Annotated in this window: 64 protein-coding genes, 1 tRNA gene and 3 pseudogenes; 35 read left to right on the top strand and 33 right to left on the bottom strand. The window is 71.2% G+C overall.

Annotated elements, in window-relative coordinates:
- Positions 1–25 precede the first annotated feature (25 nt).
- The 4 genes from GRC12_RS01755 (at position 26) to GRC12_RS01740 (ending at position 7,403) form a co-directional block, all read left to right on the top strand.
- Positions 26–2,932 (top strand): glycoside hydrolase family 2 TIM barrel-domain containing protein, encoded by a 2,907-nt coding sequence (locus GRC12_RS01755; RefSeq protein WP_208776822.1) that lies wholly within the window; start codon positions 26–28, stop codon positions 2,930–2,932.
- A gap of 63 nt (positions 2,933–2,995) precedes the next feature.
- Entirely contained in the window at positions 2,996–4,834 is a 1,839-nt protein-coding gene (locus GRC12_RS01750; RefSeq protein ID WP_208776812.1) for a LamG-like jellyroll fold domain-containing protein, read from the top strand.
- Positions 4,835–4,863: 29 nt separating this feature from the next.
- On the top strand, positions 4,864–6,534 hold the full coding sequence (locus tag GRC12_RS01745) for a histidinol-phosphatase (RefSeq protein ID WP_208776811.1): 1,671 nt from the start codon (positions 4,864–4,866) through the stop codon (positions 6,532–6,534).
- A 35-nt stretch (positions 6,535–6,569) separates the two neighbouring features.
- Positions 6,570–7,403: a PaaX family transcriptional regulator gene (locus GRC12_RS01740; protein WP_208776810.1), complete on the top strand. Its 834-nt coding sequence runs from the start codon at positions 6,570–6,572 to the stop codon at positions 7,401–7,403.
- On the opposite strand, the gene GRC12_RS01735 is transcribed toward GRC12_RS01740, so the two are convergent.
- Genes GRC12_RS01735 through GRC12_RS01720 form a run of 4 tightly spaced genes read right to left on the bottom strand, consistent with a single transcriptional unit; the run spans position 7,394 to position 11,175 of the window.
- Positions 7,394–7,849 carry a MaoC family dehydratase gene (locus GRC12_RS01735; protein WP_133041982.1) on the bottom strand — a complete coding sequence of 152 codons (456 nt, stop codon included), beginning with the start codon at positions 7,847–7,849 and terminating at the stop codon, positions 7,394–7,396. The two genes, GRC12_RS01740 and GRC12_RS01735, sit on opposite strands and share 10 nt — an antisense overlap.
- Positions 7,850–7,857: 8 nt before the next feature.
- Positions 7,858–9,360, bottom strand: coding sequence for an acyl-CoA synthetase (locus GRC12_RS01730; RefSeq protein WP_208776809.1), 1,503 nt, complete (start codon positions 9,358–9,360; stop codon positions 7,858–7,860).
- A gap of 10 nt (positions 9,361–9,370) precedes the next feature.
- The gene (locus GRC12_RS01725) at positions 9,371–10,246 is read right to left on the bottom strand and encodes an amidohydrolase family protein (RefSeq protein ID WP_208776821.1); all 876 of its coding nucleotides are present in this window, start codon (positions 10,244–10,246) and stop codon (positions 9,371–9,373) included.
- Positions 10,247–10,257: 11 nt separating this feature from the next.
- On the bottom strand, positions 10,258–11,175 hold the full coding sequence (locus tag GRC12_RS01720; protein WP_308286446.1) for an SDR family NAD(P)-dependent oxidoreductase: 918 nt from the start codon (positions 11,173–11,175) through the stop codon (positions 10,258–10,260).
- A gap of 208 nt (positions 11,176–11,383) precedes the next feature.
- Between GRC12_RS01720 and GRC12_RS01715 the strand changes: the two genes are divergently transcribed.
- The 5 genes from GRC12_RS01715 to GRC12_RS01695 all read left to right on the top strand — a co-directional run bounded on the left by GRC12_RS01715 (position 11,384) and on the right by GRC12_RS01695 (position 16,032).
- Positions 11,384–11,809: a MarR family winged helix-turn-helix transcriptional regulator gene (locus GRC12_RS01715; protein WP_208776808.1), complete on the top strand. Its 426-nt coding sequence runs from the start codon at positions 11,384–11,386 to the stop codon at positions 11,807–11,809.
- Between the two features lie 114 nt (positions 11,810–11,923).
- Entirely contained in the window at positions 11,924–13,294 is a 1,371-nt protein-coding gene (locus GRC12_RS01710; RefSeq protein ID WP_208776807.1) for an alpha/beta fold hydrolase, read from the top strand.
- Positions 13,291–14,046: an IclR family transcriptional regulator gene (locus GRC12_RS01705; RefSeq protein ID WP_208776806.1), complete on the top strand. Its 756-nt coding sequence runs from the start codon at positions 13,291–13,293 to the stop codon at positions 14,044–14,046. Before GRC12_RS01710 ends, GRC12_RS01705 begins: the two co-directional genes overlap by 4 nt.
- 136 nt (positions 14,047–14,182) lie before the next feature.
- A complete protein-coding gene (locus tag GRC12_RS01700) occupies positions 14,183–15,367 on the top strand; it encodes a sensor histidine kinase (RefSeq protein WP_208776805.1) in 1,185 nt (394 codons plus the stop codon).
- Positions 15,364–16,032: a response regulator gene (locus GRC12_RS01695; RefSeq protein WP_208776804.1), complete on the top strand. Its 669-nt coding sequence runs from the start codon at positions 15,364–15,366 to the stop codon at positions 16,030–16,032. Before GRC12_RS01700 ends, GRC12_RS01695 begins: the two co-directional genes overlap by 4 nt.
- On the opposite strand, the gene GRC12_RS01690 is transcribed toward GRC12_RS01695, so the two are convergent.
- A complete protein-coding gene (locus GRC12_RS01690; protein WP_208776803.1) occupies positions 16,029–16,430 on the bottom strand; it encodes a VOC family protein in 402 nt (133 codons plus the stop codon). The two genes, GRC12_RS01695 and GRC12_RS01690, sit on opposite strands and share 4 nt — an antisense overlap.
- 205 nt (positions 16,431–16,635) lie before the next feature.
- Here GRC12_RS01690 and GRC12_RS01685 point away from each other — a divergent pair, with 205 nt between their 5' ends.
- The 3 genes from GRC12_RS01685 to GRC12_RS01675 all read left to right on the top strand — a co-directional run bounded on the left by GRC12_RS01685 (position 16,636) and on the right by GRC12_RS01675 (position 21,698).
- On the top strand, positions 16,636–18,735 hold the full coding sequence (locus tag GRC12_RS01685; RefSeq protein WP_208776819.1) for an MMPL family transporter: 2,100 nt from the start codon (positions 16,636–16,638) through the stop codon (positions 18,733–18,735).
- Positions 18,736–18,895: 160 nt separating this feature from the next.
- On the top strand, positions 18,896–20,134 hold the full coding sequence (locus GRC12_RS01680; RefSeq protein WP_208776802.1) for a L,D-transpeptidase: 1,239 nt from the start codon (positions 18,896–18,898) through the stop codon (positions 20,132–20,134).
- Positions 20,135–20,312: 178 nt separating this feature from the next.
- Positions 20,313–21,698, top strand: a complete 1,386-nt coding sequence (locus GRC12_RS01675; RefSeq protein ID WP_208776801.1) for a glycoside hydrolase family 16 protein — start codon at positions 20,313–20,315, stop codon at positions 21,696–21,698.
- Between the two features lie 52 nt (positions 21,699–21,750).
- On the opposite strand, the gene GRC12_RS01670 is transcribed toward GRC12_RS01675, so the two are convergent.
- Positions 21,751–22,656, bottom strand: coding sequence for a helix-turn-helix transcriptional regulator (locus tag GRC12_RS01670; protein ID WP_208776800.1), 906 nt, complete (start codon positions 22,654–22,656; stop codon positions 21,751–21,753).
- 146 nt (positions 22,657–22,802) lie between these two features.
- On the opposite strand from GRC12_RS01670, the gene tkt reads away from it, so the two are divergent.
- From tkt to GRC12_RS01630, 8 genes are all read left to right on the top strand, one after another.
- The gene (gene tkt / locus GRC12_RS01665; RefSeq protein WP_208776799.1) at positions 22,803–24,896 is read left to right on the top strand and encodes a transketolase; all 2,094 of its coding nucleotides are present in this window, start codon (positions 22,803–22,805) and stop codon (positions 24,894–24,896) included.
- Positions 24,897–24,918: 22 nt separating this feature from the next.
- Positions 24,919–26,103 (top strand): transaldolase, encoded by a 1,185-nt coding sequence (gene tal / locus GRC12_RS01660; RefSeq protein ID WP_208776818.1) that lies wholly within the window; start codon positions 24,919–24,921, stop codon positions 26,101–26,103.
- On the top strand, positions 26,100–27,644 hold the full coding sequence (gene zwf, locus GRC12_RS01655; RefSeq protein ID WP_208776798.1) for a glucose-6-phosphate dehydrogenase: 1,545 nt from the start codon (positions 26,100–26,102) through the stop codon (positions 27,642–27,644). Before tal ends, zwf begins: the two co-directional genes overlap by 4 nt.
- Positions 27,641–28,567, top strand: a complete 927-nt coding sequence (gene opcA, locus GRC12_RS01650; RefSeq protein WP_208776797.1) for a glucose-6-phosphate dehydrogenase assembly protein OpcA — start codon at positions 27,641–27,643, stop codon at positions 28,565–28,567. The genes zwf and opcA overlap by 4 nt, the downstream gene beginning before the upstream one ends.
- Before the next feature lies 1 nt (position 28,568).
- Positions 28,569–30,221 carry a glucose-6-phosphate isomerase gene (gene pgi, locus GRC12_RS01645; protein ID WP_208776796.1) on the top strand — a complete coding sequence of 551 codons (1,653 nt, stop codon included), beginning with the start codon at positions 28,569–28,571 and terminating at the stop codon, positions 30,219–30,221.
- 1 nt (position 30,222) lies between these two features.
- The gene (gene gnd, locus GRC12_RS01640; protein ID WP_208776795.1) at positions 30,223–31,101 is read left to right on the top strand and encodes a phosphogluconate dehydrogenase (NAD(+)-dependent, decarboxylating); all 879 of its coding nucleotides are present in this window, start codon (positions 30,223–30,225) and stop codon (positions 31,099–31,101) included.
- A 7-nt stretch (positions 31,102–31,108) separates the two neighbouring features.
- On the top strand, positions 31,109–31,702 hold the full coding sequence (locus tag GRC12_RS01635) for a histidine phosphatase family protein (RefSeq protein ID WP_208776794.1): 594 nt from the start codon (positions 31,109–31,111) through the stop codon (positions 31,700–31,702).
- A gap of 114 nt (positions 31,703–31,816) precedes the next feature.
- Positions 31,817–33,280, top strand: coding sequence for a membrane-associated oxidoreductase (locus tag GRC12_RS01630; protein ID WP_208776793.1), 1,464 nt, complete (start codon positions 31,817–31,819; stop codon positions 33,278–33,280).
- Here GRC12_RS01630 and GRC12_RS01625 read toward each other — a convergent pair.
- The 3 genes and pseudogenes from GRC12_RS01625 to GRC12_RS01615 all read right to left on the bottom strand — a co-directional run.
- Positions 33,267–33,683 (bottom strand): annotated as a pseudogene (locus tag GRC12_RS01625) (sugar phosphate isomerase/epimerase and 4-hydroxyphenylpyruvate domain-containing protein); the annotation flags it as partial. The gene GRC12_RS01630 and the pseudogene GRC12_RS01625 overlap by 14 nt on opposite strands.
- A gap of 4 nt (positions 33,684–33,687) precedes the next feature.
- Positions 33,688–34,098, bottom strand: a complete 411-nt coding sequence (locus GRC12_RS01620) for a VOC family protein (RefSeq protein ID WP_208776817.1) — start codon at positions 34,096–34,098, stop codon at positions 33,688–33,690.
- A 152-nt stretch (positions 34,099–34,250) separates the two neighbouring features.
- On the bottom strand, positions 34,251–34,688 hold the full coding sequence (locus GRC12_RS01615; RefSeq protein WP_208776792.1) for a PPOX class F420-dependent oxidoreductase: 438 nt from the start codon (positions 34,686–34,688) through the stop codon (positions 34,251–34,253).
- A 171-nt stretch (positions 34,689–34,859) separates the two neighbouring features.
- On the opposite strand from GRC12_RS01615, the gene GRC12_RS01610 reads away from it, so the two are divergent.
- Positions 34,860–36,089 carry a serine hydrolase domain-containing protein gene (locus GRC12_RS01610; RefSeq protein WP_208776791.1) on the top strand — a complete coding sequence of 410 codons (1,230 nt, stop codon included), beginning with the start codon at positions 34,860–34,862 and terminating at the stop codon, positions 36,087–36,089.
- Between the two features lie 6 nt (positions 36,090–36,095).
- Here GRC12_RS01610 and GRC12_RS01605 read toward each other — a convergent pair whose 3' ends face one another.
- From GRC12_RS01605 to ribA, 4 genes are read right to left on the bottom strand one after another with little or no spacing between them, the layout of a single operon-like run.
- A complete protein-coding gene (locus GRC12_RS01605; protein WP_208776790.1) occupies positions 36,096–37,250 on the bottom strand; it encodes a saccharopine dehydrogenase family protein in 1,155 nt (384 codons plus the stop codon).
- A 4-nt stretch (positions 37,251–37,254) separates the two neighbouring features.
- The gene (locus tag GRC12_RS01600; RefSeq protein ID WP_208776789.1) at positions 37,255–38,301 is read right to left on the bottom strand and encodes a saccharopine dehydrogenase; all 1,047 of its coding nucleotides are present in this window, start codon (positions 38,299–38,301) and stop codon (positions 37,255–37,257) included.
- Entirely contained in the window at positions 38,298–39,437 is a 1,140-nt protein-coding gene (locus tag GRC12_RS01595; protein ID WP_208776816.1) for an NAD(P)/FAD-dependent oxidoreductase, read from the bottom strand. Before GRC12_RS01595 ends, GRC12_RS01600 begins: the two co-directional genes overlap by 4 nt.
- 11 nt (positions 39,438–39,448) lie before the next feature.
- Positions 39,449–40,108, bottom strand: a complete 660-nt coding sequence (gene ribA / locus GRC12_RS01590) for a GTP cyclohydrolase II (RefSeq protein WP_208776788.1) — start codon at positions 40,106–40,108, stop codon at positions 39,449–39,451.
- A gap of 38 nt (positions 40,109–40,146) precedes the next feature.
- On the opposite strand from ribA, the gene GRC12_RS01585 reads away from it, so the two are divergent.
- Positions 40,147–40,911 carry a creatininase family protein gene (locus tag GRC12_RS01585; protein WP_208776787.1) on the top strand — a complete coding sequence of 255 codons (765 nt, stop codon included), beginning with the start codon at positions 40,147–40,149 and terminating at the stop codon, positions 40,909–40,911.
- 122 nt (positions 40,912–41,033) lie between these two features.
- Here GRC12_RS01585 and GRC12_RS45255 read toward each other — a convergent pair.
- From GRC12_RS45255 to GRC12_RS01565, 5 genes and pseudogenes are all read right to left on the bottom strand, one after another.
- A pseudogene (locus GRC12_RS45255) lies at positions 41,034–42,164 on the bottom strand (lysylphosphatidylglycerol synthase transmembrane domain-containing protein); the annotation flags it as partial.
- A complete protein-coding gene (locus GRC12_RS01580) occupies positions 42,161–43,267 on the bottom strand; it encodes a class I SAM-dependent methyltransferase (RefSeq protein WP_244371883.1) in 1,107 nt (368 codons plus the stop codon). The pseudogene GRC12_RS45255 and the gene GRC12_RS01580, both read right to left, overlap by 4 nt.
- Positions 43,264–44,454, bottom strand: a complete 1,191-nt coding sequence (locus GRC12_RS01575) for a glycosyltransferase family 4 protein (protein WP_208776786.1) — start codon at positions 44,452–44,454, stop codon at positions 43,264–43,266. The genes GRC12_RS01580 and GRC12_RS01575 overlap by 4 nt, the downstream gene beginning before the upstream one ends.
- The gene (locus GRC12_RS01570) at positions 44,451–44,849 is read right to left on the bottom strand and encodes a 6-pyruvoyl trahydropterin synthase family protein (RefSeq protein WP_208776785.1); all 399 of its coding nucleotides are present in this window, start codon (positions 44,847–44,849) and stop codon (positions 44,451–44,453) included. Before GRC12_RS01570 ends, GRC12_RS01575 begins: the two co-directional genes overlap by 4 nt.
- Positions 44,850–45,013: 164 nt before the next feature.
- Positions 45,014–45,997 (bottom strand): zinc-dependent alcohol dehydrogenase, encoded by a 984-nt coding sequence (locus tag GRC12_RS01565; protein ID WP_208776784.1) that lies wholly within the window; start codon positions 45,995–45,997, stop codon positions 45,014–45,016.
- A 108-nt stretch (positions 45,998–46,105) separates the two neighbouring features.
- Between GRC12_RS01565 and GRC12_RS01560 the strand changes: the two genes are divergently transcribed.
- Complete coding sequence (locus GRC12_RS01560) at positions 46,106–46,885, top strand: CDP-alcohol phosphatidyltransferase family protein (RefSeq protein WP_208776783.1); 780 nt, start codon at positions 46,106–46,108, stop codon at positions 46,883–46,885.
- Positions 46,886–47,556: 671 nt separating this feature from the next.
- Here GRC12_RS01560 and GRC12_RS01555 read toward each other — a convergent pair.
- The 4 genes from GRC12_RS01555 to GRC12_RS01540 all read right to left on the bottom strand — a co-directional run bounded on the left by GRC12_RS01555 (position 47,557) and on the right by GRC12_RS01540 (position 51,563).
- Positions 47,557–47,706, bottom strand: coding sequence for a hypothetical protein (locus GRC12_RS01555; RefSeq protein ID WP_244371882.1), 150 nt, complete (start codon positions 47,704–47,706; stop codon positions 47,557–47,559).
- Between the two features lie 63 nt (positions 47,707–47,769).
- The gene (locus GRC12_RS01550) at positions 47,770–49,527 is read right to left on the bottom strand and encodes an ABC transporter permease subunit (protein WP_208776782.1); all 1,758 of its coding nucleotides are present in this window, start codon (positions 49,525–49,527) and stop codon (positions 47,770–47,772) included.
- 3 nt (positions 49,528–49,530) lie between these two features.
- Positions 49,531–51,012, bottom strand: coding sequence for an ABC transporter substrate-binding protein (locus tag GRC12_RS01545; RefSeq protein ID WP_208776781.1), 1,482 nt, complete (start codon positions 51,010–51,012; stop codon positions 49,531–49,533).
- Positions 51,013–51,026: 14 nt separating this feature from the next.
- Positions 51,027–51,563, bottom strand: a complete 537-nt coding sequence (locus GRC12_RS01540) for a GNAT family N-acetyltransferase (protein ID WP_208776780.1) — start codon at positions 51,561–51,563, stop codon at positions 51,027–51,029.
- A gap of 115 nt (positions 51,564–51,678) precedes the next feature.
- Here GRC12_RS01540 and GRC12_RS01535 point away from each other — a divergent pair, with 115 nt between their 5' ends.
- Positions 51,679–52,632: a nucleotide-binding protein gene (locus tag GRC12_RS01535; protein WP_208776779.1), complete on the top strand. Its 954-nt coding sequence runs from the start codon at positions 51,679–51,681 to the stop codon at positions 52,630–52,632.
- A 55-nt stretch (positions 52,633–52,687) separates the two neighbouring features.
- Positions 52,688–53,080, top strand: a complete 393-nt coding sequence (locus GRC12_RS01530) for an SCO5389 family protein (RefSeq protein WP_208776778.1) — start codon at positions 52,688–52,690, stop codon at positions 53,078–53,080.
- Positions 53,081–53,264: 184 nt separating this feature from the next.
- Here the strand turns inward: GRC12_RS01530 and GRC12_RS01525 are convergent, their stop codons facing one another.
- From GRC12_RS01525 to GRC12_RS01510, 4 genes and pseudogenes are all read right to left on the bottom strand, one after another.
- Positions 53,265–54,629 carry a GH1 family beta-glucosidase gene (locus GRC12_RS01525; protein WP_208776777.1) on the bottom strand — a complete coding sequence of 455 codons (1,365 nt, stop codon included), beginning with the start codon at positions 54,627–54,629 and terminating at the stop codon, positions 53,265–53,267.
- 29 nt (positions 54,630–54,658) lie between these two features.
- Positions 54,659–55,498, bottom strand: a complete 840-nt coding sequence (locus GRC12_RS01520; protein ID WP_208776814.1) for a carbohydrate ABC transporter permease — start codon at positions 55,496–55,498, stop codon at positions 54,659–54,661.
- A 7-nt stretch (positions 55,499–55,505) separates the two neighbouring features.
- Positions 55,506–56,417 (bottom strand): annotated as a pseudogene (locus GRC12_RS01515) (carbohydrate ABC transporter permease); the annotation flags it as partial.
- A 37-nt stretch (positions 56,418–56,454) separates the two neighbouring features.
- Positions 56,455–57,771 carry an ABC transporter substrate-binding protein gene (locus GRC12_RS01510; protein WP_208776776.1) on the bottom strand — a complete coding sequence of 439 codons (1,317 nt, stop codon included), beginning with the start codon at positions 57,769–57,771 and terminating at the stop codon, positions 56,455–56,457.
- Between the two features lie 211 nt (positions 57,772–57,982).
- Here GRC12_RS01510 and GRC12_RS01505 point away from each other — a divergent pair, with 211 nt between their 5' ends.
- On the top strand, positions 57,983–59,752 hold the full coding sequence (locus GRC12_RS01505; protein WP_208776775.1) for a coagulation factor 5/8 type domain-containing protein: 1,770 nt from the start codon (positions 57,983–57,985) through the stop codon (positions 59,750–59,752).
- A 45-nt stretch (positions 59,753–59,797) separates the two neighbouring features.
- Here the strand turns inward: GRC12_RS01505 and fusA are convergent, their stop codons facing one another.
- Positions 59,798–61,840 (bottom strand): elongation factor G, encoded by a 2,043-nt coding sequence (fusA, locus tag GRC12_RS01500; protein WP_208776774.1) that lies wholly within the window; start codon positions 61,838–61,840, stop codon positions 59,798–59,800.
- Between the two features lie 393 nt (positions 61,841–62,233).
- Here fusA and GRC12_RS01495 point away from each other — a divergent pair, with 393 nt between their 5' ends.
- From GRC12_RS01495 to GRC12_RS01480, 4 genes are all read left to right on the top strand, one after another.
- Complete coding sequence (locus GRC12_RS01495) at positions 62,234–63,283, top strand: sporulation protein (RefSeq protein WP_208776773.1); 1,050 nt, start codon at positions 62,234–62,236, stop codon at positions 63,281–63,283.
- Between the two features lie 135 nt (positions 63,284–63,418).
- Positions 63,419–63,874: a tellurite resistance TerB family protein gene (locus GRC12_RS01490; protein WP_133041939.1), complete on the top strand. Its 456-nt coding sequence runs from the start codon at positions 63,419–63,421 to the stop codon at positions 63,872–63,874.
- A 278-nt stretch (positions 63,875–64,152) separates the two neighbouring features.
- On the top strand, positions 64,153–65,598 hold the full coding sequence (locus GRC12_RS01485) for a hemolysin family protein (protein ID WP_208776772.1): 1,446 nt from the start codon (positions 64,153–64,155) through the stop codon (positions 65,596–65,598).
- On the top strand, positions 65,595–66,644 hold the full coding sequence (locus tag GRC12_RS01480; RefSeq protein WP_208776771.1) for a hemolysin family protein: 1,050 nt from the start codon (positions 65,595–65,597) through the stop codon (positions 66,642–66,644). The genes GRC12_RS01485 and GRC12_RS01480 overlap by 4 nt, the downstream gene beginning before the upstream one ends.
- A 69-nt stretch (positions 66,645–66,713) precedes the next feature.
- Here GRC12_RS01480 and GRC12_RS01475 read toward each other — a convergent pair.
- The 4 genes from GRC12_RS01475 to sucC form a co-directional block, all read right to left on the bottom strand.
- Positions 66,714–66,798 (bottom strand) — tRNA-Leu (locus GRC12_RS01475).
- A 138-nt stretch (positions 66,799–66,936) separates the two neighbouring features.
- Positions 66,937–68,478 (bottom strand): aldehyde dehydrogenase family protein, encoded by a 1,542-nt coding sequence (locus GRC12_RS01470; RefSeq protein WP_208776770.1) that lies wholly within the window; start codon positions 68,476–68,478, stop codon positions 66,937–66,939.
- Between the two features lie 52 nt (positions 68,479–68,530).
- On the bottom strand, positions 68,531–69,430 hold the full coding sequence (sucD, locus tag GRC12_RS01465) for a succinate--CoA ligase subunit alpha (RefSeq protein WP_208776769.1): 900 nt from the start codon (positions 69,428–69,430) through the stop codon (positions 68,531–68,533).
- An 11-nt stretch (positions 69,431–69,441) separates the two neighbouring features.
- Positions 69,442–70,572 (bottom strand): ADP-forming succinate--CoA ligase subunit beta, encoded by a 1,131-nt coding sequence (gene sucC, locus GRC12_RS01460; RefSeq protein ID WP_208776768.1) that lies wholly within the window; start codon positions 70,570–70,572, stop codon positions 69,442–69,444.
- A 144-nt stretch (positions 70,573–70,716) separates the two neighbouring features.
- Here sucC and GRC12_RS01455 point away from each other — a divergent pair, with 144 nt between their 5' ends.
- The 5 genes from GRC12_RS01455 to GRC12_RS01435 all read left to right on the top strand — a co-directional run bounded on the left by GRC12_RS01455 (position 70,717) and on the right by GRC12_RS01435 (position 78,696).
- Entirely contained in the window at positions 70,717–72,399 is a 1,683-nt protein-coding gene (locus GRC12_RS01455) for a thiamine pyrophosphate-binding protein (protein ID WP_208776767.1), read from the top strand.
- 11 nt (positions 72,400–72,410) lie between these two features.
- Positions 72,411–73,643 (top strand): formyl-CoA transferase, encoded by a 1,233-nt coding sequence (frc, locus tag GRC12_RS01450; RefSeq protein ID WP_208776766.1) that lies wholly within the window; start codon positions 72,411–72,413, stop codon positions 73,641–73,643.
- A 4-nt stretch (positions 73,644–73,647) separates the two neighbouring features.
- Positions 73,648–75,792, top strand: coding sequence for an acetate--CoA ligase family protein (locus tag GRC12_RS01445; RefSeq protein WP_208776813.1), 2,145 nt, complete (start codon positions 73,648–73,650; stop codon positions 75,790–75,792).
- 121 nt (positions 75,793–75,913) lie between these two features.
- Positions 75,914–77,302 carry an OFA family MFS transporter gene (locus GRC12_RS01440; RefSeq protein ID WP_208776765.1) on the top strand — a complete coding sequence of 463 codons (1,389 nt, stop codon included), beginning with the start codon at positions 75,914–75,916 and terminating at the stop codon, positions 77,300–77,302.
- Positions 77,303–77,304: 2 nt separating this feature from the next.
- A complete protein-coding gene (locus tag GRC12_RS01435; protein WP_208776764.1) occupies positions 77,305–78,696 on the top strand; it encodes an OFA family MFS transporter in 1,392 nt (463 codons plus the stop codon).
- A 64-nt stretch (positions 78,697–78,760) separates the two neighbouring features.
- Here GRC12_RS01435 and GRC12_RS01430 read toward each other — a convergent pair whose 3' ends face one another.
- Complete coding sequence (locus GRC12_RS01430; RefSeq protein ID WP_208776763.1) at positions 78,761–79,789, bottom strand: sugar phosphate isomerase/epimerase family protein; 1,029 nt, start codon at positions 79,787–79,789, stop codon at positions 78,761–78,763.
- A gap of 46 nt (positions 79,790–79,835) precedes the next feature.
- Positions 79,836–81,275: a nucleotide pyrophosphatase/phosphodiesterase family protein gene (locus tag GRC12_RS01425; protein ID WP_208776762.1), complete on the bottom strand. Its 1,440-nt coding sequence runs from the start codon at positions 81,273–81,275 to the stop codon at positions 79,836–79,838.
- Between the last annotated feature and the right edge of the window lie 104 nt (positions 81,276–81,379).

The following is an 81,379-nucleotide window of genomic DNA, read 5'->3' as shown; positions in this document are numbered from 1 at the left end:
CCGCGGACCCCGCCCCGTCGACCCCATCATCGCCCTGCGCCCCTGGGAGGCTCCCGAACTGACCTCCTGGGGGCGTCTGCCGATGAACGCCGTCGACCGGCGCTCCGGAGCCCTCTCCCTGGACGGCGACTGGCGTTTCCAGCTGCTGCCCGCTCCGGACGCGCCGGTCGGCGGTCCCTGGTCCACGGCCCAGGTTCCCGGCGCCTGGACCCTGCAGGGCACGGACGACCTGCCGCAGTACACCAACGTCCGCATGCCGTTCCCCGACTTCCCGCCCGGCTCGCCCCACGCCAACCCGACGGGCGTGTACGAGCGTGAGGTGGACGTGCCGGGCGAGTGGGCCGGACACCGGATCGTGCTCCAGGTCGGGGCCGCCGAGAGCGTGCTGCTGGTGCACGTGGACGGGCGGCCCGTCGGTGTCTCCAAGGACTCCCACCTGGCCGCCGAGTTCGACCTGAGCGAGGTCGTGCGTCCCGGTGAGCGGTCCGTGCTGCGGCTCACCGTGGTCAAGTGGTCGGACGCCTCGCACATCGAGGACCAGGACCAGTGGTGGCACGGCGGCGTGACCCGGTCGGTGCTGCTGTACGCCACCGACCCGCTGCATCTCGCCGACGTGACCGTGCGCGCCGCCCACGACGGTGAGCTGCGCGTCGACTGCCGGGTGCGCGACGCGCGCGGCGCGCTGCCCGACGGCTGGTATGTCAGCGGTGAGCTGGAGGGCCGGGTGCTCACCCAGGACAGCGAGTTCGACCGCGTCAACACCGAGGACGACCGCGTCTCCGACTTCCTGGGCGAGGCCCGCATCCACACGGTCGTCCCGGACGTGCGCACCTGGAACGCCGAGACGCCCGAGCTGTACGACCTCACCGTCCGGCTGCACCGCCAGGACGGCACGGTCGCCGACAGCTCCCACCACCGCGTCGGCTTCCGCGACGTCGAGATCGCCGGCCGGGACCTGCTCGTCAACGGCGAGCGCGTCTTCATCCGGGGCGTCAACCGGCACGACTTCCACCCGCTGACCGGTAGGACGGTCACGCGGGAGGACATGCGCGCGGACCTCGTCCTGCTCAAACGCTTCGGCTTCAACGCCATCCGCACCTCCCACTACCCGAACGACCCCACGCTCTACGACCTCGCCGACGAGCTCGGCTTCTACGTCGTCGACGAGGCGGACATCGAGTCCCACGACCACGCCCACGAGATCGCCGACGACCCCCGCTATCTGAACGCCTTCGTGGACCGGGTCTCGCGCATGGTCCTGCGCGACAAGAACCATCCGTCGATCATCATCTGGTCGCTGGGCAACGAGTCCGACTACGGCGCCAACCACGACGCGGCGGCCGGCTGGCTGCGCCGCCACGACCCGACCCGGCCGGTCCAGTACGAGGGCGCGGCGAAGCTGGACTGGGCGGCGACCGACGACGCCTCCGACATCGCCTGCCCCATGTACGCCCCGCTGGAGGACTGTGTCGCCCACGCCCTGTCCGGCCGGCAGACCAGGCCCCTCATCCAGTGCGAGTACTCCCACGCGATGGGCAACAGCAACGGCACGCTGGCGGACCATTGGGCGGCCATCGAGTCCACCCCGGGGCTTCAGGGCGGGTTCATCTGGGAGTTCTGGGACCACGGAATCCTGCAACGCGTGAACGACGGCCAACCCGCCGGGCGCGCGGGCGCCGGGCTGTACGACAACGGTGTCACCGCGCCCGGCCACCGCTGGGCGTACGGCGGCGACTTCGGCGAGACCATCCACGACGGCGCGTTCATCGCCGACGGCGTGGTCTTCCCCGACCGCACCCCGAAGCCCTCCCTGTACGAGCACCGGGAGATCGCCGCGCCGGTGCGCATCGAGTGCTACAAGCACGAGGGCATCGTCCTCGGCAACCACCAGCACTTCCGCGCCCTTGACTGGCTGACCGGCACCTGGGAGCTGTCCCTGGCGGACGGCCGGACCCTGACCGCGCCGGCCGAACTGCCCGCGCTGCGGCCCGGCGAGACGGCGGCCGTGCCGCTGCCCTTCGAGGTGCCGCGGGACGGCGGCGAGGCCTGGCTGACGCTGCGGGTCACCGTGGCCGAGGACCAGCCGTGGGCGCCGGCCGGCACCGAGCTGTGCGTGCCGCAGGTCCGGCTGCGCGGGCCCGAGGCGCGTCAGGACACCGTCGTGGACCGGCCCGTCGAGGTCGACGACGAGGGCCTGCTGGTCCACCCCCTGCTGGCCTGTGCCCCCGCGCTGTCGCTGTGGCGGGCGCCCACCGACAACGACGAGCTGGGCGGCATGGCGCTGCGCTGGCGGACCTGGGGACTGGACTCGCTGGTCCGCAAGGTCGTGTCGGTACGGCGGGACGGCGGCCGGGTGAGCGTGGACGCCGAGTACGCCGGCACCGTCGGGGTGGTGCGGCACCGGCAGGTGTTCACGCCGGTCGAGGGCGGTGTCCGCGTCGACGAGGAGGCCGAACTGCCCGCGGAGTTCGACGACGTCGCCCGGGTCGGGTCGGTGTTCGAGACCGCGCCGGGCCTGGATCTGCTGGACTGGTTCGGACAGGGCCCCTGGGAGTCGTACCCCGACCGGACCTCCGGTGCGCCGGTCGGCCACCACTCCGCCCCCGTCGACGAGTTGTTCACCCCTTATCTGCGTCCCCAGGAGAGCGGCGGCCGGCACGGCGTACGGCACTTCACGCTGTCGGCACCGGACGCGACCGGTCTGGCGGTGGTACTGGACGAGCCGCGGCAGGTCTCCGTCACCCGGTATCGCGCCCAGGACCTGACGGCCGTCACCCACCACGACGAACTGGTGCCGCGCTCCGGCTGCGTGGTGCACATCGACGCGGCGCACCGGGGGCTGGGCACGGCCTCGTGCGGCCCCGACACCTTCCCCGAGTACCGCATCCCCGCGGGCGTCCACCGCTGGAGCTGGACCCTGCGCGTTCTGTAGAACCCCCCTTTCTTCGCCACCTTCACTTCGCCAGCTTCTCTTCGCCACCTTTACGGAGCACACGTGTGTACTTCGCATGACCACAACCAGGGCGAGGCCGCGCAGGCCGGTGCCGGAAGACGCAGCTTCCTGCGGGCCACGGCGCTGCTCGGCGCCGCCGCCACGGCCGCCGCCACGACCGGGGTCGCGCTGCCGGCCGTGGCCGAGGCCGCCGAGAAGGGCGGCCGGCGGCCGGACACGGACAGCCGCCGCTTCACGCTCGCGGTGATGCCCGACACCCAGTACCTCTTCGACGGCCCCAGCATCAACCCGGCGCCCATCGAGGCCTCCCTGCGCTATCTGCTGGAGCACGCCGAGGACGACAACATCGTCTTCCTGTCCCACCTCGGCGACCTCACCCAGAACGGCGCGGAGGCCGAGTTCGCCGCGATCAGCCAGGCGTTCGGGATCCTCGACCGGCGGGGCGTCGGCTACAGCGTGCTGGCCGGCAACCACGACATACGGTCCTCCACGGACGACCAGCGCGGTGCGAGCCCGTATCTGAACGCGTTCGGGCCGCAGCGTTTCAAGAGCAAGCCGACGTTCGGCGGCGCCTCCTCGGACGGCTACAACAGCTGTCACCTGTTCCGTGCGGCCGGTCGGGAGTGGCTGGTGCTCGCGCTGGACTGGCGGCTGTCGGCGAAGGGGTACGCCTGGGCGAAGGACGTCCTGGCCAAGCACCCGAAGACGCCGGTCATCCTGACCACGCACGAACTCGTCGTCGAGGACGACCAGTTGTCGGACTACGGCCAGCAGCTGTGGGACCAGTTGATCGCCGACCACGACCAGATCTTCCTCACCCTCAACGGCCACTACTGGCCCGCGGGTCGCGCCACGCGCAAGAACGCGGCCGGCAACGAGGTGCATCTGCACCTGACGAACTACCAGAACCGCTACTTCGGCGGCGCGGCGATGATCCGCCTCTACCACTTCGACCTGGACCGCGACGTCATCGACGTGGAGACGGTCTCGCCGTGGATCCTCGGCCGGGCGGGCAAGGGCCTGAACGAGCTGGAGCGGCAGGAGATCGAGCTCAGCGGCGACGCCGACCGCTTCTCGGTCGACATCGACTTCGCGGACCGCTTCTCCGGCTTCGACCCGGTACCCGCCCGTCCGGAGCGGCCCGCGTCGAGGATGCTGATCCCGGGGACGGTCGCCTACTGGCGGTTCGACGGGCCGGTCTCCGGGACCGTCCGTGACCTGTCCGGACGCGGCAACGACCTGGGCCTCGTCACGGTGGGCGGCGGCTCGCTCGGCTGGTCCGCCGACCACCACCCCGACCAGCCCGGCCACGGCAGCCTGGAGTTCCAGGGCTACAAGTCGCCGCTGAAGGGCGCGTACCTGAAGACGGTCGACGGTGCCCCGCTCAACTCGGCCACGTTCAAGGACGGTTACACCATCGAGGCGTTCTACCGCCTCCCCGCCGACTGGGACCCGGACCACAACGCCTGGTCCGGAATCGTCAGCCGCACCGGCACCGGAGGCGCCGCCGGCAAGACCGGCGACGACCCCGACGAACCGCTCGCCACCCTCTCCCTCTCCAACGACCGCGAGCCCCAGTGGGCCATGCGGCCGCTCAACCAGGAGGGCATCGCCACCAACTGGGGCCAGGAGACACCGCTGGAGACCTGGTGGCACCTCGCGGTCGTCAACGACGGCCGGCACACCACCCTCTACGTCGAGGGCTGCCCGGTCGTCCGCAACCCCAAGGCGGCCGCGATCGGCATCACCTCCGTCGGACTGCCCTGGCTGCTCGGCGGCTACGAGTACGCCGGCAAGATCGACCAGATCCTGCACGGCCGCCTCGGCGACGTGCGGATCGTCGCGCGGGCGCTGCCCGTCACCTCCTTCATGACCCACTGACGCCCTCGACGAGGACCTTCGAAAAGATCATGACCGAGCAGCAGCTGCCCTCCTGGGCCGATCCCTCCGTCTCCCCCGCCCACCTCGACGCCCAGGGCGTCTCCAGGCGTCAACTCCTGCGCCGTGCGGGCCTGTTCGGCGCCGCCTTCGCCCTCGGCCCGGCGGCCACCCCCGCGTTCGCCGCCCCGCGGCCCGGCTTCGGCGGCGAGGACCCGCGTCTGGCGTACCTCGTCGGGGACCACCATGTGCACTCCGTCTACAGCCACGACGCCAAGTACACGTTCTCCCAGCAGGCGCGGGCCGCCGCCAGGTACGGCCTGGACTGGATGGTGTTCAACGAGCACTCCAACTTCGGGCACGCCTACTACGGCGCGAAGATGGAGCACGCCGAGATCCTCAAGGCCCGCTCCGAGAACCCGCGCCAGCTGATCTTCCAGGGCCTGGAGTGGTACATCCCGGCCGCCGAGCACTGCACGGTCTTCGCGGCGCCCGGCCCCCACGAGACCGACCTGCTCACCCAGTTCGAGCTCGCCTACGACGGCAAGCTGCTCGGCTACACCGACGGCTCCGCCACGGGCACGGACACCGCCCGCAACGAGGCACACGCCGTCGCGGCCATCAAGTGGCTGGCGGAGCAGCGCCGTTCGGGATACGTCGACGACGTCCTTGTCCTCGCCAACCACCCGCTGCGGCTGGGCATCGACTCCCCGCACGAGATGCGCAACTGGCGGGACGCGGCCCCCGAGATCATGATCGGCATGGAGGGCGCGCCCGGCGCCCAGGGCGCCGCCATCCCGTCCCTGCGCGGCGCCACCTCCATCCGCGGCGAGTACGAGAACAAGCCGTCCGCGCAGTCCTGGGCGGGCTACCCGGCGGACGCCTATCTCACGTACGGCGGCTTCGACTGGGCCACCGCGACGGTCGGCGGCCTGTGGGACGCGATGCTCTCCGAGGGCCGCCTCTTCACGATCACCACCAACTCCGACAACCACCGCACGGTCTTCGACACCTGGAAGAACGGCGACTGGCCGGCCGGGCAGAACTTCGACAACACCGGCAAGCTGCCCGACCCGGTGAACACCGACACCCCGCAGCCGGGCAGCGACTTCTGGCCGGGCGAGTTCAGCCGCACCCACGTCGGCGTGACCCGCTACGGCTACCGCGCCGTGATGGCGGGCCTGCGCGCGGGCCGGGTCTGGCTGGACCACGGGCATCTGCTCGACGGGCTGGACGTCCGGGTGAAGCGGGACTGCGACGCCGGCCGGGGCGTGACGCTGGGCGGCCGGCTGCGCGTCCGCAGGGGCGAGCGGATCACCCTGTACGTCACCGTCACGACCGCCTCCCGGGCCAACCCGCAGGGCATCCTGCCGCAGTTGGCGCACGTGGACGTGATCCGGGGCGCGGTGCGCGGACCGGTGACCGACCGGGACACCTGGAAGGCCCCGGACACCAGGGTCGTCCAGAGCAGGGACGTCTCGGGCCGCAAGGGGACGTACACGCTGCGCGTCCCCATCACCGCCGGGGACGAGTCCTTCTACGTCCGGCTGCGCGGCAGCGACGGCAACCGGCACGGCGCGGGCTACCTGGGCGCGTCCGTGGACCCGCACGGGCCGGTCCCGCACGAGCCCGGAAACGGTGACCCGTGGGCGGACACCTGGTTCTACTCGAACCCGGTCTTCGTCGACGTGGCGGGCGGCTGAGCCGCACTGATCGATGACGTCGTACCGTGGGCCGCATGAACGGTGAGGAATCGTCCTTGCGGCCCCAGTCCCTGCTGCTCACCTTCCTGGGCGACCAGGTACTGGGACGGGACGTCTGTGTGTACTCGGGCAGCGTGATCGACGTGTTCGAGCGGGCGGGCGTGGGCGAGCAGGCGACGCGGTCGACGCTGACCCGGATGGTCAAGCGGGACCTGCTGCGGCGCCAGCGCGAGGGCCGCCGTATGTACTTCGGGCTCACCGAGCACTCCACGGCGGTCCTGCGCGACGGCGAGCGGCGCATCTGGCAGACGGGTGCCGTCAACCGGGACTGGGACGGCACCTGGACCCTGCTCGGTTTCTCGCTGCCGGAGTCCTGGCAGCGTCAGCGTCACGACCTGCGCTCCAAGCTCACCTGGAGCGGTTTCGGCCCGCTGTTCAGCGGCCTGTGGCTGGCGCCGGGCGAGGTCGACGTCTCGGAGCTGGTCTCCGAGCTGGGACTGTCGGCCCATGTGAAGGTCTTCCGCGCGCACGCCGACGCCGGCACGGACATCGGCGCGATGATCGAGGAGACCTGGGACCTGTCCGAACTCGCCGCCGGTTACCAGGAGTTCGTGCGGCGCTGGCAGCCCTGGGAGACCGCGACGGCGGCCCCCGAGGACGCCCTGGCCCGGCGGCTCGTCCTCCAGGCGGAGTGGCTGCGGATCATCCGCCGCGACCCCCGTCTGCCGGTGAAGCACCTGCCCGACGACTGGCCGGCGGAGCAGGCGGAGAAGACGTTCCGGGCGGTGTACGACCAGCTCACACCGCCCGCCCGGGACGCCGCGACGCGTCTTCTCGACCTGGTGCCGGTCCGCCCCGATCAGGCGTAGAAGCGGGACAGGCTCTGCAGGACGGCGGCGGGCTTGGTGCCGCCCTCGATCTCGATGGTGCCGTCGACGGTGATCTGCACCCCGCCCGGCACCTCCTCGACCTCCGCCAGCTTGCCGACCAGGCGGATGCGCGAGCCGACCTTCACCGGCGAGGGGAAACGGACCTTGTTCAGGCCGTAGTTGACCTTCGTGGTGACGCCCTGGACGTCCAGCAGCTCGGTGAACAGGGGGATGAAGAGGGAGAGGGTGAGGTAGCCGTGGGCGATCGGGGCGCCGAAGGGGCCCTCGGCGGCCTTCTCGGGGTCCACGTGGATCCACTGGTGGTCGCCGGTGGCGTCGGCGAAGGTGTTGATCCGCTCCTGGGTGACCTCGATCCACTCACTGGTGCCGAGGTCGCTGCCCGCGAGCTTCTTCAGTTCGTCGATGCCGTTGACGGTGATGCTCATGGAGTTCCTTAACTGTTGCCGTACCGGTTGCGGACACGGGACTTGAGGAGTTTCCCGGAGGCGGTGCGCGGCAGTTCGTCCGCCAGCACCACCGACTTGGGGATCTTGTACTTGGCGAGGCGTCCGGCCAGCGAGGCCAGCACCTCGTCGGGGTCGACCGTCACGCCCTCGCGGGGGACGACGACCGCCCGCGGCACCTCGCCCCACTTCTCGTCGGGCACGCCGATGACCGCGCACTCGACGATGCCGGGGTGGGCCAGGAGCAGGTCCTCTATCTCGGCGGGGTAGATGTTCTCGCCCCCGGAGATGATCATGTCCTTGATGCGGTCGACGATGTGGACGTACCCGTCCTCGTCGACCCGGGCCGCGTCCCCGCTGCGGAACCAGCCGTCCGCGAAGGAGGCGGCCGTCTCCTCGGGCAGGCCCCAGTAGCCGGGCATGACGTGCGGTCCGCGGACCACGACCTCGCCGGTCTCGCCGACGTCGACCGGTGTGAGGTCCGGCCTGACGACCCGCACGTCGCTGAAGAAGTGCGGCACGCCCGCCGAGCCCGCCTTGCTGACGGCGTGCTCCGCGTCCAGGAACAGCGTTCCGGGGGACGCCTCCGTCATGCCGTACCCCTGCAGGAAGGTCAGCCCCCGCTCCTGGTACGCGGCGATCAGCGGTGTCGAGACCGGGGAGCCGCCGCAGGTCAGGATGCGCAGGGAGGACAGGTCCGCGTCGGGCCAGCGCGGGTGCCGGGCCACCTGCTCGAACATGGTCGGCACGCCGAACATGAAGGTGATCCGGTGCTCCTCGATCAGGTCGAAGGTCGTGTTCGGGTCGAAGGCCTCGACCAGGACGCAGGTGCCGCCCTTCAGCAGCACCGGCAGCGTCAGCATGTTCAGGCCGGCCGTGTGGAACAACGGTGCGGAGACCAGGGCGCGTTCGTCGGCGATCAGGTCGTGGTCGATGAGGACGTTGACCGCGTTCCAGGTGAGGTTGGCGTGGGTGAGCATGGCGCCCTTGGGGCGGCCGGTCGTCCCCGAGGTGTACATGATGATGCAGGTGTCGTCGGGGGCGACGGGCCCGTCGACCGGTTCGGCCGGGGCGCCGGCCAGCGCCTCCTCGTACTCCGCGCCCACCTCGACGTACGCCCGTACGTCGGTGTCGCCCGGCAGCCCGGCGACCAGCCCCGCGTGCGAGGGGCCGTAGACGAGCGCCTTCGCGCCGGAGTCGGCGAGCTGGAAGGCGATCTCCGGGCCCGCGAGGCGGGTGTTGAGCGGCACGAACACCGCGCCCAGCGTGCCCGCCGCGAACAGGGTCTCCAGGTAGGAGGGGTGGTTCGGGCCGAGGTAGGCGATGCGGTCGCCGCGCCGGATGCCGCGCGAGCGCAGGGCATGGGCGAGGCGGGTGGTGCGGTCGTACAGCTGCGCGTACGTCAGCGAGGTGCCGCCGTGGATCAGGGCGGTGCGGTGCGGGGTCTTGCGGGCCCGGCGTGCGGGCCACGACCCCAGTCCCTCGTTGCGCATCTAGGGCCCCTTACGGCTTGGTCAGCCCGAGCAGGCGGGCGGCGTTCTCCTTGAGGATCCTCGGCTTGACCTCGTCCTTGACCGGCAGCTTCTCGAAGTCGGCGAGCCAGCGGTCGGGGGTCAGGACGGGGAAGTCGGAGCCGAAGAGGACCTTGTCCTTCAGCAGCGTGTTCGCGTACTGCACGAGCTGCGGCGGGAAGTACTTCGGCGACCAGCCGGACAGGTCGATGTGCACGCCCGGCTTGTGCGTGGCGACAGCGAGGGCCTCGTCCTGCCAGGGGAAGGACGGGTGCGCCAGGATGATCCTCAGATGCGGGAAGTCGGCGGCCACGTCGTCCACGTGGAGGGGGTTGGAGTACTTGAGCCTGATGCCGCCCCCGCCGGGGACTCCGGCGCCGATGCCCGTCTGACCGGTGTGGAAGAGGGCGATGGTGCCCGTCTCCTCGATCACCTCGTACAGGTCGTACGCCACCGAGCGGTCGTTGGGGAAGAAGCCCTGGATGCTCGGGTGGAACTTGAAGCCCTTGACCCCGTACTCCTCGACCAGCCGCCGGGCCTGCTTCACGCCCGCCTTGCCGCGGAAGGGGTCGATGGAGGCGAAGGGGATGAGGACGTCCGCGTTGGCGGCGGCGGCCTCGGCGACCTCCTCGTTCGGGACGGGCGCGGTGCCGGTCGCGGACTCGGCGTCCACCGTGAAGATCACGGCGGCCATCCTCCGCTCCCGGTAGTAGGCGGCCGTCTCCTCGAGGGTCGGCTTCCGCTTGCCCTCGACCTTGAAGTACGCGGAGGAGGCGTCGTGCAGGTCGTCGTCCAGGGAGGAGTGGCCCTTGGAGGAGACCTCCGCGTGGGTGTGGACGTCGATCGCGACCAGGTCGTCGACGTTCATCGAGGGGGACATCACGCCTCCGGGAACTTGGGCGCCGGGATGCCGACGCTCTGCGGCTCCGCGCCGAGGGAGGTGGCCCAGACGTCGGCCAGGCCCTGCGGGGTCCAGCCGCCGTCGGCGTACGCCGCCCTGATCTCCTGCGGATGCGACCAGAGTGCCACCTTGTCGCCGCCGATGCCGATGGCCTGGCCGGTGATCTGGCGAGCGGCCTCGGAGGCGAGGAAGGGCACGAGGGCCGCGCAGTCCTCGGGGGTGCCGAAGCCCTCGCCCTTGCGCAGGAAGTCCGGGAAGGGCTCGCCGTTCCTCAGGGCCTCGATGTACGGGGCGAAGGCGGGGATGGTCTCGGTCATCGCGGTGGCGGCCACCGGCACGATCGCGTTGACGGTGATGTTCGCCCGGCCCAGCTCCATCGACCAGGTGCGGGCCATGGCGGCGATGCCGGCCTTGGCGGCGGCGTAGTTCGTCTGCCCGAAGTTGCCGCGCTGGCCGGCCGGGGAGCCGACCAGGATCAGGGTGCCGCCCTCGCCCTGCTCGCGCATGCGCACGGCGGCGGCGCGGGCGCAGGTGAAGGTGCCCTTGAGGTGGGTGGTGATCACCGCGTCGAAGTCGTCGTCGGTCATCTTCCACAGCACCTTGTCGCGCAGGATGCCGGCGTTGGTGACCAGGACGTCCAGCCGCCCGAACTCCTCGACGGCCCGGTTCACCAGGCGGTCCGCGGCCTCGGAGGTGCCGACCGGGACGACCTCGGCGACGGCCCTGCCGCCCGCCTCGGTGATGGACTTCACGGCCGCCTCGGCCACGGCCTCGTCCACGTCGTTGACGACGACGGACGCGCCGTGGGCGGCCAGGGCGTGCGCGTAGGCCAGGCCGAGGCCCCGGCCGCTGCCGGTGACGACGGCGACCTTGCCGGTGAGATCGATGCTGGGCACGGGTTGAGTCCCTTCAACATGGGCTGCGGCTTCGAGATCGAAGCTAAGAGCAATAATTGTTGCCGTCAATAGTTGTTGGCGACCTCAGGGTGCGACATGCTGGAATCTGCACCGAGAGGCGCCCCGCCGCGGGGCCGAGACCAGGGAGCCCGCCATCAGCCGACAGCACGCCAAGAACGCAGCCTCGATCGACGCCGACGAGCCCTGGATGCGCGGCCTGCACGCGGACACGGGCTATCTGCTCTACCGGCTCGGTCTGCGCTCGGGGCAGTTGTTCAACACGTTCCTGCAGGAGTCGGGGCTGCGCCTGCGGCACTACGCCGTACTCCGCTTCCTCGCCGGCTCCGAGGGGGCCCTGCAGCGCGAGCTGAGCGCCCGGCTCGGGTACGACCCGAGCGCGATCGTCGGCCTGGTCGACGACCTGGAGAAGCTGGGCTTCGCCGAGCGCCGCCCCTCCCCCGACGACCGCCGCAGCCGCATCGTGGTCCTGACCGGGGACGGCCGCGCCTTCCTGCGCGACACGGACGAGGCGGGCCTGCGCGTGACCAACGACCTGCTGGGCCCCCTCGGTCCGGCCGAGCGGGAGACGCTGCACACACTGCTGCTGCGGATCGCCGAGGACGGACTGGGCTGATGTCGTGCGCGCACTCCGCCGAGGTTAATGTTGTGCAAGTTATTGACTGCCGAATCGTGAGTGCCTAACTTCACCGGGGTTTCGTCCCGCACGCCCCACCGGAAGGGACCTCATGTGAAGACCCGCATCCGCCTCGCCGCGCTGACCCTCACCCTCGGCGCGGCCGCCGCCGTACCCGCCCAGGCGGCCACGGACGCCCATGTCGAAGGCCGGCTCCCCTCGGGTGCCACGTACTCGATGGACGTGCCCGCCCACTGGAACGGCACCGTGCTGCTCTACAGCCACGGCTACCGCCCCGCCGGTGTGCCCAACCCGGCGCAGGACTCACCCGACGCGACCACCGCCGGCAAGCTGCTCGCCGAGGGCTACGCGCTCATCGGCTCCTCGTACGCCACGACCGGCTGGGCGGTGACCCAGGCGGTACCGGACCAGCTCGCCACCCTCGATGTGTTCACCACGGAGTTCGGCACCGCCCGGCGGACGATCGCCTGGGGCACCTCGTACGGCGGACTGGTCACCACGACCCTCGCCGAGCGGCACCCGGACCGCTTCGACGGCTCGCTGTCGATGTGCGGGCTGGTCCAGGGCGGGGTCGCCAACTGGAACAGCACCCTCGACCCCGTCTTCGCCCTGCGGACCCTGCTCGCGCCCGGCGAGAACATCCCGCTCACCGGCTTCGCCGACCAGGCGGCGGCCGTGAGCGCGGCCCAAGCCCTCACCTCGAAGGTCTCCGAGGCCCAGCAGAGCGCCGCCGGCCGCGCCCGCATCGCGCTCGCCGCCGCTCTGCACAACATCCCCGGCTACAACGACCCCTCGCAGACCCGGCCGGGCCCGACGGACTGGGACGGCCAGGAGCGCAACCAGTACACGGCCGTCTCCGGTCTGCTGCAGTTTCCCGCCTTCAGCTGGCGTCAGGAGGCGGAGAGCCGGGCCGGGGGCACCATGTCCTGGAACACCGGCGTCGACTACACCGCGATGCTGGGCCGGTCCCCGCTGTACAAAGAGGTGACGGAGCTCTACAAGGAGGCGGGACTGTCCTTGCGCACCGACCTCGCGGCCCTGAACCGCGCCCCCCGGATATCCGCCGACCCCGCGGCCGTCCGGTGGATGCGGCGCACCAGTGTGTTCGGCGGCCGGCTGAGCGACCCGCAGCTCGACATCCACACCACCGGCGACGGACTGATCCCGGTCCAGGCCGAGAGCGCCTACAGGCGGGCCGCCGTCGCGGCCGGATCCGGCCGACTGCTCAGCCAGGCGTACGTCGACGGCCCCGGACACTGCGCCTTCACCTCCGGCGAGATGCTCGGGGCGCTGCACACCCTGGAGCACCGCCTCGACACGGGCCGCTGGGACACCTCACCGGCGGTCCTCAACTCCCGTGCCGCGCGCGAGGATTCGACGTCCGCGGCACGGTACGTGAACTACCGTCCGGCCCCCTACCCCCGTCCCTACGACCTCGCGCACCCCGGAGACGCCCGGCCATGACCCTCCGCTCCGCGCCCGACCGGCTGCTGTCCGTGCTCGCAGCGTTCGACCACGAGCACCCGGCGCTGTCCCTGACGGACATCAGCCGACGGGCCGGGCTGACCCTCACCACCGCGCACCGCCTGGTCGGCGCGCTCACCGACTGGGGCGCGCTGGAGCGGGACGCGTCCGGCGTCTACCACGTCGGGCTCCGGCTCTGGGAGGTCGCGGCACTCGCCCCGCGCGGACTGGCACTGCGGCAGATCGCGCTGCCGTACCTGGAGGACCTGTACGAGGCCACCCACGAGAACGTGCAGATGGCGGTGCGGGACGGGCGGGAGGTCGTCTACATCGAGTGGCTGTCGGGGCGGTCGGCGGTCGGCGTGCACATCCGGGTCGGCGCGCGCTGGCCGCTGCACGCCACGGGGGTCGGGCTCGCGCTGCTGGCGCACGCGGACCCGGACTCCCAGGACGAGTACTGCGCGGGCCCGCTCGCGGCCTTCACGCCGTACACCATCACCGACCCGGCACGACTGCGCCGGGTGCTGGCCGAGGTACGGCGCACGGGGGTCGCGGTGAGCAGCCGGCAGGTCACCGACGACGCCCTGTCGGTGGCCGCACCGGTACGCGGACCGGGCGGCACGGTGACGGCCGCGGTGTCGGTGGTGGTGCCGCAGTCCGACGCCCAGATCCCGGTCCTCATACCGGCGGTACGGCTCGCGGCACGAGGAATCTCCCGAGCCCTGGGCTGGCGGCCGCCGAAGGAGCCCTGAGCGGCATCGCGAGGGCTGTCGGTCCCTGTTCCTCGGGGTTCCTCGGGGTTTCTCGGGTCGCATATCCCTCTCACCGGCGAGGCGCGGGCCTCCGCTCGTCGGGATACTGGAACGGCCCTTGTCCGAGGAGCCGCTCATGTCCCCGTCCTCCTGGATCCCGCGGATCGCCGCGCGGGTGCGTGCCGCCAATCCGTACGTCGTCGACACCGCCCTCGCCGCGCTCGTGCTGTTCGCCGTGTCCCTGCAGTGGCTGTTTCCCGACGAGGGCGACGACCGCCTCAGCCTGCTGGGCTGGCTGCTCGGCGCGGCGACCGCGGTGCCGCTGGTGTGGCGGCGGCGCGCGCCCTTCGCCACCGCGTGGGTGATCTCCGCGGCGACGCCCGCGATGGCCGTCTACCACGCGCCGCCGCCGGACGTGGTGTGGGGCGGCCTCGTCGTGCTGTACACGCTGGCCGCCCGCTCGCCCGCCTGGCAGCGCCGCCTGATGCTGGCGGGCTGGCTGCTCGGCACGACGCTGACCATGCAGCACAAGGAGAACGCGCGGCCCTTCGAGTACGCCTTCCATCTGCTGACGATCGTGTGCGCGTACGGGCTCGGCACGCTCGCCCGGGTGCAGCGCGCGTACACCGCCGCGGTCGAGGACCGGGCCCGGCGTCTGGAGGGCGAGCGGGCGGCGGACACCGCACGGGCCATCGCGCAGGAACGGGCCAGGATCGCCCGGGACATGCACGACGTCCTCGCCCACGCGGTGAGCCTGATGGTGGTGCAGGCGGAGGCGGGACCGGTCGTGGTGCGCAGCGATCCGCAGCGCGCGGAGGCCGCCTTCGACGCGATCGCGACGGCCGGCCGGGACGCGATGGCGCAGCTGCGGCGGATCCTCGGCGTGCTCAAGGAGGAGCCCCGCGACCGCACTTCACCCCAGCCGGGGACGGCGGCCCTGCCCGGGCTGGTGCGCCGGGTCGGTGAATCCACCGGGCTGCGCGTGGAGTTGCGCACGACGGGCGAGCCGAGGGCGCTGCCGCCGGACGCAGAGGTCGCCGCCTACCGGGTGGCGCAGGAGGCCCTGACGAACACCGTGAAGCATGCGTACGCTGCCTCGGCGACGGTCGAACTGGACTGGACGGAGGACGCGTTGACCCTGACGGTGACCGACGACGGACGGGGCCCGGCGGAGCCGGGCGGCGGACACGGGCTCATCGGCATCCAGGAGCGGGCCGCCGCCTGCGGAGGGAGCGCGGACACCGGACGGGGACCGGAGGGCGGCTTCCGGGTCGCCGTACGGCTGCCCGTCGCGGCGGACCGGCAGGCGGCGCTGGGGTGAGCATCCGCGTGGTCGTGGCCGACGACCAGGAACTCGTGCGCAGCGGGTTCAGCATGATCCTCGAAGCCCAGCAGGACATCGAGGTGGTCGCGGAGGCCGGGGACGGCGCCGAGGCGGTCGCGGCGGTGCACCGGCACGCGCCGGACGTGCTGCTCCTCGACATCCGCATGCCGGAGATGGACGGCCTGGAGGCGGCCCGGCGGGTGTGCGCCCGGTCCGCGTGCAAGGTCGTCATGCTGACGACGTTCGACCTCGACGAGTACGTGTACGAGGCGCTGTACGCGGGCGCCAGCGGCTTCCTCCTCAAGGACGTGCGCCGCGACGACCTGGTGCACGCCGTGCGGGTGGTCGCGGCCGGCGACTCCCTGCTCGCGCCCACGGTGACCCGGCGCCTGGTCGCGGACGTCGTCCGGCGCCGCCGGGAGGAGGCCGCCGCCTCGGCCACCCCGCAGCGTCTGGAGGTGTTGACCGCCCGCGAGACGGAGACCCTGCGGCTGCTGGCCCGCGGTCTGTCCAACGCCGAGATCGCCACGGCCTTCTTCGTCAGCGAGCACACCGTCAAGACCCACGTCAGCAACGTCCTGAGCAAGCTCGGCCTGCGGGACCGGGTGCAGGCGGTGATCTGCGCGTACGAGACGGGTCTGGTCGCACCCGGAGCTCCCTAGCCGAGTTCCTCGAAGAGGGTCAGCTGGAGCGCGCCCGGGGCCTCGAGCCGCGAGTTCAGGGAGTTCCAGGGCGTGCGGGTCGGCTCGGCGAGGACGCCGGCTCCGGCGGCGGCGAGCCGTGCCGTGACGGCGGTGGAGTCGTCCACCTGGAAGGCGACCCGGATCCGCCCGGCCACGCGCCGCCCCACCTCCACCTCGTCGATGAATGCGGCGTGCCCCGGATCGGTCAGCTCCAGGGCGGCCCGGCCCGCCTCCAGGATGGCGACCCGGCCGTCGGGAGACAAGAAGGCGGCACGCTCGGGCAGGCCGAGGACGTCCCGGTAGAAGCGCAGCGCCTCGTCGTAGTCGGACGCCGTGACGACGAGACGGAGTTCGCGGACGGGGGATTCCTCGGACACGGGGCGCTCCTCGACGGGCGGGTGTGGTGATTGCGTCAACCTCCGCCGCGACCGGAACGATTCCCGCCTCCCCCTGGAGGGTGAGCCGCAGCCCCGTCTCCCCCGCGCGGCCGAGGACTCGAAACCGCTCGCTCCGGCGATCCGGGGGCGCACCCGCCCGCACCAGCCTGGGGGCATGTCCACCGACGCCCCGCAGGGAGGGACCGTGCTCTCCGTCCTCGCCCGGACGGCCACCCGCCGTCCGCTCACCGTGATCCTGCTCTGGCTGCTCTTCCTGCTGCTCGGCTTCGGGCTCGGGACGGGCGTCTTCGGGCGGCTCTCCGACAACGTGCCCGACGTCCCCGGCACCGAGTCCGAGCACGCGGCCCAGTACCTCGACCGGACCGATCCGACCGGTGAGTCGATCACCGGGGTCGTGGCGGGCGTCGCGGTGACCGACGCCGGCCTGCGCACCCAGGTCGAACGGGCCGTCGCCGACGTGCGTCGCGTCCCCGGGGTCGCCGCCGTACCGGATCCGTACACCACCCGCGGGCTCACGGCGCGCGACGGGCGCGCCCTGATCGTCCCGGTCACCCTCGAGGGCGGTCTCGGCGACGACGCCGAGGAGAAGGCCGTCGACGCGGCCGCCGCGCGCATCAAGCGGATCGAGGCGCCCGACGTGCACGTCAGCGGCGGCCCGTTGCTGGGCAAGCAACTCGGCGAACGGGCCCAGGAGGACGTGCGCAACGCCGAGTTGATCTCCCTGCCCGTCGTACTCGCCCTGCTGCTCGTGGTGTTCGGCGGTCTGCGCGCGGCCGGGCTGCCGCTCGTGATCGCGGTCAGCGGGATCGCGGGCGCGTTCCTGGCGCTGTCCGGCTTCAGCCAGGTCACCGACATCTCGGTGTACGCGATCCAGGTCACCACCATGCTGGGGCTCGGACTCGCCGTGGACTACGCCCTGTTGATGCTGGTCCGCTTCCGCGAGGAACGCCGGCACACCGAGGACGTGGTCGAGGCCGTGCACCGTACGGTCGCGGCGGCCGGGCGGACCGTGCTGTTCTCCGGACTCACCGTCGCCGTCAGCCTCACCGGACTGCTGGTCTTCCCGAGCGTGTTCCTGCGCAGCATGGGCCTCGCGGTGGCGGCGGTCGTGGTCGTCGACATGCTGGCCGCGGTGACGCTGCTGCCCGCGCTGCTGACGCGGTTCGGCGCGCGGATCGCCCCCGCGAAGGCCCGGCCGGAGGGCGAGGAGGGCCGCTTCTTCGCCCGCCTCGCGCGCTTCGCCGCCCGCCGCCGGATCGCCGTGCTCGCAGCCGTCGTACCGGCCCTGCTGGTCCTCGCCCTGCCCGTCACCGGCATGCGGATCGAGATCGGGGACGCCACCCAGCTCCCGTCGAGCACCGAGGCACGGCAGTTGTACGACACCGTCGGCGCCCACTTCGCGCCCGGTACGGGCGTCTCGCCGGTCACGGTCGTCCTGAAGCCCGGCACCGACGCGGTGACCGCCGACCGGATCCGCGCCCTCTCCCAGGCCGCCGAGGTCCGTGCGCTGCCCGGCGGGGTGAGGGTCGTGCAGTTGCAGCCCTCCGGCCGGGTCGACGGCGCGGCGGCGACCGGTCTGGTGCATCGTGTGCGGGAGCTGCGCGGCTCGCAGCCCGTGCAGGTCACCGGGCAGGCCGCCCGGCTCGTGGACTTCCGCGCGATGCTCGCCGACCGGGCGCCCTGGGCCGCCCTGACCGTGCTCGTGGGCATCTTCGCGCTGCTGTTCGCCTTCACGGGCTCGGTGCTGATCCCGCTGCGCACGATCCTGACCACGCTGCTCAGCCTGGGCGCCGCGCTCGGTGTGGTGGTGTGGGTCTTCCAGGACGGTCATCTGGCCGGCGCGCTGGGCGCCGAGGGCCTGGGTGCCCTGAGTCTGACCGCGCCACCGCTGATCGTGGCCATCGCCTTCGGACTGGCCATGGACTACGAGCTGTTCATCCTGGCCCGGATGCGCGAGGCGCGCCGGCTGACCGGGGACGACCAGGAGGCCGTGGTGACCGGTCTGCGCCGCTCCGGGCGCGTGGTGACCTGCGCCGCGCTGCTGCTGGCCGTCGTCTTCGGCGCCTTCATGACCGGCGGCTTCTCCCCGATCCTGCAGATCGGCCTCGGACTGACCCTCGCGGTGCTGATCGACGCGACGGTCGTACGGATGCTGCTGGTCCCGGCGACGATGGCGCTGCTGGGGCGGCGGGCGTGGTGGGCGCCGAGGCCGCTGCGGCGGGCGCACGAGCGGTTCGGGGTGAGCGAGGAGGCAGCGGAGCCGGTCGAGCTGGCGAGCCGCTGAACCGAAAGGCACTGAACCGAAAGGCACTGAAGCGGAACGGCCGGGCCCCCGGGGAGTCCTCACCGGAATCTCAGGAAGCGGCCCGGCCTTTCAAAGGATCAGCACATACGCGCCGCGCAGGATCCATCCGGACAAGGTGGAAATCCCAGGAAGGCCTGCCGTGGGCGTCTCGCACATATCGAACCGGTCCTCGCAGCGGTCGGGGAGGTGGTCCCGGCGCGGTGTGCTCGGCGCGCTCGGCGTCGTACCGGCCGCCGCCGTACTGAGCGGGTGCAGCGGTTCGGCGGGCGCCTCCGAGGACACGGCCACGCCCGCCGCGTCCGCGAAGGCGGCGGCGAGGAGGCCGGTGGTCTCGGTCACCCCCGCCGACGGCACCAGGAAGGCCGACTTCGCGAACCCGGTCGAGGTCACCGTGACCGGCGGCACGCTCGCGTCGGTCAAGGTCACCGGCAACGACGGCTCGACGCTGGCCGGTTCGTTCAACGCGGCCAGGACCCGGTGGACGTCGGCGAGAAACCCTTACTCGGGCACGAAGTACACGGTGACCGCCACCCCGGAGGGCAGCTCGGCGCGGACCGCGACCTTCACCACCAAGTCGCCCGGCGAGACCTTCGTCGGCTACTTCACGCCCGAGGCGGACTCGACCTCCGGCGTCGGCATGCCCGTGTCGATCAACTTCACGCACGCCGTGAAGGACAGGGCGGCCGTGCAGAAGGCCATCACCGTCACCGCCGAGCCCGCCGTCGAGGTCGTCGGCCACTGGTTCAGCGACACCCGGCTGGACTTCCGGCCCGAGACGTACTGGGCGTCCGGCACGAAGATCACCCTCAGCCTGCGTCTGAAGGACGTCCAGGGCACCGAGGGCGTCTACGGCGTCCAGCACAAGGACGTCACCTTCCACATCGGCCGCGCCCAGATCAGCACCGTCGACCTGGCGGGCAAGGAGATGGTGGTCGAGCGGGACGGGGAGACCATCGCCACCTACCCGGTCTCCGGCGGCGACGCCCGGCACACCACCTGGTCCGGGATCATGGTGATCAGCGAGCGGTTCCAGCAGACCCGGATGGAGTCCTCCACGGTCGGCCTCGGCGACGAGTACGACATCCCGGACGTGCCGCACGCCCAGCGCCTGACCACCTCGGGCACCTTCGTGCACGGCAACTACTGGGCGTCCACCTCGGTGTTCGGCCACGAGAACACCAGTCACGGCTGCGTCGGTCTGCACGACGCGAAGGGCGCGAACGACCCCGACGTGGACGGCTACAAGTTCTACAAGAGCTCAATGCTCGGGGACGTCGTCATCGTCAGGAACTCCGGCGAGCGGACGGTGGATCCGGCCAACGGTCTCAACGGCTGGAACCTGTCGTGGGACCGGTGGAAGGCGGGGAGCGCCGTCTAGGGGCCTTCGCAACAGGTCCTGGCACAAACGGCATTCATGGGGTGAACTCACCCGCGCCGGAAGGACTTTCCTTGTTTTAAGTCTTGACGACCGGTGTGAGCGGGAGCACATTGGGGCCACTTTGAGAGCGCTCTCAATCGGCACCCCGCAGCCATCCCCGTACCCGAGAGGCACCCCCATGAGTGCAAGCTCCGGCACACCGAGACGGCGACGCGCGCTCGTCGCCGTCCTCAGCACGCTCGGCCTGGCGGCCGCGCTCGCCACGGCCGCCACCCAGTCCGCCGACGCCTCCGCCCCCACACCCCCGTCGGGCTGGACCCAGGTCTTCCTCGACGACTTCAACGGCTCGGCCGGCACCGGCGTCTCCACCTCCAACTGGCAGTACGACACCGGCACTTCCTATCCGGGCGGCCCCGCCAACTGGGGCACCTCCGAGGTCGAGACGATGACCAGCAGCACCAGCAACGTCGCCCTCGACGGCAGCGGCAACCTGAAGATCACCCCGATCCGGGACGCGGCCGGCAACTGGACCTCGGGCCGTATCGAGACCAACCGCACCGACTTCCAGCCCCCGGCGGGCGGCAAGCTGCGCGTCGAGGCACGGATCCAGATGCCGAACGTCACCGGGAACGCGGCGGCCGGCTACTGGCCGGCGTTCTGGATGCTGGGCGCGCCATACCGCGGCAACTACCAGAACTGGCCGAGCGTCGGCGAGCTCGACATCATGGAGAACGTCAACGGCATCAACAAGACCTGGGCCACCATGCACTGCGGCACGGCCTCGGGCGGCCCCTGCAACGAGACGACGGGCCTGGGCAATTCGACGGCCTGCCCCAACACGACCTGCCAGTCCGGCTTCCACACCTACACCATGGAGTGGGACCGCTCGGTCAGCCCCGAGGCGATCCGCTTCTCCGTCGACGGCGTCACCTACCAGACGGTGACGGCCGGTCAGGTGGACGCGACGACCTGGGCCAACGCCACCAACCACGGTTTCTTCGTCATCCTGAACGTGGCGATGGGCGGCGCCTTCCCGGCCGCGTTCGGCGGCGGACCGACCAGCGCCACCGAGTCCGGACATCCGATGCTGGTGGACTACGTCCAGGTGCTGTCGTCCGGTGGGAGCGGTACCACCCCTCCACCGTCCGGCAACCGTGACGCCTACAGCGCCATCCAGGCGGAGTCGTACGACAGCCAGTCCGGCGTCAGCACCGAGACCACCTCGGACACCGGTGGCGGACAGGACGTCGGCTACATAGCCAACGGCGACTGGGCTCTCTACAAGGGCGTCAACTTCGGCTCCACGGCGGCCAGGCAGTTCTACGCCCGGGTGGCGAGCGGCGCGGCGAGCGGGGTGAGCGGCCTAGTCCAGGTGCGCCTCGACAGCGCCACCGGCACACCCGTCGGCAGCTTCGCCGTCGCCAACACCGGCGGCTGGCAGTCCTGGACGACGATCCCGGCCAACATCAGTGACGTCACCGGCACCCACGACGTCTATCTGACCTTCTCCAGCGGCCAGCCGGCGGACTTCGTGAACGTCAACTGGTTCGACTTCGGTCACTGACGGCACGGTTCACGGAGAGAGGGGCCCCACGCCCAGGGCGTGGGGCCCCTCTTCAGTGCATCTCGGCCCGGAATGCCGCCGGTGTCATGTCCGTGTGCTGCTGGAAGAACTTGGAGAAGTTCGCGGCGTCCGGGAAACCGACGGCCGCGCCGACGCGGCCGATCGGGAGGTCGGTGTGGGCCAGGAGGCGCTTGGCCTCCAGCACGACCCGTTTGTCGATGAAGCCCTTGGGGGTCTCGCCGGTGGCGGCGCGGACCGCGCGGACGAGGGTGCGGCGGGAGTAGCCGAGGGAGTCGGCGTAGGCGCTGACGCTGTGGTTGGTGGCGAAGTGCTTCTCCACGGCGTCCCGGAAGAGGGTGAAGGTGGTGTCCGACTGACCCTGGGCCGCCTGGGCCGAACTCGCCGCCAGATGGGCGAGGCGGAGCAGGAACGCCGTCAGCGAGTGGCGCAGGACCGCCGTGTGAAGACTCAGCGGAAGAGTCGTGGTGTCCTCGTACTCGTATCGCAACTGCGTCAGGGCCGAGCGCAGGGCGGCCAGTTGGGCGTCGTCCGGGCGGAGCAGGGGGGGTAGGTCGTAGCGGTACAGGCCCGTCGCCTCCACCGTGGCACGGGGCAGGAAGCCCGGCTGCATGGTCAGCACGGTTCCGCGGTACTCGCTGGCATTCGGGAAACGGTGGACCTGGCCCGGACGGATCCACAGCACGTCCCCCGCGCTCGCCTCGTACTCGGCGAAGTCGATCATGTGGCGGACGGGGCCGTCGTCGAAGAGCATCACGACATGGAAGTCGATGCGGTGGACGCGGTGCAGCGGGGCGTCCGCGTGCCAGGTGCGGCCGGCTCCCATCGGGCCGACCTGCATGCCGACCCCGCACACACTCAGCTCGACCGGGAAGGGGAACGTTCTGATCACGTCCACGCCCCCGTCACCGTCGCCGCCTTGGATGGTTCTGTCCGCCATGTCCCTCTCACGCCGCCCGGCCGGTGTTCTCGGTGTCCCACTTTCACCACAGGCTGGCACACGAGGACCTACCCCCGTAAAAGTCAGACTTTTAGTTTTGAACGCGTCAGGCCAGAACCATCGCCGCGATCGAGGACTTCTTGAAGATGAGTACGCAGACACCGGACAGCTTCGAATGGACCGAACTCGACCGACGCGCCGTCGACACCGCTCGACTGCTGGCCGCCGACGCCGTGCAGAAGGTCGGCAACGGCCACCCGGGCACCGCGATGGCCCTCGCCCCGGCCGCCTACACGATCTTTCAGAAGGTGATGCGCCACGATCCCGCAGACCCCGAGTGGACCGGCCGGGACCGTTTCGTCCTCTCCCCCGGCCACACCTCGCTGACCCTCTACACCCAGCTGTTCCTCTCCGGCTACGAGCTGGAGCTCGATGACCTCAACGCCTTCAGGACCCACGGGTCCAAGACGCCCGGTCACCCCGAGTACGGCCACACCGCGGGCGTGGAGACCACCACCGGTCCGCTCGGCCAGGGCGTCGCCAACGCCGTCGGCATGGCGATGGCCGCCCGCTACGAGCGCGGTCTGTTCGACCCGGAGGCCCCCGAGGGGACCTCCCCCTTCGACCACACCATCTGGGCGATCGTCTCCGACGGCGACCTGGAGGAGGGCGTCTCCGCCGAGGCCTCCTCCCTCGCCGGGCACCAGAAGCTCGGCAACCTGGTCTTCCTCTACGACGACAACCACATCTCCATCGAGGGCGACACCGCGACCGCCTTCTCCGAGGACGTCCTGAAGCGGTACGAGGCCTACGGCTGGCACACCCAGCGCGTCGAGCCCGCCGAGGACGGCGACATCGACGTAGCGGCCCTCTACGCGGCGCTCAGGGCCGCGCAGGCCGAGACCGGCCGGCCGTCCATCATCGCGATGCGCACGATCATCGCCTGGCCCGCGCCGAACGCGCGCAACACCGAGGCCGCCCACGGCTCCGCGCTCGGCGCCGACGAGGTAGCCGCCACCAAGCGCGTCCTCGGCTTCGACCCCGAGCGGTCCTTCCAGGTGGACGACGACGTCCTCGCCCACACCCGCGAGGCCCTGGACCGCGGCGCCGAGGCGCACGCGGCCTGGGACAAGCAGCTCGACAAGTGGCGCGGCGCGAACCCCGAGCGCGCCGCACTGTTCGACCGGGTGGTGGCCGGCCGGCTGCCCGAGGGCTGGGAGGACGCGCTGCCGGTCTTCGAGGAGGGCAAGTCGGTCGCCACCCGCGCCGCCTCCGGCAAGGTGCTGCAGTCGCTGGGTGCCGTGCTGCCCGAGCTGTGGGGCGGCTCCGCCGACCTGGCCGGCTCGAACAACACCACCATCGACAAGACCAGCTCCTTCCTGCCGAAGGGCAACCCGCTGCCGGAGGCCGACCCGTACGGCCGTACCGTCCACTTCGGCATCCGCGAGTTCTCCATGGCCGCGGAGATGAACGGGATCGCCCTGCACGGCAACACCCGCGTCTACGGCGGCACCTTCCTGGTGTTCTCCGACTACATGCGCAACGCGGTGCGGATGTCGGCGCTGATGCAGCTGCCGGTGACCTACATCTGGACGCACGACTCCATCGGTCTCGGCGAGGACGGCCCGACGCACCAGCCGGTCGAGCACCTGGCCGCGCTGCGCGCCATCCCCGGTCTGAACGTGGTCCGCCCGGCCGACGCCAACGAGACCGCCGTCGCCTGGGCCGAGATCCTGAGGCGGCACGCCACCGCCCCGGCCCCGCACGGACTCGCGCTCACCCGCCAGGGCGTGCCGACCTACGCCCCCAACCCCGATGCGGCGAAGGGCGGTTACGTCCTGAAGGAGTCCTCGAAGTCGACCCCGGACGTGATCCTCATCGCCACCGGCTCCGAGGTGCAGCTCGCCGTCGCCGCGCGGGAGCGGCTGGAGGCCGAGGGGATCGGCACCCGCGTGGTGTCGATGCCGTCGGTGGAGTGGTTCGAGGAGCAGCCCCGCGAGTACCGCGAGAGCGTGCTTCCACCGTCGGTGAGGGCCCGCGTCGCGGTCGAGGCGGGCATCGCCCTGACGTGGTACCGCTTCACGGGTGACGCGGGACGCATCGTCTCCCTGGAGCACTTCGGCGCCTCCGCCGACGCCAAAACCCTGTTCGCCGAGTTCGGCTTCACCCCCGAGAACGTCGCCGCCGCGGCCCGGGCTGTGTTCAATTCAACGACAGGCCTCGCCGCCGCCCGCGGTTGATCCGATCGCCAGAAAGAAGATGATCAGTACCATGACCGAAGCAACCGCCACCGCGGGAGCACTGAAGCGCCTCAGCGACGAAGGCGTCTCCATCTGGCTGGACGACCTCTCGCGCGGGCGCATCGAGACCGGCAACCTCGCCGGACTCGTCCGCGACAGGCACGTCGTCGGCGTCACCACCAACCCGTCCATCTTCCAGGCCGCCATCGGCTCCGGCGAGGGCTACGAGGAGCAGCTCGCCGACCTGGCCGTGCGCGGAGTGACGGTCGAAGAGGCCGTACGGATGATGACCACGGCCGACGTCCGCGCCGCCGCCGACGTCCTGCGGCCCGTGTACGACGCGACCGGCGGCCGGGACGGCCGGGTCTCCATCGAGGTCGACCCGCGTCTGGCCCACGACACCAGGGCCACCGTCGCCGAGGCCAAGCAGCTCTCCTGGCTCGTCGACCGGCCCAACGTCATGATCAAGATCCCGGCGACCCGGGCCGGACTCCCGGCGATCACCGAGGTCATCGGCCTCGGCATCAGCGTCAACGTCACGCTGATCTTCTCCCTGGAGCGCTACCGCGAGGTCATGGACGCCTACCTCGCCGGCCTGGAGAAGGCGCAGGCCAGGGGCCTCGACCTCGCGGCCGTCCACTCGGTCGCCTCCTTCTTCGTCTCCCGCGTGGACTCCGAGATCGACAAGCGGCTGACCGGCCTGAGCTCCCCCGAGGCGACCACCCTCAAGGGCCGGGCCGCGCTGGCGAACGCGCGGCTGGCGTACCAGGCTTATGAAGAGGTGTTCGGCTCCGCCGGCGACCCGTCCCGGTCGTCGGACCGCTGGACCGCGCTCGCCGGTGCCGGCGCCAACCGGCAGCGCCCGCTGTGGGCCTCGACCGGCGTGAAGGACCCCGCGTACAAGGACACCCTGTACGTGGACGAGCTGGTCGCCCCGGGCACCGTGAACACGATGCCGGAGGCCACCCTCGACGCCACCGCCGACCACGGCGGGATCACCGGTGACACGGTGACCGGCGGCTACGCGCAGGCGCGCGCCGACCTGGCCGCCGTGGAGGCCCTCGGGATCTCGTACGAGGAGGTCGTGCAGCAGCTCGAGGACGAGGGTGTCGCCAAGTTCGAGACGGCCTGGCAGGACCTGCTGGAGGCCGTCGCCAAGTCCCTGGACAGCAAGTCCCCGGACAGCGAGGGAGTGGACGCGGAATGACCGAGATCCCTGCCACCGTCGACTGGGAGAACCCGCTGCGCGACCCGCGCGACCGGCGCCTCCCCCGTATCGCCGGACCCTCCGGCCTGGTCATCTTCGGCGTCACCGGTGACCTCTCCCGCAAGAAGCTGATGCCGGCCGTCTACGACCTGGCCAACCGCGGTCTGCTGCCGCCGGGCTTCTCCCTCGTCGGGTTCGCCCGCCGGGACTGGGAGGACGAGGACTTCGCGCAGATCGTGCACGACTCCGTGCGCGAGCACGCGCGCACCGAGTTCCGTGAGGAGGTCTGGCAGCAGCTCGCCGAGGGCATGCGGTTCATCCCCGGCGACTTCGACGACGACACCGCCTTCAAGCAGCTGAAGTCGGCCGTCGAGGAGCTGGACGCCTCCCGCGGCACCGGGGGCAACTTCGCCTTCTACCTCTCCGTGCCGCCGAAGTTCTTCCCGAAGGTCGTCCAGCAGCTGAAGAAGCACGGCCTGGCGAACGCGCCCGAGGGCGCCTGGCGGCGCGCGGTCATCGAGAAGCCGTTCGGCCGCGACCTCGCCAGCGCCCGTGAGCTCAACGCGGTCGTGCACGACGTCTTCGAGCCGGACCAGGTCTTCCGCATCGACCACTACCTCGGCAAGGAGACCGTCCAGAACATCCTGGCGCTCCGTTTCGCCAACGAGATGTACGAGCCGATCTGGAACCGGTCCTTCGTCGACCACGTCCAGATCACGATGGCCGAGGACATCGGCATCGGCGGCCGCGCGGGCTACTACGACGGCATCGGCTCGGCCCGTGACGTCATCCAGAACCACCTGCTGCAGCTGATGGCGCTGACCGCCATGGAGGAGCCGGCCGCCTTCGACGCCGAGTCGCTGCTCACCGAGAAGCTGAAGGTCCTCAAGGCCGTGAAGCTGCCGGACAACCTCGGCGCCCACACCGTGCGCGGACAGTACGCGGGGGCCTGGCAGGGCGGCGAGAAGGTCCGCGGCTACCTGGAGGAGGACGGCATCGACGCGTCCTCCACGACCGACACCTACGCGGCCGTCAAGCTGAACATCGACAACCGGCGCTGGGCGGGCGTGCCGTTCTACCTGCGCACCGGCAAGCGGCTGGGCCGCCGGGTCACCGAGATCGCGGTCGTCTTCCAGCGCGCCCCGCACTCGCCCTTCGACTCCACCGCCACCGAGGAGCTCGGCGAGAACGCGATCGTCATCCGCGTCCAGCCCGACGAGGGCATGACGGTCCGGTTCGGCTCCAAGGTCCCGGGCACCTCGATGGAGATCAGGGACGTGTCGATGGACTTCGCCTACGGCGAGTCCTTCACCGAGTCCAGCCCGGAGGCGTACGAGCGGCTCATCCTGGACGTACTGCTCGGCGACGCCAACCTTTTCCCCCGCCACCAGGAAGTGGAAGAGTCCTGGAAGATCCTCGACCCGATCGAGGAGTACTGGGCGAAGAACGGCAAGCCCGCGCAGTACGCCTCGGGCACCTGGGGACCCGAGGAAGCCGACGAGATGCTCGCACGAGACGGACGGAGCTGGCGCAGGCCATGAAGATCGACCTGACCGACACCACGGCAAGCAAGATCAACAAGGCGCTGGTGCAGGGTCGCCGCGCCATCGGTACGCCTGCCGTGGGCATGGTCCTGACGATGGTGATCGTCACGGACGAGGAGAACGCCTACGACGCGATCAAGGCGGCCGAGGAGGCCTCGCACGAGCACCCCTCGCGCACCCTGGTCGTCATCCGGCGCCAGGCCCGCACCCCGCGCGACCGCGTCGCCTCCAAGCTCGACGCCGAGGTGCGCGTGGGCTCCGACGCCGGCACCGGTGAGACGGTCGTGCTGCGCACCTACGGCGAGGTGTCCGACCACGCCGACTCGGTCGTGCTGCCGCTGCTGCTGCCCGACGCGCCCGTCGTGGTGTGGTGGCCGGTGGACGCGCCCGAGATCCCCTCGAAGGACCCGCTGGGTGCGCTGGCCCAGCGCAGGATCACCGACCTGTACGCCGTGGAGAACCCCCTCGAGGCCCTGGAGACCCGGGTCCGCTCCTACGCGCCCGGCGACACCGACCTCGCCTGGACCAGGCTGACGCCCTGGCGCTCGATGCTGGCCGCCGCCCTGGACCAGGCACGGGCGCAGATCATCTCGGGCGCGGTGGAGGCCGAGGCCGAGAACCCCGCCGCCGAGCTGCTGGCGCGCTGGCTGGAGGCGCGGCTGAACGTGCGGATCGACCGGGTCGTCACGGCCGGCCCGGTCGTCACCGCCGTGCGCCTGGGCACCACCGACGGCGAGATCGTCATCGACCGCCCCGAGGGCCCGCTGGCCACGCTGTCCCTGCCGGGCCAGCCCTCCCGCACCCTCGCCCTGAAGGTCCGCACCACCTCCGAGCTCATCGCCGAGGAGCTGCGCCGCCTCGACGCCGACGAGATGTACGCCATCGCCCTGCGCGGCGAGAGCGTGAAGGAGACCGTCTGACATGTCCGACACCCCAAGCCTCACCCGGCGTCCCGAGTGGACCGCCCTGGAGGACCACCGCGCCCAGGGCGAACCCCGGCTGCGGGAGCTGTTCGACACCGACCCCGGGCGCGCGGAGCGGTACGTCGTACACGTGGGCGATCTGCGCATCGACTACTCCAAGCACCTGATCACCGACGAGACCCTGGCCCTGCTCCGGGAACTGGCCACCGCCACCGACGTGTTCGGGCTGCGCGACGCCATGTTCCGCGGCGAGAGGATCAACCTCACCGAGGACCGTGCCGTCCTGCACACCGCGCTCAGGGCGCCGCGGGACGCCGTCGTCGAGGTCGACGGCGAGAACGTCGTGCCGAAGGTGCACGCCGTGCTGGACAAGATGAGCGGCTTCGCCGAGCGGGTCCGCTCCGGCGAGTGGACCGGCCACACCGGCAAGCGGATCCGCAACGTCGTCAACATCGGCATCGGCGGCTCGGACCTCGGCCCCGCGATGGCGTACGAGGCCCTGCGGGCCTTCACGGCACGGGAACTGACCTTCCGCTTCGTGTCCAACGTGGACGGCGCCGACCTGCACGAGGCGGTGCGCGACCTGGACCCGGCGGAGACGCTGTTCATCGTCGCCTCCAAGACGTTCACCACGATCGAGACGATCACCAACGCCACCTCGGCCCGCTCCTGGCTGCTGGAGGGCCCGGACGGTCTGCACGACGACAAGGCGGTCGCGAAGCACTTCGTCGCCCTGTCGACCAACGCCGGGAAGGTCACCGAGTTCGGCATCGACCCGGACAACATGTTCGAGTTCTGGGACTGGGTCGGCGGCCGCTACTCCTACGACTCGGCGATCGGCCTGTCCCTGATGATCGCCATCGGCCCGGACCGCTTCCGCGAGATGCTGGACGGCTTCCGGATCGTCGACGAGCACTTCCGCAGCGCCCCTGCCGAGGCCAACGCCCCGCTGATCCTGGGCCTGTTGGGCGTCTGGTACGGCAACTTCCACGACGCCCAGTCGCACGCCGTGCTGCCGTACTCGCACTACCTCTCCAAGTTCACGGCGTATCTGCAGCAGCTGGACATGGAGTCCAACGGCAAGTCGGTGCAGCGTGACGGGCGTCCGGTGGAGTGGCAGACCGGACCGGTGGTGTGGGGCACGCCCGGCACCAACGGGCAGCACGCCTACTACCAGTTGATCCACCAGGGCACCAAGCTGATCCCGGCCGACCTGATCGGCTTCGCCCGCCCGGTGGACGAACTGAGCGCCGAACTCAAGGCGCAGCACGACCTGTTGATGGCCAACCTGTTCGCACAGGGTCAGGCGCTCGCCTTCGGCAAGACCGCCGACGAGGTGCGCGCGGAGGGTGTCCCCGAGGAGCAGGTCGCGCACCGCACCTTCCGGGGCAACCACCCCACCACGACCATCCTGGCCCGCGAGCTGACCCCGTCGGTCCTCGGCCAGCTGATCGCCCTCTACGAGCACAAGGTGTTCGTCCAGGGCGCGATCTGGAACATCGACTCCTTCGACCAGTGGGGCGTCGAACTCGGCAAGGTGCTCGCCAAGCGCGTCGAACCCGCCCTGACCGAGGGCGCAGAGGTCCCCGGCCTCGACCCCTCCACCACCGCACTCGTGGCCGCCTACCGCGACCTGAAGGAAGGCAACTGACATGCAGCTCGGACTGATCGGTCTCGGCAAGATGGGCGGCAACATGCGCGAGCGGATCCGCCGCGCCGGCCACACCGTCATCGGCTACGACCGCAACCCCGACCTCTCCGACGCGACGAGCCTCGCCGAGCTGGTCGACAAGCTGGAAGCGCCGCGCGTGGTCTGGGTGATGGTCCCGGCCGGCGCCGCCACCCAGTCCGTCGTCGACGAACTCGGCACCCTCCTCTCCCCCGGCGACACGGTCGTCGACGGCGGCAACTCCCGCTGGACGGACGACGAGAAGCACGCCGAGGAGCTGGGCGCCAAGGGCATCGGCTTCGTCGACGCGGGTGTCTCCGGCGGTGTGTGGGGTCTGCAGAACGGCTACGCGCTGATGGTCGGCGGCGACAAGGAGCACGTCGAGCGGCTCCAGCCGATCTTCGAGGCGCTGAAGCCGGAGGGCCCGTACGGCTATGTCCACGCGGGCAAGGTCGGCGCCGGGCACTTCTCGAAGATGGTCCACAACGGCATCGAGTACGCGATGATGCAGGCGTACGCGGAGGGCTGGGAGCTGCTGGAGAAGGTCAACTCCGTGGACAACGTCCGCGAGGTCTTCCGCTCCTGGGAGCAGGGCACCGTCATCCGTTCCTGGTTGCTGGACCTCGCCGTCAACGCCCTGGACGAGGACGAGCACCTCGACAAGCTCAAGGGCTTCGCGCAGGACTCCGGCGAGGGCCGGTGGACGGTCGAGGCGGCCATCGACAACGCGGTGCCGCTGCCGGCGATCACGGCCTCCCTCTTCGCGCGGTTCTCCTCCCGCCAGGACGACTCCCCGCAGATGAAGATGGTCGCGGCGCTGCGCAACCAGTTCGGCGGCCACGCCGTCGAGTCGAAGGAGTAGTCCGGCCGTGGGGGACCTTCTCCTGGTCCGCCACGGCGAGACGGAGTGGAGCCTTTCGGGACAGCACACCAGCTTCACCGACCTGCCCCTCACCCAGCACGGTGAGGAGCAGGCCAAGTCCCTCGCTCCACTCCTCTCGCAGCGGACCTACGCACTCGCCCTGACCAGCCCGCTCGGCCGCGCGATACGCACCGCCGAACTCGCGGGCATCCCCTCGCCCGAGGTCGAACCCGACCTGCACGAGTGGGACTACGGCGCCTACGAGGGCGTCACCACCGTCGAGATCCACCGCACCCGCCCGCACTGGGACCTGTGGCTGCACGGTGTCCCGCCCGGCCCCGAGGACCACCCGGGCGAGTCCCCGGCCGAGGTGGGTGACCGCGCCGACCGGGTGCTGGCCCGGGTGGACGCCGCCCTCGCCCACCGCTCGGGGGACGTGATCCTCGTCGCGCACGCCCACTTCCTGCGCGTCCTGACCGCCCGCCGACTGGGCCTGCCGCCCGCCGAGGGACGGCTGTTCCAGCTCTCCACGGGCACGGTCAGCCGCCTGTCGACCGAGCACGGCCGCCCGGTCGTCGCCGAGTGGAACACCCGGCCGTAACCCTCCCGGCCCGGACCACGCCCGCCCCCGCGCCCGCTCGACACCGCAGACGAGCAGACGCGTTGGTGGCGTGGCCCGGGCCTCTGTCGTGTGCGGGCGTTAGAGTCCCGCCCTGTGGAGATCAACGAACTGACGCCGGCCGAGCGGCGGGTGTGGCGGGCGTTCGCCACGGGGGAAGCGGTCGACTTCGGTACGGGGAACGACGAGGACCCGGCCGATGGCGTGCGGTGGGGACCCGAACGGACGCTGCGCGCGGCCGTGTTGCGGGCCCTGCTGCTCAACGGGCCCGAGGAGCCGGGTGAGATCGCCGCGCTGAAGGTGGACGGCGCCCGGATCACCGGCGTCCTCGACCTGCGGTACGGCACGACCGACCACGCGGTCCGGCTGAGCCACTGCCACTTCGAGGAGGTCCCGCAGCTGTACGGCGCGCGGCTGCGCCAGCTCAACCTGAGCGACTCGGTGCTGCCCGGGCTGTCCGCGGCGACGGTCCGGGTCGAGGGGGTGCTACGGCTCACGGACTGCCGGTTCCTGGGGCCGGTACGGCTGGGCGGGGCGCACATAGCGGGGGCGCTGTTCGCCGACCGGGGCGCGTTCGAGGCGGCCGGCGCCGAGGAGCCGGCGCTGCAGCTGAACCAGGTGACGATCGGGGACGACCTGTGGGCACCGGGTCTGCGCGCACACGGTCAGGTCCGGCTCACCGGAGCATCCGTGTCCGGCGCGGTGAACTTCCGCGACGCCGAGTTCGACCACCCCTCGGGCAACGCCCTCGACGCGCAGAACCTCACGGTGGGCAGCGACGTCCGGGCCACGTGCCTGACCGCGCGCGGGCGGGTGGACTTCCGGGGCTCCCGCATACCCGGCTGCCTCGATCTGCTGCACGCCCGTCTCTCCGGTCCGGGCGGGACGGCCCTGCGGGCCAGCAGCAGCGTGATCGGCGAACTCTGGCTGCGCGGCGGTGACCGTGTCGACGGCGCGCTGAACCTGCGCCGGTCCCACATCGAACTCCTCACCCTCGAACCGACGATGCTGCCCGGCGAGGTGTACGTCAGCGAGCTGACCTACACGGCCCTCACCCCGCACGTTCCCGCCGAGCGCCGCCTGCCCATGCTGGAGCGCGACGGCGACGGCTATGTCCCCTACGCCTACGAGCAGTTGTCGGCCGCCTACCGCCGGGTCGGCGACGACCACGCCGCCCGGCTCGTCCTGCTCGCCAAGCAGCGCCGTCTGCGCTCGACCCGCGCCTGGTACGGCCGCGTCTGGGGCTACGTCCAGGACGCCACCGTCGGCTACGGCTTCCACCCGCTGCGCGCCGCCGTCTGGCTGCTGTCGCTGCTGGCCGTCGGCTCGCTCGCGTACGCCCTGCACCACCCGCGCCCGCTCAAGGCGTCGGAGGCCCCGCACTTCAACCCGGTGTTCTACACCCTCGACCTGCTCCTGCCGGTGATCTCCTTCGGCCAGGAGGACGCCTTCGCGCCGAGCGGCTGGTACCAGTACCTCGCCTACGCCCTGATCATCACCGGGTGGATCCTGGCCACCACGGTCGTCACCGGCGTCACCCGGACCGTCAGCCGCCAGTGAGGCGGCGGGCGGTGTGCTGGGCGGCGAGGCGGACCGGGGCGTTCGAGGCGCCGTACCCGCGATACCCGCCGTCCCGCCGGACGAGTTCGAAGAAGACGCGGCTGACGGTCCTGGTGTAGCAGTGCCGGAACTCGCCGTGCGCGTCACGGTCGTAGAGGATGCCGAGCTCCCCGGTAGGTCGCCAACTCGCCGTCGGTGAGGTCGAATCGGGCGGCCAGGTCGTCGTAGTGGTTCGCCCGTATCGGCAGCAGCGCGCGGCCGCCACCACGTCGTCGCTGGCCAGGGCGATGTGCTGGGCGTGGACGGTGTCGTCGGCGGGCCCCGGGCCGACGGTCAGGGCGATACGGACGCTTCCGTCGCGCCGGGACCGTTCCCGGCGCGTGCGGCGAACTCCTGTCCGGTCCCGGTCACGCGTTGGACCAGCCCCGCTCGCACAGAACCAGCCGGTACCCGTCCGGATCCTCGACGGTCACTCCCCACCGGTTCCAGTAGGGATTGGGCGAGGCCACCCGCTTGCCGCCGTGCGCCTCCAACCGGTCCACCAGCTTCTCCGGCACCGGCCCGTCGACGTAGACGACCAGCAGGTCCTCCTCGGTGGGCCGGGGTTCCACCGGCCGGGCGGGCTCGTGCACCAGCTCCAGGTGCCATCCCGCATCCGGCCACCCGACCATCAGCAGATCGTGCTCGCCGGGTTCCGGGCCGCCCTCGGTCCGCCACACCACGCTCAGGCCGAGCCCCTCGACCCAGAACCGCTCGGCGGCCGCGAGATCCCGCGAGGGCCGGGCGACTCGAATGTGGCTGCGTCCGTCGACGGGCATCATGACCTCTTCCTGAGCTGCGCTGTCTTCTCCGGTGAGCCTAGGCAGCCGGTGCGCCCCGGACCATCGGTCGTCCGCCCTGCGCCCGGAGCCCTAGGACCGCGTGACCGTCTTAAGCCCTGGTCGGCGCGCATCGGGATGCCGTAACCCTCTCAGCCCTCGTTGGCGCGTTTCGGGATGCCGTACGCGCGGTCCACCTTCAGGCGCACCACCAGCCGGCCGTCGCGGACCATCGCGGCGCGGTAGTCGTCCCAGTCGGGGTGCTCGCCCATCACGTCCCGGTAGAGCCGGATCAGCTCCTCGACCGTGTCGTCCTGGGGGTCCTTCGCGACGGGCGAGAGCTCCGCGGTGCCCTCGACGACCGTGTAGGCCCAGCGGTCCGGGCTGGAGACGTGGTACGAGGCGCGGGGGTCCCGGCGCAGGTTGCGGGTCTTGGCGCGGTCGTCCGTGACCGAGATCCGGACGATGCCCTCCTCCGGGTAGTAGTGGTGGCTGACGTTCGACAACTGGGGACGGCCGTCGCGCTTGAGAGTGACCAGCACTCCGCCACGGTGTTCGGAGAGCAGCTCGAGCAGTGTGTCCTGAGTCATACCGGACTCAACCCGTCCGGCGGACGCCCGCATTCCCAAAACGCTCCCTTACGGAGATCAATCCCGGTCAACAGGGGGACCCGGCTCGTGTTCCTGCGCGACGATGAGTTCTGGGGCCCGTGTGACGCGGCACGCGCACCGGGCCTCGACGAGCGCATTCGGAGGAGAGCGATGGCACAGCTGCGACAAGAGGTGGACCCGGAAGAGGCCGGGCTGGACGTGAAGGCACTGGACCGCCTTGACCAGCATCTCGCCCACTTCGTCGACGAGGGACGCCTGCCCGGCTACCTGGTGGCCGTGGCCCGCTCCGGACGTGTCGCCCACCTCACCACCCACGGCCGGCGCGACGTCGCGGCCGCACTGCCGGTCGAACCGGACACGCTGTGGCGGATCTACTCCATGACCAAGCCGGTCACCACCGTCGCCGCCCTGATCCTCGTCGAGGAGGGCCGGCTCTCACTGGACGACCCGCTCGCCCGCTACCTGCCGGCCTTCGCCGAGCCGCGGGTGTACGAGAGCGGCTCCGGGGCCGATGTCCGCACCCGCCCGGCGTCCGGGCCGATCCTGATCCGCCACCTGCTGACCCACACCGCGGGCCTGACCTTCGGCTTCTACCACTCCCACCCCGTCGACGCCCTGTACCGCGCGGCCGGCCTGGAGTCGTCGGTGGTGCCGGGCACGAACCTCGCCGAGACGGTCGACGTGTACGCGGGTCTGCCGCTGCAGTTCGAACCGGGCACGGAGTGGAACTACTCGGTGGCCACCAATGTGCTCGGCAGGGTCGTCGAGGTGGTCTCGGGGCAGCCGCTCGACGCGTTCTTCGCGGAGCGCGTCCTCGGCCCGCTCGGCATGACCGACGCCGGATTCCACGTCACCGACGAACAGGCGCCCCGGCTGGCCGAGTTGTACGGCGAGACCGAGGGTGGCGGCATCGAGCCGGTCCCGGGGCTGCCGTTGCGCGGACGCCCCCGTCTGCTGTCCGGCAGCGGCGGCATGGTGGCCTCGGCGCACGACATGCACCGCTTCATGGAGTTCCTGCGCCGTCGCGGCGAACTCGACGGCGTCCGTCTGCTGAAGTCCGGAACGGTCGACCTGATGACCGAGAACCATCTGCCCGGCGGCGCCGACCTGCGCGCCTTCGGCAGCCGTCCGGCCCACGACGAGCCGAACAACGAGGGCGTCGGCTTCGGGCTCGGGGTCTCCGTCGTCATCGACCCGGACCGCACCCCGACCCCGTCGAGCCTCGGCACCTACGGCTGGAGCGGCGCGGCGTCGACGACCTTCTGGGTCGATCCGCGCCGCGAACTGACCGTGCAGTTCATGACCCAGGTCCGGCCGAAGACCCCGCTCGGGGTCATCCCGGACCTCAGGCGCCTGGTGCACGAGGCTGTCACCGGCTGAGCCCGCCTACTGGTCGGCGCGCAGGCTGAACTCCAGCCCCTCCTCGGCCAGTTCACCGAGCCACCGCTCCGACCGGGCGGCCGTCTCCGCCGCCCGGTTCAGGCCCGCGGGCAGGGTGTGGTCGAGGATGTGGCGGACGCCCAGGGCCAGGGGACGGGAGACGCAGCGGGCCATCGCGCTCTCCTTCGCGTCACCGACCAGGTCGAGGAGGTAACTCCCCGACCAGCTCCGCCCCTGCCCCGCCCGCACGTCCAGTGAGACGGCGAGCACGACCCGGTCCCGGTCGGCGTCCGTGGTCGGATAGCGGTCGGCCAACTCCCGTGCCAGCGCGGCGATCCGGGCGTCGTCCCCGCCCTTCAGCTCATCGAAGACCGTCTCCCAGGCCCGCAGCCAGCCCGCCGGCCGCAGCGTGCCGCGCACGAAGGAACGCGCCTGCCATGCGGCCGGCAGCCCGTACTGCTCGACGAAGGGGACGCTGTCCCGGTTCGGGTACACCTCGAAGGTCTCACCGTCCAGGACGTGCGGCCGGGTGACCTCCCAGGGCCGGTCGGCGGTGACGGCCACTCCGTCCTCGAGGTAACGCGCGGGCGAGCGCAACGCGTTGAGGACGCCCGCGGGTGCCCAGCTGAAGCGGTACCTGAAGTCGTTCGGGACGGCGGGGATGCCGCCGCAGTAGGAGGTGAAGGCGTACGAGGCCGCCGTGGCCTCGCCGACGGCCGCACGGGCCCGGTCGACGAGGCTGTGGGCGAAGAGGTGGTCGATGCCGGGGTCGAGCCCGGCCTCCGTGAGGACGACCAGGCCCGCCTTCGCGGCCTCGGGGACCTGCTCCAGGACGGCGTCGGAGACATAGCTGGAGCAGGCGAAGTGCGCGCCGCCGGCCACGCAGGCCGCCAGGACGCCGGTGTGCTCGGGTGCGGGCAGCATCGACACGACGACGTCGCCGGGCGCCAGTTCGGCGGCGAGCGCGGGGAGCGTGTAGGCACGGGGTTCGGCGCGTCCGGTGAGGCCCAGCCGGCCGAGGGCCTCGGCGGCGCGTTCCTCGGTGCGGTGCCACAGCCGTACGCGCGGGGCGCTGTCGCAGAGGCGGGCCAGACCGCTGCCCGTGGACAGGCCGGCGCCGATCCAGTGGACGGTGCCGCTCGCGGCGACGCGGTCAGCCACGGAACTACCCTTCCTCGATGCCGAGTTCACGGCAGGCCTGGTGGAACCGGTCCAGACAGCGGCCCCACGGCCCGCCGACCCCGAACTCCAGCAGCTGCGGCACCAGCGCCGCGGAGAAGTCGGTGCTGGACTCGCGCGGCAGCAGGGAGGGCAGGTTGTCGATGGCGATGAGGTCGAGCGGGGGTTCCTTGCGCAGCCGGCGGGCCGGCTCCGTCCAGTCGGTGGTGCGGTCGTAGACCGGCAGGACGTTCAGGGGTGAGCCGACGTCGCAGGTGACGTCGCACAGGGTGCGCAGGCGGCGGGCGGGGTCGTCGAGGTCCTGCTCGCGCACGAAGGGCGGGACGGGGCTGGTGGCGAGGACGCAGTTCACCATGACGTCGTGGGTGAGCAGCGCCGGGCGGTCCAGGTCGCGGGTCTCGGCCAGGTCCCAGCAGGTCGGCTCGATCCCGGCCGTGTGGAGGGCGACGCGCGCTCCCCGGCCGCTGCGGCCCAGCGCGCCGATCACCAGGGCCGTGAACTCCTCGTCCCCTTCGGCGCGTTGGAGCGTCTCGTCCAGCTCCTCCTTCGAGGTGGGCGTGAGGGGGGCGACCAGCCTGCCCCGGTGCTGGAGCACGGCGAGGGCGGCACCGAGGTAGCCGGCCCAGAATCCGAAGGCGGCCAGCCGACGGCCGTCGTCGTCCACCAGGTACTCGAGGTCGAGGAGCCGGCCTCCCCCGGCGGCGAACCGCCGCAGCAGGGTCTCCGCTCCGGGCTGCCGCTTATAGGCGTGGCCGAAGAAGATGTGACGGTGAGTCAGTTCCACTGGCCGGTCCGGGAGTTCCTTGAGGCCCAGGATCACGGCGTCTCGGGGCGCCGACACCCACGTCCCCGAGGCCGCGACCGCGCAGCCCGCCGCCTCGTACTCCTCGATCGGGAAGATCCGCTGCGGGGACTCCTCCACCGTCAGCGTCACTCCGGCCTCGACGAGCCGACGGGCGTCGGACGGCACGATCGGTGTGCGTCGTTCGGTCGTGCGGTCCTCGTGGCGCAGCCACAGGTGGAGCTCTGTCATACGAGGTTGGCCTCCGGGCGCGGGGCGTCGGCCGCGAAACGGTCGGCGCTCAAGGGGCTGACGTCCACGAAGGGTACGCGGCCCAGGTACAGGTCGCGGATCACCTCGCCGACGGCGGGCCCCTGCAGGAAGCCGTGCCCGGAGAAGCCGGTGGCGTACAGGAAGCGGGAGACGGAAGTGGCCTCGCCGATCAGCGCGTTGTGGTCCGGGGTGATCTCGTACAGGCCCGCCCAGGTGCCGGTGCGGCGCAGGTCGAGCAGGGCCGGGGCGCGCTGTTGCATCGCGGCGGCCAGGCGGGGGATCCAGCGGTCGTGGGGGTCGGTGGCGAAGCCGGGCTGCTCGTCGGGGTCGGACATGCCCAGCAGGAGACCCGGGCCCTCGGCGTGGAAGTAGAGGCTGGTGGTGAAGTCGATCGTCATGGGCAGGTCGGGCCCAAGGCCCGCGACGGGTTCCGTGACGGCGATCTGGCGGCGCAGCGGCTCCACCGGCAGCTCCACACCGGCCATCGCGCCGACCGCCCGGGACCAGGGGCCGGCCGCGCAGATCACCGTGTCGGTGGCGATGCGGCCGAGGGTGGTGGAGACGGCGGTGACGGTGCTGCCCTGGGTTTCGATGCCGGTGGCCTCGGTGTGCCGCAGGATGCGCACGCCCAGGGCGCGGGCGGCGGAGGCGTAGCCGTGGACGACGGCCTCGGGGGTGCAGTGGCCGTCGTCCGGGGAGAAGGCTGCGGCGAGCAGGCCGTCGGTGCTGATCAGCGGCGACAGCTTGCGGGCCTCCTTCGGGGTGATCAGGCGGCTGGGCACGCCGAGGGAGTTCTGCAGCCCTACGCCCGCCTCGAAGGAGGCGACCTCCTCCGGAGTCGACAGCAGGAACAGATAGCCGACCCGGTGCAGCCCGATGTCGTACCCGATCTCCTCCGGGAACCGGCCGAAGGCCTCCAGACTGCGCGCGCCGAGCTGGATGTTGAGCTCGTCGGAGAACTGCGCCCGTACCCCGCCCGCGGCCTTCGAGGTGGAGCCGGAGGCGAGTTCGTCCCGTTCGACGAGGACGAGGTCACGGACACCGGCGGCGGCGAGGTGGTAGGCGATGCTCACGCCCATCACCCCACCGCCGATGATCACGGCGCCGGCCCGCATCCGCACCGCGCTCAGGAGAGGTGGGCCACGGCGTCCAGGTGCGGCAGCACATGATCGAGCCGTTCCCGCTTGGTGCGCAGGTAGGTGATGTTGCTCTCGCACGGCTGGATCAGCAGCGGGACCGTTTCGGCGACCTTGATGCCGTGCTGCAGCAACGCCTCGCGCTTGCGCGGGTTGTTGGACATCAGACGGACCGAGTTCACGCCCAGGTCGTGCAGGATCTCCGCGGCGACGCCGTAGTCCCGGGCGTCCACCGGCAGTCCGAGCGCCAGGTTCGCCTCGACCGTGTCCAGGCCCTCCGCCTGCAGCGCCATCGCCCTCAGCTTGGCCAGCAGACCGATGCCGCGGCCTTCGTGGCCCCTCAAGTACACGACGATGCCGCTGCCTTCGGCGACGACGGCCTTCAGCGCGGAGGCCAGCTGGTCGCCGCACTCGCAGTGCTGGGAGCCGAACGCGTCACCGGTCAGGCACTCGGAATGCAGCCGCGTGAGAACGTCGTCCGTGCCGATCTCGCCGTACACCAGGGCGACTTGTTCGTCACCGCGGTCGTGATCCATGTAGCCCACCGCCCGGAATTGCCCGTACACCGTGGGCAGCGGTGCATTCACGATCCGTTCCACACCCGTGCGCTGCGGGGACTTCTTGCCGAGGACGCCGATTTTATCTGTCATGATCTGATTCCTAAACAGAGACGAAAGGCCGTGAAGAAATGAGTGGTTCGGGCGCGCGTACGGCGGCGGACGGGCTGGTGCCGGCGGACACTACGGAAGAGGTACGGACCAGAGCGGCGGGTGTCTCAACGCAGGTCGCCGTCCTTCCGGTGGGCAGCTTCGAACAGCACGGTCCGTTCCTTCCGCTGGCGACCGACACGCTGGTCGCGTGTGCCGTGGCCCGGGAGATCGCCGCGGCGTACCCGGTGCACCTCCTGCCTCCGGTGACGATCTCCTGCTCGCACGAGCACGCGGCCTGGCCCGGTACCGTCAGCATCTCCTCGGTGACCCTCCACGCGGTGGTTCGGGACATTGCGGACTCGCTGCGCCGCTCCGGCGTCGACGTCCTGGTGGTCGTCAACGGGCACGGCGGCAACTACGTGCTGGGAAACGTCGTCCAGGAAGCCTCCGCGCGCGGCGAGCGCATGGCGCTGTTCCCGGCCGCCGAGGACTGGGAAGCGGCTCGGCAGCGGGCGGGGGTCACCACCTCGCTGCTGACCGACATGCACGCGGGAGAAATCGAGACCTCCGTCCTTCTGCACGCTCACCCGGAATTCCTCCGGCCCGGTTATGAGACCTCCGATTTCGTCGCGGACGACCGTCGCCATCTGCTCACCCTCGGTATGTCCGGCTATACCGATTCGGGCGTCATCGGACGCCCGTCGCTCGGTTCCGCGGAAAAGGGGAAGGAACTGCTGGCGAGCCTCGCGGATTCCTTCGGCGCGTATTTCTCGCTGCTCACGTCGGCGGACGACCGCGGGTAGCCGGCACCGGCGTCGGTCCCGGCGCGCAGGCCCTCGTACCAGCGGGCGACGAGGACGGCCGCGCCGGGCAGTGCGGCGACGAAGCTGAGCACGCCGTAGACCACGGCGACGGCCACGCCGCTGCTCGCGCCGAGTCCGGCCGCGCCGAACGCCCAGGCGGTGGCGCCCTCGCGGGGCCCGAAACCGCCGACGTTCAGCGGGATGCCCATGGCGAGCAGCGCCAGCACGGCCAGCGGCAGCAGGACGGCGACGGAGGCGCCGGAGCCGGCGACGCGGGCGGCGAGCACGAACATGGCGAGGTGTCCGGCGATGACGATCAGCGAGGAGAGGGCGACTCCGGGCCCGTTACGGCGGGAGAACAATCCCTCGCGGGCCTCGGCGAGCGTCGCGCGCAGGGCGCGGCCGCGGCGGGAGGGCGCCCGGTTCATCCGCAGCGCCAGGACGACGGCGAGCGCTCCCACCACGGCGAGCGCGACCAGCGGGGCGAAGCTGCGCACCTCGGCCCGCACCGGGGACGGCAGGGTCAGCAGCACCGCGCCACCGACGACGGCCAGCGCGATCTGTCCGGCGACCCGTTCGAGCACCACCGTGCGCACACCGCGGCCGAGGTCACCGGCGTCCTTCCCGTGCCGCACCGCCCGGTGCACGTCCCCGAGGACACCGCCGGGCAGGGCTGCGTTCAGGAACAGGGCGCGGTAGTAGTCGGCGACGGCCGCGCCGAGCGGCAGTTCGATCCTGAGCCCGCGGGCCACCAGCGCCCAACGCCAGGCGCTGAGCACGGTGGTGACGGCGCCGATCACGAGGGACAGCACCAGCGTCGTGGCGTCGATCCGCCGCAGCCCGTCCAGCAGCACCCCGGTGCCGAGATGCCACAGCAGGGCGCCGAGGATGACGGCCCCGGCGACCGAGCCGAAGTGGGTACGCAGAACACGGGAGTTGAGGCGGTTCAGGAGGCTCCGCCACCAGGGCGCGGCGGACGGGGTTCCGGTCCGCGCGGAGGAGACGATCACGCCGATGCGGTCCGCGGAGACGGCGAGTTCACCGGCCCGCGCCCGCAGGGCCGCGTCGCGCGCCGCGAGACAGTCCTCGCCGTCCTCCCACACCTCGACCACGACGGACGGCACGCCCGCCGGTGCCCGAAGGGCGGGACCTTCGGCGCCCACACTTGTCCGGCCCCCGGACACGACGTCCACGTCCCGCCCGGTCTTCGTCGCGCCGCGCACCACGAACGCCCGCACCGTCTCGACGCTCATGACGCCCCGCCCACCGGCCGGGACAGCGCCAGCAGGTCGCTGTGGTGGACGGTGACGCGGAGCTCGCCGGCCTCGCAGGCGGCCAGCCGGTCGTGCAGATACCGTTCTGCGCGCGCTGCCAGCTCCGGGCGCTCCTCGACGGCCGCGCCGACCCAGCCGCGCAGCCACTGGGCGGTCAGCGCCGCCTCGCCGGGGCCGAGCCGCCAGGGGCTCGGGTTGACCCGTACCGTGGCGCCCCGCTCCGAGAAGGCCTCGCAGGCCACCGTGACCGCGTCCGGGCCGAGCAGCCCGTCGCGGCGCTGGTGGGCGTTGAAGGCCTCCATGATCTCCTCGTCCATCGGATCGGGCGGGGAGAGTTCGACGCGGCCCGCGACCGAGAGGGTCAGCAGGGCCGGGGAGCCCGCGCCGGTGCAGGCGGCGGCGAGGGTGTCGATCTCCTCGCGGGTGAGGACGTCGAGCAGGGCCGAGGCGGTCACCAGGGAGGCGCCGGCGAGGGCGTCCGGGGTGAGCCGGGCGACGTCGCCGCGCCGGGTCTCGACGGTGACCCGGCTGCCGTCGGCGGCCGAGCGGGGGGAGGCGACGGCGGCGAAGTGCAGCAGGTAGGGGTCGCGGTCGTGCAGGATCCAGTGCTGGGCGCCGTCGAGGCGGGGCGCGAGCCAGCGGCCCATCGAGCCGGTGCCGCAGCCAAGGTCGTGGATGACGTACCCGGCCTTGCCGGGCAGGTTGGCGAGCCGGATCCGCAGCGGGTCCAGCAGATCGTGCGCCCGGGCCCCGGCGTCGGCGGGCTCCCGCAGTTCCAGCCACTCGGGCGCGTAGCGCGGCGGCTCGTCCGGCCCGGTCTCCCGCAACCGCACGGTGGCCCGCTCCCCGGCCCCCGGGACGGGCCCGGCACCGGGGATCACGCCCTGCGCGGCGGCGTCCGCCACCAGGCTGCCACCGGGCGCGTCCGGCTGTCGCCCGGTGTCCGTCGCGGCCGTCCGGTCCTGTGCGTTCGTGCGGGTGTCCGCCGCCTGCGTTGCCATCTGCTGCCCCCGAACCATTTGCCTCGGACCCGGCTGTGCCGGGATCTTTCCGCCGGTCTGCGCCGGTGCGGTCCTGCTCATGCCGCCCTCCTGGGTTCGCTCGGCAGCCGGCCCAGTACTCCGGCGAGGCTGCGGGCCGTGGTCGCCCAGCCGTCCAGGGCGGCCCGCCGGCCCCGGGCGGCGGCCTTCAGCCGGCGTCGTACATCGGCCTCGCCGAACCAGCCGCGCAGTTCGGCGGCGAGGGCGGCGGGGTCCTCCGGCGGCACGAGGATGCCGGGCACCCCGCCGTCGGGGGCGCGGCCGACCGCCTCGGGCAGGCCCCCGACGTCCGTCGCGAGCACCGGGATGCCGCGTGCCAGGGCCTCGGTGACCGCCATGCCGTACGTCTCCGCGTAGGAGGTCAGCACCATCAGGTCGGCGGCGTGGTAGCTGGCGTCCAGCTCGGCACCGGCCCGCGGCCCCGCCAGCTCGATACGGCCCTCCAGACCGTTCTCCCTGATCAGCTGCCGCAGATGGGCGACGTACTCCGGGTCCTGCCCGAGTCCGCCGACGCACACGCAGCTCCACGGCAGGTCGGCCGCCGCGGCCAGCGCCTGCACCAGCCGGTGCTGCCCCTTGCGCGGGGTCACCGCGGCCACGCACAGCAGCCGCGAGACACCGTCGGTGCCGGAGGCGAGGGGCGCGATGTCGGCGCCGGGGGCGGCGACATGGACCCGCTCGGGGGCGAGCCCGTGGTGCGAGACGAGCCGGCGGACCGCCCAGTCGCTGGTGGCGACGACCGCGGGCACGGCCCGCAGCACGTCCCGCTCCTTGGCGTCCAGCTCGGCGGCCACCGCGGGCTCGAGGCCCGTCTCGTCACCGAGCGGCAGATGCACCAGCACGGCGAGATTCAGCCGCTCCGTTTCCGGTACGACGATCTCGGGCACCCCGCAGGCGACGATCCCGTCCAGCAGGACGACCGCCCCGTCGGGGAACTGGCGCAGCGTCCGTGCCAGTTCCTCGCGGGCCGCCGCCCCGGGCCGGGGCCACTCGCCGGCCACCGCGTGCTTGTGGACCTGCCAGCCGAAACCGGGCAGATCCAGGCTCACCCGCCGGTCGTAGGCGTTGCCGCCGCTCGGCGCGGCCGGATCGTCGACACCGCCCGGCATGACGAAGTGCACGGAACGCAGGGACATGGTGAGGATCTCGGCCTTCTTGACGGCGGCGTGCTGCACGGGCACATAGCCCAGCGCCGGGTTCCCCACCTTCTCCAGGGTCACGTCGGTCACAGGGCACGCTCGTAACTCGCCCAGGCGATGTGCGACTCGTGCAGGGTGACGGCGATCCGGGCGATGCCCTTGGCGCCCTCACCGAGCGCGCCCTTCTCGATGCGCTCGGCCAGCCGGTCGGCGATGACCTTGGCGAGGAACTCCGTGGAGGTGTTGGTCCCGGCGAAGGCGGGTTCGTCGTCGAGGTTTCTGTAGTTCAGCTCGCTGACGACGGCGCCGAGTTCCTGGGTGGCCAGTCCGATGTCGACGACGATGTTGTCGTCGTCCAGCTGCTCGCGCCGGAAGGTGGCGTCCACCAGGAACGTCGCTCCGTGCAGGCGCTGCGCGGGTCCGAAGACCTCGCCGCGGAAGCTGTGGGCGATCATGATGTGATCGCGGACGGTGACACTGAACAACGGACGACCCTCCAGGTGCGGCGCGTCTGGTCCCCCGGCCGTTGGCCGCCGGGGGATGCCGTGTAGTACGGCTCTTCGGTTCCCCGTGTTCAGCCCCGGCTCACCCTTTTCTCAGGTCAGGCGGTCTTGCGTGGCCGAAAGTCGTCCCGGATTGAACGACTCCGTCAGGCTGTGTCCGCGTACCTGACCCGGTGGCACAGCGCCGGGACCTCCCCGGAGGCCAGCATCGGCAGGACGTCCGGCAGTTCCTCGAAGGCGGACTCCCCGGTGACGAGGGCGTCCAGCGCCGGGTCGGCGAGCAGATCGAGGGCGAGCGCGAGCCGGTCGGCGTAGCTGCGGCTGGAGCGGCGGGCCGGGGAGACGGTGCCGACCTGGCTGCTGCGGATGACCAGACGCCGGGAGTGGAAGGCCTCACCGAGCGGGAGGGCCACCTGCCGGTCGCCGTACCAGCTCAGTTCCAGCACGGTGCCCTCTGAGGTGAGCAACTCCAGGGCCCGGGCGAGCCCCTGCTCGGTGGCACTGGCGTGCACGACCAGATCGCACTCGCCGAGGGCGTCGGCGGGCAGCGCGAAGCCGACCCCGAGCGCCTCGGCGATCTTGGCCCGGCCGGGATCGGCGTCCACCAGCTCGACGCGGACGCCCGGGAAGCGGGCGAGCAGCGCGGCCACCGAGCAGCCGACCATGCCCCCACCCACCACGGCGATCCGGTCCCCGACCAGCGGCGCGGCGTCCCACAGCGCGTTCACGGCGGTCTCCACCGTCCCGGCGAGGACGGCCCGCTCGGCGGGCACGGTGTCCGGTACGACGGTCACGGCGGACGCGGGGACGACGTACCGCGTCTGGTGCGGATACAGACAGAAGACCGTCCGCCCGACCAGGTCCGCCGCGCCCGCCTCCACGACGCCGACGCTGAGGTAGCCGTACTTCACGGGGGCGGGGAAGTCGCCCTCCTGGAACGGCGCCCGCATGGCCGCGTGCTGGCTTCGGGGAACGCCTCCGCGGAAGACGAGCGTCTCCGTCCCCCGGCTGACCCCGGAGTAGAGCGAACGCACCAGCACCTCGCCCTCGCCGGGTTCGGGCAGGTGGACGTCTCGTATCTCGCCCTCTCCCGGACGGCTGAGCCAGAACGCGCGGGCGATCAGGTTCATCTGACGTCCTCCTGAACGATCGGGAAGTGGTTCACGTACCGAGGTGTGCACAGGCCGCGCACAGTACGCGGCGTTGATCGACTCTGTCATACGGCCGGAGGGTGTGCGGTGGCCCTGAACAACACTTACGACGCGAGGCTGGTCCAGCAGGAGACCGCTGTGGGAGCGGGCGTTCAGATCCTGTTGCTGGCCCTGCTCGGCACGGCGATCGGCATGGGGCCGGCGGGTTGGCTGACCGGCCTCGCCTTCGCCGTCGCCACCTGGGCGGTGCTCTCCCGGGCACTGCACCGCACCCGGCCGCGTTCCTTCGGCCCGGCCAACCGGGTGACGCTCGGCCGCGCGACCCTGGTGGGCGGAGTCACCGCCCTGGTCGCGGACTCCTTCGAGAGCTCCCCGCCGGTCACCGCCCTCGTCGGTCTCACGGCGGTCGCGCTGATCCTCGACGGCGTCGACGGCAAGGTCGCCCGCGCCACGAACACGTCCACGCCGCTGGGCGCGCGCTTCGACATGGAGGTGGACGCGTTCCTGATCCTCGTCCTCAGCGTGTACGTCTCCATGGAGTTCGGCCCGTGGGTCCTGCTGATCGGCGGCATGCGGTACGGCTTCGTGGCCGCGGCCCGTGTCTGGCCGTGGCTGAACGCCGAACTCCCGCCGAGCATGGCCCGCAAGACGGTGGCCGCGATGCAGGGCATCTGCCTGCTGCTGTCCGCCTCGGGCTACCTGCCGAGCACGGCGTCCCTGACGGTCGTCCTGATCGCCCTCGCCTCCCTGACCTGGTCCTTCGGCCGGGATGTCCGGTGGCTCCACCGCAACTCCCGCGTCCAGGACGCGGAGGTCGCGGAGATCCTGGAACTGGCGGCGGAGAAGCGAGAGCCGGTGGCGTCCTGACCACCGGGGTCCCGTCCTGACCACCGGGGTCCCGTCCTGACCACCGGGATCGCGCCCTGACCGCCGAGGTCGCGCCCTGGCCTCCGGGCTTGTGGCCTGACCGCCGGGATCGCATGCTCACCTCCGGGGGTCGCGGCCTGACCGCCGGAATCGAGGCCTCACCGCGGGATCGCGTCCTGACCGCTGGGCGTCGCGCCCCTCACCGCCGGAATCGCGTCCTGATCGCTGGGCGTCGCGCCCTCACCTCCGGGATTGCGCCCCGATCGCCGGGGTCCCGTCCTGACCGCCGGGGGTCGCATCCTCACCGCCGGGATCGCATCCTCACCGCTGGGCGTCGCGCCCTCACCGCCGGAATCGCGTCCTGATCGCTGGGCGTCGCGCCCTCGCCTCCGGGATTGCGCCCTGATCGCGGGGGGCCCGTCCTGACCGCCGGGGGTCGCGCCCTTACCGCCGGGGGTCGCATCCTCACCGCCGGGGGTCGCATCCTCACCGCCGGGATCGCGCCCTGTCGTCGGACGCCGTGCCGTCGTTGTCCCTCACGCCCCCGTGGCCAAGCCGCGTGTCGCCCGGCCGCGACCGGTCACCGCGGCATCGCGGCTGGCGACGAGCACTCGCTCATCGGCCTCTGGCAACAACCCGGCCGCCGCGACCGGCACCACGGCCGGCGGCATTCACGGCGCCGCGCCCGGCAGTCCCGTCACCTGGCTCCCCGCCAGCACGATGAGCCCGGACACCGAGGACAACGCCCCGGTGCAGAGCCCGAGCCGCCCCTCCTCCGCCAGGTCCGTCACCCGGGCGCGAGCCGCCGGTGCGACCAGCATCTGGCCGACCAGTCGGCCGGCGGGCGGCCCCCTGCCGCTTCCCCAGCCGGACCGGAAGCAAGGTCATTCAGCCGCCACCAACCCCCGCCCGCGCAGCCGAGGTTGTGCGGTCACGGCGCGACGCCACGGCCACCGCACTCCCCCACCGGCGCTCACGGCCAACGCCCCGAGCAGCCCGAGGACGGCGGCCGGCGCCAGCACCGCCCACGGCGCGCGCTCGGCATAGGGCTGGTTCTCGGCGAGCAGCAGGCCCCACTCCGGCGAGGGCGGTTGCGCTCCCAGCCCGAGAAAGGCCAGCGACGCGAGCGCGAGGGCGATGCCGGGCAGCCGGAGCAGGGCGTGCCGGGTGACGGGCGGGAGGACGGCGGGCAGCAGTTCGTACCGGAGCAGATGCCAGCGTCCCGCGCCCAACCCGCGTGTGGCGGTGACGTGCAGCGCCGCACGCTCCTGCCGCAGCAGGGCGGACGTGTGCGTCGCGAGGGGCGCCCAGGCGACGGCGCTCACGGCGATGGCGGGCGTGGCGGACCCGCTGCCGACGACAGCGGTGACGAGCAGCGCCCCGAGGACGGGTGGCACCGCGTTGACCGTGTCGACCAGGGGCCCGGACAGCCGGGGCAGCAGCCCGAGCAGCACACCGGCCACCAGGGCGACCGCACCGATACCGATGGCCGACAGGAGCGTGTCGAGGGCGCCGTGCGCGACCCTGGCCAGCATGTCCCGGCCGAGCGCGTCGGTACCGAACGGGTGTTTCCAGGACGGCGGCCGAAGCCGCTCGACGGTGTTCAGGGCGAGCGGGTCGCGCGGCAGGCCGAGCGCCACGAGACCGAGCAGCACACCGCCGTACCCGAGGAACCGCACGCCGTCCCGGTCGGGCGGTGACGGCCGGTGCAGGGACGGCAGGGCTCCGTCGCGCAGGGCCGGCCCGATCAGCCACCGGGCCGTGAGCCGGGCGGTGCCCGCGCAGCCGGCGGCGAGCAGGACGAGGGCGAGCGTGCCGGCCTGCAGGACGGGGAGGTCCTGGGCGATGGCGGCCTGCAGCGTGGTCCGTCCCAGCCCGGGAATGTCGAAGATCTGCTCGACGGCGACGGATCCGCCGGTCAGCCCGACGACGAACAGCCCGAGATTGGGCAGCAGTGCGGGGACACAACGGCGTACGGCCTGGCGGGCGATGCTCCCGCGGGGCAGTCCTCGCGCGGCGGCCGAGAGCGCCCAGGGTTCGGCGAGGGCGCCGGGCAGCAGGTCGTCGAGCAGCCGGCCCAGCACGGCCCCGGCGGGCAGACCGAGGGCGAGCGCGGGCAGCACGGTCCACCGGGGCCCGTACCAGCCGAGCGCCGGCAGCCAGCCGAGCTGCACCCCGACGACCGTGGCGAGCACGGACGCGGTGAGGAACTCGGGCAGCGCGGCGAGGACGGCGGAGCCGGAGCCGCCCCGCCGCCACCGCCCGCACAGGGTCCGGGCGCAGACGAGTCCCGCCGTCACGACCGCCACCGCGAGGGCCACCGCCATCAGCAGCAGCGACACGCTCAGCGCCCGCGTCACGGCGGGCATGACCTCGGCGCCCGAGATCCACGACCGTCCGGCGTCCCCGCGCCACAGCCCACCGAACCACTGCCCGAGCAGCCGCAAGGGGCCTTCGTCCAGGCCGAGTTGGTCACGGATGGCGGCCAGCACCTCGGGCGCGGGATCCCGCTCGGCCGACCGCGCCCTGAGGACGGTGAGGGCCGGGTCGGTGCGCGTGAGCCAGGGCAGCAGGCCGATGCCGCACACCAGGACGAGGGCGAGCCCGGCGCGCCACAGCAGCGCGGTCGTTCGACTCCCCATGGGTCAGCGCCGGGTGCCGGTGCCGACCAGCGTGCGCTCGTACGGGTCGAGCAGCGCGCCCCGGACCGAGTCGCCGACGCCGGTGATCACGCGCTGGTGCACCAGCGGTACGACGGCGTCGGTGCCCAGGATCTCCGCCTCGGCCGCCATGACCGCCTGCTGGCGTTGCGTGAGGTCGGCGACGCCTTCGGCCCTCGCCACCGCCCGGTCGACGTCCTTGTCGCACAGCAGGGCCAGGTTGAAGCCGCCGTCGCAGGTGAAGTCGCTCGCCAGGACGGCGACCGGGTCACCGGTGTCGACGAGGGTGTTGCGGGCGAGCACCACCGCGTCGAACCCGCCGCCCAGCGCGTCGCTCTCCAGCCGTGAGTACTCCCGCACCTCCAGCTCGACCCGGAACCCGGCCTTCTCCAACTGCTGCTTCAACACCTGGGCGACTTCCGGGAGTTCGGGCCGGTTGTCGTACGTGGCGAGCCTGATCCCGGCCCCTTCCGGGTTCCCGGCCCGCGCTCGCCCGGTCGGGGGCTTCCTCTTCCCCTCGGCCCAGGTGACGGCGGGGCCGTAGATGCCGGTACCGGCGTCGGCGTGCCCCTCGTAGACGTCGTCGGCGAGGACGGAGGTGTCGACGGCCCGGCGGGCGGCGGCCCGCAGCGCCGGGTCCTTGAACGGCCCCGACCGCGTGTTGAGCAGCAGTCCCGTGGTGCGGGTGGTGGCGGTGTCCTTGCGGGTGGCCTCGTCGAGGGTCGCCGCCTGCGCCACGGGTATCGCCTCGGCGATGTCGACCTGCCCGGTGCGCAACGCCGCGGCACGCGCGGAGCCGTCGGCGATGAACTTCACGTCGACACCCGGGGACTGGGCGAGACCGCCCCAGTGGCCGGGGTAACGGTCGAGGGTCACCGCGGTGGCCCCGGTGACCCGGGTCAGCTCGAAGGGACCGGTCGCGGTACCGACCGGATCGACCCGGCCGCCGGCGCCGTACGCCTTCTTCGCGAAGACGGCGAGACTCGGGCTGGACAGCCTCAGCGGCAGCACGGGGTCGGGTTCACGGGTGGTGATCCGTACCGTCTCGGGGCCTTCGGGCTCGGCGGTGAGGCGGACGCCGGAGAGCGCGGCGGGAACCGGCTCGGCCTCGGCGGCATGGGTGAGAGAGGCGGCTACGGCGGACGCGGTGACGTCCGTGCCGTCGTGGAAGGTGGCCTCGCGCAGGGTGAACAGCCAGATGCGGTCGCCCTCGCGGCGCCAGGAGGCCGCGAGTCCGGAGGTCGCGGTGCCGTTGGCGTCCATCGAGGTCAGACCTTCGGTGACCCCGAGCCGGCTGAGGATCGTGGCGTCGGCGCCGTAGGGCGAGAGACCTTCGGCGGGCGGGAAGGCGAGGGCGACCCGCAGCCGGGACGCGCCCTTCGCGTCACCGGTCGAGCCGCCCGCGCCCTCGGAGGCGAAACAGCCGGTGAGGAGCGGTGCCAGCAGCAGGGTGAGAAGAAGTCGCATACGGTGCACGGCGCCTACCGCCCCATCGGTATCTCGAAGTGGACGATCCCCTGACCGCCGCCGGGTTCCTGCCGCTCGTCGAGCACGACCCTGCCGAGCGACCGCCAGAAGGCCTCCGCCCCCGGCACCGACGGGTCCGTGTGCAGGTACACGTCGCGATAGCCACCGTCCGCGACCGCGAACGCGAGCAGTTCCTCGACCAGGCGCCGGGCCAGACCCCGTCTGCGGTGCTCGGGGCGGACGTAGATCCGGCGCAGCTGCGCGGTTTCACCCGAGGGGAAGCGTTCCGCGACGTGCCGCGGGTTCGGCGGGTGGGCGGGGCCGCGGGAGTCCAGGGCACCGGTGGCCACGACGGCCCTGTCCTCCGGGTCGACCGCGACCAGGAGAGTGTGGCGGGCGGGGACGAGATACGCGGCGGCCGGGTCGAGGATGTCGCCGTGCCAGCGCGGCACATAACCGGTGCCGAAGTCCCGGTGGACGGTGTCGAGCATCACGGCTCGCGCACCGTCGAGGTCGCCTGGGTTCGCCGTCCTGATGCAGTAGTCACGCACTTGCAGATCATATGCATTAACTGTCCTCCTTGATCGTTCCGATTTGACAGGGCCCCGGAAGCTGTCTACAACCTAGCCACATGACATTCATTTTCAAAACCAGGTCGGCCCGGTAATGCGGGTCGCGTTCGTGGGCAAGGGCGGCAGCGGCAAGACCACCCTGTCCGCGCTCTTCTCCCGTCATCTGGCCCGCTCCGGCGCGCCGGTACTGGCCGTCGACGGCGACATCAACCAGCACTTGGCCGAGGCACTGGGACACGCCGGTCCCCTGGACGCCCCGGCCCTGGCAGCCCATCTGACCGAGATCAAGGACTACTTGCGGGGCGACAACCCGCGCATCGCCTCCGCGCAGGCGATGGTGAAGACCACCCCGCCCGGCCGCGGTTCCCGTCTCCTGCGCCTCCTCGGCGACGACGAACTGCACGCGCGTCACGCCCGGCGCGTCGGTGACGTGTCGCTGATGGTGACGGGCGAGTTCGAGGAGAGCGATCTGGGCGTGGCCTGCTACCACTCCAAGCTCGGCGGGGTGGAGCTGTACCTCGGCCATCTGGTGGACGGTCCCGGCGAGTACGTCGTCGTCGACATGACGGCCGGCGCGGACGCGTTCGCCTCCGGGCTGTTCACACGCTTCGACATCACGTTCCTGGTGGCGGAACCCACCCGCAAGGGCGTCTCCGTCTACCGCCAGTACCGGGACCACGCGCGGGAGTTCGGGATCCGGATCGCGGTGGTCGGCAACAAGGTGACGGGCGAGGACGACGTGATGTTCCTCAAGGACCAGGTGGGCGACGACCTGCTGACGTACCTGGTCCACTCGCCGTGGGTGCGGTCGGCCGAGCAGGGCGGCGGTCAGGGCGAGTTGGAGGCGCTGGAGCCCCACAACCGGCACGCTCTGGACGTACTGCGCGAGGCGGTCGACGCCCGCCCGAAGGACTGGGCGACACTGCACCGCCATGCCGTGGAGTTCCACCTGCGCAACGCGCGCGCCTGGGCGGACAAGGCCACGGGCCAGGACCTCGCCACCCAGGTGGACCCGGACTTCGTACCGGGCCCGACGTCACTGACCTGACACAACTCCCCCGTGAGCAACCTCGACCATCGATCAGAACGGACACCCCCCTTCCATGTCTCTCGACGTCTCCCCGAAGCTCCTCGCCGAAGCCGAGTCCGGTGACATCCGCGAGGAGGACTTCGTGGACACGGTCCGCACGTCACTGCCGTACGCCTACGACCTGATCGCCTCCCTCGCCGCCGAACTCAAGTCCGGCACGGCACACTTCGCCGACAACCAGACCCCTCCCCCCTCCGAGCGCGAACGCGGCCAGCTCCTGCGCGCGCTCGCCAGCGACGCGATCCGCGGCAGCCTGGAACGCCACTTCGGCGTCGAACTCGCCTTCCAGAACTGCCACCGGGTGGCGGCCTTCCACCCGGGAGCCCGCGCCGGCGAGACCTACGGCCGCTTCACGTCCCTCCGCTCCCAGATCCTGAACCAGTCCCCGGAGTTCAGGGACTGCTGACCCGCCCCGGCGCCTGGTCCGTCTGCTCGATGCCCGCCGCGTCGAGCAGCCGGGCCAGGTCCCGTTGGCGTCGTCGCGGTGTCGAAGTGCTGCTCACCCGGTCGAACGGCCCACAGTCCCGCGCCGTGCCCCACCACCCGGAACCTCACCCGATCGCGTGACTCGACCGCACGGCATTGACGCTTCAGGCCGCCTCCCGGGCCCGCCCCCGATGCGCCCGGATGATGTCCGCGTACCGGTACCCGGTGCCCTTGATGGTCCGTTTCTGGGTCCGGTAGTCCACGTGCACCAGACCGAACCGCTTGTCGTAGCCGTACGCCCACTCGAAGTTGTCCAGCAGCGACCACGCGAAGTACCCGGCCAGCGGGGCCCCCTTGCGGACGGCGGACGCGCAGGCGGCGAGGTGGCGCACCAGGTAGTCCTGGCGTTCGGGGTCGTCGACGGTGCCGTCCGGGCGTACGACGTCCGGGTATGCGGAGCCGTTCTCGGTGACGTAGATCTTCCGTGCCCCGTACTCCTCCGTCAGGCGGAGCAGCAGCGTCTCCATGCCGTCCGGGTCGATCTCCCAGTCCATGCCGGTGCGCGGAACGCCGAGGCGGCGGACCGAGCGGACGTGCGGCGCGGGGGCGGAGGGGTCGTCGGCGACGGTGGCCGGCATGTAGTAGTTCAGGCCGTGCCAGTCGAGCGGGGCGGCGATCCTGGCCAGGTCACCCGCCCGCTCGGGGAGGTCGACGCCGTACACCTCGCGCATGTCGGCCGGGAAGCCCCGGCCGTACACCGGGTCCAGCCACCAGCGGTTGACATGGCCGTCCTGCCGGCGCGCGGCCCGTACGTCCTCGTCGCGGTCGGTGGCGGCGTGCACCGTGGACAGGTTGGTGACGAGGCCTACCTGGGCGGACGGGGCTGCGGCGCGGATCGCCTCGACGGCGAGGCCATGGCCCAGCAGCAGGTGGTAGGAGGCCCGGACGGCGGCCGTGAGGTCGGTCAGGCCGGGCGCCATCCTGCCCTCCAGGTGGCCGATCCAGGCCGAGCACAGCGGTTCGTTGAGGGTGGCCCAGTGGGTGACCCGGTCGCCGAGGCGGGCGGCGACGACGGAGGCGTACTCGGCGAACGCCACGGCCGTCTCCCGCTCCGGCCAGCCGCCCCGGTCCTGGAGGACCTGGGGCAGGTCCCAGTGGTAGAGGGTGACCGACGGGGTGATGCCCGCCTGAAGCAGGGCGTCGGTCAACTCGTCGTAGAAGGCGAGGCCCTTGGGGTTCGCCGGGCCGGACCCTCCCGGCACCACCCTCGGCCAGGCGATCGACAACCGGTAGGCGTTCGTGCCCAGTTGGCGCATCAGACCGATGTCCTCGCGCCAGCGGTGGTAGTGGTCGCAGGCCACGTCTCCGTGGTCGTCGCCGTCGACCTTGCCGGGTGTGTGCGAGAAGGTGTCCCAGATCGACGGGGAGCGGCCGTCCTCGGCGACGGCTCCCTCGATCTGGTACGCCGATGTGGCCGTTCCCCACAGGAAGCCGTGCGGGAAGGCGGCGAGGTCGATGCGGTCGGACACGTAAGTCCCTTCGGACGCAGGAGAATCGGTCACTTGACGGCCCCGGCCGTCAGCCCGGCGACGAGATAGCGCTGCAGCAGCAGGAAGCCGGCGACCACGGGCACGCTGACGACCAGCGAGGCGGCCATGATCTGGTTCCAGTACACGTTGTTGAGCGTGGAGTAGCCCTGGAGGCCGACGGCGAGGGTGCGGGTGGTGTCGTTGGTCATGACGGAGGCGAAGAGGACCTCGCCCCAGGCGGTCATGAAGGCGTAGACGGCGACCGCGACGATGCCGGGGATCGCGGCCGGGACCACCACCCTCAGCAGCGCGCCGAGTGGGCCGCACCCGTCCACCAGGGCGGCCTCGTCCAGGTCCTTCGGCACGGAGTCGAAGTACCCGATCAGCATCCAGATCGAGAACGGGAGGGAGAAGGTGAGGTAGGTGAGGATCAGGCCGCCGCGGGAGCCGAACAGGGCGATGCCGGTGGCGTTGCCGATGTTGACGTACAGCAGGAACAGCGGGAGCAGGAAGAGGATGCCCGGAAACATCTGTGTGGACAGCACGGTGACCGTGAAGACGCGCTTGCCGCGGAAGCTGTAGCGGCTGACGGCGTACGCGGCGAACACCGCGATCACCACCGAGCAGACGGTCGCCGCACCGGCCACGATCAGCGAGTTCACGAAGTAGCGGGCCAGCGGGACCGTCGACCAGATGTCGATGTACGGGCGGATCGTCAGACCGCTGGGCAGCCAGCGGAACTTGCCCGTGACGTCCGCGAGCGGCTTCAGCGAGCTGGAGACCATGACGTAGACCGGCACCAGCACGAACCCGGTGAGCAGGGTGAGGAAGACCCGGCGCGACCAGAGGAACGAACTCGGGGGCGCCATGGGGGACCTAGACATCGCCTGTCCTCCGTCCGCGCGAGGTGAGCGCCAGGTAGACGCCCGTGACGACCAGCAGGAACAGCAGCAGGAGCACGGACATGGCGGACCCGGTGCCGAAGTTCCAGGTGACGAAGGACGCCTGGTATATGTGCACGGAGATGAGGTCCGCCGCCTCCGGGGCCGACTTGCCGAACAGGACGTAGGGGGTGTTGAAGTCGTTGAACGTCCACAGGAACAGGACCAGGACCAGCACCTGGTTGACCGGGCGCAGGGACGGCAGCGTGATGCGGCGGATCTGCTGCCACATGCCGGCGCCGTCGAGGGCGGCGGCCTCGTACAACTCGCGTGGGATGTTCTGCAGTCCGGCCATGACGATGAGGAAGGCGAACGGCCAGCCCTTCCACACCGACACGGTCAGCAGCGCGTAGAAGCTGTTGTCGCCGATGAGCCAGAACGACGGCTTGCCGGTGAGGTGCAGCTGGTCGTGCAGGACGTGGTTCACCAGGCCGTTGTCGTGCTGGAACATGAACACCCAGGTGATGACGGCCGCGTAGACCGGCAGGGCGTACGGCACCAGGAACAGCGCCCGCAGCAGGCCGCGGCCGGCGAAGGTGTCCTGCATGTAGACCGCCGCCGCCGTGCCGATCAGCCAGCACAGGCCGACCGAGAGCAGGGTGAAGGCGACGGTGACGAAGAAGGAGTGCAGCAGGGCCTGGCCGACCGGGGCGTCGAAGTCCACGGAGACCCGGTAGTTGGACAGGCCCGACCAGGGCGCGGTGCCCCAGTCGCGGATGTAGAACTGGGTGAGTTCCTTGAAGCTCATCACGATGCCGATGACCATCGGCACCAGGTGGACGAGGAGTTCGAGGACCAGGGCGGGCAGCAGGAGCAGGTACGGGAGCCCGGCGCGGCGGAACTCCCCCTCAGCGGTTCCTTGAGGGCGGTGGTGGTCATCGGGCTCACTTCGCCGGCATCTGCTGCTGGGCCTTCTCCAGCGCGGACTTCACCGAGTCGGTGGTGATCGCGCGTCCGGCCGCCGCGTCGGCGAACAGGTCCTTGACCGCCGTACCGACCGCGGTCTCGAACTGCGACTCGTCGGCCACCTGCGGCAGCGCCGCGGCGCTCTTGGCGAGGGTGTCCTTCAGCACCGCGTTCGACGGGGAGTTGAAGGTGGCGTCCTCCTGCGCGGCCTTCACCGGCGGGATGGAGCTGTAGGCGGTGTTGAGGATCTTCTGTTCCTCGTCGCTGGTCATGAACTTCACGAACTTCGTGGCGCCGTCGAGGTTGTGGCTGTTCTTGAAGACGGCCAGGTTGATGCCCGCCACCATCGAGTTGACCTGGGTCCCGGTGCCCGGGGTGCCGGACTGCACGGGGACGGGTGCGATGCCGTACGCGCTCGCGTCCATGCCCTGGGACTTGAGGTTGGCGGCGGCGGACTGCCACAGCAGCATGGCCTGCTTGCCCTTGGCGAAGTCGCTGACGGACTGGTTCTGCGCGTACTCGGCGTCGCCGGTCGGGATGACCTTGTCCTTGGCCATCAGGTCGACGTACTGCTTGACCGCCGTGACCACGCCGTCGTTCGTGAAGTCGGCCTTGCCGTCGGCGGTGAAGAAGTCCGCGCCGTGCTGCTTGGCGAAGACGAAGACGTGGTGGATGTTCTCCGACAGGTTCGAACCCTCCGCGCCCAGCGCGGACTTGCCCTTGGCCTGGATCTTCTTGCCGTCCGCGACCAGTTCCGCCCAGGTGGCCGGGGGCTTGGATATGCCGGCGTCGGCGAAGATCTGCTTGTTGTAGTAGAGGGCGTAGGCCATCGAGTACAGCGGTACGGCGGCCGGGTCCTTGCCCTCGGCGCCCGTGGAGCCGAGGGCCGAGTCGACGAAGCGGTCCCTGCCGCCGATCTTCGCGAAGTTCTTGGCGTCCCAGGGCAGCAGCGCGCCGGTGGCCTGCAGGGAGGCGCTCCAGGTGTTGCCGATGTTCAGGACGTCGGGGCCCTGGCCGGAGGTGGTCGCGGTGAGGATCCGGTTCAGCAGGTCGGACCAGGGCACGACCTCCAGCTTCACCTTGATCCCGGTCTGCTTCTGGAACTTGTCGAGTTCGGGCTGCAGGACCTTCTTGTCGACGGCGATGCTCGCGCCCTGGTTGGAGGCCCAGTACGTGAGCGTCTTCGGGGAGTCGTTCGACCCTCCGCCGCTGGACGAACCGCCTCCGCAGGCCGAGGCGGCAAGGGCGAGTGACATGGTGACGGCGCCTACGGCCGCGGCTCGGATGCTGCGCATGGTTCCCGGTGTCCCTTCAGGGAATGCACTCATGGCTTAATTTAGGACGTGAGTTAAACCTCAAGGGATGTCCGCGTCAAGGGGTACGGCACGGCTTGCGGAACTCTGGTCACGCCTCTTGACGCGGTCGTTCGGCTAGTTGAAGCATTCACCGGCGAGAGAGCGCTCCCAGACCCCACCAGGTTCACTTCCTGAACAGGAGAGCCGCCCCATGCCCCTGCCCGCCATCGGCCGCAGAACCGTCCTCGGCGCCACTGCCGCCGCCGCCCCCGCCGTGCTCGGCCTGTCATCACCCGCCTCGGCCGCCCCCAAGCCGCCCAGGAAGCCGCGCCTCCTCCCCGGCGGCGGCGACCTGGGCCCGAACGTCCTGGTCTTCGACCCGTCCACCCCCGGCATCCAGTCCAGGCTGGACGAGGTGTTCCGGCAGCAGGAGTCGGCGCAGTTCGGCACCGGCCGCTACGCCCTGCTGTTCAAGCCCGGCACCTACCACGGCCTCAACGCCCAGCTCGGCTTCTACACCTCGATCGCCGGCCTCGGCCTGTCCCCCGACGACACCACCATCAACGGGGACGTCACGGTCGACGCCGGCTGGTTCAACGGCAACGCCACGCAGAACTTCTGGCGTTCGGCGGAGAACCTGGCGCTCGTCCCCGCGAACGGCACGAACCGGTGGGCCGTGGCTCAGGCGGCCCCCTTCCGCCGTATGCACGTCCGCGGCGGCCTCAACCTCTCGCCCACGGGCTACGGTTGGGCCAGTGGCGGCTACATCGCCGACAGTCGCGTCGACGGCCAGGTCGGGCCGTACTCCCAGCAGCAGTGGTACACCCGGGACAGCGCGATCGGCAGCTGGCTCAACGGCGTCTGGAACATGGTCTTCTCGGGCGTCGAGGGCGCCCCCGCGCAGAGCTTCCCGAACCCGCCGTACACGACCCTCGACACGACCCCGGTCTCCCGGGAGAAGCCCTTCCTGTACGTCGACGGCTCGCAGTTCCGGGTCTTCCTGCCGGCCAAACGCACCAACGCCCGCGGTGTCACCTGGGGCAGCGGCACTCCGCGCGGCACCTCGCTGCCGTTGTCGCAGTTCTACGTCGCGAAGCCCGGCGTCTCCGCGGCGACCCTCAACCAGGCGCTCGCACAAGGACTGCACCTGCTGCTGACGCCGGGCATCTACCACCTCGACCGGGCCGTCGAGGTGAACCGCGCCAACACCGTGGTCCTGGGCCTGGGTTACGCGACTCTCGTGCCGGACAACGGAGTCACGGCCCTGCGGGTCGCCGACGTCGACGGCGTGCGCCTGGCGGGCTTCCTGATCGACGCGGGCCCGGTCAACTCCGCGACGCTGCTGGAAGTCGGCCCCCGAGGCGCGTCCAGGGACCACTCCGCCAACCCGACCACCGTCCAGGACGTGTTCGTCCGCATCGGCGGCGCGGGCGCCGGCAAGGCCACCACCAGCATGGTCGTCAACAGCCGCCACACCATCGTCGACCACACCTGGGTCTGGCGCGCCGACCACGGCGACGGCGTCGGCTGGGACACCAACCGTGCGGATTACGGCATCGTCGTCAACGGCGACGACGTGCTGTGCACCGGCCTGTTCGTCGAGCACTTCAACAAGTACGACGTCCAGTGGTACGGCCAGCGCGGCCGCACCATCTTCTTCCAGAACGAGAAGGCGTACGACGCCCCGAACCAGGCCGCGATCCAGAACGGCCCGGTGAAGGGCTACGCCGCCTACAAGGTCGGCGACGACGTCACCGCGCACGAGGGCTGGGGCCTGGGCAGTTACTGCTACTACAACGTCGACCCGACGATCGTCCAGCACAGCGGCTTCGCCGCGCCGAACCGTCCCGGGGTGCGCTTCCACGACCTGCTGGTGGTGTCGCTGGGCGGCAACGGCCAGTACGAGCACGTCATCAACGACACGGGCGCGCCGACGTCCGGTACCTCGACGACGCCGTCGACGGTGGTGTCGTACCCGTGAGCGAGGGGCGGCCCCGCCCGCGTACGGGAGGGGCCGCCGTGTCGGTCACCGGGCCGGCGTCGCGGCCGGGGCCGGGGCGTAGCCCGTGGGGCGTGCCGTGAAGGTGCCCCGGCCCTGCGTCCGGCTGCGCAACCGCGTCGCGTAGCCGAAGAGTTCGGCCAGCGGCACGGTCGCCGTCACGACCGCCGAGCCACCGCGCGCGGCCGAGCCCGACACGCGTCCGCGACGTGCGGCGAGGTCACCGAGGACACCGCCGACGGCGTCCTCGGGCACGGTCACCGTTACCTCGACGACCGGCTCCAGCAGGAGCATCGCGCAGGCGCGGAGGGCCTCGCGCAGGCCCAGCCTGCCCGCCGTGCGGAAGGCGGTCTCCGAGGAGTCCTTCACATGGGTCGCCCCGTCGGTCAGGGTGACCCGCAGCCCGGTCACCGGATGCCCGCCGAGCGGACCTTCCGCGAGGGCGTCCCGGCAGCCGGCCTCGACCGCCCGGACGTACTCCTGCGGCACCCGTCCGCCGACGACCGCCGACCGGAACTCGAACCCGTCCTGGAGCGGCTCGACATCGAGGACGACATGGGCGAACTGCCCCGCCCCGCCGTCCTGTTTGACGTGCCGGAGGACGAAGCCGGACACCCCGCGCCCGACCGTCTCACGGTGACTGACCCTCGGACGACCGACGTTGACCTCCAGACGCTGCACCAGCCGGAGCTTCTCCACCGCGACCTCCAGGTGCAGTTCGCCCATGCCGGACAGGACGGTCTGACCGGTCTCGGGATCCGTCCGTACGACCAGTGACGGGTCCTCCTCGGCCAGCCGTGCCAACGCCGACGCCAGCCGGTCGGCATCCGTAAACCTGCGTGCCTCGACGGCCACCGAGACCACCGGCTCGGTGACGCCCGGGGGTTCGAGGACGAGCGGGGTGCCCGGGGCGCACAGCGTCGAACCGGCGCGGGCCGACTTCAGCCCGACCACGGCGACGATGTCCCCGGCCACCGCGTGGTCCACGCGCGCGTGGCGGTCGGCCTGGACGCGCAGGATGCGCCCGACGCGCTCGGTGCGGCGCGTGCCCGCGTCCAACACGGTGTCTCCCTTCTCGATCGTTCCCGAGTAGACGCGCAGATAGGTGAGCCGCCCCGTGGGGGTGGCGTTCACCTTGAACACCAGGGCCGCGAACGGCGCCCGCGGATCGGCCGCGCGCTCCTGCGCCGTACCGTCGTGCGTGCCCCGTACGGCGGGCACGTCCAGCGGCGAGGGCAGGTACGCCACGACGGCGTCGAGCAGCGGTTCGATGCCTCGGTTGCGGTAGGCGGAGCCGCAGAGCACCACCACGGCGTCACCGCTGCGGGTGAGGTCCCGGAGGGCTCCGGCCAGCGTCCCGGCCGACAGCGTCTCCCGCTCGACGAACTCCTCCAGAGCCCCGGGGTGCAGCTCGGCCACGGCCTCCTCCAGCAGTCGGCGCCGCCGCAGCGCCTCCTCGCGCAGGTCCTCGGGCACCGGCACGACCTCCGCCGTGGCGCCGCCGTCGGACCAGACGAGCGCGCGCAGGCGCAGCAGGTCGACGACGCCGGTGAAGCCGTCCTCGGTGCCGACGGGCAACTGGACGACCAACGGCGCCGGATGGAGCCGTTCCCGGATGGAGGCGACGGCGGTGTCGAGGTCGGCGCCCGCGCGGTCCATCTTGTTGACGAACGCGATCCTCGGCACACCGTGCCGGTCGGCCTGCCGCCACACCGACTCGCTCTGGGGCTCCACGCCGGCCACGGCGTCGAACACAGCGATCGCCCCGTCGAGCACCCGTAGGGAACGCTCGACCTCGTCGGCGAAGTCCACGTGCCCCGGCGTGTCGATCAGGTTGATCCGGTGGCCGTCCCACCCGCAGCTGACGGCCGCGGCGAAGATGGTGATGCCACGGTCGCGCTCCTGCGGGTCGAAATCGGTGACGGTGGTGCCGTCATGGACCTCTCCCCGCCGGTGGATGGTGCCGGTGGCGTAGAGGATCCGCTCGGTCACGGTGGTCTTGCCCGCGTCGACGTGGGCGAGGATGCCGAGGTTGCGGACGGCGGTGAGAGGGTTGACGTCGGTGCGCACGGCCCGTTGGCCTTTCTGGTGTCCGGAAAAAGGGCGGCGCGATTCCCGGACGGAACGTCAGACGTTCGTCACGGGCATCCGGTACCGGCCGCGCAGCGGGCACCGGACGGACGAGGACACCAGGATCACCTCGAACCGCGAGCGGGGAACGACGACAGCGGTGCGGTACTGCACGGCCGGTCTCCCCTCGTCGCTGGTCCATGCGCGTCCCTGCGACGCGCGGTGCGTGGCGAGTGTAGGGAACCGGGACGCGGCCGGGCACCGGGTTTTTTCGCGTGGCCGAGCACGGCGATCACTCGTCCGGGTGACTTGGGAACTTCTTTACCGTGCGGGCGAGTTCATCTGTCGAACGGTTGGAACGGTTCGGCCGGTGAGCGAAGGAGAGACGTCCGGATGGTGTTCAAACGGCTGCTGGGGGCCCTCGGGGTGGGCGGCCCCTCGGTGGACACGGTGCTGGACGGCGGAGCCCTGGTGCCCGGCGGGGTGCTGTCCGGGCAGGTGCACTTCCAGGGCGGTGACTCGGCCGTGGAGATCGAGCACATCGCCGTCGAACTGGTCGCCCGGGTGGAGGCCGAGCACGAGGAGGGCGAGAGCGAGGGCTTCGTCGCCTTCGAGCGGTTCACGGTGGGCGGCGGGTTCCGGCTCGGCGAGCAGGAACGGCGCGGTGTGCCGTTCGCGGTCACGCTGCCGTGGGAGACACCGATCAGCGAGCTGTACGGCCAGCCGCTGGGCATCGTCCTCGGCGTGCGCACCGAGCTGGCGGTGGCCGGGGGTAGGGACAAGGGGGACCTCGACCCGCTGACCGTCCGCCCGCTGCCCGTGCAGGAGGCGGTCCTGGAGGCGTTGGGACAGCTGGGATTCGGGTTCCGGTCGGCCGATCTGGAGTACGGCCGCATCGGCGGTACGGGACAGCTGCTGCCCTTCTACCAGGAGATCGAGCTGACTCCCGCGCCGCAGTACGCGCACGCGGTGAACGAGATCGAGGTGACCTTCCTGGCCGGTCCCTCGGGTGTGGAGGTCGTCCTGGAGGCGGACAAGCGCGGTGGGTTCCTCTCCGCCGGACATGACGCCCTGACCCGCTTCAGCGTCGGTCACGAGGTGCCGGGGCGGGACTGGAACGCCGAGGTCGACGGCTGGATCCGCCAACTGCTCGACCACCGCTCCGCGTTCGGCACGGACTCGGCGTACGGGCACGCGGACGCGTATGACGGCGGCCACGAACACAGACACGGACACGGACACGGACACGGACACGGTCATGGCGACGGGTACGGGCACGGTCATGGCGACGGGTACGGGCACGGCTCCGGGCCGGGCGTCGGCACGGCGGTGGCCGCGGGCGCGGCGGGACTGGCGGTCGGGGTCGTCGGCGGCATGGTGGCGGGCGAAGTCGTCGACGAGATCGGGGACTTCTTCGAGGGAGACGACGAGGAGGAGGACTGAACGCGCTGGTCCGGGGGGCGCGTGAACATTCCGAGAACGGTCGGAACTTATCCCCCCGGCCGTAAGTTTCTACGTTGCTGTAGTAGCCGAAGAGGCACCGGGCGGACCGGGCCTCACCGAACGTCTGGAGTTCTCATGGCCCTGTGGGACCGCATCAAGGAATCCGCGTCGACGATGCAGACCCAGCTCGTGGCGAAGAAGAACGACCTGAAGAGCGGCGCCTTCCGCGACGCCAGCATGGCGATGTGCGCCCTGGTCGCCGCCGCCGACGGCACCATCGACCCGGCCGAGCGGCAGCGCGTGGCCCAGCTGATCGCCACCAACGAGGTCCTGCAGAACTTCCCCGCCGACGACCTGCGCCGCCGCTTCGAGGAGAACCTCGACAAGCTCACCGCGGACTTCGCCTTCGGCAAGGTCAGCGTGCTGCAGGAGATCGCCAAGGCGAAGAAGAAGCCCGCCGAGGCACGCGCCGTCATCCAGATCGGCATCGTCATCGGTGGCGCCGACGGCGACTTCGACAAGACCGAGCAGGCCGTCGTGCGGGAAGCCTGCTTCACCCTGGACCTGCCCCCGCACGAGTTCGACCTCTGATCCGGCCACGCGAGGGGCCCGGTCGGCGGCATCCCGCCGGGCCGGGCCCCGCCGGTTTGCAGTCGCCCTCTTTGCAGTAGTCCTCTTTACAGCCGCCCTCTTTACAGCCGCCTGACAGCCTGCTGGGAACTCGTGTCGGGTCATGCGCGTTGTCCTGATACCGACCGATCCATGAGGAGCCATCCCTTGTCCGCCACACCGACGGACTCCCCGGGGCTCAGTCCCGGACCATCCCGCCATACCGAGCCTGATCGCGGCACCCGGCGGGGTGGTGTTCGATGAGTGCCGCCAACGCCGTCCTGGGCCTGCTGGCCGTGTTCGTTCTGACCGCCGGGACCGGCTACTTCGTCGCCCAGGAGTTCGCCTACGTCTCGGCCGACCGCCTCGCCCTCGCCCGTGAGGCGGAGGCCGGTGACCGCGGTGCCGCCCGGGCGCTGAAGGTGCTGGAGCGGCTGTCGTTCATGCTCTCCGGTGCCCAGCTGGGCATCACCGTGACCGGTCTGGTCGTCGGTTTCATCGCCGAGCCGTCCGTGTCCGCGCTGATCAGGCCGGCCCTGTCCAGCGTCGGCGTACCGGACGCGGTGGTCACGGGCAGCTCCGTGGTGCTCGCCTTCGTGGGTGCCACGGTCGTACAGATGGTGCTCGGCGAGCTGGCCCCGAAGAACCTCGCGATCGCCGTGCCCGAGCGGCTGGCGAAGGCGCTGGCCTCCTCGACGCTGGCGTACCTGAAGGTCGTCGGTCCCGTGGTGCGCGTCTTCGACGAGGCGGCGAACCGACTGCTGCGCAAGGCCCACATCGAACCGGTCGAGGAGTTGCATCACGGCGCCACCCTTGAGGAGCTCGGCCATCTGATCGGCGAGTCGCACGAGCAGGGGCAGCTGCCCAAGGACACCGCCGCGCTGCTGGACCACGCCCTGGAGTTCTCCGAGCGCACCCTGGACGAGGTGATGGTGCCGCGCGCGGACGCCGTCTTCGTCCGCAGGGACGCGAGCGCCGCCGAGGCGGTGAGCCTGATCGCCCGGCACGGCCACTCCAACTACCCCGTACTCGGTGATCACCCCGACGACGTCGCCGGTGTCCTCGGCGTGCGCGAACTGATGCGGCTGCCCGCCGATCGGCCGGCCGGTACCACTGCGGACGCGCCCACCGCGGGCGCGCTCGCCCGGCGCCCACTGCTGCTGCCCGACACCCTTCCGCTGCCGGAGGCCGTGGAGCAGATGCGCCGGGCGGACGACGAGTTCGCCGTCGTCCTGGACGAGCACGGCGGGGTGGCGGGCATCGTGACCTACGAGGACATCGCCGAGGAACTGGTCGGCGACATCGCGGACGAGTCCGACACGGTCACCGCGCTCGCGGTGGCGGACGGCGACGGCTGGCTGGTCGACGCCGGACGGCGGCTCGACGAGGTGGCCGAGGCGACCGGCGTCGCGTTGCCCGAGGGGGACGACTTCGGCACCGTGGCCGGGCTGATCGTGGACCGGCTGGGCCGCTTCCCGGCGATCGGCGACCGGCTCACCGTGGAGCTGCCCGACTGCGGACGGGCCGTCCTCGAGGTACGGAGCCTGGACCGACACGTGCCGGAGCGGGTGCGGTTGGAACGGGGCCGTGAGGAGCCGGGCCGTGTGAAGCAGGGCCATGGGGAGCCGGGCCGTACAGAGCAGATCCGTGCGGAGCGGCAGGCTCCGGCCGATGTCGTCGGCGGACATGAGGAGGGGCAGGCATGAGTTTCCCGATGGCACTCTTCGTCACGGTCCTGCTGCTGCTCGGCAGCGGTTTCTTCGTCGCCGCCGAGTTCGCGCTGGTCGCCGCCAAGCGGCACCGTATGGAAAGGGCGGCGGCCGCGGGACAGCGCGGTGCGCAGGCGGCCCTGTCCGGCATGCGGGAGCTGTCGCTGATGCTGGCGGGCGCCCAGCTCGGCATCACCGTCTGCACCCTGGGTCTGGGCTCCGTCTCCAAGCCCGCGATCTCGCACGCCCTCGACCCGCTGCTGCACGGCCTGGGAATCCCCGGCGCGGTCAGCTACGGCATCGCGTTCGCCGTCGCCATGATCGTGGTGGTGTTCCTGCACATGGTGGTCGGCGAGATGGCTCCCAAGTCCTGGGCCATCGTCCACCCGGAGGACTCCGCGATGCTCCTGGCGCCGCCCTTCCGGGCGATGGTCAAGGCCGTACGTCCGCTGATCGTGCTGCTCAACACCGTCAGCAACGCGCTGGTACGGCTGTGCCGGGTCACTCCGCGTGAGGAGCTGGCCTCGGTTCACAACCGGGAGCAGCTCACCCATCTCGTGGTGGAGTCAGAGCGGCTGGGCCTGATCGGCAGGGCGGACTCCGAGCTGATCACGCGCTCGCTGACCGAGTCCGAGACACCGGTCGGCGACCTCCAGGTCCCCGCCGCGCGGATCACCTCGGTGGCCGGCACGGCCGATGTCGAGGAGGTGCTCCGGGTGGCGGCCGGCAGTGACCGCACCCGGCTGCTGGTCCTCGACGGCGACACGGTCCTCGGCTCCGTCCACGCCCGCGACGCCCTGGTGGCCCGCGCGCGGGGCCGGGCCGCGGACGCCCGTCACCTGGCCCGTCCGGTGCCCGAGCTGATCGTGGACACCACGGTCGCCGACGCGATCGACGTCCTGCGTGACCGTCGTGCCTCCCTGGCTGCGGTCCGCGACGAGAAGGGCGACCTGACCGGCATGGTCACCCTGGACGACCTGCTGTCCCGCTTCCTGCGGCAGCCGGCGCCCGCGGGGCCGGCCGACGCTCACGTCCGCGGCTGACCGGCGGGCCGTGAAACAGCTCGTGCGGGCCGAGACTGGGCTCGACCCGCACGAGGGAAACACGGTGAGTGTCCGAGGGGGGACTTGAACCCCCACGCCCGATAAAGGGCACTAGCACCTCAAGCTAGCGCGTCTGCCATTCCGCCACCCGGACCAGGTGTCTGCCGCTTGACCGGAGGTGTTCCCCGGGGCGACACGCACAACAATACCAAGGTTTCGGAGTGGCCTTCACCTGCATATCCGTCCCGTGGGCCGGGTGCCGTCCCCGGACGGGGACGCCCCCGGCCGCCGGTCACGGCATGAGGTGGTAGTCCGGGAAGTTCCCGGGCAGCCGCTCCCCCGCCGGCCCCTGTGTCACGGCGCGCACCAGAAGCTCACCGCCGACGAACGCCCCGCGCCAGGACGCCCCGAAGCCGCCGAAGAGCTCGTCCCGGTCGCCTCGGGAGCGCGGTTTTCCGTGGCCGACCTTGAACGCCCGGATCTGCGGCGCCAGCCGGTCGAACGTGGCCCGGTCGTCGGTGGAGAGGGTGGCCACCAGCGCCCCGTTGGAGGCGTTCATCGCGGCCAGCAGCTCCGCCTCCGTGTCGACCAGGACGATGGTGTCGACCGGACCGAACGGCTCCGCGTGGTGCAGCGGCGACGAGGGGGGCGGGTTCAGGAGGGTGACCGGCTGGACGTACGCCGAGGTGTCCTGGCCGGGCAGGAAGCGGGCGTCGGCCTCGCTGCCGCGGTGCAGCGGGACGGCGCCGCGGTCGATGGCCTCGGTGACCTGGTCACGCAGTTCCTTGGCCTTGGCGGCGTTGACGAGCGGGCCGAAGTCCAGCTCCGGGAAGGGGTCCTCGGGCCGCTCGACGGCGAGCGGGTGGCCGACCCTGAGCGTACGGACCGCGGGCAGGTACGCCGCCAGGAAGTCGTCGAACAGCTGCCGCTGGACGACGAAGCGCGGGTACGCCGTGCAGCGCTGCTTGCCGTAGTCGAAGAGCTTCGGGATCACGGCCGCGAGCGCGTCCCAGTCCGAGTGGTTCCAGATGCCCCAAGTGTTGAGTCCTTCCTGTTCGAGTACGTGCCGCTTGCCGAGGTCGGCGACGGCCGTGGCCACCGCCGCGCCGGTGTCGCGGCCGCCGACGAAGGAGACGCAGCCGATCTCGGGCGCCCGTACGAGCGCTTGGGACAGCTCGCCCCCGCTGCCGCTGACGAGGGTGACGGGAATCCCCTCGCGGGCGGCGAGCGCGCAGGCCAGCGTGAGACAGGCGAGGCCGCCGTCGGTCGGGGTCTTGGCGATCACCGCGTTGCCCGCCAGTGCCTGGACCAGCATGGCGTGAACGAGCACGCTCATCGGATAGTTCCAGCTCGCGATGTTGGACACCGGGCCGTCCAGTGGGGCCCGGCCGGCCAGCATCGGCTCGATGCCGTCGACGTACCAGCGCACGCCGTCGATCGCGCGGTCGACGTCGGCCTGCGCGAGCCGCCAGGGCTTGCCGATCTCCCAGACGAGCAGCAGGGCGAGCAGTTCGCGGTGTTCGGTGAGGGCGTCGAGGGTGGCCGCGACGCGGGCGCGGCGTTCGTCGAGGGGGACGTGGCGCCAGGCCCGGTGTTCGTCGAGCGCCGCGCGCACGGCCCGGTGGGCGGTGTCGCCGTCCAGGCGTGGCGGGCCGGCGATGGGGCTGCCGTCGACGGGGCTGGTGGCGGGCAGCGTCCGGCCGTCGGCCTGCCAGGTGGCGTTCCAGAGGTTGAGGACGCGGTCGTCCCGGAAGGCCTCGGGGGCCACGGCCAGGCAGCGTTGCCAGGCGTCGGTCCAGGACGTGCCTGCTTTGAGGGTGAGGGTGGTTGCCATCGGGTTGCTCCGCTCTCGGTGCACAGTCGGGGGCGGGGATACGTGGCTCAGCTCAACTATGAGGGACCGGGGGCCGGACTTCGAGGCGGGCGAGGACGAGTTTCGCCGTCTCGCTCGGTGTGCTTCCCACACCGACCCCGACCGCCTCCAGCGCCTCCTTCTTCGCCCGCGCGGTGCCGGAGGAGCCGGACACGATGGCTCCCGCGTGCCCCATCGTCCTGCCCTCGGGGGCGGTGAACCCGGCGATGTAGCCGACGACGGGCTTGGTGACGTGTTCACGGATGTACGCGGCCGCGCGTTCCTCCGCATCGCCGCCGATCTCGCCGATGAGCACGATGAGGTCGGTGTCGGGGTCGTCCTGGAAGGCGGCGAGGCAGTCGATGTGTGTCGTGCCCACCACCGGGTCGCCGCCGATGCCGACGCAGGTCGAGAAGCCGATGTCCCGCAGTTCGTACATGAGTTGGTAGGTCAGCGTGCCGGACTTGGAGACCAGGCCGATGCGGCCGGGTTTGGTGATGTCGGACGGGATGATGCCCGCGTTGGACTGGCCCGGCGTGATCAGGCCGGGGCAGTTGGGGCCGATGATCCGCGTGCCCTTCGACTTCGCGTACGCGGTGAAGGCGACGGAGTCGTGGACCGGGATGCCCTCCGTGATGACGACCGCGAGGCCGATGCCCGCGTCGGCGGCCTCGACGACGGCCGCTTTGGCGAAGGCCGGTGGGACGAACACGACGGTGACGTCGGCGCCGGTGGCGCGGATGCCCTCGGCGACGGAGCCGAAGACGGGGACGGCCCGCTCGTCGAAGTCGACGGTGCGGCCCGCCTTGCGGGGGTTGACGCCGCCGACGACGTTCGTGCCGGCGGCGAGCATGCGCCGGGTGTGCTTCATGCCCTCGCCGCCGGTCATGCCCTGGACGAGGACCTTGCTCTCCTTGGTGAGGTAGATGGCCATGTCGGGCTCCTTCAGCCGGCGGTGGCGAGTCGGGCGGCGCGACGCGCGGCGCCGTCCATGGTGGTTGCCTGCTGCACCAGAGGATGCGCGCGTTCGTCGAGGACGGCTCGGCCCCGGGTCGCGTTGTTGCCGTCGAGCCGCACGACCAGCGGCTTGGTCAACCGCACGCTGTCCAGGGCCTGTACGATCCCGTCGGCCACCGCGTCGCAGGCTGTGATGCCGCCGAAGACGTTGACGAGGACCGACCTCACGTCCGGGTCCGAGAGGATCACGGACAGGCCGTCGGCCATGATCCTCGCGGACGCGCCGCCGCCGATGTCGAGGAAGTTGGCGGGCCGGGCACCGCACCCGGCGACCACGTCGAGGGTCGACATGACGAGTCCCGCGCCGTTGCCGATGATGCCGACCTCGCCGTCGAGCTTGACGTAGTTGAGGCCCTTCCGGGCGGCTGCCGCCTCCAGCGCGTCGCCGGGCTCCATGTCCCCGGCGCCCCAACGGGTCTGCCGGAAGCGGGCGTTGTCGTCGAGGGTGACCTTGCCGTCGAGGGCGAGGATCTGCCCCCGCGTGGTGCGCACGAGCGGGTTCACCTCGACGAGGAGCGCGTCCTCGCGGACGAGCACCTCCCACAGCCGTACGAGGACGTCGACCGTCTGCGGCGGCAGCCCCGCCGCCTCGGCGATCTCGCTCGCCTTCGCCGAGGTGACACCCTCGGCCGGATCGACGGGAATGCGGGCGACGGCATCCGGGCGACTGGCCGCGACCTCCTCGATCTCCATGCCGCCCTCGGCGGAGGCGATGGCGAGGAAGCCGCCCGCCGCGCGGTCGAGGACGTACGAGACGTAGAACTCGCTGTCGATGTCCACGGGTTGGGCCAGCATCACCGTGCCGACGGTGTGGCCCTTGATGTCCATCCCGAGGATCTGACGTGCGGTCAGCTCGGCGGCGGCCGGGTCCGCGGCGAACTTCACCCCGCCCGCCTTGCCGCGCCCACCGGTCTTCACCTGCGCTTTGACCACCACTCGGCCACCGAGCCTGCGGGCGATCCCGCGTGCCTGTTTGGGCGAGTCGGTGACCTCGGCCCTCGGCACCACGATGCCGTGTTCCTCGAAGAGTTCCCTTGCCTGGTGCTCGAACAGGTCCATTCCGGCTCCTGACTCAAAAGTGCCGCACGCCCCCTGGACACCACCCACCGGATGCGGGATAACAAGGTTCATACAGTATTCGTCGACTGTATGCAATATACCGCGAGAGCGTTCCAACCCCCTACGAAGGGACAGGACTTCGCCATGCCCGACGACACCCAGGACGTGATTTCCGGCGGTCACCTCGTCGCCAAGGCGCTCAAGGCCGAGGGGGTCGACCGCATCTACACGTTGTGCGGCGGCCACATCATCGACATCTACGACGGTTGCGTCGACGAGGGCATCGAGGTCGTCGACGTCCGCCACGAGCAGGTCGCCGCCCACGCCGCCGACGGTTACGCCCGCATCACCGGCAGGCCCGGCTGCGCCGTCGTCACCGCCGGTCCGGGCACGACCGACGCCGTCACCGGTGTCGCCAACGCCTTCCGCGCGGAGTCCCCCATGCTGCTGATCGGCGGTCAGGGGGCCCTCACCCAGCACAAGATGGGGTCACTGCAGGACCTGCCGCACGTCGACATGATGACGCCGATCACCAAGTTCGCGGCGGCGGTGCCGGACACGGCCCGCGCGGCGGACATGGTGTCGATGGCGTTCCGCGAGTGCTACCACGGCGCACCCGGCCCCTCCTTCCTGGAGATCCCGCGCGACGTCCTCGACGCCAAGGTGCCGGTGTCGAAGGCACGGGTGCCGAAGGCCGGTGCCTACCGGGCCTCGACGCGCTCGGCCGGAGATCCCGAGGCGATCGAGAAGCTCGCGGACCTGCTGGTGCACGCCGAGAAGCCGGCCATCCTGCTGGGCAGCCAGGTGTGGACGACCCGCGGCACCGAGGCCGCCGTCGAGCTGGTACGGACCCTCAACATCCCGGCGTACATGAACGGCGCCGGCCGCGGCACCCTCCCGCCGGGCGACCCGCACCACTTCCAGCTCTCACGCCGCTACGCGTTCTCGGGCGCCGATGTCATCGTCATCGTGGGCACGCCCTTCGACTTCCGCATGGGCTACGGCAAGCGGCTCTCGCCGGACGCGACCGTCGTACAGATCGACCTCGACTACCGCACGGTCGGCAAGAACCGCGACATCGACCTCGGGATCGTCGGCGACGCAGGGCTGGTTCTGAAGTCGGTGGCCGAAGCGGCCTCGGGCCGCCTCAACGGCGGTGCCGCCAAACGCAAGGAATGGCTCGACGAGCTGCGCGCCGCCGAGCAGACCGCCCTCGAGAAGCGGCTGCCGAGCCTGAGGTCCGACGCCTCGCCGATCCACCCGTACCGCCTGGTCAGCGAGATCAACGACTTCCTCACCGAGGACTCGGTCTACATCGGCGACGGCGGCGACATCGTCACCTTCTCCGGGCAGGTCGTACAGCCCAAGTCACCGGGCCACTGGATGGATCCGGGGCCGCTGGGCACCCTCGGCGTCGGTGTCCCCTTCGTGCTCGCGGCCAAGCAGGCGCGGCCCGACAAGGAAGTGGTGGCCCTCTTCGGTGACGGCGCCTTCTCGCTCACCGGCTGGGACTTCGAGACCCTCGTCCGCTACGACCTCCCCTTCGTCGGCATCGTCGGCAACAACTCCTCGATGAACCAGATCCGTTACGGTCAGGCCCAGAAGTACGGCCTGGAGCGCGAGCGGGTCGGCAACACCCTCGGCGACGTCCACTACGACAAGTTCGCCCAGATGCTGGGCGGTCACGGCGAGGAGGTCCGCGACCCCGCCGACATCGGCCCCGCCCTGCGCCGCGCCCGCGAGTCGGGCAAGCCGTCGCTGATCAACGTCTGGGTCGACCCGGACGCGTACGCCCCCGGAACCATGAACCAGACGATGTACAAGTGAGGTGAACGCCCGTGACCACCAAGGCACTTGAGGGCATCCGCGTCCTCGACATGACCCATGTCCAGTCCGGGCCCTCCGCGACCCAGCTGCTGGCCTGGCTCGGCGCCGACGTCGTCAAGCTCGAGGCGCCGAGCGGTGACATCACCCGCAGGCAACTGCGCGATCTGCCGGACGTCGACTCCCTCTACTTCACGATGCTCAACTGCAACAAGCGGAGCATCACCCTCAACACCAAGACCGAGCGCGGCAAGGAGATCCTCACCGAGCTGATCCGGCGCTCGGACGTCATGGTCGAGAACTTCGGACCGGGCGCGGTCGACCGCATGGGCTTCACCTGGGACCGCGTCCAGGAGATCAATCCGCGGATCGTCTATGCCTCCATCAAGGGGTTCGGGGACGGCCCGTACACCAACTTCAAGGCGTACGAGGTCGTCGCGCAGGCCATGGGCGGGTCGATGTCGACCACCGGTTTCGAGGACGGGCCACCGCTGGCGACGGGGGCCCAGATCGGGGACTCGGGCACGGGCGTCCACGCCGTGGCGGGGATACTCGCGGCGCTGTTCCAGCGCGAGCACACCGGGCGCGGTCAGCGGGTGAACGTGGCCATGCAGCACGCTGTGCTCAACCTCTGCCGGGTGAAGCTGCGCGATCAGCAGCGCCTGGCCCACGGCCCGCTCGCTGAATATCCCAACGACGACTTCGGCACCGAAGTTCCCCGCTCGGGAAACGCCTCCGGCGGCGGTCAGCCCGGCTGGGCGGTCAAGTGCGCGCCGGGCGGCCCGAACGACTACGTCTACGTCATCGTGCAGCCCGTCGGGTGGCAGCCCATCAGCGAACTCATCGGCCGGCCGGAGCTGGCGGACGACCCCGAGTGGTCGACCCCTCAGGCCCGTCTGCCCAAGCTCAACAAGATGTTCCAGCTGATCGAGGAGTGGTCCTCGACGCTGCCCAAGTGGGAGGTGCTTCAGCGGCTCAACGCCCACAACATCCCGTGCGGGCCGATCCTGTCCACGAAGGAGATCATCGAGGACGACTCGCTGGTCGCCAACGAGATGGTGGTCACCGTCCCGCACCCCGAGCGCGGCGAGTTCACCACCGTGGGCAGCCCGCTGAAGCTGTCCGACTCCCCCGTCGAGGTGACCAGTTCACCGTTGCTCGGCGAGCACAACGAAGAGGTCTACGTCGGCGAGCTCGGCCTCGGCGACGAGGAACTGCGCCTGCTCAAGTCGAACGGAGTGATCTGACGTGATGGCGGAAGACCGGGAGCTGCGGGTGCGCTCGCTCCTCGACACCGTGCGCGCCGAGGGGCGGACCGCGCTGACCGCGCCCGAGGGCAAGGTGATCGCCGACGCGTACGGGATCGCCGTACCGGGCGAGGAACTGGCCACCGACGTGGACGAGGCGGTCGCCTACGCGGCGCGTTTCGGCGGGCCCGTGGTGATGAAGATCGTCTCGCCGGACATCCTCCACAAGACCGACGCCGGCGGTGTGGTCGTCGGCGTCGAGGGCGCCGCGGACGTACGGGCGGCGTTCCACGAGATCGTCGACAACGCGCGCGCGTACGACGCGAACGCGCGGATCGAGGGTGTGCAGGTCCAGGAGCTGCTGCCCGAGGGGCAGGAGGTCATCGTCGGCGCGGTGACGGATCCGACCTTCGGGAAGGTCGTCGCCTTCGGGCTCGGCGGCGTTCTCGTCGAGGTCCTGGGGGACGTCACGTTCAGGCTGGCGCCGGTGAGTGCCGACGAGGCGCTGTCCATGCTGGACTCGATCCGGTCCGCGGAGATCCTGCGCGGGGTGCGCGGTCGGGCGGGCGTGGACCGGTGGGCGGTCGCGGAGCAGATCCGGCGGGTGTCCCAACTGGTCGCGGACTTCCCGGAGATCGCGGAGGTCGACCTCAATCCCGTGATCGCGACTGAGGTGGGCGCGGTCGCCGCCGACATCCGGGTGATCCTCGCCGAGAAACAGCCGCCACCGCGCAGGAGGTACACGCGCGAGGAGATCCTCACCTCCATGCGCCGGCTGATGCAGCCGTCGTCGGTCGCCGTGATCGGCGCCTCCAACGAGCAGGGCAAGATCGGTCATTCGGTCATGCGCAACCTCGTCGACGGCGGCTTCGCCGGGGAGATCCATCCGGTGAACCCCAAGGCCGATGACATTCTGGGCCGCAAGGCGTACAAGAGTGTCACCGACGTTCCCGGTGAGGTGGATGTGGCGGTCTTCGCGATCCCCGCCAAGTTCGTGGCCTCGGCCCTGGAGGAGGTGGGACGCAAGAAGATCCCCAACGCCGTGCTGATCCCCTCCGGCTTCGCGGAGACCGGCGAGCACGAACTCCAGGCGGAGATCGTGTCGATCGCCGAGCGGCACGGCGTCCGCCTCCTCGGCCCCAACATCTACGGCTACTACTCGACCTGGCAGGACCTGTGCGCCACGTTCTGCACGCCGTACGACGTCAAGGGCGGGGTCGCGCTGACCTCCCAGTCCGGGGGCATCGGCATGGCCGTCCTGGGCTTCGCCCGCACCACGAAGACGGGTGTGTCGGCGATCGTGGGCCTCGGCAACAAGTCCGATCTGGACGAGGACGACCTGCTGACCTGGTTCGGCGAGGACCCGCACACCGAGTGCATCGCGATGCACCTGGAGGACCTCAAGGACGGCCGCGCCTTCGTGGAGGCCGCGCGGGCGACCGTACCGAGGAAGCCGGTCGTGGTCCTGAAGGCGGGCCGTACGGCGGCGGGCGCGAAGGCGGCCGGGTCGCACACCGGGGCCCTCGCGGGCGACGACGCCGTGTACGACGACATCCTGCGGCAGGCCGGCGTGATCAGGGCTCCAGGGCTGAACGACATGCTCGAATACGCGCGCGCGTTGCCGGTGCTTCCCACTCCCCGGGGCGACAACGTCGTGATCATCACCGGGGCCGGGGGCAGCGGTGTGCTGCTGTCCGACGCGGTGACCGACAACGGCCTGTCCCTGATGGAGATCCCGCCGGACCTGGACGAGGCCTTCCGGAGGTTCATCCCGCCGTTCGGCGCCGCGGGCAACCCGGTCGACATCACGGGCGGCGAACCGCCGTCGACGTACGAGGCGACGATCCGGCTCGGCCTGGAGGATCCACGCGTCCACGCGCTCGTCCTCGGCTACTGGCACACGATCGTCACTCCCCCGATGGTCTTCGCGGAGCTCACCGCGCGCGTGGTGGCCGAGTTCCGCGAGCGCGGGATCGTCAAGCCCGTGGTTGCCTCCCTCGCGGGTGACGTCGAGGTCGAGGAGGCCTGCCAGTACCTCTACGAGCGCGGGGTCGTGGCGTACCCGTACACGACCGAGAAGCCGGTGGCCGTGCTCGGGGCGAAGTACCGCTGGGCGCGGGCCGCGGGTTTGTTGGGGGGCGGTTCATGAGGTGACCCACGCGCGGGGCCGGCCGACAGTGCGGTCGGCCGGCCCCCGGGACCCGTGCGCACACGAAAGGCATTGGACAGGGGGCGCTGGCCAGAACTTTCGACGCAAGGGGCACTCAACGATGACAACGACCGACTGTACGGCGTCCGTCCCCTACAGGGAGGTGACGGACCGCAACGGTCGCGTCTACCGGATCGGCGAGACGGATGTCGATCTGATGGGGCGGACCCGCAGGTGGATGGTCGTCCTGCCCTGGGTGGGCATGATGGGCATCAGCTCCGCCGAGTACGCGTTCACCTCGGCGGAGGACACGCTCCACGAAGCGCATCTGTGGAGCAGCGGACACATCTTCTGGCTGATGGGCGTCTGGGTGTTCTTCCAGGCGGCCGTGGCCTTCCCCGCCGGACGACTGCGCGAGAGCGGCCGACTGCCCGCGCGTACGGCGATGATGATCGGCGCCGTCGGCACCATGCTCGGCTATCTGTCGCTGGCGTACGCGCCGAACGTGGCCGTCGCCTACGTCGGTTTCGGGATGTGCAGCGGCATCGGCGCCGGCCTGGTCTACGCGACCTGCGTGAACATGGTCGGCAAGTGGTATCCGGAGCGCAAGGGCGGCAAGACGGGCTTCGTCAACGGCGGTTTCGCCTACGGGTCCGTGCCCTTCGTCTTCCTGTTCACCTCCTACATGGACCTCGGCAACTACCGGACGGTGCTCGCCTGTGCGGGCATCGGACTGTGCCTGCTGGTGGCGTCGGCCGGCTGGTTCTTCAAGGACCCGCCGAAGAACTGGTGGCCGCCGCACGTGGACCCGCTGAGGCAGACCGACGACCCGAAGATCCGCCGGGCGCTGGAGAAGAACCCGCCGGCGGTCAAGCAGTACACCCCGAAGGAGGCCGCCCGTACGCCCGTCCTGTGGATGATGTGGTTCTGTCTGCTGTGCACGGCCGGCATCAATATCTTCGGCATCGCCTTCCAGGTGCCCTTCGGCAAGGACATGGGCTTCGCGGGCGGGATCGTGGCCACGGCGATGTCCCTGAAGGCCATCGTCAACGGCACCGGGCGCGGGGTCATCGGCTGGATCTCCGACCGCTGCGGCCGGCGCAACACGCTGGTCATCGTGTGCGTCGTGCTGGGCACCGCGCAGTTCGGCGTGCTGGTGTCCGGCCAGATGGGCAGTATGCCGTTCTTCCTGTTCTGCTCCATGGTCTCCGGCTTCGGCGGCGGGGCGATCTTCCCGCTGTTCGCTGCCATGACGGCCGACTACTTCGGTGAGAACAACAACGCCACCAACTATGGAATGGTCTACAGCTCGAAGCTGGTCTCCGGACTCGTGGGCTCCGGTCTGGGCGCCGTCGTCGTCGGTGAGTGGGACTACCACGGCGCGTTCGTCCTGGCCGGCTCCATCGGCCTGGCCTCCGCGGTACTGGCGCTCTTCCTCAAGGCCCCGGGCCGGCCCAGTGCCCGGCGCATCGTCCCCAACCCGCACCCGCTCGGCGAGGAGATGGCATAAGCATGACAGCAGATCCGCTCTCGGCCGACACGGCAGCCGCACACCGTCCCTACCGTGAGGTGACCGACTCCAACGGCCGCGTGTACCGCGTCGGCGAGACCGACCGGGACATCCTCGGCCACTCCCGCAAGCTCATGGTGTACCTCCCGTGGATCGCCATGATGGCCATCAGCGTCTCCGAGTACGCGTACGGCTCCGCGGAGGACACCCTGTCCCACGCGCACGGCTGGACGCAGTCCAACACCTTCTGGATCCTCAGCGTCTGGGTGTTCTTCCAGGCGGGCATCGCCTTCCCCGCGGGCTGGATGCGCGAGAAGGGCATCCTGACGGCGCGCAGGGCCATGTCCATCGGTTCCGGCATGTGCCTGGTCGGCTTCCTCGCCCTGTCGCACCTGAGCAACGTGTGGCTGGCCATCCTCGGCTTCGGCGTGGTGGGCGGCCTGGGCTCCGGCCTGGTCTACGCGACCTGCATCAACATGGTCGGCAAGTGGTTCCCCGAGCGCCGGGGTGCCCGGACCGGCTTCGTCAACGGCGGCTTCGCCTACGGGTCGCTGCCGTTCATCTTCATCTTCAACTACGCCTTCGACACCGGGAACTACCACCGTGTGCTGGACCTGATCGGCTGCTACGTCATGATCGTGGTCGCCGGATGCGCGATGTTCTTCAAGGACCCGCCGAAGAACTGGTGGCCCGCGGACATCGACCCGCTGACGTTCGCCGGAAACCGCAAGAACGCCGCGAGTCTGGCCAAGAACCCTCCGGCGGTACGGCAGTTCACGCCGAAGGAAGCCGTCAGGACGGGCATGCTGCCGCTGATGTGGGTGGCCATCGTGATGACCGCCGGTGTGTCGATCTTCGGGATCTCCTTCCAGGTCGACTACGCCAAGCAGGTCGGCTTCGGCCCGCTGGTCGCGGCGTCCTCCATGGGTGTCATGGCGGTCATCAACGGCATCGGCCGCGGTGTCGTGGGCTGGCTGTCCGACAAGTGGGGCCGCAAGTCGACCCTGGTGTTCGTGATCGTCGTACTGGGCCTCGCCCAGTTCGGGGTGATCCTGGCCGGTGAGATGAAGAGCGAGTGGCTGTTCCTGTTCTTCGCCTTCCTCTCCGGCTTCGGCGGCGGCGCCTTCTACCCGATGTTCGCGGCGCTGACCCCGGACTACTTCGGGGAGAACTACAACGCCACCAACTACGGCCTGGTCTACAGCGGCAAGCTGATCAGCGGCCTCTTCGGCGGCGGCCTCGGCTCCATGGTGGTCGCGGCCTGGGGCTACGACGGGGCGTACGCGCTGGCCGGCGGCGTCTCCATGGTGGCGGCGGCGATCGCCCTGCTGCTGCGGCAGCCGGGGCGCAGCGGCTCGGACGTGCTCACGGCCCAGGCGCAGCCGACGGGTTGACGGCACGCGCGCGTGAGGAGGCCCTCCCCGGGTGGGGAGGGCCTCCTCACGCCGGGCGTGCGGTTCAGCACTTCTCGCGCAGGGAGTGCAGGTACGCGCTGGAGCGGCGGGCGAAGGTGAAGGACTCGTCGGGCTGGTCGCGCTCGGTCTGCCAGTGGTGGGCCAGGCGCTCACCGCGGAGCCTGGTCACGGCGGAGATGAACCTCTGGTAGTCGATGTCGCCGTCGCCGACGTCCACCATGCGGTAGCCGAACTGGTTCGACGGATCGCTCACGCCGTCCTTGACGTGGAAGAGCGGGTAGCGGTGGGGCTGCCTGAGGACGTAGTCGAGGGGTTCGAACGGGGCAGGGCTGCCGTCGGGCCGCTTGGAGAACCGGAACTGGCCGGCGTAGGCCCAGAAGATGTCCATCTCCAGGAACACCAGGTCGGGGTCGGTCTCCGCGAGGAGCACGTCGTAAAGGCGGATCTTGGGGTTGTCGGTGGCGAAGGAGAACTCGTCGGAGTGGTTGTGCTGGTAGAACTTCATGCCGCGCGCCTTCGCCGCCGCGCCGTAGGTGTTGAACTCCTCCGCGGCGCGCTTCCAGGCGTCGACGGTCGAGCCGTAGCGGAACGGTCCGGAGGCGGTGCCGATGTGCTTGAGGCCGAGTGCCTCGGCGTCGTCCAGGACCTTGGTGAGGTTCTGGGCGAAGGTGTAGGCGTTCGGGTCGTCGGAGTAGTAGCCGACGTGGCTGCCGATCGGGGTCAGACCGTGGTTCCGGGCCAGCCGCCGGAGTTGGGCGAGCGTGATGGGTCCGGCCGAGCCCTGCGTGTATCCGGCGAACTCGACCTCGTCGTACCCGTACTTCTCCAGTTCGGCGAAGACGGGCGCGAAGCCGAGCGTGGAGACCTTGTCGCGCAGGCTGTACAGCTGGATGCCGAGCCGGCCGGGCGGGAGGACGGGACGGCCACGGCCCGCGGAGGCGGACTCGGCGGCCGTCGCCGTGGACGCGGCGCCGAGCAGGGCCGCCGCGGTGGCGCCGGCGGCCACGCCGAGCATGCCTCTTCTGGTCAGGCGGTGGGTGAGTTCGGGATCGGTCTGGGGGATGCGGCTCATGCCTGGAACTCCTCGGTGTCGGAGGGCGTTGTCAGTGGTGAGTGCTTCACTGGGGACCAGTCGGAACGGACGGGTCCTGCGGGGCCGGTCGGTCCAGACCGGCGAGGTGGAGCAGGAGTGACTTCACGTCGGTGGCCGCGAGGCGGTCGCCGACGGCGCGGGGGGTGGAGCAGATGAGGAGCGGACCGTCGTCGTCGCTCGTGGGAAGGCGGCCGTGGCTGCCGCGAATAGGTGACGGGTCGAGGGGCACGACCGCCATGCGGTAGCGCATGCCGAGTTTCTTGCGCGCGAGCGCGGTCGCGGCCTTGACCCTGACATAGGGGTCGAGTGGGTCCATGAACAACTCGGCCGGGTCGTAGCCGGGTTTGCGGTGGATGTCGACGAGTCGCGCGAAGTCGGGCGCGCGGGCGTCGTCGAGCCAGTAGTAGTACGTGAACCAGGCGTCCGGTTCCGCGACGGCGACGAGTTCGCCGGAGCGCGGATGGTCGAGATGATGGGTCTTCTTGCCCTGGTCGTCGAGGAGTCGGTCGATGCCGGGCAGGTCTGCGAGGGCTTGCCGGGTGGTGTCGAGGTCCTCGGGGCGGCGCACGTAGACGTGGGCGATCTGGTGGTCGGCGACCGCGAAGGCACGGGATGCCATCGGGTCCAGGTACTCCATGCCGTCCTGGGTGTGGACTTCCAGCAGGCCGGCGCGGCGCAGGACGCGGTTGATGTCCACGGGCCGGTCGGCGCGGGTGATGGCGTACTCGGACAGGGCGACGACGATGCGGCCCTCGGCGGCGGCGTCGTCCAGGAGCGGGGCCAGGGCGGTGTCCAGGTCGGTGGCCGCCTTGCGGGAGCGCGGGTCGTCGGGGCCGAAGCGTTGCAGGTCGTAGTCGAGGTGAGGGAGGTAGCACAGGGCCAGGTCGGGGTGGCGGGTGCGCAGGATGTGGCGGGTCGCGTCGATGATCCACTGGCTGGAGACCAGGTCGGCGCCGGGCCCCCAGAAGTGGAAGAGGGGGAAGGTGCCGAGTTTCTCAGTGAGTTCGTCGTGCAGGGCCGGGGGCCGGGTGTAGCAGTCGGGTTCCTTGCGGCCGTCGGCGTAGTAGACCGGACGGGGAGTGAGGGTGATGTCGGTGTCGGCGCCCATGGCGTACCACCAGCAGATATTGGCGACCGTGTAGCCGGGGTGGGCGCGGCGGGCGGCGTCCCAGAGTTTGTCCCCAGCGACCAGGCTGTTGTGCTGGCGCCACAGCAGGACGTCGCCGAGTTCGCGGAAGTACCAGCCGTTGCCGACGATGCCGTGCTCGGACGGGTGGGTGCCGGTGAGGAAGGTGGACTGGGCGGCGCAGGTCACTGCGGGCAGGACGGTGCCGAGCGGGGCGCGGGAGCCGGACTGGGCGAGCTTCTTGAGGTGGGGCATGTGGTCGAGGAGTCGGGGGGTGAGGCCCACGACGTCCAGGACGAGGAGGGGGGTGGGGCTGGTCGCTGCCCGGTGGGTGCTCATGGCAGCTCCTTGAGGCCGAGGCCGGTCAGCAGGTCGCGGGCGAGGGCGAGTTCGGCGGCGATGCCGTCGGCGAGTCGGGGGCGGCCGCGGGGCCGGAGTCCGGG

The organism is Streptomyces griseorubiginosus (genome assembly GCF_017614965.1).
GTDB classification, from domain to species: Bacteria; Actinomycetota; Actinomycetes; order Streptomycetales; family Streptomycetaceae; genus Streptomyces; species Streptomyces griseorubiginosus_B.
The sequence above is the reverse complement of the archived record's forward strand: the minus strand, read 5'-3'. Positions and strand labels throughout refer to the sequence as shown.

What these genes read in the sequence shown, in the direction of transcription:
- GRC12_RS01745 (WP_208776811.1), top strand. Translation starts at nt 4,864, where the DNA reads ATGACCGAGCAGCAGCTGCCCTCCTGGGCCGATCCCTCCGTCTCCCCC.
- GRC12_RS01740 (WP_208776810.1), top strand. Translation starts at nt 6,570, where the DNA reads ATGAACGGTGAGGAATCGTCCTTGCGGCCCCAGTCCCTGCTGCTCACC.
- GRC12_RS01735 (WP_133041982.1), bottom strand. Translation starts at nt 7,849, where the DNA reads ATGAGCATCACCGTCAACGGCATCGACGAACTGAAGAAGCTCGCGGGC.
- GRC12_RS01730 (WP_208776809.1), bottom strand. Translation starts at nt 9,360, where the DNA reads ATGCGCAACGAGGGACTGGGGTCGTGGCCCGCACGCCGGGCCCGCAAG.
- GRC12_RS01725 (WP_208776821.1), bottom strand. Translation starts at nt 10,246, where the DNA reads ATGAACGTCGACGACCTGGTCGCGATCGACGTCCACACCCACGCGGAG.
- GRC12_RS01715 (WP_208776808.1), top strand. Translation starts at nt 11,384, where the DNA reads ATGCGCGGCCTGCACGCGGACACGGGCTATCTGCTCTACCGGCTCGGT.
- GRC12_RS01705 (WP_208776806.1), top strand. Translation starts at nt 13,291, where the DNA reads ATGACCCTCCGCTCCGCGCCCGACCGGCTGCTGTCCGTGCTCGCAGCG.
- GRC12_RS01700 (WP_208776805.1), top strand. Translation starts at nt 14,183, where the DNA reads ATGTCCCCGTCCTCCTGGATCCCGCGGATCGCCGCGCGGGTGCGTGCC.
- GRC12_RS01675 (WP_208776801.1), top strand. Translation starts at nt 20,313, where the DNA reads ATGAGTGCAAGCTCCGGCACACCGAGACGGCGACGCGCGCTCGTCGCC.
- GRC12_RS01670 (WP_208776800.1), bottom strand. Translation starts at nt 22,656, where the DNA reads ATGGCGGACAGAACCATCCAAGGCGGCGACGGTGACGGGGGCGTGGAC.
- tkt (WP_208776799.1), top strand. Translation starts at nt 22,803, where the DNA reads ATGAGTACGCAGACACCGGACAGCTTCGAATGGACCGAACTCGACCGA.
- zwf (WP_208776798.1), top strand. Translation starts at nt 26,100, where the DNA reads ATGACCGAGATCCCTGCCACCGTCGACTGGGAGAACCCGCTGCGCGAC.
- opcA (WP_208776797.1), top strand. Translation starts at nt 27,641, where the DNA reads ATGAAGATCGACCTGACCGACACCACGGCAAGCAAGATCAACAAGGCG.
- pgi (WP_208776796.1), top strand. Translation starts at nt 28,569, where the DNA reads ATGTCCGACACCCCAAGCCTCACCCGGCGTCCCGAGTGGACCGCCCTG.
- gnd (WP_208776795.1), top strand. Translation starts at nt 30,223, where the DNA reads ATGCAGCTCGGACTGATCGGTCTCGGCAAGATGGGCGGCAACATGCGC.
- GRC12_RS01620 (WP_208776817.1), bottom strand. Translation starts at nt 34,098, where the DNA reads ATGCCCGTCGACGGACGCAGCCACATTCGAGTCGCCCGGCCCTCGCGG.
- GRC12_RS01615 (WP_208776792.1), bottom strand. Translation starts at nt 34,688, where the DNA reads ATGACTCAGGACACACTGCTCGAGCTGCTCTCCGAACACCGTGGCGGA.
- GRC12_RS01610 (WP_208776791.1), top strand. Translation starts at nt 34,860, where the DNA reads ATGGCACAGCTGCGACAAGAGGTGGACCCGGAAGAGGCCGGGCTGGAC.
- GRC12_RS01600 (WP_208776789.1), bottom strand. Translation starts at nt 38,301, where the DNA reads ATGACAGAGCTCCACCTGTGGCTGCGCCACGAGGACCGCACGACCGAA.
- GRC12_RS01595 (WP_208776816.1), bottom strand. Translation starts at nt 39,437, where the DNA reads ATGCGGGCCGGCGCCGTGATCATCGGCGGTGGGGTGATGGGCGTGAGC.
- ribA (WP_208776788.1), bottom strand. Translation starts at nt 40,108, where the DNA reads ATGACAGATAAAATCGGCGTCCTCGGCAAGAAGTCCCCGCAGCGCACG.
- GRC12_RS01585 (WP_208776787.1), top strand. Translation starts at nt 40,147, where the DNA reads ATGAGTGGTTCGGGCGCGCGTACGGCGGCGGACGGGCTGGTGCCGGCG.
- GRC12_RS01580 (WP_244371883.1), bottom strand. Translation starts at nt 43,267, where the DNA reads ATGAGCAGGACCGCACCGGCGCAGACCGGCGGAAAGATCCCGGCACAG.
- GRC12_RS01565 (WP_208776784.1), bottom strand. Translation starts at nt 45,997, where the DNA reads ATGAACCTGATCGCCCGCGCGTTCTGGCTCAGCCGTCCGGGAGAGGGC.
- GRC12_RS01555 (WP_244371882.1), bottom strand. Translation starts at nt 47,706, where the DNA reads ATGCTGGTCGCACCGGCGGCTCGCGCCCGGGTGACGGACCTGGCGGAG.
- GRC12_RS01550 (WP_208776782.1), bottom strand. Translation starts at nt 49,527, where the DNA reads ATGGGGAGTCGAACGACCGCGCTGCTGTGGCGCGCCGGGCTCGCCCTC.
- GRC12_RS01545 (WP_208776781.1), bottom strand. Translation starts at nt 51,012, where the DNA reads ATGCGACTTCTTCTCACCCTGCTGCTGGCACCGCTCCTCACCGGCTGT.
- GRC12_RS01535 (WP_208776779.1), top strand. Translation starts at nt 51,679, where the DNA reads ATGCGGGTCGCGTTCGTGGGCAAGGGCGGCAGCGGCAAGACCACCCTG.
- GRC12_RS01530 (WP_208776778.1), top strand. Translation starts at nt 52,688, where the DNA reads ATGTCTCTCGACGTCTCCCCGAAGCTCCTCGCCGAAGCCGAGTCCGGT.
- GRC12_RS01520 (WP_208776814.1), bottom strand. Translation starts at nt 55,498, where the DNA reads ATGGCGCCCCCGAGTTCGTTCCTCTGGTCGCGCCGGGTCTTCCTCACC.
- GRC12_RS01510 (WP_208776776.1), bottom strand. Translation starts at nt 57,771, where the DNA reads ATGCGCAGCATCCGAGCCGCGGCCGTAGGCGCCGTCACCATGTCACTC.
- GRC12_RS01505 (WP_208776775.1), top strand. Translation starts at nt 57,983, where the DNA reads ATGCCCCTGCCCGCCATCGGCCGCAGAACCGTCCTCGGCGCCACTGCC.
- GRC12_RS01495 (WP_208776773.1), top strand. Translation starts at nt 62,234, where the DNA reads ATGGTGTTCAAACGGCTGCTGGGGGCCCTCGGGGTGGGCGGCCCCTCG.
- GRC12_RS01490 (WP_133041939.1), top strand. Translation starts at nt 63,419, where the DNA reads ATGGCCCTGTGGGACCGCATCAAGGAATCCGCGTCGACGATGCAGACC.
- GRC12_RS01485 (WP_208776772.1), top strand. Translation starts at nt 64,153, where the DNA reads ATGAGTGCCGCCAACGCCGTCCTGGGCCTGCTGGCCGTGTTCGTTCTG.
- GRC12_RS01480 (WP_208776771.1), top strand. Translation starts at nt 65,595, where the DNA reads ATGAGTTTCCCGATGGCACTCTTCGTCACGGTCCTGCTGCTGCTCGGC.
- GRC12_RS01470 (WP_208776770.1), bottom strand. Translation starts at nt 68,478, where the DNA reads ATGGCAACCACCCTCACCCTCAAAGCAGGCACGTCCTGGACCGACGCC.
- sucD (WP_208776769.1), bottom strand. Translation starts at nt 69,430, where the DNA reads ATGGCCATCTACCTCACCAAGGAGAGCAAGGTCCTCGTCCAGGGCATG.
- sucC (WP_208776768.1), bottom strand. Translation starts at nt 70,572, where the DNA reads ATGGACCTGTTCGAGCACCAGGCAAGGGAACTCTTCGAGGAACACGGC.
- GRC12_RS01455 (WP_208776767.1), top strand. Translation starts at nt 70,717, where the DNA reads ATGCCCGACGACACCCAGGACGTGATTTCCGGCGGTCACCTCGTCGCC.
- GRC12_RS01445 (WP_208776813.1), top strand. Translation starts at nt 73,648, where the DNA reads ATGGCGGAAGACCGGGAGCTGCGGGTGCGCTCGCTCCTCGACACCGTG.
- GRC12_RS01440 (WP_208776765.1), top strand. Translation starts at nt 75,914, where the DNA reads ATGACAACGACCGACTGTACGGCGTCCGTCCCCTACAGGGAGGTGACG.
- GRC12_RS01435 (WP_208776764.1), top strand. Translation starts at nt 77,305, where the DNA reads ATGACAGCAGATCCGCTCTCGGCCGACACGGCAGCCGCACACCGTCCC.
- GRC12_RS01430 (WP_208776763.1), bottom strand. Translation starts at nt 79,789, where the DNA reads ATGAGCCGCATCCCCCAGACCGATCCCGAACTCACCCACCGCCTGACC.
- GRC12_RS01425 (WP_208776762.1), bottom strand. Translation starts at nt 81,275, where the DNA reads ATGAGCACCCACCGGGCAGCGACCAGCCCCACCCCCCTCCTCGTCCTG.